Raw genomic sequence first — 114,188 nt, 5'->3', positions numbered from 1 at the left:
CCTTGAGCGCCTTCACCTTCTCCTCCGCCTTCGTGACGGCGGCGAGGAGCTTCTCGTACTCGGCGAAGTCAGGGTCTTCGTCTTCGTCACCCGGCGTGGTCTTCTGCGTCGACGCGGGCGTCGGCTTCGTGTCGGCGAAGGCGGGTGCGGCCGAGAGGAACACGACGGGGGTGGTCACAGCGGCGGCCACGGCGGTCGCGAGGATGCGACGAATCTTCACAGTGCGGACCTTTTTCCTGGTCAGGGAAGGATGAGAGACATGCGGGGCGCGCGCCTGCGGCAACCTCACGCGGCGCGATACCACCGTGATCGTATGGCCAGGAACGGCCGCTCGGGAGCCCTGTTTTCGCAGCTCGGAGCGGGGTTGCGCACCCTCTGGCCATGCAAAACACACAAAGCCTGACAGTTGCCCACGGAGGCCGCGCTTTCTGTGTGATCCATGTCATCCCCGCCCGACAGCGCGCCCCGTAACGTGTCCCCCACACACGTGGAAAGCGAGGCACGCACCGATGTCCGAGCACAGCCCGCTCGACCTGGCCGAGGGCGATCCCTTCGGCCCGCACAACCTCCCGTACGGCGTCTTCTCCACCGCCGACGCGCCCGACCGGCGCCGGCTCGGCGTCCGGTTCGGCGGGCACGTGCTGGACGCGGGTGCCGCGGCGCACGCGCTCGGCTCCCCGTACGCGGCGCTCCTCGACCGGCCGAGTCTCAACCCGCTCCTCGCGGCCGGGCGGACCGCCTGGCGCGACGTCCGCCGGGCGCTCACCGCCTGGCTCACGGTGCCCGCGCACCGGGCGGACATCGAGCCGCTGCTGCATCCGCTCGACGAGGTGACCCTGCACCTGCCGTACGAGGTCGCGGACTACGTCGACTTCTACGCGAGCGAGCACCACGCGACGAACGTGGGCAGGATCTTCCGCCCCGACGGCGACGCGCTCACGCCCAACTGGAAGCATCTGCCGATCGGTTACCACGGTCGCGCGGGCACGGTCGTGGTCTCCGGCACCGATGTCGTACGCCCTTCGGGGCAGCGCAAGGCCCCGACGGACCCGGCGCCGGTCTTCGGCCCCTCCGTCAAGCTGGACATCGAGGCGGAGGTCGGCTTCCTGGTCGGCACCCCGTCGGAGCTCGGCAGACCGGTCGCGCTCGGCGACTTCCGGGAGCACGTCTTCGGTCTGACGCTGCTCAACGACTGGTCGGCGCGGGACGTGCAGGCCTGGGAGTACGTGCCGCTGGGCCCGTTCCTCGGCAAGTCGTTCCAGACCTCGGTGGCGGCGTGGGTGACGCCCCTTGAGGCGCTGGACGCCGCCAGGACCGCCCCGCCCGCGCGGGACTTCCCGCTCCTTCCGTACCTGGACGACGCGGGTGAGGAGGAGCCGGGCGGCTTCGACGTGCGGATCACGGTGGAGATCAACGGCGAGGCGGTGGCCGAGCCGCCGTTCTCCACCATGTACTGGACGGCCGCGCAGCAGCTCGCCCACATGACGGTGAACGGCGCCTCGCTGCGCACGGGCGACCTGTACGGCTCCGGGACGGTGTCCGGGCCCGAGGTGAACCAGCGCGGTTCGCTCCTCGAACTCACCTGGAACGGCCGTGACGCGATCGAACTCGCGGGTGGCAAGCGGACGTTCCTGGAGGACGGCGACGAGGTCGTGATGACGGCCTGGGCGCCGGGCCCGGACGGCACGCGGGTAGGTCTGGGCGAGGTCCGGGGCCGGATCGTCCCCTCGGCCTGATCGTCCCGCCTACACGGCCCGCCAGAGCGCGGGCACGTTCGGCGGCTCCCAGCCGGCCTGGCCCGTGTGTGCCTGCAGGCACACATAGGCCGGGCCGCCGTACGTGACCCGGTCCCCCGCCCGGTAGGCGGTCCCGGCGGCCCAACTGCCGCCGGGAGGCCGGGTGGTCGCGGTGGCGGTCGGGCTCGGGCCGGGGTTCTGCGGCACGTTGAGGACGAAGTCGAAGGCCGCTTCCTTGGCCGTGCCCGCGTCCCGCACGCTCATCAGGAGCCGGGCGTCGAAGATGGTGTCGGTGTTGTTGCGGGGCTCGCCCGGGAAGTACAGCTGCGAGGTGAGCACCGGGCGTCCGGGCGCCTGCACCTTGACGTGGAGGTGCCGGGTGCGGCCCGGGTAGAGGCCGGGCACGATCGTGGTCAGTCTGAACGCGCCCTGGGCGTCGGTGAACTGGTGGCCGCGGAACCGGAAGCCGGTGTTGTCGTAGGCGCCGTTGGTGTCGGCCTGCCAGAAGTCGAGCAGGGCCCCGGCTATCGGCCGGCAGGCGAGCCCGAAGACGTAGCCGCTCACCGTCAGCCGGACGCCGACCGTGCCCGACTCCAGCAGGCTGTTCCGCAAGGGCGAGTTGGGCTTGAAGTACGGGCCCTCGGTCTGCGGCACCGTGGGGTCGTCGCCGTCGTCGCACTCCGGCGTGAGCGGGGGCGCCGTCTCGCCGGCCGTGAGCGTACGGGCGAGCGCCGGTACGCCCATGAGGACCGTGGGCGCCGCGATGCCGGCCGCGAGCGCGGCCCGCAGCACCGCCTTACGGGTGACGTGCCCGGTGGTGGTCTCGTTGTCCATGCCTGCCTGCTCCTCGCGTGGGGGCTGAGGGGGGTCGGCATCGAACCTAGGCGGGCCGGGCGCCGCCTTCGATGGACGGATCACGGCGTTCGTGGTGTTTCCGTTCGTCGCGCTTCCGCTGGTGGGACCTGCGGAAGTCCCCGGGGCTGAGTCCCGTCTCGCGGCGGAAGAAGCGGCAGAAGTACGCGGGGTCGCCGAACCCGACCCGGGCCGCCACCTGGCGTATGGACAGCCCGGTTCCGACGAGGAGGCGTTGGGCCTCCCGGGAGCGCGACTCGCGGAGCAGCGCGCCGGGGGTGCGGCCGGTGGCGGCCCTGACGGCTCCGGCGAGGTAGCCCGGGGTGACGCCGATCAGCTCGGCGCACTCGCGCACGGTCACCCCTTCCGTTCCGGTACGGGCGAGCAGGCGGGCGAACTCGTCGGCGACCGCCGCGGGTCTGCCCGGTGGGGGCGCGTGGGTGCCGGGGCCGCGCAGCCTGGCCGTACGGACCAGGAGGACGTGCAGCAGGGAGCGCAGGACGGTCGCGAAGCCGTCGGCGCCATGTCCGTACTCCTCGATGAGTTCGCCCATCAGGCGGCCGGTGCGCGCGTGCGCGGGTCCGTCGAGAGTGAGCCAGGGCCGTTCGCCGAGGCGGCGCAGGAGGTCCCGGTCGCCGGGGTGGTCGAGGAGGAAGTCCTCGGTGAAGAGGACGACGGTGCCGTCCAGGCCCCGGGTGTCCTCCCAGTGGTGGAGCTGGCCGGGCAGGATGAGGCCCAGGTGGGGCGGGTGGAGCTCCCAGCGGGCGAGGTCCACGACGTGGGTGCCGGTCCCGGCGGTGACGTGGACGATCTCGTAGAAGGTGTGCCGGTGCGGGAAGGCGGCCCGGGACATGGGGCCGATGGTGTCGAAGGTTCCCACGGCGAAGGGGACCTGGTCGGGCAGCCGGACCTCCAGGCGGTGCATGGGCGGGTCGTCGGCTCTGGGGGCGGTGCAGGGGGTCCCTGGTAAGGCGGTCGTGCCGCTCATGGTGCGGCTCCCTCTCCTCGACTGGTACAGACCACTGGGGGCGGTTCCCCACGATGGCACGGACCCTTCCCCCGGGTCACCCCCGCGTACGACGAAGGGCCCGGCTCGCCCCCGAGCCGGGCCCTTCACGCGTACGGCCGGAGCTACCGGACGAACACGCTCGCCTGGTTCGCGAGGTCCAGGAAGTACTGCGGCGCGAAGCCGAGGACCAGCGTGACCGCCACGCCCGCCGCGATCGTGACCGTCGTCAGGGCCGAGGGCACGGCGACCGTGGGGCCGTCCGCCTTCGGCTCGCTGAAGAACATGAGCACGATGACCCGGATGTAGAAGAACGCGGCGATCGCCGAGGAGATCACACCGACCACGACGAGTGCGCCCGCGCCGCCGTCCGCCGCCGCCTTGAAGACCGCGAACTTCCCGGAGAAGCCGGAGGTCAGCGGGATGCCGGCGAAGGCGAGGAGGAACACCGCGAAGACCGCCGCGACGAGCGGCGAACGACGCCCGAGACCGGCCCACTTGGAGAGGTGGGTGGCCTCTCCACCCGCGTCCCTGACCAGCGTGACGACGGCGAAGGCGCCGATGGTCACGAAGGAGTAGGCGCCCAGGTAGAAGAGGACGGACGAGATTCCGCTGGGCGTGGCCGCGATGACACCGGCGAGCAGGAAGCCCGCGTGTGCGATCGACGAGTACGCGAGGAGCCGCTTGACGTCGGTCTGGGTGATGGCGACGATCGCGCCGCCCAGCATGGTGACGATGGCGACGCCCCACATGACCGGCCGCCAGTCCCAGGTGAGGCCCGGCAGCACCACGTACAGGAGGCGGAGCAGCGCGCCGAAGGCGGCGACCTTGGTCGCGGCGGCCATGAAGCCGGTGACCGGGGTCGGGGCGCCCTGGTAGACGTCCGGGGTCCACATGTGGAACGGCACGGCGCCGACCTTGAAGAGGAGCCCGGTGAGGACCATCGCGAAGCCGATGAGCAGCAGTGCGTCGTTGCCCATGGTGTCGGCGAGCGCCGGGTTGACGGTGGCGAGGGAGCCGTCGACGACCTGGGCGATGGTGGCGTACGAGACGGAGCCCGCGTAGCCGTAGAGCAGGGCGATCCCGAAGAGCAGGAAGGCCGAGGAGAAGGCGCCGAGCAGGAAGTACTTGACGGCCGCCTCCTGCGACATCAGCCGCTTGCGGCGGGCGACGGCGCAGAGCAGGTACAGCGGGAGGGAGAAGACCTCCAGGGCGACGAAGAGCGTCAGGAGGTCGTTGGCGGCCGGGAAGACGAGCATGCCGGCGATGGCGAAGAGGGCGAGCGGGAAGACCTCGGTGGTGGTGAACCCGGCCTTGACGGCCGCCTTCTCGTGGTCGCTGCCGGGGACGGCCGCGGCCTCGGCGGCGAAGGAGTCGACCCTGTGGCCGTGGTCGGCCGGGTCGAGCCTGCGCTCGGCGAAGGTGAAGATCGCGACGACGGAGGCGAGGAGAATGGTGCCCTGGAGGAACAGGGCGGGTCCGTCGACGGCGATGGCGCCCATGGCCGCGATGTGGGCCTTGGTGGAGCCGTAACCGCCGGCCGCGAGGCCGACGATGGCGGCGAAGGCGGCGGCGAGCGCCACGACGCTGAGGAGGACCTGGCTGTGGTAGCGGGCCTTGCGGGGCACGAAGGCCTCGACGAGGACGCTGACGATCGCGGCGCCGAGCACGATGAGTACGGGCGAGAGCTGGACGTACTCGATGTGGGGTGCCGGGATCTTGTCCAGCGGTTCGGCAGCGGTCGTCCACAGGCTGTGGACGGAGGATGCGACGGCTGAGGTGCTCACTTGGCTGCCTCCGCGTTCTGAACGGGCACCGCGGGGGTGGGGTCCTTCTGCTGGACGTCGGACATGGTGTGCTGCACGGCCGGGTTGACGACGTCCGTCAGCGGCTTCGGGAAGACCCCGAGGAAGATCAGGACGGCGATCAGCGGGACGACGACCGCGAGTTCACGCACCCGCAGGTCGGGCAGCTCCCGCACCTCCTCCTTCACCGGCCCGGTCATCGTCCGCTGGTACAGGACGAGGGTGTAGAGCGCGGCGAGGACGATGCCGGTGGTGGCGATGACACCGGCCACCGGGTAGCGGGCGTACGTGCCGACCAGGACGAGGAACTCGCTGACGAACGGGGCGAGTCCGGGCAGCGACAGGGTCGCGAGACCGCCGATGAGGAACGTGCCGGCGAGCACCGGGGCGACCTTCTGCACACCGCCGTAGTCGGCGATGAGCCGCGAGCCCCGCCGGGAGATCAGGAAGCCGGCGACGAGCATCAGGGCGGCCGTCGAGATGCCGTGGTTGACCATGTAGAGCGTGGCACCGGACTGGCCCTGGGTGGTCATCGCGAAGATGCCCAGGATGATGAAGCCGAAGTGCGAGATCGACGCGTAGGCGACCAGGCGCTTGATGTCGCGCTGGCCGACGGCGAGCAGCGCCCCGTACACGATGCTGATGAGGGCGAGGACGACGATCGCCGGGGTGGCCCACTTGCTCGCCTCGGGGAAGAGTCCGAGGCAGAAGCGGAGCATCGCGAAGGTGCCGACCTTGTCGACGACGGCGGTGATGAGGACGGCGACCGGGGCGGTGGCCTCTCCCATCGCGTTGGGCAGCCAGGTGTGCAGCGGCCAGAGCGGCGCCTTCACCGCGAAGGCGAAGAAGAAGCCGAGGAACAGCCAGCGTTCCGTGCTGGTCGCCATCTCCAGCGAGCCGTTGGCCCGGGCCTCGGCGATCTCGGTGAGCGAGAAGTTCCCCGCGACGACGTAGAGCCCGATGACGGCGGCCAGCATGATGAGGCCGCCGACCAGGTTGTAGAGCAGGAACTTGACGGCCGCGTAGGAGCGCTGGGCCGCCGCGTTCTCGTCGGAGCCCGTGTGGGCGCGGTCGCCGAAGCCGCCGATGAGGAAGTACATCGGGATGAGCATGGCTTCGAACAGGATGTAGAAGAGGAAGACGTCGGTGGCCTCGAAGGAGAGGATCACCATCGCCTCGACCATGAGGATCAGGGCGAAGAAGCCCTGGGTGGGCCGCCACCGCTTGGAGGAGGTCGCCAGGGGGTCGGCGTCGTGCCAGCCGGCCAGGATGATGAACGGGATCAGCAGCGCGGTCAGCGCGATGAGCGCGACCCCGATGCCGTCGACCCCGAGCTCGTACCGGACGCCGAAGTCCTTGATCCAGGAGTGGGACTCGGTCAGCTGGTACCGCTCGCCGCCGGGCTCGAACCGTACGAAGACGACGGCGGCGAGCACGAGCGTGGCGAGCGAGACGAGCAGCGCCAGCCACTTGGCGGCGGTGCGGCGGGCTGCGGGGACGGCGGCGGTGAGGATCGCACCGACCGCCGGAACCGCTGCCGTCACCGTAAGGAGCGGGAAAGACATGGCAGTTACACCGCCCTCATCAGCAGGGTCGCGGCGATCAGCACCGCCGTACCTCCGAACATGGAGACCGCGTACGAGCGGGCGTAGCCGTTCTGGAGCTTGCGCAGCCGGCCGGAGAGTCCGCCGACACCGGCCGCAGTGCCGTTGACCACGCCGTCGACCAGGGTGTGGTCGACGTAGACGAGCGAGCGGGTCAGGTGGGTGCCGCCGCGGACGAAGACGGCGTGGTTGAGGTCGTCCTGGAGGAGGTCGCGGCGGGCGGCCCGGGTGAGGAGCGAGCCGCGCGGGGCGACGACCGGGACGGGCTTGCGCCCGTACTGGACGTACGCGAGGCCGACACCGATCACCATGACGGCGACGGTGGCGGTGGTGACGGCGGCGGCGCTGAGCGGCGAGTGGCCGTGGGCGAAGCCGGTGACCGGTTCCAGCCACTCGACGAAGCCGGCGAACTCGAAGTAGGCGCCCGCGGCGACGGAGCCGACGGCGAGCAGGACCATGGGGACGACCATGGACTTGGGCGACTCGTGCGGGTGCGGCGGGTTGCCGTCCGCGTCGTTCTGCCAGCGCTTCTCGCCGAAGAAGGTCATCAGCATCACGCGGGTCATGTAGTACGCGGTGATGGCCGCGCCGAGCAGGGTGACCGAGCCGAGGATCCAGCCCTCGGTGCCGCCCTTGGCGAAGGCCGCCTCGATGATCTTGTCCTTGGAGAAGAAGCCGGACAGACCGGGGAAGCCGATGATCGCGAGGTAGCCGAGACCGAAGGTGATGAAGGTGACCGGCATGTACTTCCGCAGGCCGCCGTACTTCCGCATGTCGACCTCGTCGTTCATGCCGTGCATGACCGAACCGGCGCCGAGGAACAGACCGGCCTTGAAGAAGCCGTGGGTCACCAGGTGCATGATCGCGAAGACGTAGCCGATGGGGCCCAGGCCGGCGGCCAGGATCATGTAGCCGATCTGCGACATCGTCGAGCCGGCGAGGGCCTTCTTGATGTCGTCCTTCGCGCAACCGACGATCGCACCGAAGAGGAGCGTGACCGCGCCCACGATGGTGACGACGAGCTGCGCGTCGGGCGCGGCGTTGAAGATGTCGGCGGAGCGGACGATCAGATAGACACCGGCGGTCACCATCGTGGCCGCGTGGATGAGGGCCGAGACCGGGGTCGGGCCCTCCATCGCGTCCCCGAGCCAGGACTGCAGCGGCACCTGGGCCGACTTGCCGCAGGCGGCGAGGAGCAGCATCAGACCGATCGCGGTCAGCGTGCCCTCGCCGGCCTCGCCGGTCGACGCCAGCACCGGCCCGAAGGCGAAGGTGCCGAAGGTGGTGAACATGATCATGATGGCGATGGAGAGGCCCATGTCGCCGACCCTGTTGACCAGGAAGGCCTTCTTCGCGGCGGTGGCCGCGGTGGGCTTGTGCTGCCAGAAGCCGATCAGGAGGTACGAGGCGAGGCCGACGCCCTCCCAGCCGAAGTACAGGAGCAGGTAGTTGTCGGCGAGGACGAGCAGGAGCATCGCCGCGACGAACAGGTTGAGGTAGCCGAAGAAGCGGCGGCGGCGCTCGTCGTGCTCCATGTATCCGATGGAGTAGACGTGGATGAGCGTGCCGACCCCGCTGATCAGCAGGACGAAGGTCATCGACAGCTGGTCGAGCTGGAAGGCCATGTCCGCCTGGAAGCCCTCGACGGGGATCCAGGTGAAGAGCCGCTGGTGCAGGGCCCGGTCGTCGGCGCTCCTGCCGAGCATGTCGGCGAAGAGCGCGAGGCCGATGGCGAAGGAGGCGGCCGCGAAGAGCGTGCCGATCCAGTGCCCGGCCTTGTCGAGCCGCCGTCCGCCCAGGAGCAGGACGGCCGCGCCGAGCAGGGGCGCCCCGATGAGCAGCGCAATGAGATTTTCCACGGTCAGCCCCTCACAGCTTCATCAGGCTGGCGTCGTCGACCGAGGCCGAGTGGCGGGCACGGAAGACGGACACGATGATCGCGAGCCCGACGACGACCTCCGCGGCGGCGACGACCATCGTGAAGAACGCGATGATCTGGCCGTCGAGGTTTCCGTGCATGCGGGAGAAGGTGACGAACGCGAGGTTGCAGGCGTTGAGCATGAGCTCGACGCACATGAAGACCACGATCGCGTTGCGCCGGATCAGGACCCCGACCGCGCCGATGGTGAACAGCAGGGCGGCGAGGTACAGGTAGTTGACGGGATTCACCGGGTGGCCTCCTCTTCGTCCCGGTCCCGGCCGAGCCGCTCCTCGGAGCGCTGCTCCAGGGCCTTGAGGTCGGCGAGGGCCTCGGTGGAAACGTCCCGGATCTGGCCCCGCTTGCGCAGGGTCTGCATGACGGTGAGCTCCGCGGGCGTGCCGTCGGGCAGCAGACCGGCGATGTCCACGGCGTTGTGCCGGGCGTAGACGCCGGGCGCGGGCAGCGGCGGCACGTGCGTGCCCTCGCGTACGCGCTGCTCGGCCAGCTCCCGCTGGGTGCGGGCCTTCTCGGTGCGCTCGCGGTGCGTGAGCACCATCGCGCCGACGGCGGCGGTGATGAGGAGCGCGCCGGTGATCTCGAAGGCGAAGACGTACTTGGTGAAGATGAGGGCCGCGAGGCCCTCGACGTTTCCGCCGTACGCGCTGTTGGCGGCGCCGAGTCCGGCGAACTCCTTCAGCGAGGCGTTGCCGATGCCGGCGGCGAGCAGGATGCCGAAGCCGAGGCCGCAGGCGACGGCCCACCAGCGCTGGCCCTTGATGGTCTCCTTCAGCGAGTCCGCGGCCGTGACACCGACCAGCATGACGACGAAGAGGAAGAGCATCATGATCGCGCCGGTGTAGACGACGATCTGGACGATGCCGAGGAAGTACGCGCCGTTGGCCAGGTAGAAGACCGCCAGGATGATCATGGTTCCGGCGAGACAGAGGGCCGAATGCACGGCCCGCCTCATCAGGATCGTGCACAGGGCGCCGACGACGGCGACGGTCCCGAGGACCCAGAACTGGAAGGCCTCACCGGACGAGGTGGCGTAGGCCGCGAGGTTGCTCATGCGCCCGCCCCCTCCGGCTCGCCCTTCTCCCCCTTGGACACGGCGACCTGGCGGACGGTCCCGGGTGCGGCCCCTTCGACGAGGCCCAGGTAGTAGTCCTGCTCCGTCATGCCCGGGAAGATCGCGTGCGGCGAGTCGACCATGGTGTCCTCGAGGCCCGCGAGGAGCTGCTCCTTGGTGTAGATCAGGTTCTCGCGGGAGGAGTCGGCCAGTTCGAACTCGTTGGTCATCGTCAGCGCCCGGGTGGGGCAGGCCTCGATGCACAGTCCGCAGAGGATGCAGCGGGCGTAGTTGATCTGGTAGACGCGGCCGTACCGCTCGCCCGGGGAGTAGCGCTCCTCGTCCGTGTTGTCCGCGCCCTCGACGTAGATGGCGTCGGCGGGACAGGCCCAGGCGCACAGCTCGCAGCCGACGCACTTCTCCAGACCGTCGGGGTGACGGTTGAGCTGGTGCCGGCCGTGGAAGCGGGGCGCCGTCGTCTTCGGCTGCTCCGGGTACTGCTCGGTCAGCCGCTTCTTGAACATGGCCTTGAAGGTCACGCCGAAGCCGGCCACCGGATTCTGGAAATCAGACACCGTCCGTCTCCTTTCCATCACTCGCAGGAGCGGTATCGGGGGCGCCACTGGCAACGAGGTCCCGGTCCTGCCGCGGCCTGCGCCGGGGCACGGGCGGCAGGGACTGTCCGGGCTTGGGCGGTACGGGGAAGCCTCCGGCCATCGGGTCGAAGGAGCGGGTGTCCTCCGGCGGGGGCGCCGCGGCCTTCGCCTTCCGGTCGCGGAACACGTCGACCACGAAGGACAGCAGCAGCAGTCCGAGGACGGCTCCGGCGACGTACAGGACGATGTTGCCGAAGGCGATGTTCTCGTTCCGCAGGGCCCGGACGGTGGCGACCAGCATCAGCCAGACCACGGAGACCGGGATGAGGACCTTCCAGCCGAGCTTCATCAGCTGGTCGTAGCGGACGCGGGGCAGCGTGCCGCGGAGCCAGATGAAGAAGAAGAGCAGCAGCTGCACCTTGATGACGAACCAGAGCATCGGCCACCAGCCGTGGTTCGCGCCCTCCCAGAAGGTGGAGACCGGGTACGGGGCCCGCCAGCCGCCCAGGAAGAGCGTCACCGACACGGCGGAGACCGTCACCATGTTCACGTACTCGGCGAGCATGAACAGCGCGAACTTGATGGACGAGTACTCGGTGTTGAAGCCGCCGACGAGGTCGCCCTCGGACTCCGGCATGTCGAACGGGGCGCGGTTCGTCTCACCGACCATCGTGACGATGTAGATGATGAACGAGACCGGCAGCAGGATCACGAACCAGCGGTCCGCCTGCGCCTCGACGATCGCCGAGGTCGACATCGACCCCGAGTAGAGGAAGACGGAGGCGAAGGCCGCGCCCATGGCGATCTCGTACGAGATCATCTGCGCGCAGGAGCGCAGACCGCCGAGCAGCGGGTACGTGGAGCCGGACGACCAGCCGGCGAGGACGATGCCGTAGATGCCGACGGAGGCGACCGCGAGGACGTACAGCATCGCGATCGGCAGGTCGGTGAGCTGCATGGAGGTGCGCTGGCCGAAGATCGACACCTCGTTGCCGGCCGGTCCGAAGGGGATCACGGCGATCGCCATGAACGCCGGGATGGCGGCGATGATCGGGGCGAGGACGTAGACGACCTTGTCGGCCTTCTTGACGATCACGTCCTCCTTGAGCATCAGCTTGACGCCGTCCGCGAGGGACTGGAGGAGGCCCCAGGGGCCGTGCCGGTTGGGGCCGATGCGCAGCTGCATCCAGGCGACGACCTTGCGTTCCCACACGATGGAGAACAGCACGGTGATCATCAGGAAGGCGAAGCAGAAGACGGCCTTGATCAGGACGAGCCACCAGGGGTCCGTACCGAACATGGACAGGTCTTCGGCGGCGAGCGGCGTGGTCATGCCTGCACCTCCGTGACGTCGAAGGGGCTCGGGGTCGCCGGGCCGATGCGGACCAGGTCGCCGGGGTGGGCGCCGGTGTCGGAGAGGACACCGCGCCCGGCCGAGTTCAGCGGGAGCCAGACGACGCGGTCGGGCATCTCGGTGACCTGCAGCGGGAAGGCGACGGAGCCCGCGGGGCCGGTGACTTCGAGGGTGTCGCCGTCCTTGACGCCGGTGTCGGCGGCGGTGGCGGCGGAGAGCCGGGCGACGGCCGCGTGCCGGGTGCCCGCGAGGGCCGTGTCGCCCTCCTGGAGCCGGCCGAGGTCGAGGAGCATCCGGTGGCCGGCGAGGACGGCCTCGCCGTCGCCGGGCCGGGGCGCGGCCTGGCCGGGTTCGACGGGCTCGGAGGCCCGCTCCTCCGTCCAGCCGCCGAGCCGGTCGAGTTCCCGGCGTACGGCCCTGAGGTCGGGCAGCGCCAGGTGGGCGTCGAGGGCGTCGGCGAGCATGTGGAGCACGCGCGCGTCAGCCGGGGCCGGCGGCCGGGTCATCTGCTCGGGCTTGAGCGCGGCCTCGAACATCCGGGCCCTGCCCTCCCAGTTGAGGAAGGTGCCGGGCTTCTCGGCGACGGCGGCGACCGGGAGGACGACGTCGGCGCGTGCGGTGACCTCGCTGGGCCGCAGCTCCAGGGAGACGACGAAGGCCGCGTCGAGTGCCTCGCGCGCGCGTTCCGGGTCCGGGAGGTCGGAGACCTCGACGGCGCCGACGAGCAGGGCGGCGAGTTCGCCGGTGGCGGCGGCCTCCACGATCTGGCCGGTGTCGCGGCCGTAGCCGTGCGGGAGTTCGCGGACGCCCCAGGCGGCGGCGACCTCCTCACGCGCGCGTGGGTTGGTCGCGGGCCGGCCGCCGGGCAGCAGCGCGGGGAGCGCTCCGGCCTCGACGGCTCCGCGTTCGCCGGAGCGGCGCGGGATCCACACGAGCCGGGCGCCGGTGGCGGCGGAGGCGCGCAGGGCGGCGGTCAGGGCGCCGGGGACGCCGGCGAGGCGCTCGCCGACGACGAGGACCGCGCCTTCCTGACGGAGGGCCTCGGCGGCGGCGAGTCCGTCGCCTTCGAGGCCGACCCGGGAGGTGAGGGCGTCGAGCCACTCGGTCTCGGTGCCGGGGGCGGCGGGCAGCAGGGTGCCGCCCGCCTTCTCCAGGCCGCGGGTGGCGAAGGCGGCGACCGCGTAGGTCTTCTGGCCGTGCTTGCGCCAGGCCTTGCGGAGCCGCAGGAAGACGCCGGGGGCCTCCTCCTCGGCCTCCAGGCCGACGAGGAGGACGGCCGGGGCGGCTTCGAGCGAGGTGTACGTGACGCCCGTGCGGTCCAGGTCGCGGCCTCGTCCGGCGACGGCGGAGGCCAGGAAGTCGGCCTCCTCGCCGGAGTGGATCCGGGCCCGGAAGTCGATGTCGTTGGTGTCGAGGGCGACCCGGGCGAACTTGGCGTACGCGTAGGAGTCCTCGACGGTCAGCCTGCCGCCGGTGAGGACGCCGGTGCGGCCGCGGACGAGTCCGCGGGCGGCCGCCTCCAGGGCCTCGGGCCAGGACGCCGGCTCCAGTTCACCGGTGCCGGCGTTGCGGACCAGCGGGGTGGTGAGCCGGTCGCGCTGCTGGGCGTACCGGAAGCCGAAGCGGCCCTTGTCGCAGATCCACTCCTCGTTGACCTCGGGGTCGTCGGCGGCGAGCCGCCGCATGACCTTGCCGCGCCGGTGGTCGGTGCGGGTGGCGCAGCCGCCGGCGCACTGCTCGCACACGGACGGCGTGGAGACGAGGTCGAAGGGGCGGGAGCGGAAGCGGTAGGCGGCCGAGGTGAGGGCGCCGACCGGGCAGATCTGGATGGTGTTGCCGGAGAAGTACGACTCGAAGGGGTCGCCTTCGCCGGTGCCGACCTGCTGGAGGGCGCCGCGCTCGATGAGTTCGATCATCGGGTCGCCGGCGACCTGGTTGGAGAAGCGGGTGCAGCGGGCGCAGAGGACGCAGCGCTCGCGGTCGAGCAGCACCTGGGTGGAGATCGGGATCGGCTTCTCGTAGGTGCGCTTGACGCCCTCGAAGCGGGACTCGGACTGCCCGTGGGACATGGCCTGGTTCTGCAGGGGGCACTCGCCGCCCTTGTCGCAGACCGGGCAGTCCAGCGGGTGGTTGACGAGCAGCAGCTCCATCACACCGTGCTGGGCCTTCTCGGCGACGGGGCTGGTCAGCTGCGACTTCACCACCATGCCGTCGGTGCAGGTGATGGTGCAGGAGGCCATCGGCTTGCGCTGGCCCTCGACCTCGACGATGCACTGGCGGCAGGCGCCGGCGGGGTCGAGGAGCGGGTGGTCGCAGAAGCGCGGGATCTCGATGCCGAGCTGTTCGGCGGCGCGGATGACCAGGGTCCCCTTGGGGACGGAGATCTCGATGCCGTCGATCGTCAGCGAGACGAGATCCTCCGGCGGTACGGCCGGGCTGCCGCCGCCGGCGGGCTGGGGCGTGGTGACGGTCATGCGGTCACCTCCTTGTGGTTGTCCGCCCAGGCGGTCGACTTGGCCGGGTCGAAGGGGCAGCCGCGGCCGGTGATGTGCTGCTCGTACTCGTCGCGGAAGTACTTGAGCGAGGAGAAGATCGGCGAGGCGGCGCCGTCGCCGAGGGCGCAGAACGACTTGCCGTTGATGTTGTCGGCGATGTCGTTGAGCTTGTCGAGGTCGGACAGCTTGCCCTTGCCGGCCTCGATGTCACGGAGCAACTGGACGAGCCAGTACGTGCCTTCGCGGCAGGGTGTGCACTTGCCGCAGGACTCGTGGGCGTAGAACTCGGTCCAGCGGGTGACGGCCCGGACGACGCAGGTGGTCTCGTCGAAGCACTGGAGTGCCTTGGTGCCGAGCATCGATCCGGCGGCGCCGACGCCCTCGTAGTCGAGGGGCACGTCGAGGTGCTCGTCGGTGAACATCGGGGTGGAGGAGCCGCCGGGCGTCCAGAACTTGAGCCGGTGGCCGGCGCGCATGCCGCCGCTCATGTCGAGGAGCTGGCGCAGGGTGATGCCGAGGGGGGCCTCGTACTGGCCGGGCGAGGTGACGTGCCCGGACAGCGAGTACAGCGTGAAGCCCGGGGACTTCTCGCTGCCCATCGAGGTGAACCAGTCCTTGCCCTTGTTGAGGATCGCGGGAACGGACGCGATGGACTCGACGTTGTTCACCACGGTGGGGCAGGCGTACAGACCGGCGACCGCCGGGAAGGGCGGGCGCAGCCGGGGCTGGCCGCGGCGCCCTTCGAGCGAGTCGAGCAGCGCGGTCTCCTCACCGCAGATGTACGCGCCGGCGCCGGCGTGCACGGTGATGTCCAGGTTCAGCCCGCTGCCGAGGATGTCCCGGCCGAGGAAGCCGGCGGCGTACGCCTCGCGCACCGCCTCGTGGAGGCGGCGCAGCACGGGGACGACCTCGCCGCGCAGGTAGATGAACGCGTGCTCGGAGCGGATCGCGTAGCAGGCGATGATCATTCCCTCGATGAGGGAGTGCGGGTTGGCGAAGAGGAGGGGGATGTCCTTGCAGGTGCCGGGCTCCGACTCGTCGGCGTTGACGACGAGGTAGTGCGGCTTGCCGTCGCCCTGCGGGATGAACTGCCACTTCATGCCGGTGGGGAAGCCGGCGCCGCCGCGTCCGCGGAGGCCCGATTCCTTGACGTACGCGATGAGGGCGTCGGGGCTCATCGCGAGGGCCCGCCTGAGCCCCTGGTATCCCTCGTGCCGCTCGTAGGTCTCCAGGGTCCAGGATTCCGGCTGGTCCCAGAAGGCGGAGAGGACGGGCGAAAGGAGCTTCTCGGGGCTGCTGTTGTTGATCTCGGCGGCCAAGGTCATCACTCCCCCTCCTGACCGGAGGTCTCACCGCGCGGGTGGACGATTCGGTGGTGCGGCTGCTCGCCCTTGGCGAGTCGGAGTCCCACGAGCGAGGCCGGCCCCGCGCCGCCGGTGGCCTCGACGGCGCCGGGGCGCTCGTCGGGGAAGCCGGCGAGGATGCGGGCGGTCTCCTTGAAGGTGCAGATCGGGGCGCCGCGGGTGGGTTCGACGGTCCGGCCGGCCCGCAGGTCGTCGACCATGCGCTTGGCGGACTCGGGGGTCTGGTTGTCGAAGAACTCCCAGTTGACCATCACCACGGGGGCGAAGTCGCAGGCCGCGTTGCACTCGATGTGTTCGAGCGTGATCTTGCCGTCGTCGGTGGTCTCGTTGTTGCCGACGGCGAGGTGCTCCTTGAGCTCCTCGAAGATGGCGTCGCCGCCCATGACCGCGCAGAGCGTGTTCGTACAGACGCCGACCTGGTAGTCGCCGGACGGCTTGCGCCGGTACATCGTGTAGAAGGTGGCGACGGCGGTGACCTCGGCGGTGGTCAGACCGAGGGTCTCGGCGCAGAACGCCATGCCGGTACGGGTGACATGGCCCTCCTCCGACTGCACGAGGTGCAGCATCGGCAGGAGCGCGGAGCGGGAGTCCGGGTAGCGGTCGATGATCGCCCGGGCGTCCTCGGTCAGGCGGGCGTGGACCTCGGCCGGGTACGCGGGGGCGGGGAGCTGGGGCATGCCCAGGCTGATCTGGTCGGTCATCGGTCGACGCCTCCCATCACGGGGTCGATGGAGGCGACGGCGACGATGACGTCGGCGACCTGGCCGCCCTCGCACATCGCGGCCATGGCCTGGAGGTTGGTGAACGACGGGTCGCGGAAGTGGACCCGGAAGGGGCGGGTGCCGCCGTCGGAGACGACGTGCACGCCGAGCTCGCCCTTGGGCGACTCGACGGCCGCGTAGGCCTGTCCGGCCGGGACCCGGAAGCCCTCGGTGACCAGCTTGAAGTGGTGGATCAGGGCCTCCATCGAGGTGCCCATGATCTTCGCGATGTGGTCCATCGAGTTGCCGAGGCCGTCGGCGCCGAGCGCGAGCTGCGCGGGCCAGGCGATCTTCTTGTCGCCGACCATGACCTCGCCCGGCTCCAGACGGTCGAGGCACTGCTCGACGATCCGGAGTGACTGGCGCATCTCCTCCAGGCGGACGAGGAAGCGTCCGTAGGAGTCGCAGGTGTCGGCGGTGGGGACCTCGAAGTCGTAGTCCTCGTAGCCGCAGTACGGGTCGGTCTTGCGCAGGTCGTGCGGGAGACCCGCCGAGCGCAGGATCGGTCCGGTGGCGCCGAGCGCCATGCAGCCGGTGAGGTCGAGGTAGCCGACGTCCTGCATGCGGGCCTTGAAGATGGGGTTGCCGGTGGCGAGCTTGTCGTACTCCGGCAGGTTCTTCTTCATGGTCTTCACGAACTCGCGCACGGCGTCGACGGCGCCGGGCGGCAGGTCCTGGGCGAGGCCGCCGGGGCGGATGAACGCGTGGTTCATGCGCAGACCGGTGATCAGCTCGTACAGGTCCAGGATCATCTCGCGGTCCCGGAAGCCGTAGATCATGATCGTGGTGGCGCCGAGCTCCATGCCGCCGGTGGCGATGCACACCAGGTGGGAGGAGAGCCGGTTGAGCTCCATCAGCAGGACGCGGATGATGCTGGCCCGGTCCGGGATCTGGTCGGTGATGCCGAGCAGCTTCTCCACGCCGAGGCAGTACGCCGTCTCGTTGTAGAACGAGGTGAGGTAGTCCATGCGCGTGACGAAGGTGGTGCCCTGCGTCCAGGTCCGGTACTCGAGGTTCTTCTCGATGCCGGTGTGGAGGTAGCCGATGCCGCAGCGGGCCTCGGTGACGGTCTCACCGTCGATCTCCAGGATCAGCCGGAGCACGCCGTGGGTGGACGGGTGCTGGGGGCCCATGTTGACGATGATGCGCTCGTCGTCGGCCTTGGCCGCCGACTGGACGACCTCTTCCCAGTCGCCGCCGGTCACCGTGTAGACGGTGCCTTCTGTCGTCTCTCGGGGAGACGCGTGGGACGTGGACATCAGCTGTACGACCTCCGCTGGTCCGGAGCCGGGATCTGGGCGCCCTTGTACTCGATGGCGATGCCGCCGAGGGGGTAGTCCTTGCGCTGCGGGTGGCCCTGCCAGTCGTCCGGCATCATGATCCGGGTGAGGGCGGGGTGGCCGTCGAAGACGATGCCGAAGAAGTCGTACGTCTCGCGCTCGTGCCAGTCGTTCGTCGGGTAGACCGCGACGAGCGACGGCAGGTGCGGGTCGGTGTCCGGGGCGGACGTCTCCAGGCGGATCAGCCGGCCGTGGGTGAGCGAGCGCAGGTGGTAGACGGCGTGCAGCTCGCGGCCCTTGTCGCCCGGGTAGTGGACGCCCGAGACGCCGGTGCACAGCTCGAAGCGGAGCGCCGGGTCGTCGCGGAGGGTCCGGGCGACGCGGACGAGGTGCTCCCGCTCGATGTGGAAGGTGAGCTCGCCGCGGTCGACGACCGTCTTCTCGATGGCGTTCCCGGGGAGCAGACCCTGCTCCTCCAGGGCGCCCTCGAGTTCGTCGGCCACCTCGTCGAACCAGCCGCCGTAGGGGCGGGAGGCCGGTCCGGGGAGCCGGATCGAGCGGACGAGTCCGCCGTAGCCGGAGGTGTCGCCGCCGTTGTTGGCGCCGAACATGCCGCGCTGGACGCGGACCTCCTCGCCGTGCTCCCCGCGCTGCCCCGGCAGGTTCTGCGCGCTGAGGTCCTTCTCGGGATTGGGTGTCTCGTCGCTCACTGTGCTGAACCGTTCCCTTCTCCGCCCGCGCTGCGCAGAGGTGCCGGCATCGTTGCTTTCTGCGGCCCGGCGGCCGCGCGTGCGTCGCTCACCGGAGCAGACCCTTCAGTTCAATCGTCGGCAGTGCCTTGAGCGCCGCCTCCTCCGCCTCCCGGGCCGCCTCCTCGGCGTTCACGCCGAGCTTGGAGTCCTGGATCTTCTGGTGGAGCTTGAGGATCGCGTCGAGCAGCATCTCCGGCCGCGGCGGGCAGCCGGGCAGGTAGATGTCGACCGGCACGATGTGGTCGACGCCCTGGACGATCGCGTAGTTGTTGAACATGCCGCCCGAGGAGGCGCAGACGCCCATGGAGATCACCCACTTGGGGTTGGGCATCTGGTCGTAGACCTGCCTCAGGACGGGCGCCATCTTCTGGCTGACCCGGCCGGCCACGATCATCAGGTCGGCCTGGCGCGGTGAGCCGCGGAAGACCTCCATGCCGAAGCGGGCCAGGTCGTACCGGCCGGCTCCGGTGGTCATCATCTCGATGGCGCAGCAGGCGAGGCCGAAGGTCGCGGGGAACACGGACGCCTTGCGCACCCAGCCCGCGGCCTGTTCGACCGTCGTCAGCAGAAAGCCGCTCGGGAGTTTCTCTTCGAGTCCCATAGGTGCCCCTCAGCCCCTCAGTCCCATTCCAGGCCGCCGCGACGCCACACATACGCGTAGGCGACGAAGACGGTGAGCACGAAGAGCAGCATCTCCACGAGCCCGAAAAGCCCCAGGGCGTCGAAGGTGACCGCCCAGGGGTAGAGGAAGACGATCTCGATGTCGAAGACGATGAAGAGCATCGCCGTCAGGTAGTACTTGATCGGGAAGCGGCCGCCTCCGGCGGGAGTGGGTGTCGGCTCGATGCCGCACTCGTACGCCTCAAGCTTTGCCCTGTTGTACCGCTTTGGCCCGATAAGCGTGGCCATGACCACGGAGAAGATCGCAAACCCCGCACCCAGGGCACCGAGCACGAGGACGGGCGCGTACGCATTCACGCTCCTCGCTCCTTCCAGTCGTCCTTGACCGTTGGACCGCACGGCCGGACCGTGAAAGATCGCCCCCATGTGAGGCAGTTCACAAGCCCGGCTGCCCCGCATCTTATGCCTGCCCCTCTGTGATCTGCGACACGGGGTACACCAACGACTTTGTGATCTCCACCACCTGACGAAGGATCATGAAGTCGGATGAGCGGTGATCTTGTTGCGCGAAGCGCCCAGGTGATCACCAGATGTGACATCCGGACCGGAAATCGCAGATCGGAGGGAGTGTCGCACTATCAAGTGATGGTCACTACAGGCAAATTGGCGATGGACGCATCCGGGTGATAAAGGAACCGCCCGTCGCCCGGTCGGGGGGTCCCGCGTACGGCGGTGGACGCGTGCGCCCGTTCACGAGCGTTCGTGAGACAGGAGTGTGACCTGCATCACGCCTCGAAGCCTCGAAAAACATGGGGCTTGGCCACATGCGTCAAGAGATGGTAAGCGTCGGGCAATTCGGGCGTTTCATTGAAAACCCGTGATCAAGGGCCAGATGAGCTGTGCCCGATTTGCCCGTTACGGCGTCAATAAGGGCGTCACAGAAGCGGATTACGAGATTCCGAACGTAACTGTGGCGCAACCCACGTTTCTTGAAGGGAACCGTGAAGCCCTGATAGCGGTTGTCCTCATGTCCCACACCGCTCACATACCCAGCCACCGGAAGCCCCGCCGCAGCGCCTCGAAGCTCGCGCTGCGAGCCGGAGTTGCCGGTGGCGTCCTCGGCACCATCGCGGTGGCCGGTGCTGCCGGGCCGGCGAATGCCGAGCCGGTGACCGAGACCATCGAAATGCCCACCCTGGGCTCGCTCGAGACCGGCACCGGTCTCGCCTCCGCCGTCGCCGCCTCCGCCGAGGCCTCCCAGCAGGAGGCGCTCGACCAGAGCCTCCAGACGCAGGAGAACCTGGCGCTGCAGAAGGCCGCCAAGGAGGCCAAGAAGGCCAAGGCGGAGGCCGACCGCAAGGCCGCCGCCGAGAAGGCCGAGAAGGCCCGCCTCAAGGCCGAGGCCGAGGCCAAGGCCGAGCAGGAGCGCAAGGACGCCCAGGAGCGCGCCTCACGCACCAGTGAGCGCACCCAGCTCACCTCCACGTCGGCGAGCGGCGACTCCTCGGACTCCGGCTCCTCCGCCGGTTCCGGCGAGAGCCAGACGCAGGCCCCCTCCGGCTCCGCCGCCGCGATCGTGGCCTTCGCCCGCGCCCAGGTCGGCGACTCGTACGTCACCGGCGGCACCGGCCCCAACTCCTGGGACTGCTCCGGGCTCGTCCAGGCCGCCTACCGCCAGGCCGGCATCGACCTGCCCCGCATCTCGTACGACCAGTCGAGCATGGGCACCTCCGTCTCCCTGAGCAACCTTCAGCCGGGCGACATCCTGTACTGGGGCAGCCGCAGCGGCTCGTACCACGTCGCGATCTACGTGGGCGGCGGCAACTACGTCGGCGCGCAGAACTCGTCGACCGGTGTCGTCGAGCGCTCCCTGGACTGGGACATGCCCTCCGGCGCGGTCCGTCTCCTCTGACCGACCCGCACTCACGGCACACGAAAGGCCGTCACTCCTCGGGGGAGTGACGGCTTTTCCCTGTTCAGCCCGATTCCGTCGTGTACGTCCTACATGCGGAAGTTCTCGATGATCCGGGCGTAGCTGTCCCCTCCGTGCCCCGCCTCGACCGCCGCGCGCATCAGCTCCAGGTGCAGCTCCGGCAGCCGGTTGTCGATGCCCCGCGCCTCCCCCGCGTGCAGCAGGTGCCCGATCGTCGCCACCTGGACGTCGATCGTGGCGTCGTCTCCCGGGTACTTCCCCTCGTCGATCTGCTCGGCGTACGTCGTCATGAACCAGGCGACCGTCTTCAACCAGCGGGTGGCCACCGCCGTGAAGTCCCGGGCCGGCACCCCGTCCGCGCCCGCGAGGGCGGTCGCGTGCAGCCAGCCGCCGAAGACGGACCACATGAGGCCGAGCAGCCCCGCGTCGTAGAGCGAGGCGAGCCCCGCGTCCGGGCCGAGGTCCACCGGGTCGCCGAGGACGGCCAGCGTCGCGCGGTGCCCGGCGAGCAGCTCGGGCGAGCCCGAGTAGAGGAACATGCTGGCGCTGTCGCCGACCCCCGGCGGGGTCGTCATGACGGCTCCGTCGAGATAGCCGACACCGTGCTCGGCGGCCCACTCCGCCTCGGCGCGGGCCTGCTCCGGTGAACCGGAGGTGAGGTTGACCAGGACCCGGCCCCGCAGTGACCCGGCGACGGGGGCCAGGAGGCCGCGTACGGCCGGGTAGTCGAGGACGCAGAGCACGACGAGCTCGCTCGCCTCGACGGCCTTGGCGACGGAGGCGGCGCGGACGGCGCCCCGGGTGACGAGGGAGTCCGCCTTCCCCGGGGTGCGGTTCCAGACGGTGGTGCGGTGGCCGGCGGCGAGGAAGGCGCCGGCGAGGGCGGAGCCCATCTGGCCGAGGCCGATGACCGTGATGCTCTGTGCGTCGGAGTCGGGCGCGTCGGTGTTCTGTGGGTCGGTGTTCTGTGCGTCGGAGGCGGGCGCGTCGGCGTTCTGTGCGTCGGCGTCAGATGCGTCGACGTTCTGTGCGTTCATGGAATCCACGCTCTCAACGGCGGAATCCGGACGACAGTGGCAGGACCGACGACGACCGCACGATTCCTGCCGTACGGTCGGCGGCATGGACGCAGGGACCGTCGCCATCGCCGTCGTACCGGACCGGCGGATCGGAACGTCGTTGTGGGAGCTGTACGAACTCTCCCTGGCGCTCGGGGTCTTCGGCATCCCGCATCCGGACCTCGCCGACCCCTGGTACCGGCTGCGGCTGTGCGGGGACTCCGGCGAGGGCGGCGTCTTCTCCGTGCGGACCGACCACGGTCTCGACGGACTCGTGGGCGCGGACACCGTCATCGTGCCGTCCGTGCCCGACGCGGTCGTGGACGACGGCGAGGAGGTGCCGGCCGAGCTGGTCGGGGCGCTGCGCGCCGCAGCCGCCTCCGGCGCCCGGATGGTGTCGCTGTGCACCGGCGCCTTCGCGCTCGCCGCCGCCGGCATCCTCGACGGCCGCCGGGCCACCGCGCACTGGCAGCACAGTGCGCAACTGGCCGCCCGCCACCCCGAGGTGATCGTGGACGACTCGGTCCTCTACACGGACGAGGGGTCCGTCCTGACCAGCGCCGGAGCCACCGCCGCGCTCGACCTCTGCCTGCACCTGGTGCGTACGGACCTCGGGGCGACCGTCGCCGGGCAGCTCGCCCGTCGCCTCGTCGTCCCGGCCCACCGCCCCGGCGGCCAGGCGCAGTTCATCGAGGCGCCGCTCCCGCCGAGCGACGACGACAGCCTGGGGCCCGTCCTGCAGTGGGCGACCGAGCACCTGGCCGAGCCGCTGACCGTGGAGGAGCTGGCCGCGCGGGCCCGGATGAGCCCGCGCACCTTCCACCGGCGGGTGCGCGAGGAGTACGGGACCACCCCGCTGCAGTGGCTGCTCCAGCAGCGGGTGGCCCGCGCCCAGACCCTCCTCGAGTCCACCGACCTGCCCGTGGAGCTGGTCGGCGATCACAGCGGGCTGGGCTCGGCGGCCAATCTGCGCCGTCACTTCACCCGTGCCGTCGGGGTGTCCCCGTCCGGCTACCGGCGGTCGTTCAGGCCTTCGGGGCCACCTTCGAGAGTCCGTTGATGATGCGGTCCATGGCGTCGCCGCCCGACGGGTCGGTCAGGTTCGCCAGCATCTTCAGCGTGAACTTCATGAGCAGCGGGTGGGTCAGGCCGCGCTGGGTCGCGATCTTCATGACCTTCGGGTTGCCGATGAGCTTCACGAAGGCGCGGCCGAGCGTGTAGTAGCCGCCGTAGGTGTCCTTGAGGACCTGCGGGTAGTTCCGCAGGGCGAGTTCGCGCTGGGCGGGGGTCGCGCGGGCGTGGGCCTGGACGATGACGTCGGCCGCGATCTGGCCGGACTCCATGGCGTACGCGATGCCCTCGCCGTTGAACGGGTTGACGAGGCCGCCGGCGTCGCCGACGAGCAGCAGGCCCTTGGTGTAGTGCGGCTGGCGGTTGAAGGCCATCGGGAGGGCGGCGCCGCGGATGGGCATCGTCATGTTGTCCGGGGTGAAGCCCCAGTCCTCCGGCATCGAGGCGCACCAGGCCTTGAGGACCTCGCGCCAGTCCAGCTCGCGGAAGGCCTTGGAGGAGTTGAGGATGCCGAGGCCGACGTTGGACGTGCCGTCGCCCATGCCGAAGATCCAGCCGTAGCCGGGCAGGAGCCGGTCCTGCGGGCCGCGCCGGTCCCACAGCTCCAGCCAGGACTCCAGGTAGTCGTCGTCGTGCCGGGGCGAGGTGAAGTACGTGCGGACGGCGACGCCCATCGGGCGGTCCTCGCGCCGGTGCAGGCCCATCGCCAGGGAGATCCGGGTGGAGTTGCCGTCGGCGGCGACGACGAGCGGGGCGTGGAAGGTGACCTCGCGCTTCTCCTCGCCGAGCTTGGCGTGGACGCCGGTGATCCGGCCCGTACGGTCGTCGATGATCGGGGCGCCGACGTTGCAGCGCTCGTAGAGGCGCGCGCCGGCCTTCTGGGCCTGGCGGGCGAGCTGCTCGTCGAAGTCGTCGCGCTTGCGGACGAGTCCGTAGTCCGGGTACGAGGCGAGTTCCGGCCAGTCGAGCTCCAGGCGGACGCCGCCGCCGATGATCCGCAGGCCCTTGTTCCGCAGCCAGCCGGCCTCTTCGGAGATGTCGATGCCCATGGAGACGAGCTGCTTGGTGGCGCGGGGGGTGAGGCCGTCGCCGCAGACCTTCTCGCGGGGGAACGCGGTCTTCTCCAGGAGGAGGACGTCCAGTCCGGCCTTGGCGAGGTAGTACGCGGTGGTCGAGCCGGCCGGGCCCGCCCCGACGACGATCACATCTGCGCTGTGCTCGGAGAGGGGCTGCTCGGTCACGGCGGATTCTCCCGAAGACTCGACGGTAGGGGGCGGTACGGGCGTACCGGGGCAGTCTATGGGGGCGGCTCGCGGACCGTCCGGAGGGCCACCCGAAGGGACCGCGCGGAGGACCGCCCAGCGAGACGGAATCGAACCGGAATTCGTACATCCGTACGAAGGTGTCATGATCACCGATCGTGACCACCATGCGTAAGACCGATCTACGGCGGGGCTCGCTGATCACAGCCGTCCTCGCCCTCATCTGCTCGGCGTTCCTCGTCCTGCCCGCGAACGCCGACCCCGACCCCTTCGAGGACTGCGCCCAGGGCGTGTTCTGCCTCTACGACGGCTCCGGCGGCACCGGCACCCGCCTGGACGTCGCCGAGGGCGGCAAGGACGAGCAGTACCCCGGCACCGCCCTGTCCGTGCAGAACAACACCCGCATGTGGGCCTGCGTCTACACCAAGAGCCGGTACGGCGGCTCCCTCCAGACCGTCAAGCCGGGCAACGACGACGAGTACGTCACCGGCGGCACCCGCTGGGTCGTCGCCTCGTACAAGCTCGTGCCCACCCGCGCCCTGTGCTTCACCGGCTACGAGCGCTGCGAGAACGGCCAGGTCTGCACCTTCGCCGAGCGCAACGGACGCGGCGCGATGACCGTCCACGTCCCGGCCGTCGACCCCGCCACCCAGAACCTCGGCAACAGCTACGGCGCCGAGACCGCCCCCCAGTCCGTCTGGAACCGGACCGGCAAGCACCTGTGCTTCTACCCCAGGCCCGACTACACCGGCACCTGGACCGAAGGCACCCGGACGTACGGCGCGTACGTCGTCCTCCGCGGCGACAACATCACCGTCCCCCTCTCCCTCGCGGGCGCCTTCCGCTCCCACGAACTCGTCAACGGAACCTCGGAGTGCCAGTGACCACGCCCCTGCGCCCGGCTCTCGCCGCCGCCGCCGCGCTCACCGCGGCCCTCGCCCTGACCACCTCGGCCGCCGCCGCCCCCACCGCGGTGAAGCCTCCGAGCCTGCTCGCCCTGAACTGGGAACTGAACGCGGAGACCGACCTGAGCGTCCCCGGCGTCACCCGCACCACATGGACCGAGAAGAACCTCGACAACCGCACCAGACCCCGCATCCTCCAGATCGTCGAGATCGACCCGACCTCCGCCCCCGTCAGCCTGGAGAGCACCATCGGCGCGGGCGACGGCGTGGCCGAGACGCTCGCCGAGCAGCTCGCCGGGGCCGGCACCGCGGCCCGGCACCCCGTGGCCGGTGTGAACGGCGGCCTGTTCAAGTCGGAGAAGAAGCACGACGACCACGTCGTGCCCGCCCACACCGAGCCCGCCGACACCCTGCCCACCACCCTCCAGCACATGGGCGTCTCGGTCACCGACGGCGTCCTGCACAGCTCCAGCTGCCGGCGACCGGACGACAAGGGCACCTCGGGCGCCGTGATCCAGTACGGCGTCCCGTACATCACCACGCTCCGCACCAAGCTCGACCTCACCGCGGCCGACGGGGCCACCACGCGATTCGACGACATCAACCGGGACCCGGGCCGCGCCCGCGGCTGCGCCCGCGACACCGACGACCGGCTCGTCCCCGAGTCGATCACCGGGGAGAAGGGCGTCTACACCGACCCCGACGAGATCGTCCTGTTCACCGACGACTACAGGTTCCCGGTGCCGAAGCCCGATCTCGACAAGACGGTCACCACCGACGACGACCCCGGCTTCGAGGTCGTCCTCGACTCCACGGGCAAGGTGACGGCCGCCCGCGCGAGCCGCGGCGGTACGACCCCCGCCGATCAGGTCAAGGTGCCGGCCGGCGGCCGCATCCTCCAGGGGGTCGGCACGGGCGCCGCGTGGCTGCGCGCCCACGCCCTCCCCGGCACCAAGGTGACGGTCGACCAGAAGCTCACCGACACGCGGCTCGAACGGGAGATCCCCCTGGACCTGTCGGTCGACGTCGTCAGCTCCTTCCACCAGGTCCTCCGCGACGGCGACATCCCGCTCGAACTCCCCGACACCTGCAACCAGTCGGGCCCGGGCAAGGATCCCGGCACCGAGAACTGCACAGACTCACGGGTGGCCCTCGGCACCAACGTCCACGGCCGTCCGGTGCTCGTCACGCTGACCGGGCAGGTCCAGCCGAACAACACCACCACGCACGAGGACGGCGCGACCCTGGGCACGTTCGCCAAGCTCCTGGACTCCGAGGAGCTCGGCCTCATCGACGCGCTCAACCTGGACGGCGGCGGCTCGGCGACGCTGATGACGGGCGGCACGACGCACACCCCGCCGACGGACCGCGTGAACGGCACGTACGTCCACCGGCACGTGGCCGACGCCGTGTACGCGGGGATCAGCGGCTACGGCATGTACGCCAAGTAGCCGCCGGGACACCCCTCAGGCCTTGAACCCCCGGTGGAGGGCGACGATCCCACCGGTCAGGTTCCGCCACGCCACCTGCGACCAGCCGGCCTTCTGGAGCATGCCCGCCAGGGTCGGCTGGTCCGGCCAGGAGCGGATGGACTCGGCCAGATACACGTACGCGTCCGGGTTCGAGGAGACCGCACGGGCCACCGGCGGCAGCGCGCGCATCAGGTACTCCTCGTACACCGTGCGGAACGGCGCCCAGGTGGCGTGCGAGAACTCGCTGATGACGACCCGGCCGCCGGGCTTCGTCACGCGGTACATCTCGCGCAGCGCCTGCTCGGTGTCCTGGATGTTCCGCAGCCCGAAGGAGATGGTGACCGCGTCGAACACGTCGTCGCGGAACGGCAGCTTCGTGCCGTCGCCGGCCGTGAACGGCATCCACGGATGGTTCTTCTTGCCGACCCGGAGCATCCCGAGCGAGAAGTCGCAGGGCACGACGTACGCACCCGCGCGGGCGAAGGGCTGAGAGGAGGTCGCCGTACCGGCGGCCAGGTCCAGGACCTTCTGCGCGGGGCGCGCGTCGACCGCCTTCGCGACCTCCTTGCGCCAGCGCCGGTCCTGGCCCAGGGAGAGCACGTCGTTCGTGAGGTCGTAGTTCGCCGCCACGTCGTCGAACATCGAGGCGACTTCGTGCGGCTGCTTGTCCAGGGTGGCGCGGGTCACTGGCGTTCGGCCTCGCAGAATCGGGGTACGGGCGGGCGCGACCATTGTCTCAGGGCCGCTCCCGGCCCGACCGGCAGGGCGCGCTCAGCGGGCCCGGTACACCAGTTTGCCGCCGATGACGGTGGCGACGCAGGTGGCCGCGCCGAGGCGGGCCAGGGAGGCCCGGTCCGGGACGTCGAAGACGGCGAAGCGGGCCGGGGATCCCGGCGCCAGGGACGGCAGGAGCACCAGCGGCACCGGGGAGAACGACGGCCCGCCCGGGAGCTTCTCCGGGCGGCGGCCGACCGCGAGACCGGCCCGGCGTACGGCGTCCACGGCGGCCCGGTCGCGCAGTTCGCCGGCGACGGCGACCGTCCCGTGGGCGAGGAGCCGCTGCACGCCGCGGCGCGCGGAGGCGCCCCGGCGGGACGGGTCGGCCCGGAAGATCCGCTGCGCCCGCTCGCCGGTGATCGGTTCGGTGCCGAACCCCTCGGCCTCCCGGGGATCCGGGTGGTACATGCCTTCGAGCAGCTCGGGGCCGAACGGGTTGAGGAGGCCGGGAGTGAGGATGCCGGGCCACCGCCGCACCCGGGCCTCGGGGCGGACGGCGGCCAGGTCGTCGAACGGGCCGACGGCGGCGACACGGTCGCCGTCGACGAGGACCGCGGTCTCGGGCGTCGCCTCGGCGACGTGGATGGTCAGCACGGGCGCGTCAGTTGGCGTCGAGGAGCTTCAGCTCGGGGTGCGCCGTGCCGCCCTCGATCGCCGTGGACGAGATGTGGGAGGCGACGCGCTCGTCGACCGGGTCGTTCGCCGGGTCGTCGTGGACGACGATGTGCTCGTACGTCGTGGTGCGCTGCGCCGGGACGCGGTCCGCCGTACGGATCATGTCGATCATCTCGCGCAGGTTGGAGCGGTGCTTGGCGCCGGCCGAGGAGACGACGTTCTCCTCCAGCATGATCGAGCCGAGGTCGTCCGCGCCGTAGTGCAGGGTGAGCTGGCCGATCTCCTTGCCCGTGGTGAGCCACGAGCCCTGGATGTGGGCGACGTTGTCGAGGAACAGCCGGCCGATGGCGATCATGCGCAGGTACTCGAGGAGCGTGGCCTGCGTGCGGCCCTTCAGGTGGTTGTTCTCGGGCTGGTACGTGTACGGGATGAAGGCCCGGAAGCCGCCCGTACGGTCCTGCACGTCACGGATCATCCGCAGGTGCTCGATCCGCTCGGCGTTGGTCTCGCCGGTACCCATCAGCATGGTGGACGTCGACTCCACCCCGAGGCCGTGCGCGATCTCCATGATCTCCAGCCAGCGCTCGCCGCTCTCCTTGAGCGGGGCGATGGCCTTGCGCGGCCGCTCCGGCAGGAGCTCGGCGCCGGCGCCCGCGAAGGAGTCGAGGCCCGCCGCGTGGATGCGGGTGATGGCCTCCTCGACGGAGACCCCGCTGATCCGGGCCATGTGCTCGACCTCGGACGCGCCGAGGGAGTGGATGACCAGCTGCGGGAACTCGGCCTTGATGGCGGCGAAGTGCTTCTCGTAATACTCGACGCCGTAGTCCGGGTGGTGGCCGCCCTGGAACATGATCTGGGTGCCGCCGAGCTCCACGGTCTCCGCGCAGCGGCGCAGGATGTCGTCGAGGTCGCGGCTCCACCCCTTCTTCGTGTCCTTGGGGGCGGCGTAGAAGGCGCAGAACTTGCACGCCGTCACGCAGACGTTCGTGTAGTTGATGTTCCGCTCGATGATGTACGTCGCGATGTGCTCGGTCCCCGCGTACCGGCGGCGGCGCACGGCGTCGGCGGCGGAGCCGAGGGCGTGCAGGGGCGCCGAGCGGTAGAGGTCGAGCGCCTCCTCGGGGGTGATCCGGCCACCCGCGGCGGCGCGGTCGAGAACAGACTGGAGTTCGGCCTTCTCGGTCACCGGGTGTGTCCCTTTCGGAGGGGTTCTGTCGACCGAACCAGCCTACGCCAGCGCTCCTCACGGCTTCCGTCGGGTCGCGCGCGCGGGCGGGGCGGTAATAGGGACGGTCCGGACATGGATAAAGGGGTGAATTGCCGAACGGAGACGCGACGGCGAATTCGGAGAAGCCGACGGGAGACCGGCCGGAGACCGGCGGGAGATCAGACGGAGATCCGCCGGAGATCGACGGGAGATCAGACGGAGATCCGCCGGAGACCGGCGGAAGGCCGACCGGAGGGGCGCCGGGAAGCCGAATCGGGAACCCGGAACGCGCGCGCCCCGCTAATCCCGCGCGGGCCGGAGCAGTTCCACGGTGACGTCCGCGGGGAAGCCGGTCGTGGGGCCCGTGCGGCGGGCGAACTCACGGACTCCGGCGAGCTGCTCGGGGCCGAAGCGGAAGTCGAGCGTACGGAAGTACCGCTCCAGGAGTTCGGCGTCGAAGGTCTCCCAGCGGGCGGCCTGCTCGGCGACCTTGGCGACCTCCTCGAGGGAGAGGTCCCGGGAGGCGAGGAACGCCTGGTGCACCTCGTGGACGGTCTCCGGCTCGCGCGCCAGGAAGTCCTTGCGCGCCGCCCACACGGCGAAGACGAACGGGAGGCCCGTCCAGTCCTTCCACATGAGGCCGAGGTCATGGACCTGGAGGCCGAGCCGGGGCGCGTCGTGCAGCGAGGCGCGGAGCGCGGCGTCGCCGATGAGGACGGCCGCCTCGGCCTCCTGCATCATCAGCCCCAGGTCAGGGGGGCAGGTGTAGTAGTCGGGCGCCACCCCGTACCGCTCGGCGAGCAGCAGCTGGGCGAGGCGTACGGAGGTACGGGACGTGGAGCCGAGCGCGACGCGCGCCCCGTCCAGCTCCTCCAGGGGCCGCTGCGAGACGATCACGCAGGACATGACCGGCCCGTCGCAGCCGACGGCGATGTCGGGGAGCGCGACCAGGTCCGACGCGTTGCGGAGGTACTCGACGAGGGTGATGGGGCCGATGTCCAGATCGCCCCGGACGAGCCGCTCACTGAGCTTCTCGGGGGTGTCCTTGGTCAGCTCGAGGTCGAGGAGCGTTCCGGTCTTGGCCAGGCCCCAGTAGAGGGGGAGGCAGTTCAGGAACTGGATGTGCCCGACGCGGGGCCGGCTGCGCTGCTGGTCGTCGGTTGCATTGTCCACATCGTGAGGCTAGACCCGTCTCGTACCGTGGGCATCGCCGGGGCAGGCGCGTCAGCACCCGGAGCGAGATCAAACATGCGAGTGACGTGATCTTTCCCTCTACCGTCCTGGGCGACCTGCGTGCTACGCTCAACGCAAGTTGCAGTTTGGTTTCCCTTGCAGTACAGAGCCTGCGGAGCATGTGACCCGCAGGCTTTTGTAGTTTTCAGACTTGTTTGCAGGTTCTGGAGCAGGGCGACCCTTTGGCCCATAGGAGGGCTCATGGCTACCGGAACCGTGAAGTGGTTCAACGCTGAAAAGGGCTTCGGCTTCATCGCCCAGGACGGCGGCGGCCCGGATGTCTTCGTCCACTACTCCGCGATCAACGCGAACGGCTTCCGTTCGCTCGAGGAGAACCAGCTCGTGACCTTCGACGTCACGCAGGGCCCGAAGGGCCCGCAGGCGGAGAACGTCTCCCCGGCCTAAGGGCCAGGGTCGGCGAACACGCACGACTAGAGCAGTACCCAAGGAGCCCCGCTCCGTGCCTTCGGGCACGAGCGGGGCTCCTGCCCTTCGGGCCCCTTTCCGGGTCTTCGGGGCTCTTCCGGCTCCTCAGGGCCTCGGGGCGTTCCCGGGCGCCTTCAGGGCCTCGGGGCGTTCCCCGGCGCTCAGCAGTTCGGGATCACGGCTCCGTTGTTGTCGCGGGCCTCGTCGTTGCCCCAGCGGGACAGGTAGTAGGCGGAGACGTACGCCCCGCGCCCGTTCTTCCCCGCGTACACGGTGTCGAGGTCGGTCCTGAGCCACCAGTGGTTGTAGTTCCCGGCGGCGTCCCGGATCTCCTGGCCCCAGACCTTGCAGTAGACGTAGTTCGTGCCCTGGTTCAGGACGCCCTGGGCGGCGTTGGTGTTGGGCTGGGCGTAGCCGGTGGCGTTGGCGAAGGTGTCGACCCAGTACTTCCCGCCTCCCCCGCCCGAGCAGCCGTTGTCACTGGTCAGGGACTTGGAGCCGTACGAGCCGGGGTAGGGCGCGAGCGAGGAGCCGTTGATCACGATCGACTGGCCGACGCCGTTGTAGAGCTGCTCGTAGTGGATGTGGGCGCCGGAGCTGTTGCCGGTGCTGCCGGTGGTGCCGATCTGCTGGCCCTGGGAGACGGCGGCGCCGTTGGCCACCGCGTACGCGTTCAGGTGGAAGTAGTACGTCTTCCAGCCGCCACCGTGGTCGACCACGATGTAGTTGCCCGCGCCGGACGGCTGGGAGTAGCGGTAAGCGGTCCCGGACGCCGAGGCCAGGACCGCGGTGCCGGTGGTCGTACCGCCGTCGGAGCGGATGAAGTCGAGGGCCTGGCGGACCTCGGCCGAGTGATGGCTGTACGTCCAGGTCTGGCCGCAGGGGAAGGGCGCCTTGAAGAGCGGCGCGGCCTGGGCGGGGGTGGTGGTGACGAGCGCGGTGAGCAGGCCCGCGACGAGCGCGAGCAGGGTGCCGAGGGGGGTGATCCGGGCACGCATGCGTCCTCCGGTACGTGGGGGTCGGTGGCCTGTGGACAGGGGTCGACGCGCGTTGACCCACAGGGAACGCAGCACAGCGTGCCGGAAGATCGCGTCTCGCAGTAGACGGCGAAGACCACACCCGCGCCACGGGGCTTACGTAGTCTGGACACATGACCGAACGCAAACCGCCCGGAGTCAGCTTCGAGTCGTTCGTGGACAAGCAGATCCGCGAGGCGTCGGAGCGTGGCGAGTTCAGCAGCCTGTCGGGGTTCGGGAAGCCGCTCCCCGACGACTCGGCCCCCTACGACGAGCTGTGGTGGATCAAGGGGAAGATGCACCGCGAGGGCGCGTCCGTGCTCCCGCCGTCGCTGGCCCTGCGCAAGGCCGCGGAGGACGCGGAGGAGGCGGTGGCCGCGGCCGTCTCGGAGAGCCAGGTCCGCCGGATCCTCGGCGAGATCAACACCAGGATCGCCGAGGCGCTGCTCCGCCCGCCGGCCGGTCCGCCGCTGAACCTCAAGCCCTTCGACGTCGAGGCGACGGTCGAGCGGTGGCGGGCGGAGCGGAGCTCGTAACCCCCTGCTCAGCGGAGCCCGTAACCCCTGCTCGCCCGCCGTCGAGAGGAGCCCCTCATGTCCCCCATGAACAGCGCCGGTCTGCTGGTCGACTCGTTCGGCCGGATCCAGGAGGCCGTCCACGAGGCCGTCGAGGGCCTCACCGAGGACGAGCTCGCCGCCCGGGTCGATCCGGACGCCAACTCGATCGCCTGGCTCGTCTGGCACCTCACCCGGATCCAGGACGATCACCTCGCGGGCGCCTTCGGCACGGACCAGCTGTGGGAGGCGGACGGCTGGCGGGACCGCTTCGGGCTGCCCTTCGGGAAGGGCGCGACCGGCTACGGCCAGACGAGCGCCCAGGTGGGCAAGGTACGGGCCCCGGCCGACCTGCTGACCGGCTACTACGACGCGGTGCACGCGCGGACCCTCGACCTGGTGCGGTCGGTGACGAACGCGGACCTGGACCGGGTCGTCGACGCCGCCTGGGACCCTCCGGTCACCCTCGGCGTGCGCCTGGTGTCGGTGATCGCGGAGGACCTCCAGCACGCGGGGCAGGCGGCCTACGTGCGGGGTGTGGTGGAGCGGCGGTAGCGGCGCCGAAGGACCAGGCGATGGAGTCGATCGTCACCGCTCTCCCGGCGGATTTCCGGACCGTCCGGTACGACGGCTCGCGCTTCCCCGGCGCCGCCTCCGTGGCCGCGCGGCCGGGGCTCGCGGCCGGCGCCAACTGTCAGCTGTTCGCGTACGAGGTGCTCAGGCACTTCGGCCTGACGCCTCCGGCGCTGCGCTCCTCCGAACTGTGGAGCGACACCGGGACCACGGTCCACGTGCCGGTCGCACAGCCCCTGGACCTGGTCCTCTTCAACGCCACGGCCGACGCGTACGGGGCTCATGTCGGCGTCCACGTCGGGGACGACGCGATCCTCCACCTGTGCGCGGAGGTCGGGCACCCGGTGGTGTGGGGCACGGCGGACTTCGCGGCACGGGAGCGGTACGCCGTCCGGCTCGGCGCCAAGCGGGTCCTTCCCGGGCTGCCGGGGGCGCCCCGATAAACACATCGACAGGGAACGCGGTGATCGGGGACGCTTCGTGCGATGACCAGACTCAGTGACACTCCGTCCGCGTGGGACGAGCGCACCCAGCTCACCACGTTTCTCGACTACGCGCGTGACACCGCCCGCGCCAAGTGCGAGGGCGTCTCCGCGGAGAACGCCCGCTCGGCGCCTCTGCCGGGATCACCCCTGATGACCATGAGCGGAGTGATCAACCACCTCCGCTGGGTCGAGTACTACTGGTTCCAGGTGGTCTTCCTCGGCGAGGACGACAAGGGCCCCTGGACCGAGGAGGACCCCGACCGCGAGATGCGCATCGCGGTCGACTTCCCCCTGCCTCAACTGCTCGACGAGTACGCCGAACAGAGCGCCCGCTACCGCGAACTCGTCGCCGGCAACGACCTGGACACCCGGGCCGAGCGAACCATCCGCGACGGCCGGCACGTCGACCTCCGCTGGATCATCCACCACCTCGTCGAGGAGACGGCCCGGCACAACGGCCATCTGGACATCCTGCGCGAGCTGGTCGACGGCACGACCGGCGCCTAGCATCGGGCGCATGACCAGCACGTTCGTTCTCTTCGACGTCGACGGCACCCTCATGGACGCCGTCGCCAACCAGCGCCGCGTCTGGCACGAGTGGGCCGCGCGCTACGGGGTCGACGGGGACGAGGTGTACGCCGTCGCGCTCCGGACGCGACCCGTCGAGACGTTCGCGGCCGTGGCCCCGGGGCGGGACCCGGCCGAGTGCCTCGCCCTGCTGCACGCGCTGGAGGACGAAGACGTCCGGACGGGCTCGTACGCGGCCTTCGACGGGGCCGCAGAGCTGCTGAACTCCCTACCGGTGGACCGATGGGCACTCGTCACGTCGAACTACGAGCACCGGGTGCGGGGGCGGTTCGAGCGGACCGGGCTTCCGGCGCCGGGGCTGATCGTGGACGCGGCGTCGGTGGCCGAAGGGAAGCCGTCCCCGATGCCGTACCTGCTCGCGGCCGAGAAACTGGGCGCGGATCCAGCGGACTGCCTGGTGATCGAGGACGCGCCGTCCGGCGTCCGCTCGGGCCTTGCGGCCGGGATGACGGTCTGGACGGTCAACACCGAGGCACCGCATCCTGAGGCCCATCGACACTTCCGGTCACTGGCGGAGGCCGCGCCTCATATCGTGGGTGCGCTGGGCTGAGGAAGCGGCCAGTCTGGGCTGAGGAAGTAGCTGGCCTGGGCTGAGGAAGCGGCCAGTCTGGGCTGAGGAAGTAGCCGGCCTGGGCTGATGAAGTAGCCGGTCTGGGCCGAGGGTTGGCGTCTCGGTCGGCCTCGTCCCGGGGTTATGGAGCGGTCGCCCGAGGACCATGATGCGGGGATGAAGATTCCCGACCGACGGATCGAACTGTTCACCGGCGCCGAGAGCGAGCACCGGTTCGGCGGCCCTGCCACCGGCGACGAGAAGACCATGCTGGTGGCCATGCTGGACGCCCAGAGGGCCACGCTGAAGCTGAAGTGCTCCGGCCTGGGAGCAGAGTTGGCCGTGCGGTCCGTGCCGCCTTCCTCGCTGTCCCTGCTGGGCCTCGTACGACACCTCGCCGACGTGGAACGCCGATGGTTCCGGTCGGTGCTCGCCGGACACGACGTCGAGCTGCGCTTCTCGTCGGTCGAAGCGCCCGAGGGCGACTTCGACGGCGCGGGACCCGAACCCGAGATCGTCGCGGAGTCCTGGGCGGCGTGGGAGACCGAGGTCGCCTTCGCGGAGGCATTCGTGGCCGAGGCCACGCACCTGGACGTCGAGGGACATGACGGGTGGCGGGGAGCGGTCTCGCTGCGCTGGGTGCTCATCCACATGATCGAGGAGTACGCGCGTCACAACGGTCACGCCGACTTGATCCGCGAGCGGATTGACGGGGCGGTTGGGGTGTGATGGGGGGGCGGGGGTGCGGGTCTTTGGGTTCTTGGGGTGGGCCGACAAGTGGGCTTCTGGTGGGACCGCCCTCTTTCCGAGAGTCGCTCCTTCCGGTGGTGCGTCAAGGGCGCTCCTTCGTCGCGTCGGCTTCGCCGATTCCGCTGCGCTCCACCCTTGACCCACCACCTCCAGGAGCGAAAACACTCTCGGAGGGCGGTCCAGGGGGCCGGGTCCACGCCGGGCTTCGGGCAGTAGTCGGCGTCGGCTTGCGTGTGCCGGTCGGTGGGTGGGGGCTTGGTTTGTTGCGGGGGCCGGTGGGCTTCCGTCGGTGGGTTCGGGGTGCGCGGTTGTTGAATGGGGCGGTCGGGGTCCGGCTCAGCGTCGAAATGCCGGCTGGGGTGGGGCTTCAGGCCCCGCTGGTCACTCCCGGTGGGTGGGGGCGTGGACAACTGCGCACTACTCCGAGTAACACCCCCCGGAATAAGCCCCATACGGGGCGAATCGCCCTTATCGGGCGATGAAAGTGCAAGAAACTCACGCCACCAGCTCCCACCACCCACCAACACAGACCAGCGGGGCCTGAGGCCCAGCCCGAGGACTGCGGTCGGCCGCTAAGCCGAGCCGGGCCGCCCCATTCAACGACCGCGCACCCAGAACCCACGGAACTGCGCCCACCCCGCCCCGCCACAAACCAAGCCCCCACCCACTCACCGGCAGACGCCCGCAACGCCCGGCCACTGCCCGAAGCCCCGCGTGGCCACGCCCCCCGGCCGCCCTCCGAGTGTGAAAAGGCGGCCTCCGCCGCCGGGTCAAGGGTGGGCGCAGCCCATCGCGCAGCGACGCGACCGCAGGGAGCGCCCTTGACGCGGCGGCGGAGGCCGCCACACTCGGAAAGAGGGCGGCCGCACCCGAGGCTTATGCGGAACCCCCACCCCCAGAACCCCGCCCCCACGACCGCATCACCCGCCGTTCAACTACAGTCCAGAAACAAGCACTTGGCTTCGATTCAGATCACAAACCCCCTCCGCTACTGTGTGGCCCATGCAGGGGGAACTGGAAAACAACTCTAATTTGGGCAGTCTGGACGGCAGCGGGGCCATGCCTCTGGAACCGGGTGATCCCCGGCAGATCGGCGCCTTCAGGCTGCTCGGTGTCCTCGGGTCCGGCGGCATGGGGCGGGTCTATCTCGGCGCCGTGCCCGGGAAGTTCGCCGCCGTGAAGCGGGTGCTCCCCGTCCTCGCCGAAGACGCCGACTTCCTCAGCCACTTCGGCCACGAGCTCGACAACCTCGCCCGGCTCCCCGCCGGTGCCAACACCAAGCTGCTCGCCAGCGACCGCACGGCCAAGCCCCCGTGGTTCGCCACCGAGTACATCCCGGGCATCACCCTCAACGAGGCCATCCGCCTGCACGGCGGCCCCCTCCCGGGCCCCGCCCTCTGGCGGCTCCTCCACCGTGCCGCCGTCGGGCTCGGCGTCGTCCACGGCGCCGACATGGTCCATCGCGACCTCAAGCCCTCCAACGTCATGCTCACCTCCTCCGGCCTCTCCCTCATCGACTTCGGCGTCGCCCGCGCCGCCGACCAGAGCCGGCTCACCAAGACCGGCATGGTCATCGGCACCCCCGCCTACATGGCCCCCGAGCAGGCCGTCGCCGACCGGCAACTCACCGGCGCCGCCGATGTCTTCGCCCTCGGCAGCCTCCTCCTCTACGCGGCGAACGGCCGCCCTCCCTTCGGCGACGGCTCCGGCCCCGACCTGCTCTACCGCGTCGTCCACGCCGAGCCCGAGTTCGGCCGGCTCACCGAGACCGAGCCCGAGCTCGCCGACCTCATCCGCACCTGCCTCGCCAAGGACCCGGCCGACCGGCCCACGGCCGCCGAGCTCGTCGAGCGCACCTCAGAGCGCGCCTCGGGCTCCCTCTGGCCCTCCGCCGTCGGTGAACGCATAGCCGAACGGGCCGCCTTCGCCGCCGAGCCGCCCACCGCCGAGCATCTGGCGGAGCTCGCGCGGGCCGAACCCGCCGAGGACGTCGCCACCGCCGCTCTCACCCCACAGGCCCGCTCGCAGGAGCCCGCCACCGCCTCTCCCGATCCGCTCGCCGTCACCGGTTCCGCTGCTCGCGGGCCGCGCGAGCAGCGGCGCAACCGGTTCTTCATGTTCGCCGTGCCCGTCGTCGTCGCGACCGGCACCACCCTGACCGTGGCCCTCGGCCCGTACCAGATCGGTCAGCTCGGCGCGGGCCCCGGGCCCTCCTCGTCGCCGTCCTCCGTGGCCTCGCAGCCGGCCAACGTGCAGCTGCCGTCGACCCCCGGCTCGCCTTCCGCCAAGACCCCGCCCGGCTCCAAGCCGCCGTCGTCCAAGCCGCCGGCCACCTCCCCGGTTGCGCCGCCGCCCGCCGACGGTGATGGTGGGGGTGGCGGTGGTGCCGTGGGCACCGGCACCCAGCCCGGGGGCGGTGACGGCGGCGGCGGGAGCGGCTCCGGCAGTGGTTCCGGCGGCGGGGCCGATCCCTCCGGCGGCGGGACCGACCCCACGCCCCCCGACGGTGGCGGCACCACGACCCGTCCCCCGGCCACGCAGCCGCCCCGGACCACCAAGCCCGCGCCCCCGCCGGCCACCGGCGGCTCGGCGCCCTCGGGGACGTACTCCGTCGAGAGCGTCTCCAACGGCGAATGCCTGGCCGAGTCCAATCCCGGCTACGCCATCATGGTCGACACCGCGCCGTGCGGCGGCCCGCCCAACAGCGGCACGATCTCCTACACCTGGATCTACTCGCCCGGCGCGAACGGCACCTTCCGGCTGATCAACAAGGCGACCGGCCACTGTCTTCAGCCGGGCGGGACACCGGGCTTCACCGCCAAGGCGTGCAACGGCTCCAGCACCCAGGCATGGAAGATCAACACCAAGACGTCCGCCGGTATGACCATCAAGAACATGAACAGCGGCCAGTGCATGATCGCCGGGCCGCCGTTCATGATGTCGTACACCTGCGACCCGAGCAGCGCGACCCAGCTCTGGAGGAACGTCTCCCCCGTCTGACCGGGGTCGGCCCACCGCCCGGCGCCCGGCCCCTACCGCCGAGCGCCTCGCGCCTACGTCGGGCGGCCGGCGGCGGCTCTCGTGAAGACCGGGGCCGTCACCTCGCCTTCCGGCCGGAAGGCGACCTCCAGCTCCATCCCGATCCGGAGGTCGCCCTCCGCCACGTCGACGACCTCGGTCATCATGCGCGGGCCCTCGGCGAGATCGACGACGGCCGCCACGTACGGGACGCGCTCGCCGAAGGGCGGAAGGTCGTTCCGGTGGACGACCGACCAGGTGTAGAGGGTCGCGCGGCCGCTCGCGCGTTCCCAGGTCACGTCCTCGCTCCAGCAGTGCGGGCAGAACTCGCGTGGGTAGTGGTGGACGCGGTCGCAGGCCGCGCAGCGGCGCAGAAGGAGGTGTCCCTCCGCGGCGGCGTCCCAGTACGGGCGGGTGAAGGTGTCGATGTCGGGGTCGGCAGCCGTCATCAGAAGATTCCGATCGCGTGGTCGAGGGACCAGGTCTGCCAGGACATGGCGAGGAGCGCGACGAGCGAGATGAGCGCCATCATCGCGTTCTGCCCCTGCTCGGCCCAGTCGTGGATCATGAGGACGAGGTAGAGAAGGTTCAGGAGGAGGCCGCCGATCAGGGCGATCGGGGTCAGGAGGCCGACCACCAGGCCGAGCCCGAGTGCCAGTTCGGCGTAGACGACGACGTACGCCATGAGCTTGGGGCGCGGTGCGACGATCGTCTCGAAGCCCTTCCTGACCGGCGGCCACTTGTGCTTGCCCGCCACGTCGGCGGCCCAGGCTATGCCGGTGCCGCGCTCGAACCAGCCCTTCCTGTCCTTGTGGCGCCAGCTCTCCAGCCACCACAGGCCGAGGCCGATGCGGAGGACGGCGAGCCATTCGGCGCCGGTGAGCCAGACGGTCTGCATGCGCGCTCCCCCTCGTGGGACACCACTGGATCTGACGGTACGTCAGTTCAGCGCAGCCCCGCCTCCCGCGCAAGAGGCGGGCGCCCAGCGACCTGGGCGGGCGGGCGGAACGAGGAGCCGCGGCGAGGGGAGCGAGCGGTCGAGGCGAGCGGGGCGAGCGGTCGGCGTGACCGATTCGTAACCGAAATCCCTCTTGACCGAGACCCACAGCGTGTACACGTCATTACGCTCAGCATTCATGGCCACCACCCCCCTTGCACTCTCTCCACAGGCTGACCACCCCGTGTACGTCATCGGCGCGGGCCCCGGCGGGCTCGCGGTCGCCGCCGCCCTGCGCGCGCGGGGCGTCCGCGCCGTCGTCCTGGAGAAGTCCGACGCCGTCGGCGCCTCCTGGCGCGCCCACTACGACCGACTGCGGCTGCACACCACCCGGCGGCTCTCCGCCCTCCCCGGACTCGCGATACCCCGCTCCTTCGGGCGCTGGGTCGCCCGCGCGGACGTGGTGCGCTACCTGGAGAAGTACGCGGAGAAGCACGAGCTGGAGATCGTGACGGGCGTCGAGGTCTTCCGCGTCGAGCGGGCCGGGGCCGACTGGGTCCTGCACGCGACCGGCGGACGCCGGCTCACCGGGCGTGCGGTCGTCGTGGCCACCGGCTACAACCACACCCCGCGGCTGCCCGACTGGCCCGGTCGCGACGCGTACGAGGGGCGCCTCGACCACGCCCGCTCCTACCGCAACCCGGAGCCGTACGCCGGGAAGGACGTCCTCGTCGTCGGCATCGGCAACACCGGCGCCGAGATCGCCGCCGACCTCGCCGACGGCGGGGCCGCCCGGGTGCGGCTCGCGGTGCGGACCGTGCCGCACATCGTGAAGCGCACCACCGCCGGCTGGCCGGCGCAGCGCTCGGGCATCCTCGTCCGCCGCCTGCCGACGGCCCTGGTCGACCGGCTGGGCGCCCTCGCGGCCCGGGTCGGGACGCCGGACCTCTCGGAGTACGGGCTGCCCCGGCCCGACAAGGGCCTCGCGACGCGCCAGCGCGAGGGCGCGATCCCGGTGCAGGACGTGGGACTGATCGACGCGGTGCGGGCGGGGAAGGTCGAGGTCGTCGCGGCCGTGGAGGCCTTCGAGGGCGGTGAGGTGGTCCTCGCGGACGGCACCCGGATCGCCCCGGACGCGGTGATCGCGGCGACCGGCTACCGGCGCGCCCTGGAGCCGCTCGTCGGGCATCTGGACGTGCTCGACGAGCGCGGTCACCCGGTGGTGCACGGGGCGCGCTGCCCGCGCGAGGCGCCTGGGCTGTACTTCACGGGGTTCACGAACCCGATCAGCGGAATGTTCCGGGAGCTGGCGATCGACGCGGAGAAGATCGCGCGGCGGATCGCGCGGTAACCGCGGCCGGGCCATCCGGCGCCTCATGCAACCGCGCCGCCTCACACCTATTCCTGACTAGCCGTCAGTTCTGTAATCTGACTGAGCGTCAGGTGTATACGGATGGGTGAAGGGCGGGCGGAACACATGCTTGGATCGACTCACGGCACCTTCACCACCGATCTCCGCGCCCGCGTGGTCGCCTGCGGGGAGTCGCCCCGCACCACCGTGCACGGAGTCGCCGCCGCCCCCGGCGACCAGGACGTCAGCGGGCGCCCCCTGCACGCCGCCGTGCCCGACCTCGACCGCTTCTTCCGGCCCGAGTCCGTCGCCGTCGTCGGCGCGTCCGACGCCGAGGGCCGGCCCAACACCGGGATCACCCGGCAGCTGCTCGCCTGGGCCGAGCGGGTCGGCGCCCGGCTGGTGCCCGTGCACCCGACCCGTACCAGCGTGTTCGGGATCGACTGCGTACCCTCCGTCGGCGCGCTCACCGAACCCGTCGACCTCGCCGTCCTCCTCGTCGCCGACCCGCTCCCCGTCATCGAGGAACTCGCCGAGACCAAGGTGAAGTTCGCGGTCGCGTTCGCCTCCGGCTTCGCCGAGACCGGCGAGGCGGGGGCCGCCGCGCAGGAACGTCTCGCCGCAGCCGTACGCCGCTCCGGGCTCCGTCTCCTCGGCCCCAACACCAACCTCAACGCCTTCGAGCGCTTCCGCGAGGACCTCGAAGGCCCCGCCGTCGCCCTCATCACCCAGTCCGGCCACCAGGGGCGGCCCGTCTTCACCCTCCAGGAGCTCGGCGTCCGCCTCTCCCACTGGGCGCCCACCGGCAACGAGGCCGACCTGGAGACCTCCGACTTCATCTCGTACTTCGCCGGACGGCCCGAGGTCGGCGCCATCGCCTGTTACGTCGAGGGCCTCAAGGACGGCCGCTCCTTCCTCCTCGCCGCCGACCGGGCCGCCCGCCATGGCGTCCCGGTCGTCGCCGTGAAGGTCGGCCGCACCGAGACCGGGGCCCGTACGGCCGCCTCCCACACCGGCAAGCTCACGGGCGCCGACCAGGTCGTCGACGCGGCCATGCGCCAGTTCGGGGTGATCCGGGTCGACGGGCTCGACCAGCTCCAGGACACCGCGACCCTGCTCGCCCGCGCCCGTCGCCCGCGGGCCGATGGCGTCGTCGTCTACTCCATCTCCGGTGGTACGGGTGCCCACTTCGCCGACCTGGCCACCGCGGCGGGGCTCCGGCTGCCCACCCTCCCGCAGGCCAAGCAGGACGAACTGCACGAGTGGATCCCGGAGTACCTGAGCGTCGCCAACCCGGTCGACAACGGCGGCCACCCGGTCGGCGACTGGCGCGGCCGGAAGATCATCGACGCGATCCTCGCCGACCCGTCGGTGGGCGTGCTGATCTGTCCGATCACCGGGCCGTTCCCTCCCATGAGCGACAAGCTCGCCCAGGACCTCGTCGACGCGGCCGAGGCGACGGACAAGCTGGTGTGCGTGGTGTGGGGGTCGCCGGTCGGTACGGAGGACGCGTACCGCACGACCCTGCTGGGCTCCTCGCGCGTCGCCACCTTCCGTACGTTCGCCAACTGCATCGGGGCCGTGAAGGCCTATCTCGACCACCACCGCTTCACCACCGCCTACCGCTCCCCCTTCGACGAGGCACCCCGCACCCCCTCCCCCTCCTTCCGCAAGGCCCAGGCCCTCATGCGGCCCGGCCGGCGGCTCAGCGAGCACGCGGCGAAGCAGCTCCTGCGGGCGTACGGGATACGGGTGCCGCGCGAGCAGCTCGTCACCAGCGCGGCGGCGGCCGTCCGGGCCGCCGGGCTCGTCGGCTACCCGGTCGTGATGAAGGCCTCGGGCGCGCAGCTCGCCCACAAGACCGAACTGGGCCTGGTGAAGGTCGGGCTGACCTCCGCGAGCCAGGTCAGGGACGCGTACCGCGAGCTCACCGACATCGCTCGCTTCGAGTCGATCGACCTCGACGGGATCCTCGTCTGCCAGATGGTCGGGCGCGGCGTCGAGATGGTGGTGGGCGTGACCCGCGACGACCTGTTCGGTCCGACGGTGACGGTCGGGCTCGGCGGGGTCCTGGTGGAGGTCCTCAACGACACGGCCGTACGGGTCCCGCCGTTCGGGGAGTCCGAGGCGCGCTCGATGCTCGGCGAGCTCCGCGGCCGGGCCCTTCTCGACGGGGTACGGGGCGCGCCGCCGGCCGACGTGGACGCGCTCGTCGAGGTGGTGCTGCGGGTGCAGCGGATGGCCCTGGAACTCGACGGCGACCTCGCCGAGCTCGACATCAACCCGCTGATGGTGCTGCCGCGGGGGCAAGGGGCCGTGGCCCTGGACGCGCTCGCGGTCTGCCGCTGAGGAGATCAGGCTTCATGTCCGATGTGCTGCACGCCGTCGAGAACGGCGTCTCGTGGATCACCCTCAACCGCCCCGAGGCGATGAACGCGGTCACCTGGGACCAGCGGGAACGCATCATGGCCCTGCTCGACGAGGCCTCCGCGGACCCGGACGTCCGGGCGGTGGTGGTGACGGCGACGGGCCGGGGCTTCTGCGCGGGGGCGGACCTGCGGGGCGCGCCGGCGGTGGCGGAGACCGTCCCCGGGGACGTGGCGCGCACGATCCGGCGCGGGGCGCAGCGGTTCATCGGGGCGGTCATGGACTGCGAGAAGCCGGTGATCGCGGCGGTGAACGGGACGGCGGCGGGGATCGGGGCGCACCTTGCGTTCGCGTGCGATCTGGTCCTGGCGTCCGAGTCGGCCCGGTTCATCGAGGTGTTCGTACGACGGGGGCTCGTCCCGGACGGCGGCGGGGCGTATCTGCTGCCGCGGCTGATCGGGCCGCAGCGGGCGAAGGAGCTGATGTTCTTCGGGGACGCGGTGTCGGCGGCGGAGGCGCGGGAGCTGGGGCTGGTGAACCGGGTGGTTCCGGCGGAGGCCTTGGAGAAGACGGCCCGGGAGTGGGCCGAGCGCCTGGCGCAGGGCCCGACGCGGGCGCTCGCGCTGACGAAGCAGCTGGTGAACGCGTCCCTCGACACGGACCGCGCGGCCGCCTTCGCGGCGGAGGCGGCGGCGCAGGAGATCAACATGACGACGCGGGACGCGAAGGAGGGGGTGGCGAGCTTCGTGGAGCGGCGGGAGGCGCGGTACCTGGGGAGATAGTCGCGCGACGGTGGCGGACCTGGGCCGTATCGTGTGTCGCGCATATGCCACACGCTGCCGCTCCGGGGGGAACGGAATGCCCAACTCTGCGCGCTCGCGCCTGAGATCCAGACGATTCACAGGATCCGTACGATCCACGAGAGCGCTCCTGCTTGTCCCTGCCCTACTGACGGCCTTGCTGGGGTCCGCGGTCCCAGCGGGTACGGCCCTGGCCGCGACGCCCACGCCGCCGGCTGCCGCGGCAACCGATCCGGTGCCCACGCCGTCCGAGGACCCGACGCCCACCGACGAGCCCGTACCCACGCCGTCCGAGGAGCCCCTGCCGTCCGAGGAGCCCACGCCGACCGGCCCGCCCTGTCCCGACCTGGCGCTCACTCCTCTCGGCGCTCGTGCCGACGCGAGCGGTTCCTTCACGGTCGAGGGAGGTGCCACCGCCTGCTTCACGTTGACCGCGGAGAACCCGGGTCTGTACCAGATGCTCGTCGCCGGTCAGTCCGTGAACCCGGCGCTGTACTCGGGTGAGAACCACGTCGACTGCGAGGACCAGTACTACCGCTACACCTGGTGCAGGCTCGACGCCGGGACGTACACGCTCAAGCTCTACAACAGCGGTTGGTCGACCGCGCAGGACCTCGTCTCCATGGTCCCGCTGACGGCCGCCCCCGGCTGCCCGGCGCTCCCCGGCACGGCCTACGACTCGGTCCCGGCGACCGGGAAGGGCCACGGCCGGACGGGCGTCGTCTGCCACTCCTTCACGGCCTCCGCAGGTGACCGGGTCACCCTCGACGCCCAGCTCGGCGGCTACGAACCGGCCTCCTGGATCACCGACGGCACCGGCAAGCGCATCTGTCCCGTCCACAACGAGGACAACAGCAACGGCTGCGTCCTGCCGGAAGGCACCGACGGCTACCGGGTCCTCGCCATCGTGCCGGACGCGGACGACGGCACCGCCTCGCCGTACACGATCAAGGTCCGCCGTCTGTCGGACCCGGTGGGCTGCGCCCCCGTGACCGTGACCGCCTATGGCGCCGCCCCTGCCAAGGCCGCCCCGGGGACTGGGTGCAGGACGTTCACCCCGAAGGCGACCGGCCGCTACGACGTGGCCGAAATCGGCCCGGACACCAATGCCGGAAACCTCACGGTGTTCGCCGCGAACGGCACCACCGCCTGCCGCGAGGGCCAGAACTGCACGCTCACCGCAGGCGTCCCGTACACCCTCGTCACCGACAAGTCCGTACGCATCCTCGACCGCGCCTCTGCGGAGGGCTGCGCCGACGATGTCACGCTCGCGGCGACCTACCGGGGGACGTTCGACGCACGCGGTGCTGTGGACTGCCTCCACCTGCCTGTTCCTCAGGACGCGCACATCGCCGTCCTGACCGACCGTGCCGCCGATCTCACCGTCCTCGACGCGACCGGCACGGCCTTCTGCTCCGACAGCCTCATCATGGGCCCGTGCGAGCTGGGCGGCACCGCCCCGTACCGCCTGCTGGCATCCAAGGCCTACGAGGACGCCCCGTCCGACGCGTACCGTCTCGTCGTCCACCGCACGGACGCCCCGAGCGCCTGCCGGACCTTCGAGGCAGGCGACTTCACCACGAACCCGACGCGGATGGCCGTGCGGACCGGCGGCGGCACCTTCGCCGACTGTCTGGCCATCCCGGCCACGGGTCATTCGGCGCGCGAGCTCACGCAGATCCAGAAGATCTCGGGCACCCCGGGCGCCGAAGTCAGGGTCCTCGACACGAGCGGCAAGAGGGTCTGCTCGATCAGCACCTACTCCAGCACCTGGACCACGTGCGAGCTGACGCCCGGTCTCGCGCACACCGTCCTGATCCAGGGCCAGGACCAGCCGGCCGAGTTCGCCCTCACCCGCAGGGACGTCACCACCACGGCACGCGGCTGCGTCACCACCCCGGCCGTCGCCGTCGGCGGACCGTCCACCGGCGGTGTCCCGGCGAAGCCGGGGACCTTCCTCTGCCACCAGGTGACGACGGCGGACGAGCGGGACACCCTGCACCTGAACGCGCGGGACGCGCGGAGCTCCGCGCGGTTCGCCGTCTACGACGCGACCGGCGTGGCCCTGTGCGGCTACTTCACCAACGGCTGCGCGGTCACGGGCTCCAAGCGCTACCAGGTTCTCGTCGTCGTCCGGGAGGGCGAGACCGCCGCGCCCGCCTACCGCCTCGACGCCCTGCTGATCGGCACGGCCACCGGCCCCGCGCCCGAGTGCGTCACGGTGCCGAACGTCAGCTACGGCTTCGGGCCGCTGGTCGGCACGCTGTCGGAGCAGAAGACGGCGCTGTGCGCGGTGCTGCCGACGGCGACGCGCGACAGCTTCGACCTGAAGCTCTCGCCCACGGGGACGCCCGCGCAGCTGCCGACGCCGAAGCTGTACCACTCGTCCCCTTTGAAGGACGGCTGCAACCAGACCTTCGGCCCCGACGGCTACGCGTACACGTGCGGTCTGCCGACCGAGGACTTCGAGCGGGTGGCGCGGACGAGCACCCTGGTGGTCGGGCTACCGGAGACCCCGGCCCAGGCCACGACGGCGGTGCGTGTCGAGGCCAGGTGCGCCTCCAGCCTGTGCGGGCCCGAGGAGTGGACCGTCGGCAGCGTCGGCCCTGCCACCATCGGCCGTGGCAAGATCACGATGAAGGTCACCGGCACCGCTCTGCACGACGAGGACCAGCTGTTCCTGATGCAGTCGGGCTCGGACTACCGCGCCCTGTCGACCGCGACCACGGTCGCCCCGGACCGGCGGAGCATGACGGTCTCGGTCGACCTGACGAACGCACCGCTCGGGCCGCTCCTGACGAGGGTGTACACGCGCTACTCGTACTCCCGGGACAGCAACGCCGTCTCCGTCGTCGCGGCCCTCCGCAACACCGCCGCCGCCACCTTCTCCGGATCCTTGGTCGTCGGCTCGACGGTAACGGCGAAGCCAGGCTCGTGGTCGCTTCCGGTGGACTCGCTCTCGTACCAGTGGCGGGCAAACGGGGTCGCGATCGCGGGGGCCACGGCCGCCACGTACCCGATCTCCTCCTCCGTCCTGGGCAAGCAGCTGTCCGTGGCGGTGATCGCCCGGAAGGCGGGGCATCCGACGCTGACCTCCGTCAGTACCGCCGCGCTCGTCAAGGGCGCCGCCCCCAAGCCCACCAAGGTCCCGACCTTCACCGGCGCCACCCGCGTCGGGAGCAAGCTCACGGCCGTCGTCGGGACCTGGTCGCCGTCACCGACCTCGTACGCGTACCAGTGGCGGGGCGACGGGGTCGCGATCTCCGGGGCGACAGGGGCCACGTACACGCCCGTCGCCGCCCTCCGGAACAAGAAGCTCAGCGTGACCGTCACGGCGCACCGGACCGGCCACCTCAGCGGGAGCCACACCACCGCCGGGTACACCGTCGCGAGCGGGCTCGCGCCCAAGGCGACCAAGGCCCCGGCCCTCACCGGCACCGTCAAGGTCGGGCGGACGCTCACGCTGAACCGGGGGACGTGGACTCCGGCGCCCACCTCGTACGCGTATCAGTGGTACGCGAACGGGCGGGCGATCAGCGGGGCCACCCGTGCCGCGTTCACGCTCACCAAGGCCCAGCGCGGGACCAGGATCACCGTCAGGGTGACCGCCCATCGCACCGGGCACGTCTCCGGTGTCGCCTGGACCCGGGCGACGGGCGCCGTCGCCGGCTGATCCCGCGGCCGGATGGAGGGAGAGCCCCCGGGGCGGCGGTCCTGCCGCCGCCCCGGGGGCTCTCGCGTGCCCGGCGTCCCGCCGGGTCTTCACCGTCCCCACCCTGTTCATCTGACGACCCGTCAGGTTCAATGGGCGGTGTGATGGGACACGCGGGGATGGCGGCCACCGTCGTCCGACACCTGAGAGCGGCCGGTTCGCCGACGGCCGTGGAACCACTGCCCCGGCCGGTACTGCGCGCGGTACGGGAGGACGAGCGACCGCCCGTCGACCCGGCCGAGTTCCGCCGCGTCCTCGGCCACTTCGCGAGCGGGGTCACGATCGTGACCGCCCTCGACACGGCAGGACCGGCCGGATTCGCCTGCCAGTCCTTCGCCTCCCTCTCCCTCGACCCGCCCCTGGTCGCCTTCATGGTCGCCCGTACGTCGACGACCTGGCCCCGGATCGCGGGCGCGGGCACCTTCTGCGTCAACGTCCTCGGGGCCGACCAGGGTCCGCTGTGCCGGTCGTTCGCGGTCAGCGGCGCGGACAAGTTCGCGGGCGTCGACTGGACCCCGGCCCCGGTCACGGGCTCCCCACGACTCGCCGGCGCGCCCGCCTGGATCGACTGCGCGATCACCGCCGTGCACACCGGGGGCGACCATCTGGTCGTGGTGGGGCGGGTGGAGTCGCTGGGGGCGGAGGAGGACGGGGATCCGCTGCTGTTCCACCGGGGGAGGTTCGGGCGCTTCAGCGGCTAGACGCGCAAGCGCCTCAGTGCGGAAGCACCCTGTCGGGAAAGCCCCGGCGCGCAAGCGCCTCAGGTCTCGATCGCGCCCGTGTACAGGCCCAGGGTGCCGAGCAGGAACACGGTCAGCACCGCGACCGTCCCCCACACCAGCAGCGCCACGAAGTAGCCCCGCCGAGCGTGACGCGTGACGAGCGCCGCCACGGCCAGGCACACCGTGGCCACCAGCCAGCCCGGCCCGCCCGCGAGCGGCCACAGCAGGGCTCCGGCGGCGGTCGACAGGAGCAGCTGCCAGCCCGTCGGGCGTCCGCCCGCCCGGCGTGTCAGGGCCTCGCCCAGGAGCACGACCGGCAGCACGAGCGCGGCGGAGACCGCGAACGCCGGAAGCAGGAAGAACACCGCGAGGAACGGGAGCGCGAGGAGGGTCAGCGCGCTGAGGCGCTCCTCGCCCGGCTCCGGCTGCCCGGCGTCCCCGAACACCACGAGGAGGATCGTGGCGAGCGCCCCCTCCAGGGCCAGCGCGAGCACCGAGGCCCACAGCATGCGTAGGTACGTGCGGCCCTCGCCACGCTCGTCCACGGCCCGCAAGTCCGTTCCCCGCACGCCCATGTCCTGACCGCCCATGCGCGATCACCCCCTCGCAGCCATCATGCTCCGGCCAGCGGCACCACCTCCTTCGGGGGTCGGCGGATCACCAGGGCCATCAGCGCCGCCGCCGCGCACAGCGCCCCCGAGGCGTACCAGACGAGGTCGTACGAGCCGAAGACGTCGCGGGCCACTCCGCCCGCGAACGCGATGACCGCCGCGCCCACCTGGTGGGAGGCGAGGACCCAGCCGAAGACGATCGCCGAGTCCTCGCCGTAGTGCTCGCGGCACAGGGCGATGGTGGGCGGGACCGTGGCCACCCAGTCCAGGCCGTAGAACACGATGAAGAACAGCATCGGCGGGTGCACGGACGGGGCGAGCAGCATCGGCAGGAAGAGGAGCGAGACGCCACGGAGGGCGTAGTAGACCGCGAGGAGCCGGCGGGCCTCGAAGCGGTCGGTGAACCAGCCGGAGGCGATCGTGCCGACGACGTCGAAGACCCCGATGACCGCGAGCAGTCCGGCCGCCGCCGTCACCGGCATCCCGTGGTCGTGGGCCGCCGGGACGAAGTGGGTCTTCACCAGGCCGTTCGTCGACGCCCCGCAGATCGCGAACGTGCCCGCCAGGAGCCAGAACGGGCCGGTCCGGGCCGCCTTGAACAGGACCGTGACCGTCCGCCGGGCCGCGCCCGTCACGGGCGCCGGCTTGTCGGCGTACTCCCCGCCGTACGGGGCGAGTCCGACGTCCGCCGGATGGTCCCGGAGCAGCAGCCACACGAACGGGACCACCGCGAGCGCGGCGAGCGCCACGGTCACGGCCGCCGGGCGCCAGCCGTGGTGCTCGACCAGCCAGGACAGCAGGGGCAGGAACACCAGCTGCCCGGACGCGCCGGCCGCCGTGAGGATGCCCGTCACCAGACCGCGGCGGGCCACGAACCAGCGGTTGGTGACGGTCGCGGCGAACGCGAGGGCCATCGAGCCGCTGCCGAGCCCGACGAGCACGCCCCAGAAGAGGACGAGCTGCCAGGCCGCCGTCATCCAGACCGTGAGCACCGATCCCAGTGCGATGACCGACAGCGCCACCGCCACGATCCGGCGGATGCCGAAGCGGTCCATGAGGGCGGCGGCGAAGGGGGCGGTGAGGCCGTAGAGGGCGAGGTTCACCGAGACGGCGAAGCCGATCGTGCCCCGCGACCAGTCGAAATCCTCGTGCAGCGGCTCGATCAGCAGGCCCGGGAGCGACGCGAACGCCGCCGCGCCGATGATCGTGACGAAGGTGACCGCCGCGACGAACCAGGCGCGATGGACGCGCGGGGTGCGAACGGGGGGACGGTCGGACGGGCGGACCGCGCGCTCGGTTGTCTGGGCCATGCCACCGAGCATTCCGGGCCGGCCGGAGCCCGACCATTGGCCCGGATGACAGGTTTCCAAAGGATCGGGACACGCGGCCACGGGCGGCCGAGAACTACACCCTCGGCAGCGTCCTGATCGGGCGGACCGCGAGGAGCGCGCCCACCACGAGCACCGCGATCCCCGCCCCCACCAGCAGCACCTCCTCCGTGCCGACCGCCGCCGCCACCGGCCCCGACAGGGTCCGGCCGACGCCCATCATCAGGAGCGAGCCGGCCACGTCGTACGCGTGCATCCGGTTCAGGGCCTCCTGCGGTACGTGGGTCTGCACGGCCGTCGACCACATCACCAGCCAGAACGCGAAAGCCGCGCCGCCGATGAACTGGCCCGCGCCGAGCAGCGCCACGGGCGCGCCCAGGCCGAGCAGCGCGAGGTTCACGGGGAGGCCGAGGAGTGCGACCGCGCCCGCCGCGAGGGGGGCGCGCGGGCGCAGCCGGAGGGCGAGCAGGCCGCCGACGGCGCTGCCGGCGCCGTTGACGGCCATGAGCACGCCGTACGTGGCCGAGCCGTGGTCCCCGGTGACCAGGCTCGCGGTGAGCGGCACCATGGGGCCGGCCACGGTGAGCCCGTACACGGTCCAGATGGCGATGACACCCCAGAGCCAGCTCCGCGCCTTGAACTCCCGCCAGCCTCCGACGAGTTCGGCGCCGAGGGAGTCGCGCCGAAGGGAGTCGGAGGGGATCGGGGCGATTCGCATCAGGGTGAGGCAGAGGGCGCTGACCGCGAACGTCGCGCCGTTGACGGCGAAGGCGGCGCCCGCGTTCCACACGGCGACGAGCACGCCCGCCGCCGCCGGACCCGCCATGATCATGAGAGCCTCGACGACCCGGAGGACGGCGTTGGCGCGCTGCACGTCGGGGGCGATCCGCGGGATGGTCGAGGCGACGCCCGGCTGGAAGAGGGCGGCGCCGACGCCGCTGAGGACGGAGAGGGTGTAGACCGCCCAGAGCGGCGGGCCGCCGAGCGTGAAGGCGACGGCGAGGACGGCCGCTCCGGGCAGTCGCAGCAGGTCCGCGACGATCATCATGCGGCGGGCGGTGAAGCGGTCGGCGAGGACGCCGCCGAAGAGCACGAAGAGCGCGAAGGCGGCGGTCCAGCCGCCGAGCGCGTAGCCGACGGTGGCGCCGGAGTGACCGGCGCCGAGGAGTCCGGCGGCGAAGGCGACCGGGACCATGCCCTCGCCGAAGACGGCGACTCCCCGGGCGACGAAGAAGAGCCGGAAGTTACGGTTCCACAGCGCGGGCGGCTCGGCCGGGGCGGGAATCCGCTCGGCGGCCTCAGACTTGTACGTGTTGTCCGTCACGGAGAGGTAGACCTACCACCACGTGGTCTACACCACCACTGAATTTCGACCGATCTCCGGAGGGAGCACCGCCCGTGCCGCCGTCGTCCGAACCGCCCCCGCACCGCGTCGCCGTGCTCGCGCTGCCCGGCCTCCTCCCCTTCGAGCTGGGCATCCCGCACCGCATCTTCGGCCGCGCGAAGGACGCCGGCGGACGCCGGCTCTACGAGATCGTGACCTGCGCCCCGGTCGCGGGCCCCGTCCCCACCGACGCCGACTTCTCGATCCACGTCGAGCACGGCCCTGAGGCCCTCGCCACCGCCGACACGATCGTCGTACCCGCCTCGTACGAGCTCGGTCCGGTCTACGACGAGGGCCGCCTCACCGACGAACTGGCCGCCGCGCTCGCCCACATCCGGCCCGGCACCCGGCTCGTCTCCATCTGCACCGGCGGGTACGTGCTCGCGGCCGCCGGGTACCTGGACGGACGCCCGGCCACCACCCACTGGTCCTCGGCCGAGCACTTCCAGCGGCTCTTCCCTCGTGTACGGGTCGACGCGGACGTGCTGTTCGTCGACGACGGCGACGTCCTCACCTCGGCGGGCGTGGCCGCCGGGATCGACCTGTGCCTGCACATCGTGCGCCGCGACCACGGCACGGCCGTCGCCAACGACGTCGCCCGCAGGACCGTCGTACCGCCGCACCGGGACGGCGGTCAGGCCCAGTACATCGAGCGGCCCCTGCCGGAGGCCGGGACCCACACCACGACCACGGCGCGGGCCTGGGCCCTCGCCCATCTCCACGAGCCGATCCAGCTGCGGGACCTGGCCGAGAAGGAGGCGATGAGCGTACGGACGTTCACCCGCCGCTTCCGTGACGAGGTGGGCGTCAGCCCCGGCCAGTGGCTCACCCAGCAGCGGGTCGAACGCGCCCGGCACCTCCTGGAGTCCACCGGCCTGCCCGTCGACCGGGTCGCGCAGGACGCGGGGTTCGGCACGGCGCAGTCGCTCCGGGTGCACCTGATGAGCGCGATCGGGGTGACGCCGACGTCCTACCGGCGGACGTTCCGCACGGCCACGTCCACGCCCTCGGAGGCAGCTTCCTGAGGCCTGGGCCGGGCCCGGTCGCCGGCCTTCCGCTCCCGGACGAGCCGCCGCTCCCCCACCGCGCCGATCAGGATGAGCAGGCCGGTCAGACCGACCCCGCAGAGAATGGCCGTGGACGGCGCCACGACCTTGAGCAGACCGCCCGCGAGGGTGCCGCTGGCCGCGTAACCGGCGCCCACCGCCGCGTACATGACCGAGTAGCCGGCGGCGAGCGCCGACGGCGGCAGCAGCTCCCTGAGGGCCAGGTTCCGGGCCAGGCTCGCCGGGGCCTGGAGGAGCCCGGCCGCCACCAGGGCCACCGCGATCGCCGCCGCCGAGGGCAGTACGGCCACCAGGGCGACGCCCGAGGCGACCGCGAGGACCAGGACGAGGGACTGGACGGGCAGCGTGCCCGGCCAGCCGGCCCGGAGGCCGTACGCGAACGCGCCGACCGCCGAGCCGATCGAGAACCCGGCGAGCAGCAGACCCGCCCAGCCGATGCCGATCCCGCGCTGTTCGAGGAGCGCGGGCAGGATCAGCTCGGCGAGCGCGAGCAGCGTCAGACCGGCCGCCCCCAGGACGTACACAGGCCAGGCCCGGAGCAGCGCCCGCCGCGTCGACGCGCCGTCGTCCTTGGCCGCCTGCTGCCAGCCGGCCGGGAGCATCCACAGCCCGGCGACGGCCAGACCCAGCAGGACCGCCATGAGCAGCAGGGGCACGGCGGGGTCGACACCGAGCGCCAGGCCGGTGACGAGGGCGGGAGCGGCGGCCCAGATGGCGAAGACCAGCACCGACTCCATGCTCATCGCCTGGGTCACGGCCCGCTCGGGGACGAGGCTGGTGAGGAGCGCGCGCAGCCCGCCGGGCACGGCGGCGGGCCCGGCGCCGCCGAGCAGGGCGAGGGCGGCGAGCACGACGGGGTGCGCGCCCGGCAGCAGCCCGAGCCCCGCGAACCCGGCGGCCCCGACGGCGAGTCCGGCGACGAGCTGCGGCCGGGCGTGCTCGGCGTCGAGCCGCAGGCCGAGGACGGGCGCGGCGACGATCTCGCCGATGACGTACGCGGCGGCGAGCACGGCTCCGAGCGAGTAGCCGCCGGGGCGCTCCCGGACGAGGAACACGAGGGCGAGGGGGGCCATGGCGATGGGGAGCCGACCGGCGACGGTGACGGCGGACCAGGCGAGAACGGGGCGGGTGGCGAGCTCGCGATAGGACATGCTCAGGACCGTAACGACGTACACCCGTGAGGCCCACCTCGTTTTCCCCACCGCGTTCCGCGGCGCGCGCATCCTCTCCGCACTCCCCGGCGTCCTGTTCCACGGACTCCTGCCCGCCACCACCCCGGCCCGGCCACCGGACCGGGCTTCCGACGCGAGGTCGACGCATGAAGCACATCACCCATCCCCGTCACGTGGTCTTCGGCTCCGGTGCCGTCGGCACGGCCGTCGCCGAGGCGCTGGTCCGGCAGGGGGAGTCCGTACGGATCGTCAACCGGTCGGGGCGGGCCGACGTCTCCGACGGTGTCGAGGTGGTGGCCGGTGACGCGGCCGATCCCGCGTTCACCACCGCCGTCGCGGCCGGGGCTGCCGTCGTCTACCAGGCCCTCAACCCGCCGTACCACCGCTGGCAGCAGGAGTTCCCGGCGCTCCAGGCCGGCGTGCTCGCCGCGGCCGAGGCGAGCGGCGCCCGGATGGTCTCGATGGACAACGTCTACAGCTACGGGCCGCCCGGCGGCCGCCCGTTCACCGAGGAGACGCCCGACGCCGCGACCACCCGCAAGGGCGGGCTCCGGGGCCGGATGGCCCAGGAGCTGCTCGCCGCCCACAGGGCCGGTCGCGTGGAGGTGGCGATCGGGCGCGCCTCCGACTACTTCGGGCCGCACGGCGGCGCCCAGTCCAACCTCGGCGACCTGGTCGTCCCGGCCCTGCTCGCCGGGCGCACCGCCACCGTCCTGGGCGATCCGGACCAGCCGCACACCTACACCTACATCCCCGACATCGGGGAGGCGCTCGCCCTCCTCGGCCGCCACCCCGACGCCCCGGGTCGCGTCTGGCACCTCCCCAACGACCCGCACACCCGCACGACCCGGGAGCTCGTGGACCTGGCCCACCGCGCCACCGGCCGCCCCGGATCCGTCCGTCTGCGCCGGATGCCGACGGCGGCGCTGTACGTGCTGGGCGCGTTCAATCCGACGGTGCGCGAGCTGATCGAGATGCGCTACGAGTTCGCGGAGCCGTTCGTCGTCGACTCCGCGCTCGTCGAGGAGCGGCTCGGCGCCGTCGCCACCCCGGTCGAGGAGGCCCTGGACCGGACCGTGGCGGCGTACCGCGCCCTCAGAAAGTGAGGACCCCGCGGGCCACCTTGCCCGCCTCCGCGTCCTCCACCGCTCGCGCGAAGTCCTCCACCGGGTAGGTGGCGGTGACGAGTTCGTCGAGGAGGAGGCGGCCCGAGCGGTACAGCTCGGCGTAGAGCGGGATGTCGCGCTGCGGGCGGGAGGAGCCGTACCGGCAGCCCAGGATCGACTTGTCCAGGAACATCGCGGCGGGCAGGAAGCTCGCCTCGGCCTTCGGCGCGGTCATGCCGAGCAGGATCGCCTGCCCGTGCCGGTCGAGGAGGTCGATCGCGGTGCGGACGAGCCCGGTGTGCCCGACGCACTCGAAGACGTGGTCGGCTCCGGTGGGGAGGATCTCCCGTACGCCGTCGGTGGAGGTCAGGAAGTGGCTCGCCCCGAACTGCCGGGCCACCTCCTCCTTCGCCGGGTTCGTGTCCACGGCCACGATCGTCAGCGCGCCCGCGATCCGCGCGCCCTGGAGGACGTTGAGCCCGATCCCGCCCGTGCCGATGACGACGACCGTCTCGCCCCGCCCGACCCGGGCCCGGTTCAGGACGGCCCCGACGCCGGTGAGGACGCCGCAGCCCATCAGGGCCGCCGAGGTCAGCGGGATGTCCTGCGGGATCTTCACCGCCTGGACCGCCTTCACGACGGTCCGCTCGGCGAACGACGAGTTCGAGGCGAACTGGTAGAGCGGCCGCCCTCCCCGGGAGAACGGCTGCCCCGGCATCCCGATGGCCTTCCGGCACATGGTGGGCCGCCCGCGGTCGCAGTCCGCGCAGGCCCCGCAGTTGGCGAGGGTGGAGAGGGCCACGTGGTCGCCCGGGACGACGTGCGCGACCCCGGGTCCGACCGCCTCGACGACCCCGGCGCCCTCGTGCCCGAGGACGACGGGAGGGGGGAAGGGGATGGTCCCGTCGACGACCGACAGATCGCTGTGGCACAGTCCGGCCGCCGCGATCCCGACCAGCACCTCGCCCGGTCCGGGGTCCCGCACCTCCAGGTCGGCGACGACCTCGACCTGCTTCCCGTCGAAGACCACACCCCTCATGAGCCGTTCCCCGTCCCGGTGTCGGCCTTGCCGCTGCCCGCGCCCGGGCCCGCGTGGCCGCCCGTGCCAGGGTCGCCACCCCTGCCCGTGTCGCCACCCGGGCCCGTGGCGCCGCCCCTGCCCGTGTCGCCGCCCGTGCCCGCGCCGGGACCCTTGCCAGCGTTGGGGCGGTCGCCCGCCGCCGCGGCCCGGGCCATCTCCTCCAGGCGCGCCAGCATCGGCATCGGATCCACCCCCACCGTCCCCGGGAGGAAGTCCGCGATCCGCTCCGGGGTCCACGCGCCGCCCTCGGCGTATGCCGCCCGCAGCTCCCTGGGCTGCGCCCAGACCGCGATCTTGGGGCCGGCGATCGTGTAGACCTGGCCGGTGATCCTCTCCTCACGGGCCCGCTCGGAGAGCAGGTAGACCACGAGGGCGGCCACGTCCTCCGGCTCCCCGATCTCCTTGAGCTCCATCGGGACGTTCGCCGACATGCGGGTCCGCGCCACCGGCGCCACCGCGTTCGCCGTGACCCCGTACTTGTGGAGGCCGAGCGCCGCCGACCGTACGAGGGAGATGATCCCGCCCTTCGCGGCCGAGTAGTTGGCCTGCGCCACCGAGCCCTGGTGGTTGCCGCTCGTGAAGCCGATCAGCGTGCCGGTCCCCTGGCGCCGCATGATCGCCGAGGCCGCCCGGAAGACCGTGAAGGTGCCCTTCAGATGCGTCGCGACGACCGGGTCCCACTCCTCCTCGGACATGTTGAAGAGCATCCGCTCGCGCAGGATGCCCGCCACGCACACGACCCCGTCCAGGCGCCCGTACTCGGCGAGGGCGACGTCGACGACCCGCTGTCCTCCCGCCATCGTCGAGATGTCGTCGGCGACCGCGACCGCCGTGCCGCCGCCCGCCTCGATCTCCTTCACCACCGACAGCGCGACCTCCGAGGTCGGTTCACCGCCCTCGATGGACACCCCGTAGTCGTTGACGACGACCTTCGCGCCCTCCGCCGCGCACGCGAGGGCCACGGCGCGGCCGATGCCCCGTCCCGCGCCCGTCACGGCGACGACCTTGCCAGCCAAGAAGTTCCCCACGCCCGGCCCCTCCCGCAGTTTCTGACGGTCCGTTAGATTTATTCGTCGTCAGGATTCTACGGTCCGTCAGATACCGGAAAACAAGACCCCGGAGGCCCCGATGTCTCTGCCCGCCGCATTCCACGAGATCGCCAAGCGCGTCAGCAACTGGGGCCGTTGGGGACAGGACGACGAGATCGGCACCCTCAACCTCGTCACCGACGAGGTCGTACGGGAGGCCGTCGCCACCGTCCGCACCGGCCACCGCGTCCCCCTCGCCGTCGACCTGAAGCAGGACGGCGTCCAGACCGGCATGATCCCCGGCCGGGTCAACCCGCTCCACGTCATGGTCCAGATCAACCAGGAGCTCTTCGGCCCCGGCACGGTCGCCACCAGCGACGACGCCGTGACCCTCGGCCTCCAGGCCGGCACCCACTGGGACGCCCTGACCCATGTCTCCCACTCGGGCCACATCTACAACGGCCGCCCCGCCGCCACCATCACCCCGCACGGCCGCTCCCAGTTCAGCGGCATCCACACGGCCCGCCACCTCGTGAGCCGCGGGGTCCTGCTCGACGTGGCCGCCGCCAAGGGCCTGGACCGGCTGCCGGGCGACCACGCCGTCACACCCGAGGACCTGGACGAGGCCGCCGACTTCGGCGGGGTGACCGTGCGGTCCGGCGACATCGTGCTCGTACGCACGGGTCAGATGCAGTCGTACCTGGCCGGCGACCGGCACGGATACGCCTTCCCGTCACCCGGACTCTCGATCCGCACGCCGGAGTGGTTCCACGCCCGGGACGTCGCGGCCGTCGCCAACGACACCCTCACCTTCGAGATCTTCCCGCCGGAGATCGAGGACCTGTGGCTGCCCGTGCACGCCCTCGACCTGGTCGAGATGGGCATGCTCCAGGGACAGAACTGGAATCTGGAAGCCCTGTCCACAGCCTGTGCACAAGAGCGGCGCTACGCCTTCCTGCTCGCCGCGATGCCCGAGCCCTTCGTGGGCGGTACGGGCACGCCGGTGGCACCCGTCGCCGTCCTCTGAGCACCGATACGACGACGGGTGGCGGCGCGCACGGCTCGGCACCGTCCCCCGCCACCCGGCCGCGATCCGTCAGCAGTGCACCCGGCCGGGTGCCACCGACGCCCCCGGACCCGGCGAAGGCGCGGCCGGAGCCGGGTCCACCTCGCACCAGATGCTCTTGCCGGCGCCCTCGGGCTGCCAGCCCCACCGGTCCGCGAGGCCGTCGACCAGCTCCAGTCCGCGCCCATTGGTGTCGTCGCCCTGAGCGTGCCGGGGCCGCGGCGGGCGGTCGCTCGCGTCCGCCACCTCGACGCGCACGCCGCCCTCGGCCGCGAACAGCATCCGCAGCACGGCCGGACAGCCGGTGTGCACCACGGCGTTGGTCACGAGCTCGGAGATGAGCAGCACCAGCGTCTCGGCCAGCGGCTCGTCATCACCTATGCCCGAGCCGGCGAGCCGTGACCGGGCCCACCTCCGGGCTCGCCCCACCTCCGCCGGGTCCGGCCCGACCTCCAACTGAACCTGAAGCACCTGCACCGCTCACACCATCCGAACCGGCGGACACATCGCCTCGCGCCTCACAGCCATCGACGCCCTTACGGAACGTGATTCCCTTGTGAGACAGCATGGTTGACGTACAGTCACCGCAACAAGCGCTTCGGGCATATTCCAGCGCGAAGGAGTACGCGTAGTCCATACTGTGCGACGCACGCTGCGGGGAGTCGAACAGGAGCGCGCGGAGCGCCTCCTCGGGGCGCGAGCGGCGCGCATTCCCGGACCCGGAGTCACCTCAGGGGCGACACCGGGACGATCCGGGCCAACGAGCACTCGCATCCCACGGAGCGTACCGGAGGCGGAGGCCGACTCCGGGCCGTGACGGCCCCGCCGAAGGACACAACCAGATATCAACATTCCGTGACCCGGCGGGCGCGGAGAGCGAACCCGGGAGTCACAGTCCGGCGGCCACCGCCTCCTCGGCGCGCGCGGCGGGCAGGCGCAGCTCGGCCCGCACCCAGGCGCGCTTGAGGTGCAGGTGGACGTCGGCCTCCCAGGTGAAGCCCATACCGCCGTGGACCTGAAGGCAGTCGCGGGCGTTGGCGGTCGCGGCCTCGTCGGCGAGGAGCTTGGCGCCGGCGATCTCGACGGGGTCGGCGGTGAGGGACGCGGCGCGGACGGCGGCACGGGCGAGCTCGGTACGGACGAGCATCCCGGCGCAGAGATGCTTGACGGCCTGGAAACCCCCGATGACCTGCCCGAACTGCTCCCGCTCACGGGCGTGCGAGACGGCCGCCCCGGTGGTGGCCTCCGCACTGCCCACCTGCTCGGCGGCGGTGAGCAGGACGGCTTCGAGACCCGCCGCTCCCCCGTCGCCGGTGGGTGCGGGCACGGGGACCCGGTGCAGCGGCGTCAGCGGATCGACCGACCGGATCGGTACGGCTCCCTCCGCGTCCCCCAGCACCACGTCGGCCTCGTCCAGCCACGGGACCAGGCCTTCGTCCACGGCGGTGACGACGACGGCCCCCTCCGCCGCCCCCGGGACCGCCCCCGCCGCCAGGTGGGTGGCGACCAGCGGCCCCGGCAGCAGCACCCGGCCCGCCTCCTCGAACACCAGGACCGCCTCCGGAAGGCCGAGGCCCACGCCCCCTTCCTCCTCGGGGAGGCGCAGCGCGAAGAACCCGGCCGCGCCGAGCTCCCGCCACAGGTCGCGGTCCAGGGTCCCGCCGGAGTCGACCGCCGCCCGCAGCGCCTCACGGTCGAACCGGCCCGCGAGGAGGTCCCGTACACCGCGCCGCAGGGCCTTCTGGTCCTCGGTGAGTCGGAAGTCCATGGCGGGGTTCACCGGCCCTTCGGCAGGCCGAGGATGCGCTCGGCGACGATGTTGCGCTGGATCTGGGAGGTGCCGGCCGCGATCGTGTACGAGAGCGAGGACAGCCGGTCGAGGGTCCAGTCGCGGCCGAGGTCGAGCGCGTCGGGGCCGAGGACGGCGGCGGCCGTCTCGTACAGCTCCTGGCGGGCGTGCGAGTAGTGCAGTTTGAAGACGGAGCCGCCCGCGCCGGGCACCCCGCCGGTCGCCTGGGCCTCGCTGACGTTGGCCTGGACGATCCGCCACAGGGCCCGGAACTCGGCGGAGAGCCTGCCGAGGCGGCGGCGCAGGACGGTGTCGTCCCAGGTGCCGTTCTTCCGTGCGGTGCGGGCGAGTTCGCCGAGGAGGCGGCGGCAGGCGACGACCTCGCCGACGAACGCGGTGCCGCGTTCGAAGGAGAGGGTGACCATGGTGACCCGCCAGCCGTCGTTCTCCTCGCCGACCCGGTTCTCGACGGGCACCCGTACCTCGTCGAGGAAGACCTCGGCGAACTCCGTGGAGCCGGCGAGCGTCCGCAGCGGCCGTACGGTGATGCCGGGGGCGTCCATGGGCATCGCGAGCCAGGTGATGCCCCGGTGCTTGGAGGGCGCGTCGGGGTCTGTCCGTACGAGCAGTTCGCACCAGTCGGCGACCTCCGCGTGCGAGGTCCAGATCTTCTGGCCGGTGACGACGTACGCGTCCCCGTCCCGTACCGCCCGGGTCCGCAGCGAGGCGAGGTCGGAGCCGGCGCCGGGCTCGCTGAAGCCCTGGCACCAGACCTCGTCGCCGCGCAGGACCGGCGGCAGCCAGCGGGCGCGCTGCTCGGCGGTTCCCTCGGCGGCGATCGTCGGGCCGGCGTGGAGGAGGCCGACGAAGTTGGCGCCGACGTAGGGCGCCCCGGCGAGTTCGGTCTCCTCCAGGAAGATCAGCCGCTGGGTCGGGGAGGCGTCCCAGTGCACGTCGGCGTACCCGGCGTCGTACAGCCGTCGCTGCCAGCCGCAGTCGTACGCCCGGCGGCCGGGCCAGTCCAGCGGGTCGGGTCTCGGCGGGAGTCCGGGCAGGGTCGCGGTGAGCCATTCCCGGAGCCGGGCGCGGAACTCCTCCTCCTCGTCGGTGCAGGAGAGGTCCATCAGACCGTGCCCCGCCCGAGGTCGGCACCACGCCCGAGGTCGGCAGCCCGGCCGAAGTCGACGCCCCGGTCGAGGTCGAGGCCGAGCATGCGGATGGCGTTGCCCCGCATGAGCTTGTAGACCGTCTCGTCGTCGAGGCCCTGGACGTGGTCGAGGGCGACCTCCTTGGTGTGCGGGAAGGTCGAGTCGACGTGCGGGTAGTCGGTCTCGAAGGTGGCGTTGTCGCGCCCCACCACGTCCAGGGAGGCGATCCCGTGCTTGTCGCGGAAGAAGCAGCAGAAGATCTGCCGGTAGTAGTACGTGGACGGCGGCTCGGGGATGAGGTCGCGGACGCCGCCCCAGGCGCGGTGCTCCTCCCAGACGTCGTCGGCGCGCTCCAGGGCGTACGGGATCCACCCCATCTGGCCCTCGCTGTAGGCGAGCTTGAGCCGGGGGAACTTCACGAGGACCCCGCTGAAGAGGAAGTCCATCATCGAGGCCATCGCGTTGTTGAAGCTGAGCGAGGCCTGTACGGCGGGCGGGGCGTCGGGTGAGGCGGCGGGCATCTGGCTGCTGGAGCCGATGTGCATGTTGACCACCGTGCCGGTCTCCTGGCAGACGGCGAAGAAGGGGTCCCAGTACCCGGAGTGGATCGACGGCAGGCCGAGGTGGGTGGGGATCTCGGAGAAGGTGACGGCCTTGACGCCGCGGGCGGCGTTGCGCCGGATCTCGGCGACGGCGAGGTCGATGTCCCAGAGCGGGATGATGCAGAGCGGGATGAGCCGGCCGCCGCTGTCGCCGCACCATTCCTCGACCATCCAGTCGTTGTAGGCGCGCACGCAGGCGAGGGCGACCTCCTTGTCGTGGGCCTCGGCGAAGGTCTGGCCGCAGAAGCGGGGGAAGGTGGGGAAGCAGAGGGAGGCCTCGACGTGGTTCAGGTCCATGTCGGCGAGGCGCGCCTCGGGGTCCCAGCAGCCGCGCCGCATCTCGGCGCGGGTGATGCCCTCCAGGGTCATGTCGTCGCGGTCGAAGCCGACGGCGGCGATGTTGCGCTTGTACGGGAACTTGAGGTCCTCGTAGATCCACCAGTCGGTCGGGGGGCCGTCCGGGTCCATCGTGATCTGGTACTTGCCGGCGACGTAGGCGAGCTCCCCGATGCCGGCGGTGAGGGGCTGGGGCCCGCGGTCGCGGTACTTCTTCGGGAGCCAGGTCTCGAAGAGGTGGGCGGGCTCGATCACGTGGTCGTCGACGCTGATGATGCGGGGCAGTTCCGTCATGACCCCTCCATGTTTCTGATGGACCGTCAGATCTGACGGCATCAGGCTAGCCCCGCACCCCTGGACCGACAAGCGCCCGGCCTCTACGCTCGCCGGACGATCTGACGGAACGTCAGCCAAGAGGAGTCCGGTCATGGATCAGACCGCACACGCCCTGGGCGCGGCCCGCACGCTCTGGGAACTCGTCGAGCGCCGCGCCGCCCTCACCCCCGACCTGCCCGTCCTCCTCCAGGGCGACCGGGTCCTCACCTTCGGCGGGCTGCGCGAGCGCGCCGAGCGCTGCGCCGCGGGGCTCCACGCCATGGGCGTGCGTCCGGGCACGGTCGTCGCATGGCAGCTGCCGACCCGCATCGAGACCGCGGTGCTCTCCTTCGCGCTGGCCCGCATCGGAGCCGTACAGACGCCCGTGATCCCCTTCTACCGGGACAAGGAGGTCGGTTTCGCGCTGCGCGAGTCCAAGGCCGAGTTCTTCGCCGTCCCCGGAAGATGGCGTGGATTCGACCATACGGAGATGGCCCGACGGCTCGGCGCGCACGGGATCTTCGAGGCGTACGACCCCGATTCCCTGCCCGACGGCGACCCGGCGGTGCTGCCGCCGCCGCCCTCCTCCGGGACCGACGTCCGCTGGATCTACTGGACCTCGGGCACGACCTCCGACCCCAAGGGCGTCCTGCACACCGACCGCTCGCTCCTCGCGGGCGGCTCCTGCCTCGCCCACGCGCTCCGGCTCACCGGGTCGGACGTCGGCTCGATGGCCTTCCCGTACGCGCACATCGCCGGGCCCGACTACACGGTGATGCTGCTGCTGTACGGATTCCCGGCCGTCATGTTCGAACAGTTCGCGCTGCCCGACGCCCTCGACGAGTACCGGCGGCACGGGGTGACGGTCGCCGGCGGCTCCACCGCCTTCTACTCGATGTTCCTCGCCGAGCAGCGCAGACAGCCGGGCGTGCCGGTCATCCCCACCCTGCGGCTGCTCGCGGGCGGCGGGGCGCCCAAGCCGCCGGAGATCTACCACGCCGTACGGAAGGAACTGGGCTGCCAGCTCACCCACGGGTACGGCATGACCGAGGTCCCCATGATCACCATGGGCACGCCCGACGACACGGCCGAGAACCTCGCCACCACGGAGGGCCGCCCGCCGGCCGGCATGGAGATCCGGATCACCGGCTCCGGCGAGGTGCGGCTCCGCGGGGAGGCCGTCTGCCGGGGCTATCTGGACCCGGCGCAGACGGCCGCCGCCTTCGACGAGGACGGCTTCCTCATCACCGGCGACGTCGGACACCTCACCCCGAGCGGGCATCTGGTCCTGACCGGCCGCATCAAGGACATCATCATCCGAAAGGGAGAGAACATCTCGGCCAAGGAGATCGAGGACCTCCTCCACCGGCACCCGGACGTCGGGGACGCCGCCGTCATAGGCCTCCCGGACGCCGAGCGCGGCGAGCGCGTCTGCGCCGTCGTCGAACAGCCCCCGGGAGCCGCCCCGCTGACGCTGCCGGTGGTGACGGCCTTCCTGCGGGAGGCCGGCCTTTCGGTCCACAAGCTGCCGGAGCAGCTGGAGGTGGTGGAGGCACTCCCCCGCAACGAGACGCTGCGGAAGGTGCTGAAGTACAGGCTCAGGGAGCGATTCGGTCGGTGACCTGCTGTCTGGGGAGGGCCACGTCCGCGAGTTCCGCCGGCCCCGCCGGCTCCGCCGTCCCCGCCGTCGCCGTGAGCGCCCCCGGCACGTCCTCGTACACCTCGAAGAGGCGCCGGACGCCGAGCGCGGCGAGGACCCGGCCGACGTGACCGACATGGCCGACGTGGCCGTCCCGGTCCTCGGGGAGGATCAGGCGCAGCCGGCCGCCGCAGGAGCGGAGCAGTCGGCGGGCCGCGATCAGCACGCCCACCCCGCTGGAGTCGCAGAACCGCACCGCGGACAGGTCGATCACCAGGTCGTGGCGGCCGCCCGCCACGGCGTCGTGAACGCGGCGGCGTATCCCGGGCGAGGTGACCAGGTCCATTTCGCCCCGCACGCGGAGCACCGTCCAGGAGCCGTACTCGTTCTCGTCGACCTCGATCGTCGTCACGCTCGCCGCCTGCCCCACGGGCGCGGTCCGAAACCCCCGGGCGCCAGGATGACGCTTTCCTTACCATCCGGGGCCGCGTCAAGGGCGCAGTTGCGGCAAACATGCGTGCGTTCTCGGGGCGGCGCACTACTTTGGAGTAGAGACGGGGAGCCGCCGGAGCCGGGAGGGGCGAGGGTCGCATGGCGATGGACACACCACCGCGCTGGGACCGCAGGATGCAGCAGCGGCTGGCGCGTGGCGAGGCGGCCGCGCTCGGTGAGCTGTACGACCGGTTCGCCGCCCTGGTGCACAGCCTCGCCCACCGCGTCCTCGACGACGACGACGCGGCCGACCAGATCACCCGCGAGGTCTTCGGCTACATCTGGGAGAACCCGGACGCGTACGACCCCAAGCAGGGGAACCTGCGCTCGTGGGTGGCCAAGCTGACGCAGCGGCAGGCCGTCCACCGGCTGCGGCAGGCCGAGACGACGGCGTACGCGGAGACCGGCCGGGGTTCGGCGGAGGAGCTGGAGCAGAAGGTCCGGCGGGCGTCGGTCGCGGCCCGCGCCGACTACATCGTGACCTCCATGCCGACGCCGCTGCGGGCCGCGCTCGAACTGGCGTACTTCCAGCGGCGGGACTACCGCCAGACCGCCGCCGACCTCGGCGTCACCGAGGACGAGGCGCGGCGGCGCCTGCGCCTCGGACTCCAGTTGCTCTCCTCGGCGAACCGGCCCTTCGCCGAGGGCGGCGGACCGCCCGGCTACGGACGGGCGCGGTGACCCGGGCGAACGGCGACGACGCGGACGACGTCGCACGCGCCCCCTGGATACCGGGGCCGCGTCGGGCGGCGGACGACCACGCGGACCTGACGGCCGACCCGGGTGGAGCGCCGCAGGAGGAGAAGCCCGGAGTGGCACCCGAGGCCGACGTGCCCGTCCTGACGCACGGGGTGCTCAAGTCCCTTCTCGGGGCCTGGGCGCTTTCGGCGTGCTCGCCCGGGGAGACGCAGGCCGTCGAGGACCACCTGACGGCCTGCGCGCCGTGCGCGGACGAGGCGCTGCGGCTGCGGGACGCGGTGGCGCTGCTGCACGAGGACCGCGATCTGGACCTCGACCCGCTGCTGCGGTCCCGGGTGATCGAGAACTGCCTGGGCCGGCGGCCGGCCCGCATCCCGGTGCCGGGGTGGGTCACGCCGTACGACGCGGAGACCGCGCGGCTCGACGCCCTGCTCCGGGACATCGGCGAGTCGGAGTGGCACGCGCCGGTCCGGCTGAAGTGGTACGAGGAGGGCCGGATCGTGCGCCGCAAGGCGACGGTCGCCGCGGTCATGGGGCACCTCCTGGCGGTGGACGGGCTCGTGTCGGCGGCGCTCGGTCTGGAGGACCCGCTGGGCGCGGGGACCCCGGAGCTGTCGCCGTCGGAGCGGACGGAGGCGTTCTGGTCGGGCCTCGACCGGCCGCCGAACCGCTCGATCCGCGGCCCCTGGCGGGACCAGAGCCACACGCTGATCCGGACGGTGTCGTTCGCGGGGCGCGGCGTGGCGGACCTGACGGTCACGTACAAGGACTTCGCACTGCCGCTGAAGGACTCGCTCCTCGAGCGGGCCTTCGAGTGCTGGGTGCACGCGGACGACATCGCGAACGCGGTGGCGTACCCGTACGCGGCGCCGAGCGGGGCGCATCTGCACAGCATGATCGACCTGGCGGCGCGGCTGCTCCCGGGCGCCCTGGCGAACCGGCGCCGCACGGGCCTCGCGTCACCGGCCCGCCATCTGGTCGAGGCGGGCACGCCGGGCCGCTCGCTGCACCTGGAGGTGGAGGGCGCGGGCGGCGGCCACTGGTACATCGCGCTGGACTCCCCGGCGGCGCTCGGCTCGCCGGAGCGCGTGGTGGCGATGGACGGGGTGGAGTTCTGCCAGCTGGTGGCGGGGCACATCTCCCCGGCGGAGGCGGCGGCGGGCCAGGACGGCGACCGCGAGGCGATCGGCGACGTCCTGTCGGCGGTGGCGTCGTTGAGCCGGCTGTAGGTCGCGCCGTCCGAGGTCCACGACCGGACGCACCACCTCGCGGACGACACCGCGCCCATCGCCCCCGCCCGCCAGAAGCCCGGGCCGACGCGCGGTCACGGGCGTCGCGCGGTGACGGGCGTCGCCCGGTGACGGGCGTCGCGCGGTGGCGCCTGCTACGCGAAGACCACCGTGCGGCGGCCGTTCAGCAGGATGCGGTGCTCCGCGTGCCACTTCACCGCACGGGCCAGCGCCTGGCACTCCACGTCGCGGCCGATCGCGACCAGCTGGTCCGGGGTCACGTCGTGGGCGACGCGCTCGACCTCCTGCTCGATGATCGGGCCCTCGTCGAGGTCGGCCGTCACGTAGTGGGCGGTCGCGCCGATCAGCTTCACGCCGCGCGTGTGCGCCTGGTGGTAGGGCTTGGCGCCCTTGAAGCTCGGGAGGAACGAGTGGTGGATGTTGATGATCCGCCCGGAGAGCTGCTTGCAGAGGTCGTCGGAGAGGACCTGCATGTAGCGGGCGAGGACGACCAGTTCGACGTTCTCCTCGCGGACCAGGTCCAGGAGCTCGGCCTCGGCCTCCGCCTTGGTGTCCTTGGTGACGGGGATGTGCCGGAAGGGCAGCCCGTACGAGCCGACGAGTGCCTCGAAGTCGGTGTGGTTGGAGACGACGGCCACGATCTCGACGGGCAGCGCGCCGATCCGCGAGCGGAACAGCAGGTCGTTCAGGCAGTGGCCGAACTTCGACACCATGAGGACGACCCGCATGCGCTGGTCGGCGCGGTGGATCTGCCAGTCCATCTCGAAGGAGTCGCCGACGGCGACGAAGCTGGCGCGCAGCTTGTCGACGTTCACCGGGGCCTCGGCCGAGAAGTGGACCCGCATGAAGAACAGCCCGGTGTCGCGGTCCCCGAACTGCTGACTGTCCTCGATGTTGCACCCGGTGATGAACAGGTAGCTCGACACGGCGTGCACGATGCCCTGCTTGTCGGGGCACGAGAGGGTGAGGACGTACTGGTCGGTCATCCCGTCAGCCTGCCATATCCGGAGGTGCGCGGTGACCCGCCGTCCGTCAGACGGACCCCGTCATGATGTGCAGCACGTCGAGGGAGCGCGGCGGCGTGTCCGGGTCCTCCCCGTCCGCCTGCGCGAGGCGTACGTGGGCCTCGCGGGCGGCCCGTACGGCCTCGGGCCATCCGGGGTGCTGGAGATAGGCGGAGACGGGGGCGTCGGGGCCCACCTGGTGCATGATGCGCAGCACCCGGAGGACGGCGACGTCGACGAGGGCCGCCTCGCCGGTGTCGCGGAAGATCGAGCCGACGTACTTCTCGGCGGACCAGTTGTCGAGCCAGGTGTCCTCGACCAGGCGGTAGACGGCGTCGGTGACGTCGCCGTACCCGTCGAGGCCGGCCAGCCAGGTGGTCTCGTGGAACCCGGGGTCGGAGAGCATGTGCAGCGCCGAGCGCACGTTGCTGCGCCAGCGCCACCACGGCATGTCGTTGAGCGGCATGCCGCCCATGGTGGAGGAGCGACGGCCGCGACGGGAAGAGTTAACCGAACCGGAGACTGGACTGGACACGTTTCGATCGTACGTTCCCCTGTCCGGCAGCCGGAGCCGCCCCCTCGCAGCCCCCGTAATTCACCTGTACGTCACCCGTTGTCGAACCATGCTCACTCCGGCGTTACCCATGAGGCGGAAATGTGCGTGTCCATGACCGGACGGCGACTGACCTCACTCCTCGCGTACGTCACGACCGCGACGGCCGGAGCCTCGTTGCTCACCGGTTGTGGCGTGCTCCCTGGAACCACGGGGGGTTCCAGGGAGCCCGTCACCGTGATGACGTGGGCTCCCGATCAGACCCGAGCCACCAATATGCCCGGAATGCCCGCGATGGCACAGACCTACGCCCGCTGGGTCAACTCCCAGGGCGGCATCGGCGGCCACGAACTGCGCATCCTCACCTGCAACGAGCGCAACACCACCGCCGGCGCCGCCGCCTGCGCCCGCCGCGCCGTCCGGGAGAAGGCGGTCGCCGTCGTCGGCTCGTACAGCCAGAACGGGCGCGCCTTCATGGCCCCCCTGGAGGCCGCGGGCATCCCGTACATCGGCGGCTACGGCATTTCCGAGGACGAGTTCACCAGCCCGCTCTCCTACCCCGTCAACGGCGGCCTGGCCTCGCTCATCGCGGGTCACGGCATGCAGCTCGCCGCGTCCTGCCGCAAGGTCTCGCTCGTCCGGCCCGACACCCTCGCCGGCGACAAGTTCCCCGAGCTCCTCAACTCGGGCCTGCGCAGGGCGAGCCACCGCAGCGCCGTCGACATCCCCGCCGTCGAGGACGCCGCCGAGTACACCGAGCCCGCCACCGAGGCCCGCGAGAAGGCCGGTGCCGAGGACGGCTGCGTCACCGCCGTGCTCGGCGAGCGCACCCAGACCTTCTTCGACTCCTTCCGCCGCCTCCCGCAGGAGGGCGGCGACGGCGGGAACGGTGACGGCTCGGGTGACGGCTCGGGTGACGGCTCCGGTGACGGCTCCGGCGAGAACAAGGACGGCGTGCGGATCTCGTCCGTCCTCGGCAGCGTCGGCCAGCCCGTGATCGACCGCACCGGCGGCGCCCACAGCCCCTTCGAGGGCGCGTTCGTCACCGGCTGGTACCCGGAGGCGTCCGACAAGAGCTGGGCGCCGATGCGGAAGGTCATCCAGGAGCACGCCTTCGCCGACAACCGGGTCGACCCCGCCGACGCGGGCGTCCAGACCACCTGGATCGCCTACACCGTCCTCAAGGAGGTCGTCGAGTCCCTCGACTCCGGCGAGATCACCGCCACCCGGATCGCGTACGCCCTCGACCGGGGCGCGCGGATCGACACCGGCGGCCTGACCCCGACCCTGCGCTGGAAGTACGAGGACCTGCTCGGCGCGCCGGGCTTCCCCCGGATCGTCAACCACGAGGTGACGTTCCAGGTGGTGCGCAAGGGGCGGCTGGTGGCGCAGCAGCCCGGTTTCGTCGACGTCGGCGAGACCGTCCTGAGCGCCCCCTGAGCCCCTACAGCTGCGTGGGGCTGCGCTTCTCCAGTCCGTACTTCTCGGCGGTCGGGTTCCACAGCCCGGCCGCCTCGCGCTTGGCCTTGGTGGCCTCGCCGCTCTTGGTGTTCGCCGCGGAGAGCTGGTTGGTCCCGCGGGCCTTGCCGCCCTTGCAGGCCTTCTTGTCCTTCATCTGGTCCGCCCAGGCCGCGTAGTGGTCGTCCGCGGAGGCCGAGGCCTCCCAGGCCTTGGTGAGCGCGGCCGTCAGGGCCGGGTTGTCCGGGATCTTGTCGACCGACAGCGACTGGAGCCTGGTGACCAGGCTCCGGCGCTGCTCGGCGGCGCCCCGCAGGTCGCTCGCGGCCTTGTCCAGGTTCTTGCACTGCTTGATGGACTCGACCGAGCTGATCACCGTGTCACGGCTGTTGCTGCTGGTCGCGAGGAGCTTGCTCAGCTCCCGTGCCTGCGGCTCCGCCGGGTCGGCCGGCTTCTCGGTGGGGTCGGTCGTCGCCTCACCGGACGGGGCGGCGGAGCTCTCCGCCACGGTCTGGGGGCCCTTCTCGGGGTCCTTGTCCTCGTCGCCGCCGCTGAGCAGCGCGCCGGCCCCGAGGCCGACGACCGCGCAGCCGACGACGACGGCGGCGATCAGCGCGACCGGGGACTTGCGGCGAGGGGGCTCGGGGTCGGCACCGTCGTCGTAGTAGGCACCCTCGTACGCGTACTGCTGCGGGGGCGCCGGCGGCTGGTGGTGCTGCTGGTGCTGCGGCGGCTGCTGGTACGGGGCCGGGCCGGGCTGCTGGTACGCCTGCGCGTGCGGCTGCTGCGGGGCCTGCGGCGCCCGCGGCGCCTCCGTACGGAAGAGGTTGTCGAACTCGGCGGGCGGCTGCCGCTCACCGGGCTCCTGCGCCGGTACGGGGGCGATGTACTGGGTCGCGTCGGAGGCGCCCCCGGGCCCCTGGCCCTGCGCCTGGAGCGGCCCGGTACCCAGGAACTGGGTCTGGGCACCCCCGCCCGGCTGCGGCGGCACGGGGGCGATGTGCTGGGTGGCCTGCATGTCCCCGGCCGGCGGCGGATAGCCGTACCCGGGCCGCTGACCGGCCTGCGGCATCCCGCCTGGCGCCTGCTGCGGGTACCCGTAGCCCGGCTGCTGCCCCGGAGCCTGCGGCATGCCGCCGTGGACCGGGGACACCGGCGGCATCCCGCCCGGGACCGGCGCTATGTGCTGGGTCGCCTGCATGTCGGCGCCGCCCGGGGCGCCCGGCCCCGGGTAGCCGTAGCCGGGCTGCGGCTGCCCGCCCTGCGGCGGGACCGGCGGCAGGTACTGGGTGGACTGCATGTCGGCGGCGCCGCCCGGCGCCGCCTCCGGAGGCAGGGGCTGCGCGGGCGGCAGCGGCTGCCCGCCCGGCGCCGCACCGGCGGGACCCCAGGCGCCACCGTACGGCTGTGCTCCCCCTTGGCCGTTCTGCGCGGGGGGCACCGCCGGGTACTGCGGCTCCGGACCCTGTCCGTTCTGCGTCACCGGGACTCCTACTGATGGACCTACGGAATCGTCGGCTCACGCTACCGGGTGCGCCCGGGGCTCCGCACACACGTGTGAGCCCGGTTACACAACCTTCTCGAACGGCACCGCGCCCACGCCCTAAGCGGCGTAGAGCTCCATGCGCGCCCCGAACTCCCGCACCACCGCCTCCCCCGCGTACGGCTCCAGACGCTCCCGCAGGTCCTCCAGGTACTCCGCGCCCCTCGACGACCGCAGTGTGCCGAGCAGTTCGAGCGCGCGCGTGCCCGTGCGGCAGGCCTGCTCGACCTCGCGCTGCTGGACCTGCGCCGAGGCGAGCAGGGCGAGGCCGATCGCGCGGCGCCGCGCGCGCGTCTCCGGGTGTCCGGCGATCGACTCCTCCGCCGCGCGCGCCGCGGCCTCCGCCTGCCCCAGGTCCCGGTAGCAGTGCGCCAGTTCGTCCGCCAGGTACGCCTGGTCGAAGTGCGCGATCCACGCCGGGTCGTCGCCCGACTCCGGATCGGCCTGCTCCAGGGCCCGCACGGCACGGCCCGCCGCCGTCTCGAAGGCGCTGAGGTCCCCGAGCAGGGCGTGCCCGCGGGCCTCGGCCGCGTGGAACATCGCCTCAGCGCGCGGCGGCACCTTCCCGCGCGCCCCCTCCTGCGCGGCCCGCGCCAACTGGGCGATCTCCCGTGGGTTTCCGAGCTGTGCGGCGAGATGGCTCATGGAGGCGGCGAGGACGTAGCCGCCGTAGCCCCGGTCGCCGGCGGCCTGCGCGAGCCGCAGCGCCTGGATGTAGTACCGCTGGGCCAGGCCCGGTTCGCCCGTGTCCACCGCCATGTACCCGGCGAGTTCGGTCAGTCGGGCGACCGCCGCGAACAGCTGCCGGCCGACCGCCTCCCGGTACGAGCCGGACAGCATCCCCGACACCACGCTGTTGAGGTAGTGGACGACCACCGGGCGCACATGCCCGCTGCCGAACCGCCGGTCGAGGTCGACGAGCGCCGCCGTCATCTCTCGTACGGCCGCCACGTCCGCGACCCCGACGCGCGCCCCCGCCATCCGGGCCACATGCGTGTCGGGGCCCGTGATCAGCCAGTCCCGGCTGGGCTCGACGAGCGCGGAGGCCGCGACCGTCGAGCCGGAGAGGAAGTCGCGGCGGCCGACGTCGCTGCGCCACAGCTCGCAGACCTGCTCGATCGCGCCGGGCACGGTCGGCGCGAACTGGAGCCCCACCCCGGCCGCGAGGTTGCGGCCGTTGGCCATGCCGACCTCGTCGATCGTGACCGTACGGCCCAGCTTGCGGCCGAGGGCCTCGGCGATGATCCCCGGTGCGCGCCCCCGCGGCTGCTGCCCGCGCAGCCAGCGCGCCACCGATGTCTTGTCGTACCGCAGGTCGAGGCCGCGCTCCGCGCCGACCATGTTGACCCTGCGGGCGAGGCCGGCGTTGGAGCAGCCCGCCTCCTGGATGAGCGCCTGGAGCCGTTCGTTGAGCTGACGCGGAACGAGTGGCCTGGCTGCCATGAGTACCCCCTGAGGCCGTGCGGTGATCACCGGAGAAGGGATCACTGCCCGGTGGATATCCGGTCAATGCCGATGTGAACACGCGAAACCGGACACGTCGGTTGCGACTTCGCCGCCGGCGCCCCCACCTGTCCGTACCCACCCCAGCTCTCCGGCCCCCCGCGCGCCCCCGCCCGTGCACCGATGCGCCCCGCATGCAGGATCGATGCCTCACACCGCTCGACACCCTGGCCGTAACCCCAGGTGGCGGGGGAAGTTGTGTTCCACGTGGAAGAGACCATCGGAGTCACGGAAGCCGCACAGATCCCCAAGCAGCGCGGCGAGCAGCTGCTGGACAGTGCCGTGCGGTACGCGGAAGAGCGGCACTGGGACGTGTTTCCCGGGACCTGGTTGGAGGCCGTCGAGGGCCGGGAGCGCTGCTCCTGCGGGGCGGACGCGTGCGCCGTGCCGGGCGCCCACGCGGTCAGGCCCGACTGGTCGACCCAGGCGACCGGCAGCGGGGTCGGGGCCCGGCGGATGTGGTCGAAGCAGCCGAAATCGTCGATCCTGCTGCCGACGGGCCGTACGTTCGACGCGATCGAGGTGCCCGAATCGGCCGGGTTCCTGGCGCTCGCCCGGATGGAGCGGATGGAGCTGACGCTCGGCCCGGTCACCTGCACCCCGGACCGCCGGATGTTCTTCTTCGTCCTGCCCGGCGCCGCGGCCAAGGTGCCCGACCTCGTCCGCAAGCTCGGCTGGGTCCCGGCCTCCATCGACCTCACCACCCGCGGCGAGGGCCACTACGTGGCGGCCCCGCCCACCCGGATCGGCGGCAGCGGCGCGGTCCAGTGGGCCCGGCGCCCCACCCCGGCGAACCGCTGGCTCCCCGACGCCGAGGAGCTGATCAGCGCCCTCGCGTACGCGTGCGGCCGGGAGGCGGCGGAGGCGAGAAGCCGCACGTCCTGACCCTGGGTCCCCCGCGGGCCTCACCCTTAGGGTGGGGCCCGTAAGACACACGGGGACGACGAGGGGCAGACAGACCATGCCTGACCAGGCATTTGACGGAGCGTTCGACACGGCGGGCGCCGCACCGGGGGACGGTGCGGCGCCCGCCGTACGCATCGAGGGCCTGTGGAAGCGGTTCGGCCAGCAGATCGCGGTGAACGGCATCGATCTGGTGCTGCCCGCGGGCAAGTTCATCGGGCTCGTGGGGCCCAACGGCGCCGGCAAGACCACCACCCTCTCGATGATCACCGGCCTGCTCCGTCCCGACCAGGGACGCATCCAGGTCGCGGGGCACGACGTATGGGCCGATCCCGAGTCGGTCGCCCAGGTCAAGGCCAGGATCGGCATCCTGCCCGAGGGCCTGCGGCTCTTCGAGCGGCTCTCCGGCCGTGAACTCCTCGCGTACAGCGGCCGGCTGCGCGGGCTGCCCGGCGCGGAGGTCGACAAGCGGGCCGCGCAGCTCCTCGACGTCCTCGACCTCACCGGCTCGCAGAACAAGCTGGTCGTCGACTACTCGACCGGTATGCGGAAGAAGATCGGACTCGCGGCGGCGCTCCTCCACAATCCCGAGGTGCTCTTCCTCGACGAGCCCTTCGAGGGCGTCGACCCGGTCTCGGCGCAGACCATCCGCGGCGTCCTTGAGCGCTACACCTCCTCCGGCGCCACCGTCGTCTTCTCCAGCCACGTCATGGAGCTCGTCGAGTCGCTCTGCGACTGGGTCGCCGTGATGGCGGCGGGCCGGATCCGCGCCCAGGGCACGCTCGCGGAGGTACGGGGCGACGCGCCGTCGCTGCAGGCGGCGTTCCTGGAGCTCGTCGGCGCGAACGGGCGCGCGGCGGCGGGCGACTCCCTCGACTGGCTGGGCGGCGGGGCGGGGGCTGCCGGCGGGGCCGGCGGCGCCGGCGCTTCGGGTGGGTCCGGCGCTTCGGGTGAGGCACGGCGATGAGTGCCTTCCCGACCACGGCCACCAGCGGCACCGCGACCCCGGCCGGCCCCGTCCCCTCCCTCACCTCCGTGTTCGTACGGCTCAAGCTGAGCCTGCTGCGCAACGGGCTGCGGCAGTCGGGCGGGCGGACGGCCGCGTACATCCTGTCCATCGTCTTCGGGGCGTTCTTCGCCGCGGCCCTCCTGCTTGCGTTCGTCCTCATGCGGGGCAACGCCGACGCCGACAGCGTCGCGATCCTCCTCACGGGAGCGCTCGCGCTGTCCTGGACGGTGATGCCGCTGTTCATCCCCAGCGGTGACGAGACCCTCGACCCGTCGCGGCTCGTCATGCTGCCGCTGCGGCCGCAGCCGCTGATCCGCGCGCTGCTCGTGGCCTCCCTCGTGGGTGTCGGCCCCGTCCTCACCTTCGTCCTGGCCCTGGGCGCCGCGCTGTCCGTCGCACACGGCGCCGCCGGCACCGTCGTCGCCGTCCTCGCCGTACCGCTGACGGCCGTGACGTGCGTGGCACTGTCCCGGGCCGTGGCCGCCGCCAACGTCCGGCTCCTCACCTCCCGCAAGGGCCGGGACCTGGCGCTGCTCAGCGGCCTGCTCATCGCCGTCGGCATGCAGGTCGTGAACTTCGGCGCCCAGCGCCTGGGCGAGGCCGGCGGTCTGGAGTCGCTCGAACCGGCGGCGGCCGTCGTCGGCTGGCTGCCGCCGGCCGCCGCGATCGCCGCGGTCGACTCCGCGGGCCAGGGCGACTACGCGGTGGCGGCGGTCCGGCTGCTGCTCACCGCGGGTTCGCTCGCGGCCCTCCTGTACTGGTGGCAGCGGAGCCTCGTACGGCTGATGGTCGAGCCCGACGGCTCCACGATCGGCGCGGCCTCCGACGCGGGCGGCCGTGACAAGGCCGACGGTGCGGGGCTGCTCGCCCGGATCCTGCCGGGCGGGCGGACGGGCGCGGTCATGGAGCGCAGCCTGCGCTACCTGTGGCGCGACCCGAAGACGAAGGCCGGGGCCGTGACCTCGCTCGCCCTCGGCCTGATCGTCCCGCTCGTCAACGCCCTCCAGGGCACGGGCTCGATCTACTGGGCGTGCTTCGCCTCCGGCATGCTCGGCATGCTGATGTACAACCAGTTCGGACAGGACACCTCGGCGTTCTGGATGGTCGCCCAGACCATCTCGACGACGGCCGACGCGTACGCCGAACTCAGGGCGCGGGCCCTGGCCCTGCTCATGATCACCCTTCCGTACGCGGTCTTCGTCACCGTCCTCACGGTCGCCGTCCTCGGCGACTGGGACCGGCTCCCGGACGCCGTCGGCCTGGCGCTCGGCCTGCTCGGCGCGATGCTGGCGACGGGCTCGGTGGTCTCGGCCGTCTTCCCGTACTCGATCCCGCAGGACAGCGGCTACAAGAACGTGGCACCGGGGCAGGGCGCCCTGGCGTGGATCTCGATCCTCGGCGGCATGCTCACGGCCCCGCTGCTGTGCGCGCCGCTGATCGGCGCGACGATCTACCTCCACGTCTCCGACCAGCAGTCCCTCCTGTGGCTGCTGCTGCCGGCCGGCACGCTCTACGGCGCGCTCCTGATCTGGGTGGGCCTGAAGGTGGCGGCACCGCGGACGGCGAGACGACTGCCGGAGATCCTGGCGGCGGTCAGCAAGGGCTAGCGGTCGGCAGGGGGTGGCTGCCGCCGCCCCCTGCACCCCCACCGACGGCCGGGGCGGGCCGGGCGGCGTGAACGTGGCGGCTCACGGGCGGTACGAGGCGACCAGTCGGGCCAGGTGTTTGCCCGCCGCCTCCAGGGGGGTCGCGCTGCGGGCGACCTGGGACGCCAGTTCCGCGCCCTCCAGTGTGGCGATCACCGTGTGCGCCAGTTCCTCCGCGTCCGTCTCCGTGAAGCCCGACGCGGCCAGTTTCCGGGCGACCACCGCTCGCCAGCGGGCGAACGCCTCGGCTGCCGCCTCCTGGACGCCGGGTGCGCTCTTCGCCGTACCGACGACCGTGGACGTGACCGGGCAGCCGTCGAGCCAGTCCGAGTCGCGCAGCCCGTCGACGAGGGAGGCGGTGAGCGCGACGAGCGCCTTCTCGGGCTCCGGTTCCGCGTCCAGCGCCTCGGCCAGGAGCTCGGCGAACTCCTCGTCGCCGAGCCTGACCGCCGCCGTGCCGAGCTCCTGCTTGCCGCCGGGGAAGAAGTGGTACACGGAGCCGAGGGTGGCCCCGGCCTCGACGGAGATCTGCTTGATGCCGGTGCCCTCGTAGCCCTGGCGCTGCATCAGGCGTGAGGTCGCGCGGACGATCCGCTCGCGGGTGCCGGCGGTCTCGGGATCGTGCGGGGCCTTGGTCTTCACGCCACCAGGGTACCGAACTAGAGCGATCGTTCTAGCCCTGTGCTACGTTCCTCTCTAGATAGAGCGTTCGTTCTAGTGATTCGGGGAGAATCCTGTGAGCACGTCCGCCGTGAACAACCCGCCCGCGTCCGTGACCGTCGTCGGCCTCGGCCCCATGGGCCGCGCCATGGCCGGCGCCTACCTCGACGCCGGCTACCGCGTCACCGTCTGGAACCGCACCCCGAGCCGCGCCGACGACCTGGTCGCCCGGGGCGCCGTCCGCGCCGCCACCGCCGAGGAGGCGCTGCGCGCCAACGAGGCGGTGGTACTGAGCCTCACCGACTACGCCGCCATGTACGCGATCCTCGGACCCGCCGCCTCCGCCCTGGAGGGCCGCGTCCTGGTCAACCTCAGCTCGGACACCCCGGAGGAGACCCGCAAGGGGGCCGCCTGGGCGGCGAAACACGGAGCCCGGCACCTCACCGGCGGCGTCCAGACGCCGCCGTCCGGCATCGGCACGACGGACTCCAGCACGTACTACAGCGGCCCCCGCGACCTCTTCGAGGAGTACGAGGGCCTCCTGAAGGTGCTGACGGACACCGACTACCGGGGCGAGGACCCGGGGCTCGCCGCGCTCTACTACCAGCTCCAGATGGACCTCTTCTGGACCGCCCTGACCGCCTGGCTGCACATGGCGGCGGTGGCGGACGCGAACGGCATCGGACTCTCCGAGATCAAGCCGTACGCGACCGAGACGCTGACCGGGATGGGCCGGTTCGTCGACTTCTACACACCCCGGATCGAGGCGGGCGACCACGGCGGCGACGTCGACCGGATCTCGATGGCCGTGGCGAGCCTCGACCACGTCGTCCACACGACACGGGACTCGGGCGTGGATCCGGCGCTGCCCGCCGCCGTCCTGGAGACGTTCCGGCGGGCGGCGTCCGCGGGCCACCAGGACGACAGCCTGACCCGGCTGTTCGAGGTCTTCGGCCGACGGCCCTGATGCCGCGAGCCGGTCCCGCTACGACCGGTAGTACGCGTCGATCGGTGCGCGCGCCTCGTCGAACAGGGCCGGGCCGTCCTGCGGGACCGTCGGCCACTCGCCCGACCGCGGGTTGAGCTCGACCAGCTGCTCGGTGGCGAGCGCGTACACGACCCGGCCCAGACCCGAGCGCACGATGCCGCCCGCGCACATCCCGCACGGCTGGCAGCTCGTGTACATCGTGGTGCGCGCGGCGGTGTCCGGGTCGAGTTCGCGGGCCGCCCAGCGGGCCAGCTTCAGTTCCGGGTGGGCGGTGATGTCGTCGTCGCGCCGCACCGTGTTGTGGGCCTCGGCGAGGATCTCGCCGTCCGGGCCGGCGAGCAGGGAGCCGTACGGCGCGTCCCCGAGGGTCACGGCGCGGGCGGCGAGGCCGATCGCGCGCCGCAGGAGCGCCTCGTCGGCGGTGGTGATCATGGGGTGGTCCTCCAGTGGGTGGCCACGGTGGTGAGCGCCCGCCAGGCCTCGTGGGGCCTGCGGGTCTCCTCCGGATCTCCGTGGTACGGGTCGAGTACGACGGTGTCGGCGCCGAGCAGGCGGAGCCGGTCGAGGTCGTCGAGGATCTGCTCGACGGTGCCGACCCCGGCGGGCCGTTCGGGGTCGTCGACGGGAGTGGTGGTCAGCCGCAGCGCGATACGGGGCGCGAACCCCGGCAGCGTGTGGTCCGCCAGCACGGCGCGCATCCGGTCCATGGGCAGCCGCAGCGGGTGCCAGGCGTCGCCGAACCTGACGGCCCGGCGGATCCCCGCCTCGCTGTTGCCGCCGACCCACACGGGGATGGCGGCGGGGGCCGGGGCCGTGGTGTTCTCGTCCCGCGACGCGCGCCACACCTCCCTCAGCGTCCCCAGGTACGCGTCGGTGAGCCTGCCGCGCGCGGTGAACGGCACGTCGAGCGCGTCGAACTCCGGGCGCGACCAGCCGACGCCGACCCCGAGGACGAACCGGCCGCCGCTGAGCTGGTGGAGGTTGGCCGCCATGCGCGCCACGAGGAGCGGATGCCGGTACGGCAGCACGAGGACGGTGGTGCCGAGCCGCAGCCGTGTGGTGAGGCCGGCCAGCCAGGACAGCGTGGTGAACGGCTCGTAGAACGGCTCCGGGTACCGCTCGGCGACGTCCGGTGTGACGGCCACGTGGTCCGAGACCATGAGCAGGTCGAAGCCGAGGCCCTCCACCGTCCGCGCCCATTCGCGCAGCACGCCGGGGTCGGTTCCGGGCCCGAAGTTCGGGACGTTGACGCCAAGTTGCATGCTTCGAGGCTATCCTTGCGATCAGGGGATACGGAACCGAACTCTCCCGGTGATACCGACTTTCTCTCGTGCTTCTGCCGGTAGAATCGTCGTATGGCCGTGAATCTCGACGCACTCGACTGGGCGATCATCGAGCAGCTGCAGCAGGAGGCCCGCATCTCCCTCAGCGAGCTGGGGCGGCGCGTGAACCTCAGCCCGTCGGCCACCACGGAGCGGGTGCGGAACCTGGAGTCGCGGGGCGTCATCACCGGCTACCACGCGGTGGTGGACCTGGCCAAGGCCGGTTACCCCGTCCTCGCCGTCGTACGGCTGAAGTACCCGGGCAACCAGCACCAGCCGCTGCGCCGGCTGCTCGCCGAGCGGCGGGAGATCCTGGAGTGCCTGCGGACCACCGGCGACGACTGCTACACGCTGAAGGTGGCCGCGACCTCCATGGAGCACCTGGAGACCCTGGTGGACGAGCTCGCGGGCTTCGGCAGCACGACCACCAGCGTCGTCTACAGCCGGACGCTCCCCCAGCGCGGCCCCGGCCGCCCCTGGACGCCCGCCCCTGGACGCCCGCTTGCCGCCCGGCGCCGCAATTCGGATGCGCGAAGTCCCGTCGTCTGCGAGCCTCGCGCCTTGTGACCCTTGACGACCTTGAGATTCGACGTGCCGGCGACTCCGACGCGACCGCGACGGCCGATGTGTGGCTGCGCTCCTTCGACGACGCGCTGCCGACCGTACGCCGCGCGCACGACGACGACGCGGTACGGGGCTGGTTCACCCATGTCGTCGTGCCGCACCACGAGACGTGGGTCGCGGTGGCCGGCGAGGCCGGCGTGGTGGGACTCCTCGTACTCGACGGCGGGGACCTGGAACAGCTCTACCTCGACCCGTCGTGGCGCGGGCGCGGCCTGGGCGACCGCTTCGTGGAACTGGCCAAGCGGCAGCGGCCGGAGGGCCTGGACCTGTGGACGTTCCAGGTCAACGCACCGGCCCGGAGGTTCTACGAGCGGCACGGCTTCGTCGAGGCGGAGCGGACGGACGGGCAGCGCAACGAGGAACGCGAGCCGGACGTCCGCTACGTGTGGCGGCCGGTGAAGGACTGACCGGAAGAGATTCCTGAGTCCTGTCACAACTTCGCGGGGCGCTCCGTCAGTGCTGTGAAGACGCCGACACGGGCACGACGAAGGAGAACAGCGATGACGCACACGAACTCCACCACCGGCACCACGACCGCCACCGCCCCCGGGTCCCTCTCCCGCATGTCCAACCCCGGTGAGTTCGTTCCCGAGTTGAGCGACATCAGCGCCGCCCTCTTCCGGGCCACCGGCAACCGCTCGGTGCCGCGCGCCACGATGAGCCTCGTCCACCTGCGGGCAGGGCAGATCGTCGGCAACACCTACCTGACGATCCTGAACACCGGTTTCCTCCGCAAGGCCGGCCAGTCCGAGGAGCGCATCACCGCCGTCTCCTCCTGGCAGGACGCCCCCTACTTCACCGACGCCGAGCGCGCCGCCCTCGCTCTGGTGGAGGCCACCCTCCAGCCCGCCCCGCACGGCCGGGAGCGCGTCTCCGACGAGCTGTACGCCGAGGTCGCGAAGCACTACGACGAGAAGGCCCTGGCCACCCTGACCATCGCGATCGGCCAGATCAACTTCTTCATCGCCCTGGCCGTCATCGGCAAGCCGCAGCCGGTCGCCTCCCTCGCGGACGAGCAGTGGGACTGACCTGCCCCTGAGCGCGCAAGCGCGTACGGCGAAGGCCCCCGCCCCCGGGTGATCCGGGAGCGGGGGCCTTCGACCGTCAGGAGCGGTGGATCAGAACGTGGTCAGGTTCCACCAGGTGTCCGTCTCCAGGGAGCCGGCTCCGAACTTGCCCGTGCCCGTGCCCGCGTACATGACCAGCGCGCCGTCGCCGCGGTGCTCGGCGGAGACGAAGCCGGCGTTCGTGATCGCGGACAGGTCGTTGCGGCCGTCACCGTTGTGGTCGCCGACGGCCAGGAACGAGCCCATGACGTTCCAGCCGCCGCCCACGAGCGTGCGGGTGCCGACGGCACCCGCCTTGCCCGGGTAGACCCACAGCTTGCCCGTGGACGCCTCGCGGGCGAGCAGGTCGGCCTTGCCGTCGCCGGTCAGGTCGCCCGGCGCCGCCAGGGTGTTCATGACGTTCCAGCCGCCCGCGCCGATCAGCTTCCGCGCGCCGAGCGTGCCCGTGGACGTGCCCGGGTACAGCCACAGCTTGCCCGTGGACTTCTCGACCGCGAGGACGTCCGAGCGGCCGTCGCCGGACAGGTCGCCGAAGGCGGTGATGCTGTTCATGGCGTTCCAGCCGCCCGCGCCGATCAGCTTGCGGGCGCCGAGCGCGCCGGTGCCGGTGCCGGGGTAGAGCCACAGCTTGCCGCTGGCCGTCTCGCGGGCGATGACGTCCTCGCGGCCGTCGCCGGTGAGGTCGCCGTGCCGGGTGAGGGCGTTCATGACGTTCCAGCCGCCCGCGCCGACCAGCTTGCCGGAGCCGTCACCGGCCATGAACCAGAGACGGCCGGCCTTGTCGCGGGCGAGGACGTCCGAGGTCCGGTCGCCGTTCAGGTCACCGAAGCCGCCCGCCTTGGGAGCCTGGGCCGCGTACCACTCCGGGTACGCGTCCATGGCGCACTCGCGCTCGGTGGGGACGAGCTTCACCGAGCTGACGGAGGTGCTGCCGGGACCGCCCCATTCGGTGCCCGTGGGGTTCGGGTCCATGACGCCGACGCTGCCGTCGAGGCCGTGGTCGGCGTCGTCGTACAGGCAGGCGAACTTGTTCGTGCGGTTCATCACCGACCGGAACGTGTTGTCCCAGGCCCCGAGCGTCGCCACGCTCGCGTTGGTCTTGTACATCGTCCCGGAGCCGTTGTCGGTCTTCCAGGCGCAGAAGTAGCCCGACGGGCAGTCGCCGAGCGCGGCCTGAGCGGGCGCCGCGCCCGCGCCGAGGAGCCCGGCCGAGCTGAGCCCCAGCGCCGTGGCCACGGTGGCCAGGCGCCGCAGCATTGAAGTGCGCATGCATTTCCTCCCTGAAGCGGCGCGGAGAAGGCCTCGAACGCGCCGCGACAGGGAAGGTACCCTGCCCTGCCCGCGCGCCCTTCAGGAGGGTGGCCTCTCACCGGTCTCGGCCCGCCGAATCCTTTCCTACGAGGTCAGGACGCCGTTCAGGAAGGGGCCGACCGCCTCGCGCCAGGCGTCCGGGTGCTCGTAGTGGAGGAGGTGCCCGGCGTCGGGGATCTCCGCGTACGCGCCGTGCGGCAGTACGCGGACCATCTCCTGGGCCTCCGCCCTGCCCAGCTCGCCGTCCAGGCCGCGGACGACCAGCGTGGGGCAGCGGACCTGGGCGAGGGACTCCCAGTGGGCGTCGTGCACCCAGGTCTCCCGGGAGGTCAGCATCTGCTCCGGGTCGAAGACCGGACGCCAGCCGTCCGGGTGCTCGGCCATCACCTCGGCGAAGAAGGCGCCCCGGGCGGGATGGGGGCGCTCGACCCACGGGTCCTCCTCGCCGAACCAGCGGCGGGCGGCTTCGAGCGAGGGGAACGGGGCCGGCCAGCGGCGGAACCAGTCCCGCCACTCACGCTGCGAGGCCGCGCCGAGTGCCGAGGCGCGCATGTCGCAGATGACGAGGGCGTGGACGAGGTCGGGGCGCTCGGCGGCCAGCTGCCAGGCGGTGAGGGCGCCCATGGAGTGGCCGATGAGGGTGACCGGGCCCAGGCCGAGCTGCTCGACGGCGGCGGCCGCGTCCGCCACGTACGCCTCGCGGGTGAAGGAGGCGGTGGGGGGCTTGTCGCTGTGCCCGTGGCCGCGCTGGTCGAGGGCGACGGTGCGGGGACGGTGGTGGGGGGCCGCGTCGGGGTGGACCGCCGCCTCCGCGAGGCGGCTGATCGCCGGGGACCAGTGGGCCGCGTGGCCCATCAGGCCGTGGAGGAGTAAGACGCCGGGGCCCGCCTGCGGGACGGTCCCGGGCGTGAAGTCCCAGGCCGCCAGCCGTACGCCGTCGGCCCCGGTGACGTCGAGTCGTCGCGCCATCCCTGGCACCCCCTCTTCTTGCCGTCGAACCACGCCAGACTATCGAACTCGCATTCGAAAATGCGCTCCTGCCGCGCAACACCCCTCGTTCGAGTGACAGGCCTCAAGGATTGACGGCCGCTGCCGAGGGGAGATCTTGAACGGGAGGCGGACCGCTCGGGGAAAACGGTCCGAGGGGATTGACCTTGAGAGCTCGGGGCTCCAGGTCAGCTCAGGGGAGGACAGGCCCCGGCGCCGCGAGGCGCCGGGGCCCTCTGCCGTCCGGACCGGGCAGGAGCCCGCCGCCGTGCGCTGCGGGCGTGAACCCGCCGCCGTGCGCGGCACACGCGAACCCGTCGCCGTCAGGGGCTCGCGGGCAGCCCGGGCGGGCGGCGTCCGACGCACGGCTTCCGCTTGCTGCACCGCCCCCACCCCTCCCCGGTCTCGCACCGCTCCGCCCCTCGTATCGCACCACGTCGCCCCAGCGTGGCACGAGGACGGCGCGGGCGTAGCCATTCCGGCGTAAACCGGGGCGCACAAGGGCCGTTGACCCGGAAGCGACACTCGAACGTGTCCTATTCCGTCGCGACCGGTCGCCGGTTCCCGGACCGGGACGCCGAAGGGTGTCCCACCGGGCGTCGCGTACGACGACCGGTGGGACACCCTTCCCGCGAGACGCGGTGTCGGCCGGGGTGCGGCGTCAGCGCGTCAGCGCTTCGCCACGAACACGTGGGCCGCGACGTCCGCGTCCAGTTCGGCCGCCTCGCCGCTGCTGCCGACAAGGATGCCGCCCGCGGACTCCGTCACCGACACCACGGAGCCGGGCTGCACGCCCGCACGCCGCAGCGTGTACATCAGCTGGGCGTCCGTCTGGATCGGCTCGCCGATCCGGCGGACGACCACCGTCTTGCCCTCGCTCGCGTCCAGCTCGGCGAGCGACACCATCGAGTCGTCGAGGAAGGCCTCGGCCTCCGCCTTCTCGCCGAGCTCCTCAAGACCGGGGATCGGGTTCCCGTACGGCGACTCCGTCGGGTGCCGCAGCAGCTCCAGGACGCGCCGCTCCACGGCCTCGCTCATCACGTGCTCCCAGCGGCAGGCCTCGGCGTGCACCTGCTCCCACTCCAGGCCGATGACGTCGACGAGCAGGCACTCCGCGAGGCGGTGCTTGCGCATGACGCGGGTGGCGAGGCGGCGCCCCTCGTCGGTCAGCTCCAGGTGCCGGTCGCTGGCGACGGCCACCAGTCCGTCGCGCTCCATCCGGGCCACCGTCTGGCTCACCGTTGGGCCGCTCTGGTCGAGCCGCTCGGCGATCCGGGCACGCATGGGGACCACACCTTCCTCCTCAAGCTCGAGGATGGTGCGGAGATACATCTCCGTTGTGTCGATCAGTCCGGACATACGTGCCCCTCGATGAGTCGTGCGCTGGCCCTGCACCAATTCTGACGCATCGCGCCGACAACCGGGCCTCACCGGCCCAAGGCGGTATTGACAGAGCAATGGTCCAGACCGCACCGTGATCGGCGACCGGGGCAGGACCAGGGCACGACCACGACATGACGCGACGACGCGACGGCGACGAGAAGGAGCTTCTGGAATGGGCGACAGCGCGGGCGAGAGCAAGCTGGCCGGACAGTTCTTCGACGCCGCGATCGGCCTGCTCCAGCAGGTGCGCGACGGCGACTCGGCCGAGATCGCCGCGGCCGGCGCCGCGATCGCCGAGGCCGTCGCCAACGGCAACCGGCTCTTCGCCTTCGGCGCGGGCCACTCCTCGCTCGCCGCCCAGGACGTCGTCTACCGGGCCGGCGGACTCGCCCTGATGAACCTGCTCGTCGTCCCCGGCGTCGTCGGCGTCGACGTCATGCCGGCCACGCTCGGCTCCGCCCTGGAACGCGTCGACGGCCTCGCCGGGGCGGTCCTGGACTCCTCCCCCGCCACCGCGGGGGACGTCCTGATCATCATCTCCCTCTCCGGGCGCAACGCGCTGCCCGTCGAGATGGCCATGAACGCCCGCGCGCTCGGCCTCACCGTCATCGGCGTGACCTCGGTGGCGTACGCGACGGAGACCAGGTCCCGGCACGTCTCGGGGACGTACCTCAAGGACCACTGCGACATCGTTCTCGACTCCCGGATCGCCGTCGGCGACGCCGAGCTCACCCACGAGGGCATCGAGGCCCCGTTCGCGCCCGCCTCCACCGTCGTCACCAGCGCCCTCATGCAGGCCACGCTCGCCGCCGCCGCCGAGGACCTCGTCCGCCGCGGCATCGAGCCGCCGCTGCTGCGCTCCGGGAACGTCGACGGCGGCCACGAGTGGAACGGCCGCGTGATGACGGAGTACGGCGACCGGATCTTCTACCGGCACTAGACCCTGTCGGGCGCGGCCGGGAGCAAGGCGTCGAGGGCGGCGCAGCCGGGGCCGCCCTTGGACCGCGGAGCCGGAACGGGCGCGCGCCTGGACCGCGGAGCCGGAACGGCGGCGCCCCTGGACCGGATCCGCTAGACCGAATCCGCCCGCTCCCCCAGGTCCAGCGCCGCCGCCACCCTCGACGCCACCGCCTCCGCGAAGACCACGTCCTCCCGCTCGAACGGCTGCCGGCACGCGGCCCGCAGGAACGTCACCACGCCCAGCGTCCGGCCCCGGGAGCGCAGCGTCACACAGACCGCGTGGGCCGCGTCGGCGGGCCACTGGTGGGCCTCCGCCCACACCTCCGCCGTGCGGCCCGCGCTCGCGCGGACCGTGCCCACCCGGTCCCAGGCCTGCAGCGCCGGGTGCCTCGGGCCGTACCGCAGCGGGATGCCGCCGCCCACCACCGGCGACGCCGGGCCGGGCGCGCCCGCCGGGGTCACCAGGGCCCGGGTCAGCCGCCGCTCGCCCGCGACCCGGTCGACCAGGCCGTGGTCCGCGAACCCGGCGAGCGCGAAGTCGAGCAGCACCGCCGCCGCCTCCGCCGGGTCCTCGCACTCCGCCGCCGCCGCGCCCGCCCGGTGCAGCTGGCTCCACCGGAACCGCAGCCGGTCCGCCTCGCGCGCCGCGAGCCGCTCCTCCGTCACGTCCTGGAACAGCCAGGCCACACCCAGCGGCACCGGCTCCTCCGCCATCGGGGAGGACAGCAGCAGGAAGCCGCTGCGCCAGCACCGGCGCCGCTCTCCGGCGGAGGTCCGCAGCGTCACCCACACCTCGGCGGGCGCCGGCGGCGTGCCCTCCGCCAGGACGTGCTGGAGGGCGGCCTCCAGCTCCTCCGCGCCGTGCACGACGACATCGCCCAGCGGGCGTCCGAGCAGGGCCGTACGCCCGGTTCCGAAGGCCCGGGCGGCGTGGCCGTTGACCATGGCGGGGCGCAGGTCGGCGTCGACGAGGACGACGCCCCAGGACGCGTCCTCGAACAGCGCCTCGCTGAGCGCCACCGACCGCTCCAGGTCCAGCTGGACGTGGACCTCGCTGAACGCGCAGTACACCCCCGCCGGGCTGCCGTCCGCCCCGCGTACGCCGGCGGCCTGGCTCCGTACGAGCACCCGGCCGCCGTCCTTGCGGAGCAGCGCCAGCTCGTGGACCTGCCGGCCGGGGCCCTTCATGGCCCCCATCAGCCGCTGCAGGGTCTCCTCTGCGTCGGCGCTGCGCGCCGCCCAGCCCTCGAACCCGCGCCGTCCGACCGCCTCGGCGGCGGACCAGCCGAGGATCCGCTCGGCCTCGCGGTTCCAGTGCGTGACCGTCCCGTCGGCGTCGAACGCGCAGAGCGCCGCGTCCATCCCGTCGAGCAGTGCGGCCAGCAGATCGGCCCCCGCCCCGGGAACGGAAGCGGTCGCGCTCGCGGACCCCGTGAAAGCACTCATCCCGGCACCCCCCATACTGCCGCCATTCAACTGGAACGTGACGCAGAGCACATCACCTTCAGGGAAATCGTTGCACCGCGGAAACGCATTCCGGCACGGGGGCGCGAGCGGCCGCGTGAGCGGGTACGCCAGCGGCATGTGCGCCGGTCAGGGCGCCAGGCGCTCCACCCGCCAGGTCTCGCCCGCCGTACCGCCCGCGCCGTCCCCGCGGACGTACCGCAGCCGGTCGTGGAGCCGGTTCTCGTGCCCCTGCCAGAACTCGACCGCGTCCGGCACGACGCGGATGCCGCCCCACTCCGGCGGGACGGGCACCTGGGTGTCGCCGGGGTAGCGGGCGGCGAGCTCCCCGTACCGGGCGAGGAGTTCCGCGCGGGAGGCGATCACCGAGGACTGCCGGCTCGCCCAGGCTCCCAGCTGGGAGCCGTGCGGGCGGGTGCGGAAGTAGGCGACCGTCTCGTCACGGCCGATGCGCTCGGCGCGGCCCGTGATGATGACCTGGCGGGCCAGCGGGTGCCAGGGGAAGAGCAGCGAGACGTACGGGTTGGCCGCCAGCTCCGCGCCCTTGCGGGAGTCGTAGTTGGTGAAGAAGACGAAGCCGGCCTGGTCGTAGTGCTTCAGGAGCACCGTGCGCGAGGACGGACGGCCGTCGGGGGTGGCCGTGGAGACGATCATCGCGTTCGGCTCGTGGATCGCCGGATTCTCGGCGGTCTCCTTGAACCAGCGGGTGAACTGCGCGATCGGTTCGGGCGCGAGGTCGGCGGCCGACAGCTCTGTGGTGCGGTACTGCTCGCGCATGTCCGCGGGATCCAGGGCGTCGTTCACAGGATCGGTCACGGGCCCATCCTGCCGCAGCGCCTCAGTTTGCCCGGCACCGCGTGCCGCCAATCCTTACTCGCCGGATCGGCGGAGTGTGCCGGATGTCACGCTTCCCCGCATCATCGGAACCGTACAGACTCTTGGGCTGGACGACTGTTGAATCCCCACCATCGACCACCACTCGGTTGATCGATCATCGATAGAGGAGCCGCCTGATGTCCGACTTCGTACCCGGGCTCGAGGGAGTCGTCGCGTTCGAGACGGAGATCGCCGAACCCGACAAGGAAGGCGGCGCCCTCCGGTACCGCGGCGTCGACATCGAGGACCTGGTCGGCCACGTCTCGTTCGGCAACGTCTGGGGTCTCCTCGTCGACGGCGCCTTCAACCCCGGCCTGCCGGCCGCCGAGCCCTTCCCCATCCCCGTGCACTCCGGCGACATCCGTGTCGACGTGCAGTCCGCCCTCGCGATGCTCGCGCCCGTGTGGGGCCTCAAACCGCTCCTCGACATCTCCGCCGAGCAGGCCCGCGACGACCTCGCCCGCGCCGCCGTCATGGCGCTGTCGTACGTCGCGCAGTCCGCCCGCGGCCAGGGGCTCCCCATGGTCCCGCAGAGCGAGATCGACAAGGCCGAGTCCGTCGTCGAGCGCTTCATGATCCGCTGGCGCGGCGAGCCCGACCCGAAGCACGTCAAGGCCGTCGACGCCTACTGGACCTCCGCCGCCGAGCACGGCATGAACGCCTCCACGTTCACCGCGCGCGTCATCGCCTCCACCGGCGCCGACGTGGCCGCCTCGCTCTCCGGCGCCGTCGGCGCCATGTCCGGCCCGCTGCACGGCGGCGCGCCCTCCCGCGTCCTCGGCATGATCGAGGAGATCGAGCGGACCGGCGACGCCACCGCGTACGTGAAGCAGGCCCTCGACAAGGGCGAGCGCCTCATGGGCTTCGGCCACCGCGTCTACCGCGCCGAGGACCCCCGCGCGCGTGTGCTGCGCCGGACGGCCAAGGAGCTGGACGCCCCGCGCTACGAGGTGGCCGCCGCGCTGGAGAAGGCCGCCCTGGACGAGCTGCACAACCGCCGTCCCGACCGCGTCCTGGCGACGAACGTCGAGTTCTGGGCGGCCATCGTCCTGGACTTCGCCGAGGTCCCGGCGCACATGTTCACGTCGATGTTCACCTGCGCGCGTACGGCCGGCTGGTCGGCGCACATCCTGGAGCAGAAGCGGACGGGCCGGCTCGTCCGCCCGTCGGCCCGCTACACGGGGCCGGGGCAGCGGAACCCGCGCGACATCGAGGGATACGCGGACATCGCGGGCTGAGTCCCCGAGTCCCGTCCGTACGGCGACGGCCCGACCCGCACAGTCAGGGCCGTCGCAGGAGACGTCGCAGGAGACGTGGCATGAGGCACCGCATGAGACGTCGCCGGGTACGACAGGACGGCGTACCCGGCGGGGCGACAGGGCCGGCTAGGACGACAGGGCCGGCTGCGCCTCCGGGTGCAGCAGCAGGTCCGCGTGGTGGCGGGCCGTCGTCAGCGGGTGGGCCCGCAGCTTGCCCTTGAGCTCGTTGCGCCCGTACTCGGCGAACAGCGGGTTCGCCGGATCGGCCGTGACGCCGGGCGCGGTCTCGGCGTACGGGAAGGTCAGCGGGTTGATCCGGGCGTCGAGCCGCGGGTTGTAGAAGAACGGCACCGAGTAGCGCTCCGTCGCCCCGGGCGGCGAGACGACCCGGTGGTTGGTGGCGATCAGGTAGCCGTTGGTGGCCACTTCGAGGAGCTCGCCGAGGTTCACGACGAACGCGCCCGGCAGCGGCGGCACGTCGTGGAAGTTCCCGTCCTCCCGCTGGACTTGGAGCCCGCCCACGTGGTCCTGGAGGAGCAGGGTGAGGAAGCCGTAGTCCTTGTGCGCGCCGACGCCCTGGTCGTCGCCCTCGCCGCTGCTGCCCGGGTAGCGCACCAGCTTGAGGTGCGGGTGGGCACGCGGCCCGAAGATGTCGTCGTAGAAGTCCTCGGACGCGCCGATCGAGGCGAGCAGCTCGTGCAGCAGCCGCTCGGCGACCCCGCTGAGCCGCTCGATCCAGTGCAGGGCGGCGGTCCGCAGCTCGGGGAGGGCCTCGGGCCACTGGTTGGGGCCTTCGAGCCACCAGTACGGGGCTTCCCAGGGCGCGGGGGTCCGCGCGGGGCGCTCGGCGCCGATGTCGAGCTGGTCGCGCCAGTCGCGCGCGCCCGCCGTGCGCTCGTCGCCGATGCGGGTGTAGCCGCGGAAGTGCGGCGAGTTGATGTTGTCGAGGGCCAGCCGGTCGGCCTCGGGCAGGGCGAAGAAGGCGTGCATCGCGGAGGTCAGGGCCCGCGTCTCGGCCTCGGTCACCCCGTGCCCGATCAGCTGGAAGAACCCGACGTCGTGCGCGGCCGAGTGGAGCTGGGCGTGCAGCAGGCGCCGGGCCTGGGGGTCACGGTCTGCGGCGGAGAGGTCGACGATGGGGAGCTGCGAGGAGTACGAGCTGCGAGTCATGGGTGCGTCCGCGGGGTCTACGGGTGCCCGGGGCGGCCGCCGAGGGTGGGGCGGGGGCCACGGGTGCCGGTCGGCTTGGGCTCTGAACGAGGGACCCGGTGGGGGCGCTGGTGGTGCCCCTTGGGGTCAGGCGGAGCGGCGACAGCTCATGGACGTGACGCGGAGGAAGTCCACGTGGCGACGGCGTACGAGCGTAGGCATGCGACCAGAGTACTGCGGTGGGGATGGTTGGACTGTGGCGCGGGTCACGTCGCACGGGAGGACTTGCGGCCATGACGGGCTTCGGGAGGACGATTCCCAGGTGGGGACCTCGGGTGGGCCCGAATCTTTACGCCGGTGTTTCGGGCGGGCCCGAATCCCGCCTACGCGAGCGCCTCGTCGAGCAGCAGGGCCCACTGGGCGACGACGCGTTCGCGGCGGGCGCGGTCGTCCGTGAGGAGGGTCGCGAGGCCGAGGCCGCGGGCCATGTCCAGGAGGCCCTGGACGGTCTCGCGGACACCGGGGCGGGACTCGTCGGCGCCGAGGACCTCGACGGCGATGCGGTGGGACTCGCGTCCGACGCGGGCCTCCAGCTCGGTCACGCGCGCGCGGAGCTGGTCCTCGCCGGAAGCGGCGACCCACAGGTGGAGGGCGGCCCGGAAGAGGGGCCCGGTGAAGAGGTCGACGAGCGCGGCGACGGCCTCGTGACGGTCGCGGGACGGCAGGGTCCGCAGCGCCTGGGAGCGTTCCTCGGCGACGTACTCGACGGCGGCCGTGAACAGGTCCTCGCGGGTCGGGAAGTGGTGCTGGGCGGCGCCCCGGGACACGCCGGCCCGTTCCGCGACGACGGCGACCGTGGAGCCCGCCCAGCCGTGTTCGGCCAGGCAGGACACGGCCGCCTCCAGGAGCCGCTGCCGGGTGGCGCGGCTCCTGTCCTGCTTGGGTGCGGTCACAGCCGCCATGCGGGGTCCCGTCGTTCGAGGAAGGCCGTCATCCCCTCGCGCGCCTCGGCGGAGGCGAAGAGCGTGGCCGACCTCTGCACCAGGTCCTCCGCGTCACGTTCGAAGGTCTCCAGGACTCTAGCGGTGACCAGCCGCTTCGCCTCGCGCAGGCCCTGCGGGGAGGCGGCGCGGAGGGAGTCGAGGACGCCGGGCAGGGCGTCCTCCCGGTCCGTCACGAGCCCCATGGCGATCGCCTCCTGCACCCCGAACCGCTCGCCCGTCAGGTAGTGGCGGGCCGCCGCGCGGGGTTCGAGCCTCGGAAGCAGGGTGAGGGAGATGACGGCCGGGGCGACCCCGATCCGTACCTCCGTGAGCGCGAAGTCGGCCCCCTCCCCCGCGAGGACGATGTCGGCGGCTCCGAGCAGGCCGAGGCCGCCGGCCCGGGTGCGGCTGCCCGCGGTGACGTGGGCGACGACCGGTTTCGGCAGTTCGACGATCTGCCGGAGCAGGTCCACGAAGGCGTACGGGCTCGGCGGCGCCTTGAGGTCGGCGCCCGCGCTGAACGTGCTGCCGCTGTGGGTGAGCACCACCGCCCGGACCGCGGGGTCCTTGCCGCAGACGGTGAGCGCGTCGGCGAGCTCGGTGACGAGCGCCGCGGAGAGCGCGTTGCGGGTGGCCGGGGAGTCGAGGGCGAGGGTGGTGATCCCCCGCTCCTCGGTGACGACGACCAGGGTCATGTACGGTCCCTCGACTCTCGGTCTCGGAGTTCTCGGCGGAGGATCTTCCCGGACGCTGCCCGGGGCACCGCCTCGATGAACTCGACGTCGCGGACCATCTTGTACGGGGAGACCCGGGCGGCGACGTGCGCCATGACGTCCTCGGCGGTGAGACCGGACGCGGCCGCCTGGCGTACGACGTAGGCCTTGGGGATCTCGGTGCCGTCCGCGTCCGTGACGCCGATGACGGCGGCGTCGGCGACGCCCTCGTGGGTGAGGAGCAGCGCCTCGAGTTCGGCGGGGGCGACCTGGAAGCCCTTGTACTTGATGAGTTCCTTGACGCGGTCGACGACGTACAGCCAGCCGTCGTCGTCGACCCGGCCGATGTCGCCGGTGTGCACCCAGCCGTCGGCGTCGATCATGGCGGCGGTGGCGTCGGGCCGGCCGAGGTAGCCCTTCATGACCTGCGGTCCCCGGATGGCGACCTCGCCCTCCTCGCCGGGCGCCGCGTCCTTCGAGGGGTCGTCGAGGGAGAGGATCCGCATCTCGGTGGAGGGCAGCAGCTTGCCCACGGTGCCGGGCGGAGGGTCCTGGGCGGTGAGCGGGACGACGTGGGTGCCCGGGGACAGCTCGGTCATGCCGTACGCCTGGAGGACCGGCGGCAGCCCGAGCCGCGCCGAACAGGCCTGGGCGAGGGCCGCGTCGAGCGGGGCGGCGGCGCTGACGATGTACTCCAGGGAGGACAGGTCGTAGTCGGCGACGGCCGGGTGCTTGGCGAGGGCGAGCACGATCGGCGGGGCGACGTACAGGCCGTTGATGCGGTGCTTCTGGATGGCGCCGAGGAAGGTGTCGAGCTCGAAGCGGGGCAGCACGACGACGGTGGCGCCCTGGCGGAGGGGCGCGTTCATGAGGGCGGTGAGCCCGTAGATGTGGAAGAACGGGAGGATCGCCAGGATCCGGTCGCCGGGCCCCATCGGGATGACCGGCTCCAGCTGGGCGAGGTTCGTCGCGATCGAGGCGTGGGTGAGCATCACGCCCTTGGGGACGCCGGTGGTGCCAGAGGAGTACGGGAGCGCGGCGATGTCCTCGTCGGGGTCGATGGCGGGCTCGGGCACGGGGCCGGTCGAGCCGAGGAAGGCCTGCAGCGAGCGGACGCCCTCGCCCTCGGGCGCCGTGTCGCAGACGAAGATCTCCTCGACGCCGCCCGCGAGTTCGGCGGCGGCACGGGCCGCCGGCAGGAGCGGCGAGACGGTGACGATCCAGCGGGCCGAGGAGTCGCGGAGCTGCTTGGCGAACTCCTCGGGGGTGGCCAGCGGATGCACGGTGGTGACGGAGGCACCCGCGCGCGTGGCAGCGTAGAAGGCGACGGGGAAGAGCACGGTGTTGGGGCTGTGCAGCGCGAGCACGTCCCCCTTCCGCACGCCGGCCTCGGCGAGTCCGGCGGCGACCCGCCGGTGGAAGGCGTCGACCTGTCCGTACGTGAGGGTGAACTCCCCTGCGCCGTCGATCAGCGCGGGGGTGTCGCCCCGCTCGGCCGCGCGCCCGAGCACCGCGTCGTGGATCGGCACGGAGACGGCGGCAACGGCCTCGTACTCGCTGTGGAACACCATGCAAGCCCCCTGGAGAGGTGGGAGTGGTGGAAGGTGGTCGCCAGGATCGCGTGTGGGGGTACGACTTGGGGAGACCTTGTCAGCACTCCGGGGAAACAATCAAGCATGCATGCATGATTCTTGGGAGCGGCGACGGCCCGCCCCCGAGCGCGGCGACGGGCCGTCGACCGCGTGCGGGTACGGGCCGCCGCGCGTCGCGTGCGGACACGGGCCGTTCGGCGGCCGTCCGGGGTCAGCCCTCGCAGGCCACCCCGTCGCCGTCGCGGTCGAGGTGGCGGCCGTAGCCCGGCTCGCCCGCGTGGATGGGGGCGGCGCCGGCGGCGCGGACGGCCGTGCAGTTGCGGTAGGAGACGCTGCCGCGCCGCCGCCGGAGGACGAGTCGTCACCGGCGTCCTCGGTGGGCGTCGCCTCCTGCGTGGGCACGGGCTCCGGGGTGCGCGTCGGCTTCGGGGTGGTCGGCTCGGGCTTGGGCGTCGGGGTGGGCTTGTGGAGCACCTCGTCGGGCGACTTCGGGCACGGAACGCCCGGTGCCGTCAGGTACACCACCGGCACCGCCGACGGCTCGCGCCGCACCGGACGGGGCCCTCCCGGAGCCCCAACTTCCGCTCCCTCCACGGTCATCAGCCGGTTAACCTGCGCGTATGGTCTTCAAGCGTCTTCTGGGCATGGGCGGCATACCGCTCGAGATCGACACCGTCGTGCAGTCCGAGCCGGCACTGCCGGGCGGCATCCTGAGCGGCGAACTGATCCTTCGCGCACCCGACCGCCGCATCGAGGTGAAGTCGATCTGGCTGAGGCTGGTGACCGACGCGCCGGTGGCCCACAAGGGCGACGGCGACGGATCCAGCGGCGACACCTTCGACTACCCCACGGCGAGCGGCCACTTCACCCTGGAGAAGGGCGAGGAGAAGCGGCTCCCCATCCGCCACCGGCTCAAGTGGGAGACCCCGCTGACCGAGGTGAAGGGGCAGAAGCTCGGGGTCCACCTGGGCATCCACACCGAGGTCGAGGCCGAGGGCGTCAAGGCCCAGACGGACGACGACCCCGTGTACATCGGCGCGCTGCCGCTGCACGAGGCCGTTCTCGACGCCTTCGCCGCCGAGGGGTACGCCCTCCGGACCTCGCGCATCCACAGCGGGAACATCCCCCGCACCGAGTACCACGTCTACCGGGCGCAGGGGTTCCTGCTCGTCGACGAGCAGCCCGGGCAGAACCGCCCGGAGAAGCTCGAACTCCACTTCCACACCAACGCGGTCGGCTGCGAGATCTTCCTCCGCGAGGCGAAGCTCGACGAGCGCTACTGGAAGAACAAGCCGCCGGCCCGGCGCTTCGTCGCCGCCCACCACGAGGTCGGCCGGGTGGACTTCGCCGAGGCGGTCCGCCGCTGGATCGACGAGGTCGGCCTCACGGACGGCAGCCACCCGACCAGCGACCACGAGGACTGAGCCGACCGCGGACGGGCGCCCGCACCGTGCGGTCGTCAGCGGCGGGCGCCCGCACCGTACGGTCGTCAGCGGCGGGCGCCCGCACCGATGCCCCGGCCGGTGCGGGCCGGGTGCGAAGGCCCGCCCGTACGGCAGCCGGCCCGTACCCGCGTCACTCCGTACGCGCGGGCCGCGAAAGGTTGTACGCGGAAGATCTTCCTTTCCGATTTCCGCGGACTTTACGATCCGGAGGCCTTCGGGCCCCGTTTCCACCACCCGTCCCGGGAGGGACTTTGCTCCACACGCACCATGGGCGTCGCATCCGTCGGCTCGCGGCCTGCACGGCTGTCGCGCTCGGTCTGGGCCTGCTGTCCGTCGGCCTCACCTCGCAGACGGCGGACGCGGCCCCCGCCGCGACCCCCGCGAAGCCCCGCTTCGACCGGGACGGCGACGGCCGGAGCGACCGGCTCTACCGGTCCGCCGCGACGGGCGAGCTGCGGATATCCCTGTCGAAGACCGGCGCCAGCGCGCCGTTCGCGATCGGCGCTCCCAGCGTGGAGATCCTGCCGGCCGACGACCTCACCGGAACCGCGACCCCGGAACTGCTGACGCTCCATGCCGACGGCGCCCTCCGGCTGCACCGCGGCGACAGCCCCACCTCCGCCACCACGGCCGACTGGGCCGGATACGGCTGGCAGATCTACAACAAGGTCCTCGCCCCCGGCGACCTGACCAAGGACGGGCACCAGGACCTGCTGGCCCGTACCCCGGACGGCACGCTCTACCTGTACGCGGGGAAGGGCACGGTCGACAACGGCGGCCCGTTCAGGACCCGCGCCGAGGTCGGTGCCGGCTGGCAGGTCTACGACCAGCTGGTCGGCACCAACGACCTCGACGGCGACGCGATCGCCGACCTGGTCGCCAGGACGACCGGCGGCGACCTCTACTTCTACAAGGGCACCGGCTCGGCCACCGCCCCCTTCAAGGCCCGCGTCCTGATCGGCGGCGGCTGGTACGCGTACAACCAGATCATCGGCGCCGACGACCTCGACGGCGACGGCAGGGCCGACCTGCTGGCCCGCTCGTACAGCGGCGCCTTCTACCGGTACCTCTCCGTCGGCGGCGGGAAGTTCGGGGCGCCCACGGCCTTCGGTGGCGGCGGCCAGAGCCTCTCGTACTACCTCGGCCAGGGCGGCGTCCCCGCGTACGGGAAGCACAACCTGTTCACCGTGAACGCCGCGGGCACCGCCTTCACCCACGGGACGCTCGCGGACGGCAAGCTCACCGCGCCCCGGCAGTACGCGGGGGCCGGAGACTTCGCCTACCACTGGCCCACCGTCAACGGATACGCCCTGGACGGGGTCGACCGGGCCAACCTGCTGACCGCCGACAACCGCGGCCTCATGATGTGGCGCGAGGAGGGCGGCACCCCGATCGGCAACCAGGTCGGCAGCGGCACCGCCTATCAGAACTACCAGTTCAAGGTCTCGCCCGGCGATGTCAACGGCGACGGCGAGGCCGACTTCGTCGGCATGGACCACCAGGGCGACGTCTTCCTCCACCTGGGCCTGAAGAGTCACTCGCCCGCGTACCTCGGCCCGGCCGTGCGGATCGGCTCGATCGGCACGAGCGACATGCTGATCGGCCCCGGGGACGTCACGGGCGACGGCCGCCCCGACCTGGTCTCCCGGGACGGCTGGTCCCTGTACGTGCACGCGGGCACCGGGTCCGCCACCGCTCCGTTCGCTCCGCGCGACTACGTCGGCCATGGCTGGTACGCGTACGAGCACCTGGCCTCGCCCGGCGACATGGACGGCGACGGCCGGGCCGACCTGGTCGCCGTCACCCCGACCGGTGACGTGTACCGCTACTCGGCCCGCGGCCTGCGCGGCCAGTACACCTTCAAGGCCCGCGTCAAGATCGCCTCGGGCTGGAAGTACGACCACGTCAGCTGACGTGGCCCGGGGGGCCGCCCGGGTCAGTACGACGGGGGCAGCCCCAGCGCGTCTGGCGGGCCGCCCCGGTCAGTACGACCTGGGCAGCCCCCACGCCTGGTGGGCCGCCCCGGTCAGTACGACTTGGGCAGCCCCAGCGTCTGGTGTGACACGTAGTTGAGGATCATCTCCCGGCTGACCGGGGCGATCCGGGCCACCCGCGCGGCCGTCACCAGCCGGGCCAGGCCGAACTCCTTGGTCAGGCCGTTCCCGCCGAGCGTGTGGACGGCCTGGTCGACGGCCTTCACACAGGCCTCCGCCGCCGCGTACTTCGCCATGTTGGCGGCCTCGCCCGCCCCCATGTCGTCACCCGCGTCGTAGAGGTGCGCGGCCTTCGCCATCATCAGCCGGGCCAGTTCCAGCTCGATGTGCGCCTGGGCGAGCGGGTGCGCGATCGCCTGGTGGGCGCCGATCGGGGCCTTCCAGACCTGGCGCTCCTTCGCGTACTTCACGGCCTGCGCGAGCGCGAACCGGCCCATGCCGATCGCGAACGCGGCCGTCATGATCCGCTCCGGGTTCAGGCCCGCGAAGAGCTGGAGCAGACCCGCGTCCTCGTCGCCGACGAGCGCCTCGGCCGGCAGGTGCACCTCGTCGAGCGTCAGCTCGAACTGCTTCTCGTGCGCGTCGAGTTCCATCTCGATGTGTCGCCGCTGGAAGCCGGGGGCGTCGCGCGGGACGATGAAGAGACAGGGCTTGAGGCTGCCCGTGCGGGCGTCCGACGTGCGGCCCACGATCAGCGTCGCGTCGGCGATGTCGACCCCCGACACGAACACCTTCCGCCCGTTGAGGACCCAGCCCTCCTCCGTACGGGTCGCGGTCGTCGTGATCCGGTGCGAGTTCGAGCCCGCGTCCGGCTCCGTGATGCCGAACGCCATCGTCCGCGAGCCGTCCGCGAGCCCCGGCAGCCAGGCCCTCTTCTGCTCCTCCGTGCCGAAGCGGGCGATGACCGTGCCGCAGATCGCGGGCGAGACCACCATCATCAGGAGCGGCGCACCGGCCGCGCCGGCCTCCTCGAGGACGACGGACAGCTCGGCCATTCCGCCGCCCCCGCCGCCGTACTCCTCGGGCAGGTTGACCCCCAGATAGCCGAGCTTGCCGGCCTCCGCCCACAGGGTGGCCCGGTCGAAGCCGGGGCCGTGCCGGTGGCCGAGCGCGGAGACGGCGGCGCGGAGCGCGGTGAGCTCTTCGCTTTCGATCATGGTGCTCATACGGTCTGGTCCTCCTGTGCTGCTTCGGTCGTGGCGTCGTCCGAGACGACGGCGAGCAGGGCGCCTACCTCGACCTGGCGGCCGGGGGCGGCGTGGAGCGCGGTGAGCGTGCCGGAGGCGGGGGCGATGACGCGGTGCTCCATCTTCATGGCCTCCAGCCAGAGGAGCGGCTGCCCGGCGGTGACGCGGTCGCCGACGGCGAGGCCGTCCGCGACCCGGACGACGGTGCCGGGCATGGGGGCGAGCAGAGAGCCGGGGGCGGTCTGCTCACGCGGGTCGGCGAAACGGGGGCGGACGGTGAGCCGGTGGTGTCCGGCGTGCACGATCCCGTCTCCGTACGCGGCGACGTCGACGTCCCGTACGACACCGGCGACTTCGAGGCGCACCCGGCCGGGTTCCGCCGAGACCGCCCGTACGCCCTCGGGAGCCGTGATCTCGAAACCGCCGTCCCGCGTCGGCCGGTAGCGGACCTCGTGAGCGCCGTACGTCCGCGTCTCGTCCTGGGACCGCAGGTTGCGCCAACCGCCGCCGAAGCGACCCCTGTTGGCGGTGGCCTCGGCGAGGGCCGCGGCGACGGCCGCGTACTCCCCACCGGGCCGGGGCTCCGTCAGCGCGTCGAGGTTCCGGTCGTAGAAGCCGGTGTCGAGGAGTCCGGGGTCCTGGAACTCGGGGTGCCGGAGCGAGGCGACCAGCAGGTCCCGGTTGGTGACCGGGCCATGGAGCCGCGCCCGCTCCAGGGCACGGGCCAGCTTGCGGATCGCCTCCGTCCGGGTGGGGGCGTGGACGGTCACCTTGGCGAGCATCGGGTCGTAGTGGACCCCGATCGCGTCCCCGGAGGCGTACCCGGTGTCGAGGCGCGTCCGGCCCTCCCCGGGCAGCTCGAAGAGGTGCAGGACGCCGGTCTGCGGGGCCCACGCGCGCGCCGGGTCCTCCGCGTACAGGCGGGCCTCGATCGCGTGGCCGCGCGGGGCGGGGGGCTCCGGCGGCAGGGCGCGGCCCTCGGCGACGGCGAGCTGGAGGGCGACGAGGTCGACGCCGAACACCTCCTCCGTCACCGGGTGTTCGACTTGGAGGCGGGTGTTCATCTCCAGGAAGTGCGCCCGGCCCTCCGCCACCAGGAACTCGACCGTGCCCGCGCCGACGTAGCCGACGGCCTTCGCCGCCCGGACGGCCGTGTCCAGGAGGGACGCTTCGAGCGCGGCGGGCAGACCGGGCGCCGGCGCCTCCTCGACGACCTTCTGGTGACGCCGCTGGAGGGAGCAGTCGCGGGTGCCGAGCGCCCAGGCGGTGCCGTGGGTGTCGCAGAGGAGCTGGACCTCGACGTGCCGCCCGTTCTCGACGTAGGGCTCGACGAACACCTCGCCGTCGCCGAAGGCGCCGAGCGCCTCGGCGGAGGCGGCGGCCAACTCCTCTTCGAGCCGGTCGAGTTCCCGTACGATCCGCATCCCGCGGCCGCCGCCGCCCGCCGCCGCCTTCACCAGGACGGGCAGGTCGGCCTCGGTCACGTCCGTCAGGGGCGCGATGCCGAGAAGTTCCTTGGCGCGGGTCTTGGACGCCATCGCCTCGATCGCCTCCGGCGGCGGGCCGATCCACACCAGTCCGGCGTCGGCCACCTGCCGGGCGAAGTCGGCGTTCTCGGAGAGGAAGCCGTAGCCGGGGTGGACGGCGTCCGCGCCCGCGGCGAGCGCCGCCTTCACCACCAGGTCGCCGCGGAGATACGTCTCCGAGGGCGCCGCCCCCGGCAGCCGTACCGCCGTGTCCGCCTCCCGTACGTGCAGGGCGTCGGCGTCCGCGTCCGAGTACACGGCGACGGTGGAGATACCCAGCTCACGGCAGGTGCGGAAGACCCGGCAGGCGATCTCGCCGCGGTTCGCGACGAGGACGGAGGTGATCGTCGAGGGCTCGATCATGTGGAGGGGCCTCACATTCGGAAGACGCCGAAGCCGCCGCGCGCGCCCTCGACCGGTGCCGTGTGGATCGCGGAGAGGCACAGCCCGAGGACCGTGCGGGTGTCGCGGGGGTCGATGACCCCGTCGTCGTAGAGCCGGCCGGAGAGGAACATCGGCAGGGACTCGGACTCGATCTGCGCCTCGACGAGCGCCCGGAGACCGGCGTCGGCCTCCTCGTCGTACGGCTGCCCCTTCGCGACGGCGCTCGCCCGCGCCACGATGGACAGGACACCGGCGAGCTGCTGCGGGCCCATGACGGCGGACTTGGCGCTCGGCCAGGCGAAGAGGAAGCGCGGGTCGTACGCCCGGCCGCACATGCCGTAGTGCCCGGCGCCGTAGCTCGCCCCCATGAGGACGGACAGGTGGGGGACCCGGGAGTTCGACACGGCGTTGATCATCATCGCGCCGTGCTTGATGATGCCGCCCTGCTCGTACTCCCTGCCGACCATGTAGCCGGTGGTGTTGTGGAGGAAGACGAGCGGGATGTCGCGCTGGTTGGCGAGCTGGATGAACTGCGCCGCCTTCTGCGACTCCGGGCCGAACAGGACGCCCTGCGCGTTGGCGAGGACGCCGACCGGGTAGCCGTGCAGCCTCGCCCAGCCGGTGACCAGGCTCGGCCCGTACAGCGGCTTGAACTCGTCGAAGTCCGAGCCGTCGACGATCCGGGCGATCACCTCGCGCGGATCGAAGGGGGTCTTGAGGTCCCCGGGCACGATCCCGAGCAGCTCGTCCTCGTCGTACTTCGGGGGTTCCGCGAGGCCGGGGTCGGGCTGGGCCTTGCGGTGGTTCAGCCGGGCCACGATGCGGCGGGCCTGGCGGAGCGCGTCGGCCTCGTCGACGGCGTAGTGGTCGGCGAGCCCGGACGTCCGCGCGTGCATCTCGGCGCCGCCGAGGGACTCGTCGTCGCTCTCCTCCCCCGTCGCCATCTTCACCAGCGGCGGACCGCCGAGGAACACCTTCGACCGCTCCTTGATCATCACGGCGTGGTCGGACATGCCGGGGACGTACGCCCCACCGGCCGTCGAGTTGCCGAAGACGACCGCGACCGTGGGGATGCCGGCGGCGGAGAGCCGGGTGAGGTCGCGGAAGAGCGCCCCGCCGGGGATGAAGATCTCCTTCTGGGAGGGGAGATCGGCGCCGCCGGACTCGACGAGCGAGATCACGGGCAGCCGGTTGGCGAACGCGATCTCGTTGGCCCGGAGGGCCTTCTTCAGCGTCCACGGGTTGGAGGCGCCGCCCCGCACGGTCGGGTCGTTGGCGGTGATCAGGCACTCGACGCCCTCGACGACCCCGATGCCGGTGATCAGGGAGGCGCCGACCGCGTAGTCACTGCCCCAGGCCGCGAGCGGCGACAGCTCCAGGAAGGGGGTGTCCGGGTCGACGAGCAGCTCGATCCGCTCACGGGCGAGCATCTTGCCGCGCTCGCGGTGCCGCGCGACGTACTTCTCGCCGCCGCCCGCCAGCGCCTTGGCGTGCTCGGCCTCCAGCGCGGTGAGCTTGTCGAGCATGGCCGCGCGGTGGGCCCGGTAGTCGGAGCCGCCGGTGTCGAGGGCGGAGGCGAGGACGGTCACAGGAGTCCCTCCGGGATGTCGGTTGCGCGGGAGCGGAGCCACTCGCCGAGGGCCTTGGCCTGGGGGTCGAAACGGGCCTGGGAGGCGACGCCCTCGCCGAGGATCCCGGCGAAGGTGAAGTTGAGCGCGCGCAGCCGCGGAAGAACGTGCGGGTGATGTCCAGGTCGGCGGTCTCCGGAAGGAGTTCACGCACCCGCTCGACCGTGAGGGCGTGCGCGAGCCACCGCCACTCCTCCTCGGTGCGCACCCAGACGCCGACGTTCGCGTCGCCGCCCTTGTCGCCGCTGCGGGCGCCTGCGATCCGGCCGAGGGGCACCCGCCGGGTGGGCCCCGGCGGGAGCGGCTCGGGAAGGTCCGGCTCGGGGACCGGCTCCAGCTCCCGCGTCCCCCGTGGTACGGGGACGGGGACGCGGGTCCCGTCCGGCAGCACGGCCGTGTGGGGGACGTCGGCGGCCGGTACGTAGACGCTCTCGAAGACCCCGTAGGGGGCGCCCTTCCCGGGCGGCGCGGTGACATGGAAGCCGGGGTAGCTGGCGAGGGCGAGTTCGACGGCGGCGCCGGTGAGGGCGCGGCCGACGGCCTCGGGCGCGGGATCGCGGACGACGAGCCGCAGGAGGGCGCTGGCGGTCTCCTCGGTGCCGGCGTCGGGCCGGTCGGTACGGACGAGCTCCCAACGGACCTCGCGGGGGCGGCTTTCGGCGAGGGCGTCCTCGATCTGCCCCCGCACCAGCGCGGCCTTCTCCTCGATGTCGAGGCCGGTCAGGACGAACACGACCTCGTTGCGGAAGCCGCCCAGCCGGCTGAGCCCGACCTTGAGCGTCGGGGGCGGCGCCTCGCCCCGTACCCCGTCGATCCGGACCCGGTCGGGCCCCTCCTGGGTGAGCCGGACACTGTCGAGACGGGCGGTGACGTCGGGCCCGGCGTAGCGGGCGCCGGCCGTCTCGTACAGGAGCTGGGCCGTGACCGTACCGACGTCGACGAGGCCACCGGTGCCGGGGTGCTTGGTGATGACGGCGCTGCCGTCCTCGTGGAGTTCGGCGAGCGGGAAGCCGGGGCGGCGGAGGAGAGCCGGGTCGTGCTCGCGGAAGAAGGCGTAGTTGCCGCCGGTGGCCTGGGTGCCGCATTCGAGGACGTGCCCGGCGACGACCGCGCCCGCGAGCCTGTCGTACTCCTCGGGCCCCCAGCCGAAGTGCCACTGCGCGGGCCCGGTGACGAGGGCGGCGTCGGTGACCCGGCCGGTGACGACGACGTCGGCGCCGGCGGCGAGGCAGGCGGCGATCCCGGCGCCGCCGAGATAGGCGTTGGCGGCCAGCGCGCCGTCGACGGCAGGCAGCCGGTCGCCCTCCACGTGCGCGACCCGCGTGGGCAGCCCGAGCTTGGCGGCGAGGACGCGCAGGGCGTCGGCGAGACCGGCGGGGTTGAGCCCCCCGGCGTTGGCGACGATCCGGATCCCGCGGTCGTGGGCGAGGCCCAGACCCTCCTCCATCTGCCGCAGGAAGGTCTTGGCGTACCCGGAGGCCGGGTCCTTGAGCTGGTCGCGGCCGAGGATGAGCATGGTCAGCTCGGCGAGGTAGTCACCGGTGAGGACGTCGATCGCGCCCTCGGGCCCGCCGCCGGTGAGCATCTCGCGGACGGCGTCGAACCGGTCGCCGTAGAACCCGGAGGCGTTGCCGATACGGAGCACCATCACCGGGCCCCTTCGGCAGTCCGGCCCGGACCCGCCGGTCCGGCGAAGGCCTGGGCGATGGTGAGCCACCGCGCGGCGTCCGGGCCGACGGCGACCAGCGAGGTGTCGTCCCGGTGGACGCGCTGGGTGGCGAGCAGACAGAACTCCAGCGCCGACCCGGTCACCGTCTGAGCGGCGTCCTCGGGCCCGTAGACCCACGACTCCCCGCCGGGCGATACGAGTTCCACCCGGACGGGCTCGGCGGGAACGGGCAGGCCGCGCACCAGAAAGGCGTAGTCCCGGGCCCGGTGACCGATCCAGGCGACGTGCCGGAGGCGGTCGGTCGGCGTACGGACGACCCCGAGGGCGTCGGCGACGTCCTGCCCGTGCGCCCAGGTCTCCATGAGCCGGGCGGTGGCCATGGCGGGGGCGCTCATGGGCGGCCCGTACCAGGGGAACCGCACACCGGCCGGGACCCCCCGAAGGACCTCCTGGAGCAGCTCGCGCCCCTCGCGCCAGTGGGCGAGCAACTCGCCGGGCGGGAGCTTCGCCCCCTCCTCGGCACCCTCGTCGACGAATCGCTCGGGGGCGGCGAGCGCCTTGGCGGCCTCGGCGGCGAAGCCGTCGGCGTCGGTGACGGCGAGGAGCGCGGCCCGGTCGGTCCAGGCGAGGTGCGCGACCTGATGGGCGACGGTCCAGCCGGCGGCGGGGGTGGGCGCGGCCCACCGCTCCTCGCTCAACTCGCCGACAAGGACGTCGAGTGCTTCGCTCTCCTCGCGCAGATCATCGAGGACGACGGCGGGGTCGGACACGGTGCGCTCCCCTCGGGACACGGCGGCGTGCCCCGGAGCATGACAGCGAACCAGAAAACAATCAAGCATGCTTGCTTTGATTGGTGCAGATGCGCGGGCGCGGGGGTGGGCACGGGGCCAGGGCGCGGGTCGGCAGGCACCTGCCACCCCGCCGGCGCGGCTACCCGGCCACCCCGCCGGCGCCGCTACCCGGCCACGCGCCGAGGCCGCGCCACAAGCTCGCCCCCGCAGTTGGGGCAGACGTCACCCATCACGTCGGCGCACGCCACACAGAAGCTGCACTCGTGCGAACAGATCCGCGCGGGGCCGTCCGCCACCAGCACCGCCGTCTCGCACCGCTCGCACCGCTCACGCATCTCCAGGGCCATGACGCCCTCCCCTCTTCACACCTCGGACAACAGCTCCATCGTCCGAGGCGCCCCGGCACCCCGGAAACAGCGGGAAGGCCAAAGATCAACGGAATCGGGTCAGAGGAGGTGGTCAGAGGTCAGTGCCTGACCAGGCAGAACGGGTGCCCGGCGAGGTCGGCGTACACCCGCCAGCTCCTCTTGCCCTCGCCGCCGTCGAGAAGCCGGGCGCCGAGTGCCACGACCCGGTCGTGCGCCGCGTCGAGGTCGGCGACACCGAAGTCGAGGTGGAACTGCTGGGGACGCTCGGGGTCCGGCCAGGTCGGCGGGCGGTGGTCGGTGACGCCCTGGAAGCAGAGGACGAGGCCGCCGGGGGTGTGCAGCGTGGACCAGGCATCGCCGAGGGACCAGCGGCGGTCCGGGCGGTCGACCTCGCCGCCGAGCACCGAGCGGTAGAACTCGGCGAGTTCGGCGGGGGCCGGGCAGTCGATGACGAGGCACTGCAGTTCAGCGATCATGCGCGGATCCTAGGGCCCGAGCAGATCGAGAAAGCTCGCGGCATCGGCCGGTGAGAGGTGACGCATCGACGGTGAGGGATGACGCATCGACCGGTGAGGGCGAGACACCCCACCCACGAGGGGCGAGCCACCCCACCCACGACGGGCGAGACACCGCCCCGCGAGGGCGACCGGCTCTAGCCCGCGACCCTCCCCCGCTCCCGCGCGGCCGCCCGTACCTGCGTCCGTACCGCTCCCATGCTCGCCGCGATCACCAGGGCGATCGCGAGCGCGTCGGTCAGGGACAGGGCCTGGCTGAGGATGAGGAAGCCGGCCGTCGCCGCGATGGCCGGTTCCAGGCTCATCAGGATCGCGAAGGTGGGGGCGGGCAGGCGGCGCAGGGCGAGGAGTTCGAGGGTGTACGGCAGCACCGACGACATCAGCGCGACCGCGAGGCCGAGACCGATCGTCGAGGGTACGAGCAGCTTGTCGCCCGCCTCCGCGATGCCCAGCGGCAGGCTGAGGACGGCGCCGAAGGCCATCGCGAGCGCGAGCCCGTCCGCCTGCGGGAAGCGCCGGCCGGTGCGCGCGCTGAACACGATGTACGTGGCCCACATCGCGCCCGCCGCGAGCGCGAAGGCCGCACCCAGCGGGTCGAGCCGGTCGAAGCCGCCGCCGCTGAGCAGGACGACGCCGCCGAGGGCGAGCCCCGCCCAGAGCAGGTTCATCAGCCGGCGGGAGGCGACCACCGAGAGGATCAGCGGGCCGAGGACCTCCAGGGTCACCGCGGCGCCCAGCGGGATCCGGTCGGCCGCCTGGTAGAAGAGGATGTTCATGCCCGCCATCGCCGCGCCGAAGGCGACGATCGTGCCCCAGTCCGCCCGGCCGTAGCCGCGGACCTTCGGACGGCAGACGATCAGCAGGACGGCGGCGGCGAGCACGAGCCTCAGGGTGACGACGCCGAGGGCGCCGGCCCGGGGCATGAGGAGGACGGCGAGAGCCGAGCCGAACTGCACGGAGAGCCCGCCCGTGACGACGAGCGCGACGGGCCCGAAGCGGTGGCCCGCGAGCCCCTTGGGCCCGCCGCCGCCCTGGGCGCCGCCGACGGGGGCAGCCGGCGACTCGGGGCCGACCGCGGTCCCCACCGGGCCCGCCTCCTTGACCGGACTGATGTCCACCGACACTCCTCAGCTGTTCATTGCATTGAACTTCCAGTCCAGAATAATGCACCAGCGGTCGACTGTCACCGGAGTTCCCCTCTCACGCTACGAGCCCCCGCGCGGCACCGGAAATGCCGATTGCGCTGCGGTTATGCTCCGGACGCATGAGCATCGAGCTACGCCACCTCCGCTGCTTCCTCGCCATCGCCGAGGAATCCAGCCTCACCAGGGCGGCAGCCCGGCTCCACCTCACCCAGCCCGCCGTCTCCCGCACGCTCGCCGCCCTGGAACAGCACCTCGGGGCCCGGCTCGTGGACCGCTCCACCCACCACCTCGCCCTCACGGCCGAAGGCCGCGCCTTCCAGGACCGGGCCGCGGCGGCCCTCGCCGCCTCCGAGGCGGCAGTCGACCCGGCCAGGCTGCGCCACCGGCCGCTGCGCCTCGGACACGCGTGGTCGGCCTTCGGCCCGTACACCACGCCCCTGCTGCGGCGCTGGCAGCGCGAACACCCCGAGACCCCGCTCGAACTCCTCCGCATCGATGACCGCACAGCCGGCCTGACCCGAGGAGAGGTGGACGCGGCACTGCTGCGCGGCCCGGTCGACGCGCCGGGCCTGGTCACGGAGGAACTCACGACGGAGGAACGCGTCGCGGCCGTACCGGCCGACAGCCCGCTCGCGGAACGACCGCGACTCACCCTGGACGACCTGGCCGGCGGAACCGTCGTCCTGAACACGGTGTCGGGCACGACGACCCTCACCCTCTGGCCGGCGACGGCGCGCCCGGCGGCGACGGTCACGGTGGCGAACACCGACGACTGGCTGACGGCGATCGCGGCGGGCAGGGGCGTCGGCGTCTCGTCCGCATCGACGGCGTCACTGCACCCGCACCCGGGCGTCACGTACCGCCCGCTGCCGGACGCCCCACCGCTCCCGGTGGTACTGGCCTGGCGGGACGCGTTCCCGCACCCGGCGACGGGGGCGCTGGTGGCGATGGCGCGGGAGGTCGTCAGCGGGGAGTGACGTCCCCGGTTCGGGACGAGGTTAGAACCGGCCCTGTGCGGCGGCGGCCACGAAGACCGCGAAGGCGGAGGGGGTGGCGCGGAAGTGGGGGCCGTCGGGGTTCTTGGAGTCGCGGACGGCGATGTGGGGGGCGAGGGGGGCTACTTCGACGCAGTCGCCGCCGGTGTTGCCGCTGTGGGAGGACTTGAGCCAGGTGGTGGGGCCTAGGGGGGCGCATTCGATGCACTCGCCGCCGTCAGAACCGCTGTATGACGACTTACGCCACTGCACCGTGTCCATACCGCTCCTCCATGACGCGAGAGATCAGCTCGGCCGACTCCTCCACGGAGAGGGCTGTGGCCTGGAGGCGAGAGTAACCGACAGAACGTTCCCTGATCACTTGCGGATTGGCCGTCATGTGCCCATGCCCATAGCTGGGCGTGTAGAGGATGTCAGGGTTGTCGTCGAAGCGCAGGACGGTGAAGGACCCCATCCCCCCTGCGTGTTCCCCGGCCTCGAACGGCAACACCTGGACTTGCACCCAGGGCGCGCAGGCAAAGCTCAGCAGATGCGCCAACTGCGCCTGCATGACCACGCGTCCGCCGACTTCTCGGTGAAGGACGGCCTCGTCCAGCACCACCCACAGCACGGGCGGGCGGTCGCGCTCCAGGATTCGCTGTCGTTCGATCCGAGCGGCGACCATCTCGTCCAGCAGGTCGGAGTGCTCGACGCTCAGCACCGCACGGGCGTACGCCGGGGTCTGGAGGAGTCCGTAGACGAGCTGACTCTGGTACGTCGAGATGTACGCCGCCTTCGCCTCCATCTCGGCATACGGCTGGAACCAGGTCGGCAGTTGGCTCCGCAGTACCAGCCCTACCAGGCGCGTGAAGAACCCGCCCGTCATCAGTGCCGCATCGATCCGTTCCGAGAAGTCCCGTGTAGGGACCTTCTTCGCCGTCTCGATCTGGCCGATCAGGGACCCCGTGCAGAAGACGATGCCGCCGAGCTGGCTCTGCCCGAGCCCGGCGGCCTCCCGAAGGCGGCGGAGTTCGGATCCGTAGTAGTCCAGCGGTGAGGCGGACGGGTCAAGGCTGCGGATGTTGACCACGAGGAGGTCACCCCCAATGTCGGCTCTCGCCGACAGTAACGGGGCACCTCGTGCGCGAGGTCCGAATCAGGCAACCGGCCCTCTTTCGAAGGAACTTGGATCTGCGGGCGCATGAACGCAAGCCGGGCGGCAACGACGCGGCCGACAAGTGCGCTTCTGGTGGGACCGCCCTCTTTCCGAGAGTCGCTCCTTCCGGTGGTGCGTCAAGGGCGCTCCTTCGTCGCGTCGGCTTCGCCGATTCCGCTGCGCTCCACCCTTGACCCACCACCTCCAGGAGCGAAAACACTCTCGGAGGGCGGTCCAGGGGGAGGGGTCCACGCCGGGCTTCGGGCAGTAGTCGGCGTCGGCTTGCGTGTGCCGGCCGGTGGGTGGGGGCTTGGTTTGCGGCCGGGGTGGGTGGGCTTCTGTCGGTGGGTTCGGGGTGCGCGGTTGTTGAATGGGGCGGTCGGACTCCGGCTCAGCGGCGGACGGTGGTCCGTGGTGGGGCTTCAGGCCCCGCTGGTCACTGCCGGTGGGTGGGGTTGGGTCAGGCGTGGACAACTGCGCACTACTCCGAGTAACACCCCCCGGATTAAGCCCGATAAGGGGCGAATCACCCTTATCGGGCGGTGAAAGTGCAAGAAACTCACGCCGACAGCCCCCAACCACCCACCGGGAGTGACCAGCGGGGCCTGAGTCCCAGCCCGAGGACGGCGGTCGGCCGCCAAGCCGAGCCGGGCCGCCCCATTCAACGGCCGCGCACCCAGAACCGGCGGAACAACACCCACCCGCCCCCGCCACAAACCAAGCCCCCACCCACCGACCGACAGCCGCAAGCGGCGAGCGGCCATTACCCGAAGCCCCGCGTGGCCACGCCCCTCGGCCGCCCTCCGAGTGTGAAAAGGCGGCCTCCGCCGCCGGGTCAAGGGTGGGCGCAGCCCATCGCGCAGCGACGCCGGAGGCGCCCTTGACGCGGTGGTGGAGGCCGCCACACTCGGAAAGAGGGCGGCCGCACCCGCACCCCACCAGGCACGCTCACCTCCTGGGCCTCAAAGACCCGTCCCCCTCTCATCCACCCCCTCCGCCAGCACCTCCGCCAGGTGCCGGCCCCGCACCCGCGCCAGGTCTCCCATCTGCGTCCTGCACGAGAAGCCGTCCGCCAGGACGGTGGCCTCCGGGGCCGCTTCCCTCAGCGCCGGCAGCAGCTGGTCCTCCGCGCACGCGACCGAGACCTCGTAATGGCCCGGCTCGAAGCCGAAGTTGCCCGCGAGTCCGCAGCACCCGCCCGCCAGCTCGCCCGTCAGGCCCGCGCGTGCCCGCAGGCGGCGGTCGGCCGCGTCGCCGAGGACCGCGTGCTGGTGGCAGTGCGTCTGGCCCGTCACCGGGCGGTCCAGGCGCGGCGGCTCCCAGTCCGGCGCCAGCGTCTCCAGAGCCTCCGCGAACGTCCGCACCGACGCCGCCAGACGGGCCGCCCTCGGGTCGTCCGGCAGCAGTTCCGGCAGGTCGGTGCGGAGCGTCGCCGCGCAGGAGGGTTCCAGGACCACGACGGGCCCCGTGGGCCCCGTGGCCGCCCCGCCGTCCCCCTCCATCACGTCCAACGCCCTCCGCATCACCCTCCGCGCCGCCCCCAGCTGCCCCGTCGACACATACGTCAGCCCGCAGCACACCCTCCCCGGTGGCAGCTCCACCCCGATCCCCGCGTCCTCCAGAACCCGGACCGCCGCCTGGCCCACCTCCGGCGCCAGGTGGTCCGTGAACGTGTCCGGCCACAGCGTCACGTCCGCCGGGCGGGTCGAGATCCGCTCGGCGAACCACGACGTGAACGACCTCCCCGCCACCCTCGGCATCGTCCGCTCCGGTGTCACCCCCGCGAGCCGCGCCGCGAACGGCAGTCTCATCCCCGCGTTCAGGCCCCGCCCGAACAGGTCCAGCCAGTGCGGCAGCCTGCCCATCGTCCAGTGCGAGCGCGGCCTGCGCAGGAAGCCGAACGGCCCCGCGTAGTGCCGGTCCAGGAACTCCGCCTTGTACGCGGCCATGTCGACGCCCACCGGGCAGTCGCTGCGGCATCCCTTGCACGACAGACACAGGTCCAGCGCCTCCCGGACCTCCTCCGAGCGCCAGCCGTCCGTGATCACCTCGCCGAGCGCCATCTCGTGGAGCAGCCGCGCACGCCCCCGCGTCGAGTGCTTCTCCTCCCCCGTCGCCCGGTACGAGGGGCACATCACCCCCGACCCCGAACTCGGGCCGCCCACACGGCACTTGGCGACTCCCACGCACCGGGCCGCCTCCCTTCCGAGGCCCACCAGCGGCAGCCCCGTGAACCGCAGGCCCTCGTCGAGCGGGCGCGGTCGGACCAGCATCCCCGGGTTGAGGCCGCCGTCCGGGTCCCACACGTCCTTGACCGCGCCGAACAGGGCGACGAGCTCCTCCCCGTACATCCTCGGCAGCAGCTCGGCCCGCGCCTGTCCGTCGCCGTGCTCCCCGGAGAGCGAGCCGCCGTGGGCGACCACGAGGTCGGCCACCGCCTCCGAGAACCGGCGGAAGTCCCGTACCCCCGGCTTCGTCCACAGGTCGAAGTCGATCCGGACGTGGACGCAGCCGTCACCGAAGTGCCCGTACGGCACTCCTCGGAGGCCGAAGTCCGCGAGCAGCGACCGGAATTCACGGAGGTACGCGCCGAGCCTCGCCGGCGGCACCGCGCAGTCCTCCCATCCGGGCCAGGCCTCCCCGCCCTCCGGGGTCCTGGTCGCCGTGCCCGCCGCGTCCTCGCGGATCCGCCACAGCGCCCGCTGCCCCGCCGGGTCCCGCACCACGGCGGAGTCGATCGCGTCGGCCGCCCGCACGAGCCGCCGCGCCTCTCCCTCCCCGTCCGTCTCGCAGAACAGCCACGCCGCACCGCGAGGGAGCCCGGCGGTGCCCCGTACGAGATCGGCCGCCATCCCCTCCACGGTCAGCGGCCCGAGCGGCAGGAGCCCCGCCGCCGCCTCCGCCGCCGCGCTCTCGTCCGCGTACCCCAGCACCACGAGCACCGGCTCGGCCGGCAGCGGGACGAGCGTCACCGTCGCCTCGGTGACCACGCCCAGCGTCCCCTCGCTGCCGCAGAACGAGCGGGCGACGTCCACGCCCCGCTCGGGGAGCAGCGCGTCCAGCGCGTACCCGGAGATGCGGCGCGGCAGACCGGCCGGGTAGCCGGTCCGCAGGAGGGCGAGATGGCGGTCGACGAGGTCGAGGAGTCCGGCGGGTGCGCCTTGCCCTCCCCGGCCCAGTGTCAACGCGGTGCCTCCGTAGGTCATCACGTCGAGCGAGCGCACGTTGTCCGCCGTGGTGCCCCAGGCGACCGAGTGCGCCCCGCACGCGTTGTTGCCGATCATGCCGCCGAGGGTGCAGCGGCTGTGCGTGGACGGATCGGGGCCGAAGGTCAGGCCGTACGGGCGTGCCGCCTCCCGCAGCCGGTCGAGGACGAGCCCCGGCCGGACCACGGCCGTCCGCGCCTCCGGGTCCAGGGAGACGGTGCCGCCCATGTGCCGTGTGAGGTCGAGCACGACGCCGGTGCCGGTCGCCTGGCCGCCGATCGAGGTCCCGGCGCCCCGCGCGACGACCGGCGTGATGTCGTGCGCCCGGCACACCCGCAGGACGGCCGCGAGGTCGTCGGCGTCGCGCGGCGCGACCGTACCGGCCGGAACCCGGCGGTAGTTGGAGGCGTCCATGGTGGTCAGTGCCCTGGCGGTGGCGGAGAAGTCGACCTCTCCGGCGACCGCGGCGCGCAGGTCGGCGGCCAGCCCTGACGCGTGTTCCTCGTGTGTTCCCACAAGCCCAGGATGTCTCAGTGCTCGTCTCATCGGGCGGACATCCGGCGACCGGCCCCTTCCCGACCCGATACTCTCCGCCTCGTGGCTGATATCCAGATTCCCGCTGACATCAAGCCCGCCGACGGCCGTTTCGGCGCGGGCCCCTCCAAGGTGCGTACGGAGGCGCTGGACGCCCTGGCCGCCACCGGCACCTCTCTCCTCGGCACGTCCCACCGCCAGGCTCCGGTGAAGAACCTGGTCGGCGAGGTACGTACCGGCATCCGTGACCTCTTCTCGCTCCCCGAGGGCTACGAGGTGATCCTGGGCAACGGCGGCTCCACCGCCTTCTGGGACGTCGCGACCCACGGTCTGATCGAGCACAAGTCGCAGCACCTGACCTTCGGCGAGTTCTCCTCCAAGTTCGCGAAGGCCGCCAAGCTGGCCCCGTGGCTGGCCGAGCCGACCGTGATCTCCTCCGACCCGGGCACCCACCCGGAGCCGGTGGCGGAGGCGGGCGTGGACGTCTACGCGTACACGCACAACGAGACCTCCACCGGTGTCGCCGCCCCGATCAAGCGGGTCGCGGGCGCCGACGAGGGCGCGCTGGTCCTGGTCGACGCGACCTCCGGCGCGGGCGGTCTCCCGGTCGACATCACCGAGACGGACGTCTACTACTTCGCCCCGCAGAAGTCCTTCGCCGCCGAGGGCGGCCTGTGGCTCGCGGCCTTCTCCCCGGCCGCCCTGGAGCGTGCGAAGAAGATCCAGGAGTCCGGCCGGCACATCCCGGAGTTCTTCTCGCTGCCGACGGCGATCGACAACTCGCTGAAGAACCAGACGTACAACACCCCGGCGCTCTCGACCCTCTTCCTGCTCAACGAGCAGCTGAAGTGGATCAACGGCCAGGGCGGTCTGGACTGGGCCGTGTCCCGTACGAAGGAGTCCTCGGACGCCCTGTACGGCTGGGCCGAGGAGTCCAAGTACGCGACGCCGTTCGTCACGGACGCGGCGAAGCGCTCGCAGGTCATCGGCACGATCGACTTCGCGGACGAGATCGACGCGGCGGCGGTCGCGAAGGCGCTGCGCGCGAACGGCATCGTCGACACGGAGCCGTACCGCAAGCTGGGCCGCAACCAGCTGCGCGTCGCGATGTTCCCGGCGATCGACCCGGCGGACGTGCGCGCCCTGACGGCCTGCATCGACTACGTCATCGAGAAGCTCTGACCGCCTGTCGTACGTGCGAAGGGCCCGGCACCGGAGAACTTCCGGTGCCGGGCCCTTCGGCGTGTCCGCCGCTCAGCCCCGCCGCAGGAGTCGCTTGATGCCGAAGACGAGGACGAACGCGCCCGCGAGGACCAGGAAGCCGACCGTGACGTTCCCCTTCTCGCCGTCGGCCGCCGGGGACTGCGGCGCCTGCGGGGCGCCCGGGGTGTCCGGGCTGCCGCCCGGCTTCTCCGGGGAGCGTCCGGCGTCCTGCCGGTCCAGCCGCACCACTCGGCTCTGCTGCCCCTCGGAGCCGAGCATGAACGCCGAGCCGTCCGTCGTGTACGTCACCGATTCCGCCTGGCCCTGGAACGGGGCGCCGATCGACGTGCCCTCGTCGCCGAGCCGGCCGTCCTGCCACGTGTACTCGCGCGCCATGAGGTAGCCGCGCAGGACCAGCCGGTCGCCGTCCGGCGAGAACGCGCCGTCGGTGACCCACGGGACCTCGCCGATGCGCCGGAAGACGTTCGTCCCGGACGAGGAGAGCCGCTCGGGTCCCGCGTACAGGCCGCCACCGTCCTCGTTCTTGCTCGCGATGTACACCCGCCCGGTCTTCGGGTGGACCATGAGCGCCTCGGCGTTGCGCGCGCCGTCGGCGTACTTCACGACGTACTGCTTCGCCGCCACCTTCTGGTCCTTGAGGACCTTCGGCTCGGGGAAGCGGTAGACCCAGACGTGGTCCCAGGAGCCGTCGAGGTTGTCGCCGATGTCGCCGACGTAGATGTCGCCGTCCGGGCCGACGGCGATCGCCTCCATGTCGCGGGGGGTGCCGACGCC

General features: G+C 72.1%; 101 protein-coding genes and 3 pseudogenes (2 of these 104 cut by a window edge). 38 read left to right on the top strand and 66 right to left on the bottom strand.

Annotated elements, in window-relative coordinates:
- Positions 1–220 carry the beginning of a hypothetical protein gene (locus tag ACIP84_RS30410; protein ID WP_401802117.1) on the bottom strand. It extends 1,130 nt beyond the left edge of the window, so only the first 220 of its 1,350 coding nucleotides appear in the window; the start codon lies at positions 218–220; its stop codon lies off the left edge, out of view.
- 289 nt (positions 221–509) lie between these two features.
- Between ACIP84_RS30410 and fahA the strand changes: the two genes are divergently transcribed.
- Entirely contained in the window at positions 510–1,736 is a 1,227-nt protein-coding gene (gene fahA / locus ACIP84_RS30405; protein ID WP_401802114.1) for a fumarylacetoacetase, read from the top strand.
- Between the two features lie 9 nt (positions 1,737–1,745).
- On the opposite strand, the gene ACIP84_RS30400 is transcribed toward fahA, so the two are convergent.
- The 16 genes from ACIP84_RS30400 to ACIP84_RS30325 all read right to left on the bottom strand — a co-directional run bounded on the left by ACIP84_RS30400 (position 1,746) and on the right by ACIP84_RS30325 (position 19,573).
- Complete coding sequence (locus ACIP84_RS30400; RefSeq protein ID WP_401802111.1) at positions 1,746–2,570, bottom strand: carbohydrate-binding protein; 825 nt, start codon at positions 2,568–2,570, stop codon at positions 1,746–1,748.
- Between the two features lie 46 nt (positions 2,571–2,616).
- Positions 2,617–3,576, bottom strand: coding sequence for a helix-turn-helix domain-containing protein (locus ACIP84_RS30395; RefSeq protein WP_401802108.1), 960 nt, complete (start codon positions 3,574–3,576; stop codon positions 2,617–2,619).
- A 143-nt stretch (positions 3,577–3,719) separates the two neighbouring features.
- Entirely contained in the window at positions 3,720–5,381 is a 1,662-nt protein-coding gene (gene nuoN / locus ACIP84_RS30390; RefSeq protein WP_355968154.1) for an NADH-quinone oxidoreductase subunit NuoN, read from the bottom strand.
- Positions 5,378–6,964, bottom strand: coding sequence for an NADH-quinone oxidoreductase subunit M (locus ACIP84_RS30385; protein ID WP_355968152.1), 1,587 nt, complete (start codon positions 6,962–6,964; stop codon positions 5,378–5,380). The genes nuoN and ACIP84_RS30385 overlap by 4 nt, the downstream gene beginning before the upstream one ends.
- Positions 6,965–6,969: 5 nt before the next feature.
- Positions 6,970–8,862 (bottom strand): NADH-quinone oxidoreductase subunit L, encoded by a 1,893-nt coding sequence (nuoL, locus tag ACIP84_RS30380; protein WP_401802105.1) that lies wholly within the window; start codon positions 8,860–8,862, stop codon positions 6,970–6,972.
- Between the two features lie 10 nt (positions 8,863–8,872).
- Entirely contained in the window at positions 8,873–9,172 is a 300-nt protein-coding gene (nuoK, locus tag ACIP84_RS30375; protein WP_189800457.1) for an NADH-quinone oxidoreductase subunit NuoK, read from the bottom strand.
- Complete coding sequence (locus ACIP84_RS30370) at positions 9,169–9,993, bottom strand: NADH-quinone oxidoreductase subunit J (RefSeq protein WP_355968146.1); 825 nt, start codon at positions 9,991–9,993, stop codon at positions 9,169–9,171. The genes nuoK and ACIP84_RS30370 overlap by 4 nt, the downstream gene beginning before the upstream one ends.
- Positions 9,990–10,586 carry an NADH-quinone oxidoreductase subunit NuoI gene (gene nuoI / locus ACIP84_RS30365; protein WP_355968144.1) on the bottom strand — a complete coding sequence of 199 codons (597 nt, stop codon included), beginning with the start codon at positions 10,584–10,586 and terminating at the stop codon, positions 9,990–9,992. Before nuoI ends, ACIP84_RS30370 begins: the two co-directional genes overlap by 4 nt.
- Entirely contained in the window at positions 10,561–11,922 is a 1,362-nt protein-coding gene (gene nuoH / locus ACIP84_RS30360) for an NADH-quinone oxidoreductase subunit NuoH (RefSeq protein WP_355968142.1), read from the bottom strand. The genes nuoI and nuoH overlap by 26 nt, the downstream gene beginning before the upstream one ends.
- Entirely contained in the window at positions 11,919–14,417 is a 2,499-nt protein-coding gene (locus ACIP84_RS30355; protein WP_401802103.1) for an NADH-quinone oxidoreductase subunit G, read from the bottom strand. Before ACIP84_RS30355 ends, nuoH begins: the two co-directional genes overlap by 4 nt.
- Positions 14,414–15,766, bottom strand: a complete 1,353-nt coding sequence (nuoF, locus tag ACIP84_RS30350) for an NADH-quinone oxidoreductase subunit NuoF (RefSeq protein ID WP_355968138.1) — start codon at positions 15,764–15,766, stop codon at positions 14,414–14,416. The genes ACIP84_RS30355 and nuoF overlap by 4 nt, the downstream gene beginning before the upstream one ends.
- Positions 15,763–16,503 (bottom strand): NADH-quinone oxidoreductase subunit NuoE, encoded by a 741-nt coding sequence (nuoE, locus tag ACIP84_RS30345; protein WP_030318838.1) that lies wholly within the window; start codon positions 16,501–16,503, stop codon positions 15,763–15,765. Before nuoE ends, nuoF begins: the two co-directional genes overlap by 4 nt.
- On the bottom strand, positions 16,500–17,822 hold the full coding sequence (locus tag ACIP84_RS30340) for an NADH-quinone oxidoreductase subunit D (RefSeq protein WP_401802099.1): 1,323 nt from the start codon (positions 17,820–17,822) through the stop codon (positions 16,500–16,502). Before ACIP84_RS30340 ends, nuoE begins: the two co-directional genes overlap by 4 nt.
- Positions 17,822–18,553, bottom strand: a complete 732-nt coding sequence (locus ACIP84_RS30335) for an NADH-quinone oxidoreductase subunit C (protein WP_319310817.1) — start codon at positions 18,551–18,553, stop codon at positions 17,822–17,824. Before ACIP84_RS30335 ends, ACIP84_RS30340 begins: the two co-directional genes overlap by 1 nt.
- An 88-nt stretch (positions 18,554–18,641) precedes the next feature.
- The gene (locus tag ACIP84_RS30330) at positions 18,642–19,196 is read right to left on the bottom strand and encodes an NADH-quinone oxidoreductase subunit B family protein (protein ID WP_073911042.1); all 555 of its coding nucleotides are present in this window, start codon (positions 19,194–19,196) and stop codon (positions 18,642–18,644) included.
- A 17-nt stretch (positions 19,197–19,213) separates the two neighbouring features.
- Positions 19,214–19,573, bottom strand: a complete 360-nt coding sequence (locus tag ACIP84_RS30325) for an NADH-quinone oxidoreductase subunit A (protein WP_019888619.1) — start codon at positions 19,571–19,573, stop codon at positions 19,214–19,216.
- Between the two features lie 670 nt (positions 19,574–20,243).
- Here ACIP84_RS30325 and ACIP84_RS30320 point away from each other — a divergent pair.
- Entirely contained in the window at positions 20,244–21,128 is an 885-nt protein-coding gene (locus ACIP84_RS30320; protein WP_355968131.1) for a C40 family peptidase, read from the top strand.
- An 89-nt stretch (positions 21,129–21,217) separates the two neighbouring features.
- Here ACIP84_RS30320 and ACIP84_RS30315 read toward each other — a convergent pair whose 3' ends face one another.
- A complete protein-coding gene (locus tag ACIP84_RS30315) occupies positions 21,218–22,186 on the bottom strand; it encodes an NAD(P)-dependent oxidoreductase (protein WP_401802095.1) in 969 nt (322 codons plus the stop codon).
- Positions 22,187–22,271: 85 nt separating this feature from the next.
- Between ACIP84_RS30315 and ACIP84_RS30310 the strand changes: the two genes are divergently transcribed.
- A complete protein-coding gene (locus ACIP84_RS30310) occupies positions 22,272–23,267 on the top strand; it encodes a GlxA family transcriptional regulator (protein ID WP_401802092.1) in 996 nt (331 codons plus the stop codon).
- On the opposite strand, the gene ACIP84_RS30305 is transcribed toward ACIP84_RS30310, so the two are convergent.
- Positions 23,233–24,519, bottom strand: a complete 1,287-nt coding sequence (locus tag ACIP84_RS30305; protein ID WP_319310826.1) for a geranylgeranyl reductase family protein — start codon at positions 24,517–24,519, stop codon at positions 23,233–23,235. The genes ACIP84_RS30310 and ACIP84_RS30305 overlap by 35 nt on opposite strands.
- Before the next feature lie 188 nt (positions 24,520–24,707).
- Between ACIP84_RS30305 and ACIP84_RS30300 the strand changes: the two genes are divergently transcribed.
- Entirely contained in the window at positions 24,708–25,424 is a 717-nt protein-coding gene (locus ACIP84_RS30300) for a peptidase inhibitor family I36 protein (protein WP_355968185.1), read from the top strand.
- Positions 25,421–26,896, top strand: coding sequence for a phosphodiester glycosidase family protein (locus tag ACIP84_RS30295; protein ID WP_401802090.1), 1,476 nt, complete (start codon positions 25,421–25,423; stop codon positions 26,894–26,896). Before ACIP84_RS30300 ends, ACIP84_RS30295 begins: the two co-directional genes overlap by 4 nt.
- A gap of 15 nt (positions 26,897–26,911) precedes the next feature.
- Here the strand turns inward: ACIP84_RS30295 and ACIP84_RS30290 are convergent, their stop codons facing one another.
- The 4 genes from ACIP84_RS30290 to ACIP84_RS30275 form a co-directional block, all read right to left on the bottom strand.
- The gene (locus tag ACIP84_RS30290) at positions 26,912–27,604 is read right to left on the bottom strand and encodes a demethylmenaquinone methyltransferase (RefSeq protein WP_187623264.1); all 693 of its coding nucleotides are present in this window, start codon (positions 27,602–27,604) and stop codon (positions 26,912–26,914) included.
- Between the two features lie 84 nt (positions 27,605–27,688).
- On the bottom strand, positions 27,689–28,288 hold the full coding sequence (locus ACIP84_RS30285) for an imidazolonepropionase-like domain-containing protein (RefSeq protein ID WP_401802087.1): 600 nt from the start codon (positions 28,286–28,288) through the stop codon (positions 27,689–27,691).
- A 7-nt stretch (positions 28,289–28,295) separates the two neighbouring features.
- Positions 28,296–29,495: a cyclic dehypoxanthinyl futalosine synthase gene (gene mqnC, locus ACIP84_RS30280; RefSeq protein WP_187623262.1), complete on the bottom strand. Its 1,200-nt coding sequence runs from the start codon at positions 29,493–29,495 to the stop codon at positions 28,296–28,298.
- 321 nt (positions 29,496–29,816) lie between these two features.
- On the bottom strand, positions 29,817–30,689 hold the full coding sequence (locus ACIP84_RS30275; RefSeq protein WP_401802085.1) for a menaquinone biosynthetic enzyme MqnA/MqnD family protein: 873 nt from the start codon (positions 30,687–30,689) through the stop codon (positions 29,817–29,819).
- Between the two features lie 261 nt (positions 30,690–30,950).
- Between ACIP84_RS30275 and ACIP84_RS30270 the strand changes: the two genes are divergently transcribed.
- A complete protein-coding gene (locus ACIP84_RS30270) occupies positions 30,951–31,154 on the top strand; it encodes a cold-shock protein (RefSeq protein WP_015035453.1) in 204 nt (67 codons plus the stop codon).
- A 182-nt stretch (positions 31,155–31,336) separates the two neighbouring features.
- On the opposite strand, the gene ACIP84_RS30265 is transcribed toward ACIP84_RS30270, so the two are convergent.
- Positions 31,337–32,173, bottom strand: a complete 837-nt coding sequence (locus ACIP84_RS30265; RefSeq protein ID WP_401802082.1) for a M23 family metallopeptidase — start codon at positions 32,171–32,173, stop codon at positions 31,337–31,339.
- A 152-nt stretch (positions 32,174–32,325) separates the two neighbouring features.
- On the opposite strand from ACIP84_RS30265, the gene ACIP84_RS30260 reads away from it, so the two are divergent.
- From ACIP84_RS30260 to ACIP84_RS30230, 7 genes are all read left to right on the top strand, one after another.
- Positions 32,326–32,727: a DUF1992 domain-containing protein gene (locus ACIP84_RS30260; protein WP_319310837.1), complete on the top strand. Its 402-nt coding sequence runs from the start codon at positions 32,326–32,328 to the stop codon at positions 32,725–32,727.
- A gap of 66 nt (positions 32,728–32,793) precedes the next feature.
- Complete coding sequence (locus ACIP84_RS30255) at positions 32,794–33,300, top strand: DinB family protein (protein WP_355968182.1); 507 nt, start codon at positions 32,794–32,796, stop codon at positions 33,298–33,300.
- A 20-nt stretch (positions 33,301–33,320) separates the two neighbouring features.
- On the top strand, positions 33,321–33,761 hold the full coding sequence (locus ACIP84_RS30250) for a hydrolase (RefSeq protein ID WP_401802079.1): 441 nt from the start codon (positions 33,321–33,323) through the stop codon (positions 33,759–33,761).
- Between the two features lie 42 nt (positions 33,762–33,803).
- The gene (locus ACIP84_RS30245; protein WP_355968105.1) at positions 33,804–34,310 is read left to right on the top strand and encodes a DinB family protein; all 507 of its coding nucleotides are present in this window, start codon (positions 33,804–33,806) and stop codon (positions 34,308–34,310) included.
- Between the two features lie 10 nt (positions 34,311–34,320).
- Complete coding sequence (locus ACIP84_RS30240) at positions 34,321–34,941, top strand: HAD family hydrolase (RefSeq protein WP_401802077.1); 621 nt, start codon at positions 34,321–34,323, stop codon at positions 34,939–34,941.
- Between the two features lie 177 nt (positions 34,942–35,118).
- Entirely contained in the window at positions 35,119–35,670 is a 552-nt protein-coding gene (locus ACIP84_RS30235; RefSeq protein WP_401802076.1) for a DinB family protein, read from the top strand.
- A gap of 1,080 nt (positions 35,671–36,750) precedes the next feature.
- Positions 36,751–38,691, top strand: a complete 1,941-nt coding sequence (locus tag ACIP84_RS30230; RefSeq protein WP_401802074.1) for a protein kinase — start codon at positions 36,751–36,753, stop codon at positions 38,689–38,691.
- Between the two features lie 53 nt (positions 38,692–38,744).
- Here ACIP84_RS30230 and ACIP84_RS30225 read toward each other — a convergent pair whose 3' ends face one another.
- Together ACIP84_RS30225 and ACIP84_RS30220 are read right to left on the bottom strand one after the other, a co-directional pair.
- Positions 38,745–39,158: a Zn-ribbon domain-containing OB-fold protein gene (locus tag ACIP84_RS30225; protein ID WP_401802071.1), complete on the bottom strand. Its 414-nt coding sequence runs from the start codon at positions 39,156–39,158 to the stop codon at positions 38,745–38,747.
- Complete coding sequence (locus ACIP84_RS30220; RefSeq protein ID WP_355965946.1) at positions 39,158–39,607, bottom strand: DoxX family membrane protein; 450 nt, start codon at positions 39,605–39,607, stop codon at positions 39,158–39,160. The genes ACIP84_RS30225 and ACIP84_RS30220 overlap by 1 nt, the downstream gene beginning before the upstream one ends.
- Before the next feature lie 238 nt (positions 39,608–39,845).
- On the opposite strand from ACIP84_RS30220, the gene ACIP84_RS30215 reads away from it, so the two are divergent.
- From ACIP84_RS30215 to ACIP84_RS30195, 5 genes are all read left to right on the top strand, one after another.
- Positions 39,846–40,997: a flavin-containing monooxygenase gene (locus tag ACIP84_RS30215; RefSeq protein ID WP_401802069.1), complete on the top strand. Its 1,152-nt coding sequence runs from the start codon at positions 39,846–39,848 to the stop codon at positions 40,995–40,997.
- Between the two features lie 126 nt (positions 40,998–41,123).
- Positions 41,124–43,346 carry an acetate--CoA ligase family protein gene (locus ACIP84_RS30210; RefSeq protein ID WP_401802067.1) on the top strand — a complete coding sequence of 741 codons (2,223 nt, stop codon included), beginning with the start codon at positions 41,124–41,126 and terminating at the stop codon, positions 43,344–43,346.
- Between the two features lie 14 nt (positions 43,347–43,360).
- Positions 43,361–44,146 (top strand): enoyl-CoA hydratase/isomerase family protein, encoded by a 786-nt coding sequence (locus tag ACIP84_RS30205; protein WP_401802065.1) that lies wholly within the window; start codon positions 43,361–43,363, stop codon positions 44,144–44,146.
- A 253-nt stretch (positions 44,147–44,399) separates the two neighbouring features.
- On the top strand, positions 44,400–47,837 hold the full coding sequence (locus ACIP84_RS30200; protein WP_401802062.1) for a hypothetical protein: 3,438 nt from the start codon (positions 44,400–44,402) through the stop codon (positions 47,835–47,837).
- A gap of 131 nt (positions 47,838–47,968) precedes the next feature.
- Complete coding sequence (locus tag ACIP84_RS30195; protein WP_355965932.1) at positions 47,969–48,577, top strand: flavin reductase family protein; 609 nt, start codon at positions 47,969–47,971, stop codon at positions 48,575–48,577.
- A gap of 59 nt (positions 48,578–48,636) precedes the next feature.
- Here the strand turns inward: ACIP84_RS30195 and ACIP84_RS30190 are convergent, their stop codons facing one another.
- The 3 genes from ACIP84_RS30190 to ACIP84_RS30180 form a co-directional block, all read right to left on the bottom strand.
- Positions 48,637–49,188 carry a hypothetical protein gene (locus ACIP84_RS30190; protein ID WP_401802059.1) on the bottom strand — a complete coding sequence of 184 codons (552 nt, stop codon included), beginning with the start codon at positions 49,186–49,188 and terminating at the stop codon, positions 48,637–48,639.
- A 23-nt stretch (positions 49,189–49,211) separates the two neighbouring features.
- The gene (locus tag ACIP84_RS30185) at positions 49,212–50,519 is read right to left on the bottom strand and encodes an MFS transporter (RefSeq protein WP_401802057.1); all 1,308 of its coding nucleotides are present in this window, start codon (positions 50,517–50,519) and stop codon (positions 49,212–49,214) included.
- Positions 50,520–50,613: 94 nt separating this feature from the next.
- On the bottom strand, positions 50,614–51,861 hold the full coding sequence (locus ACIP84_RS30180; RefSeq protein ID WP_401802054.1) for an MFS transporter: 1,248 nt from the start codon (positions 51,859–51,861) through the stop codon (positions 50,614–50,616).
- 74 nt (positions 51,862–51,935) lie between these two features.
- On the opposite strand from ACIP84_RS30180, the gene ACIP84_RS30175 reads away from it, so the two are divergent.
- Positions 51,936–52,946, top strand: a complete 1,011-nt coding sequence (locus ACIP84_RS30175) for a GlxA family transcriptional regulator (protein WP_401802051.1) — start codon at positions 51,936–51,938, stop codon at positions 52,944–52,946.
- Here ACIP84_RS30175 and ACIP84_RS30170 read toward each other — a convergent pair.
- Complete coding sequence (locus ACIP84_RS30170) at positions 52,892–54,139, bottom strand: MFS transporter (protein WP_401802049.1); 1,248 nt, start codon at positions 54,137–54,139, stop codon at positions 52,892–52,894. The two genes, ACIP84_RS30175 and ACIP84_RS30170, sit on opposite strands and share 55 nt — an antisense overlap.
- Before the next feature lie 167 nt (positions 54,140–54,306).
- On the opposite strand from ACIP84_RS30170, the gene ACIP84_RS30165 reads away from it, so the two are divergent.
- Entirely contained in the window at positions 54,307–55,266 is a 960-nt protein-coding gene (locus ACIP84_RS30165) for an NAD-dependent epimerase/dehydratase family protein (RefSeq protein ID WP_401802046.1), read from the top strand.
- On the opposite strand, the gene ACIP84_RS30160 is transcribed toward ACIP84_RS30165, so the two are convergent.
- A complete protein-coding gene (locus tag ACIP84_RS30160) occupies positions 55,256–56,305 on the bottom strand; it encodes a Zn-dependent alcohol dehydrogenase (RefSeq protein ID WP_401802044.1) in 1,050 nt (349 codons plus the stop codon). The genes ACIP84_RS30165 and ACIP84_RS30160 overlap by 11 nt on opposite strands.
- Before the next feature lie 146 nt (positions 56,306–56,451).
- Positions 56,452–57,375: pseudogene (locus ACIP84_RS30155) on the bottom strand (SDR family oxidoreductase); the annotation flags it as partial.
- A gap of 100 nt (positions 57,376–57,475) precedes the next feature.
- On the opposite strand from ACIP84_RS30155, the gene ACIP84_RS30150 reads away from it, so the two are divergent.
- Complete coding sequence (locus tag ACIP84_RS30150) at positions 57,476–58,402, top strand: cyclase family protein (RefSeq protein ID WP_355965906.1); 927 nt, start codon at positions 57,476–57,478, stop codon at positions 58,400–58,402.
- Positions 58,403–58,471: 69 nt separating this feature from the next.
- On the opposite strand, the gene ACIP84_RS30145 is transcribed toward ACIP84_RS30150, so the two are convergent.
- The 4 genes from ACIP84_RS30145 to ACIP84_RS30130 form a co-directional block, all read right to left on the bottom strand.
- A complete protein-coding gene (locus ACIP84_RS30145; RefSeq protein ID WP_355965903.1) occupies positions 58,472–58,918 on the bottom strand; it encodes an ATP-binding protein in 447 nt (148 codons plus the stop codon).
- 412 nt (positions 58,919–59,330) lie between these two features.
- Positions 59,331–60,209 carry an acyl-CoA dehydrogenase family protein gene (locus ACIP84_RS30140; RefSeq protein ID WP_401802041.1) on the bottom strand — a complete coding sequence of 293 codons (879 nt, stop codon included), beginning with the start codon at positions 60,207–60,209 and terminating at the stop codon, positions 59,331–59,333.
- Between the two features lie 8 nt (positions 60,210–60,217).
- Positions 60,218–61,354, bottom strand: coding sequence for an acyl-CoA dehydrogenase (locus tag ACIP84_RS30135; RefSeq protein ID WP_401802039.1), 1,137 nt, complete (start codon positions 61,352–61,354; stop codon positions 60,218–60,220).
- The gene (locus ACIP84_RS30130; RefSeq protein WP_401802037.1) at positions 61,354–62,610 is read right to left on the bottom strand and encodes an amidohydrolase family protein; all 1,257 of its coding nucleotides are present in this window, start codon (positions 62,608–62,610) and stop codon (positions 61,354–61,356) included. The genes ACIP84_RS30135 and ACIP84_RS30130 overlap by 1 nt, the downstream gene beginning before the upstream one ends.
- 133 nt (positions 62,611–62,743) lie before the next feature.
- Here ACIP84_RS30130 and ACIP84_RS30125 point away from each other — a divergent pair, with 133 nt between their 5' ends.
- The gene (locus ACIP84_RS30125; RefSeq protein WP_401802034.1) at positions 62,744–64,252 is read left to right on the top strand and encodes a class I adenylate-forming enzyme family protein; all 1,509 of its coding nucleotides are present in this window, start codon (positions 62,744–62,746) and stop codon (positions 64,250–64,252) included.
- Here ACIP84_RS30125 and ACIP84_RS30120 read toward each other — a convergent pair.
- Positions 64,230–64,682, bottom strand: a complete 453-nt coding sequence (locus ACIP84_RS30120; protein WP_401802031.1) for an STAS domain-containing protein — start codon at positions 64,680–64,682, stop codon at positions 64,230–64,232. The two genes, ACIP84_RS30125 and ACIP84_RS30120, sit on opposite strands and share 23 nt — an antisense overlap.
- Before the next feature lie 179 nt (positions 64,683–64,861).
- Between ACIP84_RS30120 and ACIP84_RS30115 the strand changes: the two genes are divergently transcribed.
- A complete protein-coding gene (locus ACIP84_RS30115; protein ID WP_266968060.1) occupies positions 64,862–65,443 on the top strand; it encodes a sigma-70 family RNA polymerase sigma factor in 582 nt (193 codons plus the stop codon).
- A complete protein-coding gene (locus ACIP84_RS30110) occupies positions 65,440–66,690 on the top strand; it encodes a maleylpyruvate isomerase N-terminal domain-containing protein (RefSeq protein WP_401802027.1) in 1,251 nt (416 codons plus the stop codon). Before ACIP84_RS30115 ends, ACIP84_RS30110 begins: the two co-directional genes overlap by 4 nt.
- Positions 66,691–66,845: 155 nt before the next feature.
- Here the strand turns inward: ACIP84_RS30110 and purU are convergent, their stop codons facing one another.
- Positions 66,846–67,697, bottom strand: coding sequence for a formyltetrahydrofolate deformylase (purU, locus tag ACIP84_RS30105; protein WP_355965885.1), 852 nt, complete (start codon positions 67,695–67,697; stop codon positions 66,846–66,848).
- A gap of 46 nt (positions 67,698–67,743) precedes the next feature.
- On the bottom strand, positions 67,744–68,190 hold the full coding sequence (locus tag ACIP84_RS30100) for a hypothetical protein (RefSeq protein ID WP_355965882.1): 447 nt from the start codon (positions 68,188–68,190) through the stop codon (positions 67,744–67,746).
- 192 nt (positions 68,191–68,382) lie between these two features.
- On the opposite strand from ACIP84_RS30100, the gene ACIP84_RS30095 reads away from it, so the two are divergent.
- Positions 68,383–69,708, top strand: coding sequence for an ABC transporter substrate-binding protein (locus ACIP84_RS30095; protein WP_401802024.1), 1,326 nt, complete (start codon positions 68,383–68,385; stop codon positions 69,706–69,708).
- 4 nt (positions 69,709–69,712) lie between these two features.
- On the opposite strand, the gene ACIP84_RS30090 is transcribed toward ACIP84_RS30095, so the two are convergent.
- The gene (locus ACIP84_RS30090; protein WP_401802022.1) at positions 69,713–71,209 is read right to left on the bottom strand and encodes a hypothetical protein; all 1,497 of its coding nucleotides are present in this window, start codon (positions 71,207–71,209) and stop codon (positions 69,713–69,715) included.
- A gap of 120 nt (positions 71,210–71,329) precedes the next feature.
- A complete protein-coding gene (locus tag ACIP84_RS30085; RefSeq protein WP_030322245.1) occupies positions 71,330–72,712 on the bottom strand; it encodes a hypothetical protein in 1,383 nt (460 codons plus the stop codon).
- A 267-nt stretch (positions 72,713–72,979) separates the two neighbouring features.
- On the opposite strand from ACIP84_RS30085, the gene ACIP84_RS30080 reads away from it, so the two are divergent.
- The 3 genes from ACIP84_RS30080 (at position 72,980) to ACIP84_RS30070 (ending at position 76,291) form a co-directional block, all read left to right on the top strand.
- The gene (locus ACIP84_RS30080; RefSeq protein ID WP_401802019.1) at positions 72,980–73,657 is read left to right on the top strand and encodes a bifunctional DNA primase/polymerase; all 678 of its coding nucleotides are present in this window, start codon (positions 72,980–72,982) and stop codon (positions 73,655–73,657) included.
- A gap of 76 nt (positions 73,658–73,733) precedes the next feature.
- Entirely contained in the window at positions 73,734–74,642 is a 909-nt protein-coding gene (locus tag ACIP84_RS30075; RefSeq protein ID WP_401802016.1) for an ABC transporter ATP-binding protein, read from the top strand.
- Entirely contained in the window at positions 74,639–76,291 is a 1,653-nt protein-coding gene (locus tag ACIP84_RS30070) for a transporter (protein ID WP_401802014.1), read from the top strand. Before ACIP84_RS30075 ends, ACIP84_RS30070 begins: the two co-directional genes overlap by 4 nt.
- Positions 76,292–76,372: 81 nt before the next feature.
- On the opposite strand, the gene ACIP84_RS30065 is transcribed toward ACIP84_RS30070, so the two are convergent.
- The gene (locus ACIP84_RS30065; RefSeq protein ID WP_401802012.1) at positions 76,373–76,972 is read right to left on the bottom strand and encodes a TetR/AcrR family transcriptional regulator; all 600 of its coding nucleotides are present in this window, start codon (positions 76,970–76,972) and stop codon (positions 76,373–76,375) included.
- Between the two features lie 94 nt (positions 76,973–77,066).
- Here ACIP84_RS30065 and ACIP84_RS30060 point away from each other — a divergent pair, with 94 nt between their 5' ends.
- On the top strand, positions 77,067–77,957 hold the full coding sequence (locus ACIP84_RS30060; RefSeq protein WP_401802009.1) for an NAD(P)-dependent oxidoreductase: 891 nt from the start codon (positions 77,067–77,069) through the stop codon (positions 77,955–77,957).
- Positions 77,958–77,975: 18 nt separating this feature from the next.
- Here the strand turns inward: ACIP84_RS30060 and ACIP84_RS30055 are convergent, their stop codons facing one another.
- Positions 77,976–78,410, bottom strand: coding sequence for a nucleoside deaminase (locus ACIP84_RS30055; protein WP_355965863.1), 435 nt, complete (start codon positions 78,408–78,410; stop codon positions 77,976–77,978).
- Complete coding sequence (locus ACIP84_RS30050) at positions 78,407–79,240, bottom strand: TIGR03619 family F420-dependent LLM class oxidoreductase (RefSeq protein WP_401802006.1); 834 nt, start codon at positions 79,238–79,240, stop codon at positions 78,407–78,409. The genes ACIP84_RS30055 and ACIP84_RS30050 overlap by 4 nt, the downstream gene beginning before the upstream one ends.
- A 93-nt stretch (positions 79,241–79,333) precedes the next feature.
- Here ACIP84_RS30050 and ACIP84_RS30045 point away from each other — a divergent pair.
- From ACIP84_RS30045 to ACIP84_RS30035, 3 genes and pseudogenes are all read left to right on the top strand, one after another.
- Positions 79,334–79,777, top strand: a pseudogene (locus ACIP84_RS30045) (Lrp/AsnC family transcriptional regulator); the annotation flags it as partial.
- A gap of 86 nt (positions 79,778–79,863) precedes the next feature.
- Positions 79,864–80,331 carry a GNAT family N-acetyltransferase gene (locus ACIP84_RS30040; protein ID WP_355965855.1) on the top strand — a complete coding sequence of 156 codons (468 nt, stop codon included), beginning with the start codon at positions 79,864–79,866 and terminating at the stop codon, positions 80,329–80,331.
- Between the two features lie 93 nt (positions 80,332–80,424).
- Positions 80,425–80,952, top strand: coding sequence for a carboxymuconolactone decarboxylase family protein (locus ACIP84_RS30035; RefSeq protein ID WP_401802003.1), 528 nt, complete (start codon positions 80,425–80,427; stop codon positions 80,950–80,952).
- 90 nt (positions 80,953–81,042) lie between these two features.
- On the opposite strand, the gene ACIP84_RS30030 is transcribed toward ACIP84_RS30035, so the two are convergent.
- From ACIP84_RS30030 to ACIP84_RS30020, 3 genes are all read right to left on the bottom strand, one after another.
- Positions 81,043–82,260, bottom strand: coding sequence for an FG-GAP-like repeat-containing protein (locus ACIP84_RS30030; RefSeq protein ID WP_401802000.1), 1,218 nt, complete (start codon positions 82,258–82,260; stop codon positions 81,043–81,045).
- 126 nt (positions 82,261–82,386) lie between these two features.
- Complete coding sequence (locus ACIP84_RS30025) at positions 82,387–83,271, bottom strand: alpha/beta fold hydrolase (protein WP_401801998.1); 885 nt, start codon at positions 83,269–83,271, stop codon at positions 82,387–82,389.
- A 687-nt stretch (positions 83,272–83,958) separates the two neighbouring features.
- Positions 83,959–84,648 carry a metal-dependent transcriptional regulator gene (locus ACIP84_RS30020; protein WP_030322213.1) on the bottom strand — a complete coding sequence of 230 codons (690 nt, stop codon included), beginning with the start codon at positions 84,646–84,648 and terminating at the stop codon, positions 83,959–83,961.
- A gap of 196 nt (positions 84,649–84,844) precedes the next feature.
- On the opposite strand from ACIP84_RS30020, the gene ACIP84_RS30015 reads away from it, so the two are divergent.
- Positions 84,845–85,612 carry an SIS domain-containing protein gene (locus tag ACIP84_RS30015; RefSeq protein WP_055602727.1) on the top strand — a complete coding sequence of 256 codons (768 nt, stop codon included), beginning with the start codon at positions 84,845–84,847 and terminating at the stop codon, positions 85,610–85,612.
- A 131-nt stretch (positions 85,613–85,743) separates the two neighbouring features.
- Here the strand turns inward: ACIP84_RS30015 and ACIP84_RS30010 are convergent, their stop codons facing one another.
- Together ACIP84_RS30010 and pdxH are read right to left on the bottom strand one after the other, a co-directional pair.
- Positions 85,744–87,078, bottom strand: a complete 1,335-nt coding sequence (locus ACIP84_RS30010) for a PAS domain-containing protein (RefSeq protein WP_401801994.1) — start codon at positions 87,076–87,078, stop codon at positions 85,744–85,746.
- A gap of 147 nt (positions 87,079–87,225) precedes the next feature.
- Positions 87,226–87,873 (bottom strand): pyridoxamine 5'-phosphate oxidase, encoded by a 648-nt coding sequence (pdxH, locus tag ACIP84_RS30005; protein ID WP_401802249.1) that lies wholly within the window; start codon positions 87,871–87,873, stop codon positions 87,226–87,228.
- 236 nt (positions 87,874–88,109) lie between these two features.
- Between pdxH and ACIP84_RS30000 the strand changes: the two genes are divergently transcribed.
- Positions 88,110–89,210, top strand: a complete 1,101-nt coding sequence (locus tag ACIP84_RS30000; protein WP_355965839.1) for a citrate synthase 2 — start codon at positions 88,110–88,112, stop codon at positions 89,208–89,210.
- A gap of 147 nt (positions 89,211–89,357) precedes the next feature.
- Here ACIP84_RS30000 and ACIP84_RS29995 read toward each other — a convergent pair whose 3' ends face one another.
- The 5 genes from ACIP84_RS29995 to ACIP84_RS29975 all read right to left on the bottom strand — a co-directional run bounded on the left by ACIP84_RS29995 (position 89,358) and on the right by ACIP84_RS29975 (position 93,951).
- Entirely contained in the window at positions 89,358–90,401 is a 1,044-nt protein-coding gene (locus tag ACIP84_RS29995) for a 2-oxoglutarate and iron-dependent oxygenase domain-containing protein (RefSeq protein WP_355965836.1), read from the bottom strand.
- A gap of 362 nt (positions 90,402–90,763) precedes the next feature.
- On the bottom strand, positions 90,764–91,342 hold the full coding sequence (locus ACIP84_RS29990) for a TetR/AcrR family transcriptional regulator (RefSeq protein ID WP_055602732.1): 579 nt from the start codon (positions 91,340–91,342) through the stop codon (positions 90,764–90,766).
- Positions 91,330–92,058 (bottom strand): enoyl-CoA hydratase family protein, encoded by a 729-nt coding sequence (locus tag ACIP84_RS29985; RefSeq protein WP_401801990.1) that lies wholly within the window; start codon positions 92,056–92,058, stop codon positions 91,330–91,332. Before ACIP84_RS29985 ends, ACIP84_RS29990 begins: the two co-directional genes overlap by 13 nt.
- Complete coding sequence (locus ACIP84_RS29980; protein ID WP_401801988.1) at positions 92,055–93,647, bottom strand: AMP-binding protein; 1,593 nt, start codon at positions 93,645–93,647, stop codon at positions 92,055–92,057. The genes ACIP84_RS29985 and ACIP84_RS29980 overlap by 4 nt, the downstream gene beginning before the upstream one ends.
- Before the next feature lie 232 nt (positions 93,648–93,879).
- A complete protein-coding gene (locus ACIP84_RS29975) occupies positions 93,880–93,951 on the bottom strand; it encodes an excalibur calcium-binding domain-containing protein (RefSeq protein WP_401802246.1) in 72 nt (23 codons plus the stop codon).
- Positions 93,952–94,288: 337 nt separating this feature from the next.
- On the opposite strand from ACIP84_RS29975, the gene ACIP84_RS29970 reads away from it, so the two are divergent.
- Both ACIP84_RS29970 and ACIP84_RS29965 read left to right on the top strand, forming a co-directional pair.
- Positions 94,289–95,092, top strand: a complete 804-nt coding sequence (locus tag ACIP84_RS29970) for a sporulation protein (RefSeq protein WP_355965827.1) — start codon at positions 94,289–94,291, stop codon at positions 95,090–95,092.
- A 272-nt stretch (positions 95,093–95,364) separates the two neighbouring features.
- Complete coding sequence (locus tag ACIP84_RS29965) at positions 95,365–97,026, top strand: FG-GAP repeat domain-containing protein (protein WP_401801985.1); 1,662 nt, start codon at positions 95,365–95,367, stop codon at positions 97,024–97,026.
- Positions 97,027–97,139: 113 nt separating this feature from the next.
- On the opposite strand, the gene ACIP84_RS29960 is transcribed toward ACIP84_RS29965, so the two are convergent.
- The 8 genes and pseudogenes from ACIP84_RS29960 to ACIP84_RS29925 form a co-directional block, all read right to left on the bottom strand.
- Entirely contained in the window at positions 97,140–98,273 is a 1,134-nt protein-coding gene (locus ACIP84_RS29960) for an acyl-CoA dehydrogenase (RefSeq protein ID WP_355965822.1), read from the bottom strand.
- Complete coding sequence (locus ACIP84_RS29955; protein WP_401801982.1) at positions 98,270–100,183, bottom strand: acetyl/propionyl/methylcrotonyl-CoA carboxylase subunit alpha; 1,914 nt, start codon at positions 100,181–100,183, stop codon at positions 98,270–98,272. Before ACIP84_RS29955 ends, ACIP84_RS29960 begins: the two co-directional genes overlap by 4 nt.
- Positions 100,184–100,194: 11 nt before the next feature.
- On the bottom strand, positions 100,195–101,793 hold the full coding sequence (locus ACIP84_RS29950; RefSeq protein WP_401801980.1) for an acyl-CoA carboxylase subunit beta: 1,599 nt from the start codon (positions 101,791–101,793) through the stop codon (positions 100,195–100,197).
- Positions 101,790–103,480: pseudogene (locus ACIP84_RS29945) on the bottom strand (acyclic terpene utilization AtuA family protein). Before ACIP84_RS29945 ends, ACIP84_RS29950 begins: the two are co-directional and overlap by 4 nt.
- Positions 103,480–104,271 (bottom strand): TIGR03084 family metal-binding protein, encoded by a 792-nt coding sequence (locus ACIP84_RS29940; RefSeq protein ID WP_401801978.1) that lies wholly within the window; start codon positions 104,269–104,271, stop codon positions 103,480–103,482. The pseudogene ACIP84_RS29945 and the gene ACIP84_RS29940 overlap by 1 nt, the downstream one beginning before the upstream one ends.
- 185 nt (positions 104,272–104,456) lie before the next feature.
- Positions 104,457–104,639, bottom strand: coding sequence for a DUF1272 domain-containing protein (locus ACIP84_RS29935; RefSeq protein WP_355965811.1), 183 nt, complete (start codon positions 104,637–104,639; stop codon positions 104,457–104,459).
- Between the two features lie 119 nt (positions 104,640–104,758).
- Entirely contained in the window at positions 104,759–105,136 is a 378-nt protein-coding gene (locus ACIP84_RS29930; protein WP_401801976.1) for a VOC family protein, read from the bottom strand.
- 176 nt (positions 105,137–105,312) lie between these two features.
- Entirely contained in the window at positions 105,313–106,287 is a 975-nt protein-coding gene (locus ACIP84_RS29925) for an EamA family transporter (protein WP_401802243.1), read from the bottom strand.
- 152 nt (positions 106,288–106,439) lie between these two features.
- Here ACIP84_RS29925 and ACIP84_RS29920 point away from each other — a divergent pair, with 152 nt between their 5' ends.
- Complete coding sequence (locus ACIP84_RS29920; protein ID WP_401801973.1) at positions 106,440–107,297, top strand: LysR family transcriptional regulator; 858 nt, start codon at positions 106,440–106,442, stop codon at positions 107,295–107,297.
- 21 nt (positions 107,298–107,318) lie between these two features.
- On the opposite strand, the gene ACIP84_RS29915 is transcribed toward ACIP84_RS29920, so the two are convergent.
- The 3 genes from ACIP84_RS29915 to ACIP84_RS29905 all read right to left on the bottom strand — a co-directional run bounded on the left by ACIP84_RS29915 (position 107,319) and on the right by ACIP84_RS29905 (position 112,202).
- Entirely contained in the window at positions 107,319–107,576 is a 258-nt protein-coding gene (locus ACIP84_RS29915) for a DUF397 domain-containing protein (RefSeq protein ID WP_401801971.1), read from the bottom strand.
- Positions 107,554–108,384, bottom strand: coding sequence for a Scr1 family TA system antitoxin-like transcriptional regulator (locus ACIP84_RS29910; protein ID WP_401801968.1), 831 nt, complete (start codon positions 108,382–108,384; stop codon positions 107,554–107,556). The genes ACIP84_RS29915 and ACIP84_RS29910 overlap by 23 nt, the downstream gene beginning before the upstream one ends.
- Before the next feature lie 1,028 nt (positions 108,385–109,412).
- On the bottom strand, positions 109,413–112,202 hold the full coding sequence (locus ACIP84_RS29905; RefSeq protein WP_401801966.1) for an FAD-binding and (Fe-S)-binding domain-containing protein: 2,790 nt from the start codon (positions 112,200–112,202) through the stop codon (positions 109,413–109,415).
- 51 nt (positions 112,203–112,253) lie between these two features.
- Between ACIP84_RS29905 and serC the strand changes: the two genes are divergently transcribed.
- Positions 112,254–113,372, top strand: coding sequence for a phosphoserine transaminase (gene serC, locus ACIP84_RS29900; RefSeq protein ID WP_401801963.1), 1,119 nt, complete (start codon positions 112,254–112,256; stop codon positions 113,370–113,372).
- A gap of 72 nt (positions 113,373–113,444) precedes the next feature.
- On the opposite strand, the gene ACIP84_RS29895 is transcribed toward serC, so the two are convergent.
- Positions 113,445–114,188: the 3' portion of a YncE family protein gene (locus ACIP84_RS29895; RefSeq protein WP_401801961.1), read on the bottom strand. The gene runs 252 nt beyond the window's last position; the window shows 744 of its 996 coding nt (coding positions 253–996); its start codon lies off the right edge, out of view — the gene reads right to left on this strand; the stop codon is at positions 113,445–113,447.

It is taken from the genome of Streptomyces sp. NPDC088707 (genome assembly GCF_044752725.1).
Lineage (GTDB): Bacteria > Actinomycetota > Actinomycetes > Streptomycetales > Streptomycetaceae > Streptomyces.
This window is presented reverse-complemented; position numbering and strand designations above follow the sequence as displayed.

Coding starts and splice junctions, on each gene's coding strand:
- ACIP84_RS29995 (WP_355965836.1), bottom strand. CDS start 90,401: ATGACTCGCAGCTCGTACTCCTCGCAGCTCCCCATCGTCGACCTCTCC.
- ACIP84_RS30195 (WP_355965932.1), top strand. CDS start 47,969: ATGGGCGGTGTGATGGGACACGCGGGGATGGCGGCCACCGTCGTCCGA.
- ACIP84_RS30140 (WP_401802041.1), bottom strand. CDS start 60,209: ATGGACTTCCGACTCACCGAGGACCAGAAGGCCCTGCGGCGCGGTGTA.
- ACIP84_RS30260 (WP_319310837.1), top strand. CDS start 32,326: ATGACCGAACGCAAACCGCCCGGAGTCAGCTTCGAGTCGTTCGTGGAC.
- ACIP84_RS30205 (WP_401802065.1), top strand. CDS start 43,361: ATGTCCGATGTGCTGCACGCCGTCGAGAACGGCGTCTCGTGGATCACC.
- ACIP84_RS30250 (WP_401802079.1), top strand. CDS start 33,321: ATGGAGTCGATCGTCACCGCTCTCCCGGCGGATTTCCGGACCGTCCGG.
- ACIP84_RS29970 (WP_355965827.1), top strand. CDS start 94,289: ATGGTCTTCAAGCGTCTTCTGGGCATGGGCGGCATACCGCTCGAGATC.
- ACIP84_RS30265 (WP_401802082.1), bottom strand. CDS start 32,173: ATGCGTGCCCGGATCACCCCCCTCGGCACCCTGCTCGCGCTCGTCGCG.
- ACIP84_RS30100 (WP_355965882.1), bottom strand. CDS start 68,190: ATGGGCGGCATGCCGCTCAACGACATGCCGTGGTGGCGCTGGCGCAGC.
- ACIP84_RS30130 (WP_401802037.1), bottom strand. CDS start 62,610: ATGACGGAACTGCCCCGCATCATCAGCGTCGACGACCACGTGATCGAG.
- ACIP84_RS30245 (WP_355968105.1), top strand. CDS start 33,804: ATGACCAGACTCAGTGACACTCCGTCCGCGTGGGACGAGCGCACCCAG.
- ACIP84_RS30240 (WP_401802077.1), top strand. CDS start 34,321: ATGACCAGCACGTTCGTTCTCTTCGACGTCGACGGCACCCTCATGGAC.
- nuoI (WP_355968144.1), bottom strand. CDS start 10,586: ATGGAAAGGAGACGGACGGTGTCTGATTTCCAGAATCCGGTGGCCGGC.
- ACIP84_RS30025 (WP_401801998.1), bottom strand. CDS start 83,271: ATGGCGCGACGACTCGACGTCACCGGGGCCGACGGCGTACGGCTGGCG.
- ACIP84_RS29990 (WP_055602732.1), bottom strand. CDS start 91,342: ATGGCGGCTGTGACCGCACCCAAGCAGGACAGGAGCCGCGCCACCCGG.
- ACIP84_RS30170 (WP_401802049.1), bottom strand. CDS start 54,139: ATGTCCTATCGCGAGCTCGCCACCCGCCCCGTTCTCGCCTGGTCCGCC.
- ACIP84_RS30230 (WP_401802074.1), top strand. CDS start 36,751: ATGCCTCTGGAACCGGGTGATCCCCGGCAGATCGGCGCCTTCAGGCTG.
- ACIP84_RS30000 (WP_355965839.1), top strand. CDS start 88,110: ATGTCCGACTTCGTACCCGGGCTCGAGGGAGTCGTCGCGTTCGAGACG.
- ACIP84_RS30010 (WP_401801994.1), bottom strand. CDS start 87,078: ATGAGTGCTTTCACGGGGTCCGCGAGCGCGACCGCTTCCGTTCCCGGG.
- fahA (WP_401802114.1), top strand. CDS start 510: ATGTCCGAGCACAGCCCGCTCGACCTGGCCGAGGGCGATCCCTTCGGC.
- ACIP84_RS30225 (WP_401802071.1), bottom strand. CDS start 39,158: ATGACGGCTGCCGACCCCGACATCGACACCTTCACCCGCCCGTACTGG.
- pdxH (WP_401802249.1), bottom strand. CDS start 87,873: ATGCGCGAGCAGTACCGCACCACAGAGCTGTCGGCCGCCGACCTCGCG.
- ACIP84_RS30115 (WP_266968060.1), top strand. CDS start 64,862: ATGGCGATGGACACACCACCGCGCTGGGACCGCAGGATGCAGCAGCGG.
- ACIP84_RS30385 (WP_355968152.1), bottom strand. CDS start 6,964: ATGTCTTTCCCGCTCCTTACGGTGACGGCAGCGGTTCCGGCGGTCGGT.
- ACIP84_RS30320 (WP_355968131.1), top strand. CDS start 20,244: ATGTCCCACACCGCTCACATACCCAGCCACCGGAAGCCCCGCCGCAGC.
- ACIP84_RS30355 (WP_401802103.1), bottom strand. CDS start 14,417: ATGACCGTCACCACGCCCCAGCCCGCCGGCGGCGGCAGCCCGGCCGTA.
- ACIP84_RS30135 (WP_401802039.1), bottom strand. CDS start 61,354: ATGGACCTCTCCTGCACCGACGAGGAGGAGGAGTTCCGCGCCCGGCTC.
- ACIP84_RS29905 (WP_401801966.1), bottom strand. CDS start 112,202: ATGAGACGAGCACTGAGACATCCTGGGCTTGTGGGAACACACGAGGAA.
- ACIP84_RS30400 (WP_401802111.1), bottom strand. CDS start 2,570: ATGGACAACGAGACCACCACCGGGCACGTCACCCGTAAGGCGGTGCTG.
- ACIP84_RS30030 (WP_401802000.1), bottom strand. CDS start 82,260: ATGCGCACTTCAATGCTGCGGCGCCTGGCCACCGTGGCCACGGCGCTG.
- ACIP84_RS30085 (WP_030322245.1), bottom strand. CDS start 72,712: ATGGCAGCCAGGCCACTCGTTCCGCGTCAGCTCAACGAACGGCTCCAG.
- ACIP84_RS30190 (WP_401802059.1), bottom strand. CDS start 49,188: ATGGGCGGTCAGGACATGGGCGTGCGGGGAACGGACTTGCGGGCCGTG.
- ACIP84_RS30340 (WP_401802099.1), bottom strand. CDS start 17,822: ATGTCCACGTCCCACGCGTCTCCCCGAGAGACGACAGAAGGCACCGTC.
- ACIP84_RS30235 (WP_401802076.1), top strand. CDS start 35,119: ATGAAGATTCCCGACCGACGGATCGAACTGTTCACCGGCGCCGAGAGC.
- ACIP84_RS29935 (WP_355965811.1), bottom strand. CDS start 104,639: ATGGCCCTGGAGATGCGTGAGCGGTGCGAGCGGTGCGAGACGGCGGTG.
- ACIP84_RS29920 (WP_401801973.1), top strand. CDS start 106,440: ATGAGCATCGAGCTACGCCACCTCCGCTGCTTCCTCGCCATCGCCGAG.
- ACIP84_RS30125 (WP_401802034.1), top strand. CDS start 62,744: ATGGATCAGACCGCACACGCCCTGGGCGCGGCCCGCACGCTCTGGGAA.
- ACIP84_RS30220 (WP_355965946.1), bottom strand. CDS start 39,607: ATGCAGACCGTCTGGCTCACCGGCGCCGAATGGCTCGCCGTCCTCCGC.
- ACIP84_RS30035 (WP_401802003.1), top strand. CDS start 80,425: ATGACGCACACGAACTCCACCACCGGCACCACGACCGCCACCGCCCCC.
- ACIP84_RS30210 (WP_401802067.1), top strand. CDS start 41,124: ATGCTTGGATCGACTCACGGCACCTTCACCACCGATCTCCGCGCCCGC.
- ACIP84_RS30160 (WP_401802044.1), bottom strand. CDS start 56,305: ATGAGGGGTGTGGTCTTCGACGGGAAGCAGGTCGAGGTCGTCGCCGAC.
- purU (WP_355965885.1), bottom strand. CDS start 67,697: ATGACCGACCAGTACGTCCTCACCCTCTCGTGCCCCGACAAGCAGGGC.
- ACIP84_RS29915 (WP_401801971.1), bottom strand. CDS start 107,576: ATGGACACGGTGCAGTGGCGTAAGTCGTCATACAGCGGTTCTGACGGC.
- ACIP84_RS30020 (WP_030322213.1), bottom strand. CDS start 84,648: ATGTCCGGACTGATCGACACAACGGAGATGTATCTCCGCACCATCCTC.
- nuoE (WP_030318838.1), bottom strand. CDS start 16,503: ATGACCGACCAGATCAGCCTGGGCATGCCCCAGCTCCCCGCCCCCGCG.
- ACIP84_RS30185 (WP_401802057.1), bottom strand. CDS start 50,519: ATGGCCCAGACAACCGAGCGCGCGGTCCGCCCGTCCGACCGTCCCCCC.
- ACIP84_RS29980 (WP_401801988.1), bottom strand. CDS start 93,647: ATGGTGTTCCACAGCGAGTACGAGGCCGTTGCCGCCGTCTCCGTGCCG.
- ACIP84_RS30395 (WP_401802108.1), bottom strand. CDS start 3,576: ATGAGCGGCACGACCGCCTTACCAGGGACCCCCTGCACCGCCCCCAGA.
- ACIP84_RS30055 (WP_355965863.1), bottom strand. CDS start 78,410: ATGATCACCACCGCCGACGAGGCGCTCCTGCGGCGCGCGATCGGCCTC.
- nuoH (WP_355968142.1), bottom strand. CDS start 11,922: ATGACCACGCCGCTCGCCGCCGAAGACCTGTCCATGTTCGGTACGGAC.
- ACIP84_RS30310 (WP_401802092.1), top strand. CDS start 22,272: ATGGACGCAGGGACCGTCGCCATCGCCGTCGTACCGGACCGGCGGATC.
- ACIP84_RS30370 (WP_355968146.1), bottom strand. CDS start 9,993: ATGAGCAACCTCGCGGCCTACGCCACCTCGTCCGGTGAGGCCTTCCAG.
- ACIP84_RS30150 (WP_355965906.1), top strand. CDS start 57,476: ATGTCTCTGCCCGCCGCATTCCACGAGATCGCCAAGCGCGTCAGCAAC.
- ACIP84_RS30075 (WP_401802016.1), top strand. CDS start 73,734: ATGCCTGACCAGGCATTTGACGGAGCGTTCGACACGGCGGGCGCCGCA.
- ACIP84_RS29960 (WP_355965822.1), bottom strand. CDS start 98,273: ATGAGCACCATGATCGAAAGCGAAGAGCTCACCGCGCTCCGCGCCGCC.
- ACIP84_RS30095 (WP_401802024.1), top strand. CDS start 68,383: ATGACCGGACGGCGACTGACCTCACTCCTCGCGTACGTCACGACCGCG.
- ACIP84_RS30330 (WP_073911042.1), bottom strand. CDS start 19,196: ATGGGACTCGAAGAGAAACTCCCGAGCGGCTTTCTGCTGACGACGGTC.
- ACIP84_RS30270 (WP_015035453.1), top strand. CDS start 30,951: ATGGCTACCGGAACCGTGAAGTGGTTCAACGCTGAAAAGGGCTTCGGC.
- ACIP84_RS29955 (WP_401801982.1), bottom strand. CDS start 100,183: ATGATCGAGCCCTCGACGATCACCTCCGTCCTCGTCGCGAACCGCGGC.
- ACIP84_RS30165 (WP_401802046.1), top strand. CDS start 54,307: ATGAAGCACATCACCCATCCCCGTCACGTGGTCTTCGGCTCCGGTGCC.
- ACIP84_RS30300 (WP_355968185.1), top strand. CDS start 24,708: ATGCGTAAGACCGATCTACGGCGGGGCTCGCTGATCACAGCCGTCCTC.
- ACIP84_RS30315 (WP_401802095.1), bottom strand. CDS start 22,186: ATGAACGCACAGAACGTCGACGCATCTGACGCCGACGCACAGAACGCC.
- ACIP84_RS29985 (WP_401801990.1), bottom strand. CDS start 92,058: ATGACCCTGGTCGTCGTCACCGAGGAGCGGGGGATCACCACCCTCGCC.
- ACIP84_RS30070 (WP_401802014.1), top strand. CDS start 74,639: ATGAGTGCCTTCCCGACCACGGCCACCAGCGGCACCGCGACCCCGGCC.
- ACIP84_RS30215 (WP_401802069.1), top strand. CDS start 39,846: ATGGCCACCACCCCCCTTGCACTCTCTCCACAGGCTGACCACCCCGTG.
- ACIP84_RS29930 (WP_401801976.1), bottom strand. CDS start 105,136: ATGATCGCTGAACTGCAGTGCCTCGTCATCGACTGCCCGGCCCCCGCC.
- ACIP84_RS30050 (WP_401802006.1), bottom strand. CDS start 79,240: ATGCAACTTGGCGTCAACGTCCCGAACTTCGGGCCCGGAACCGACCCC.
- ACIP84_RS30255 (WP_355968182.1), top strand. CDS start 32,794: ATGAACAGCGCCGGTCTGCTGGTCGACTCGTTCGGCCGGATCCAGGAG.
- ACIP84_RS30015 (WP_055602727.1), top strand. CDS start 84,845: ATGGGCGACAGCGCGGGCGAGAGCAAGCTGGCCGGACAGTTCTTCGAC.